Source organism: Shewanella sp. SR44-3 (assembly GCF_014163735.1).
Classification (GTDB): Bacteria; Pseudomonadota; Gammaproteobacteria; order Enterobacterales; family Shewanellaceae; genus Shewanella.
Map to the genome: position 1 here is coordinate 57,472 of NZ_JACJDV010000004.1, position 115,343 is coordinate 172,814.

General features: G+C 44.2%; 109 protein-coding genes and 1 pseudogene (2 of these 110 only partly in view). 43 read left to right on the top strand and 67 right to left on the bottom strand.

Annotated elements, in window-relative coordinates; all coding sequences use genetic code 11:
- Positions 1-1,130 carry the 3' portion of a lipid IV(A) 3-deoxy-D-manno-octulosonic acid transferase gene (waaA, locus tag H5073_RS03505; RefSeq protein ID WP_182677032.1) on the top strand. The gene continues 139 nt to the left of window position 1, outside the view, so the window shows 1,130 of its 1,269 coding nt (coding positions 140-1,269); its start codon lies beyond the left edge, outside the window; the stop codon is at positions 1,128-1,130.
- A gap of 6 nt (positions 1,131-1,136) precedes the next feature.
- On the opposite strand, the gene H5073_RS03510 is transcribed toward waaA, so the two are convergent.
- A complete protein-coding gene (locus tag H5073_RS03510; RefSeq protein WP_182677034.1) occupies positions 1,137-1,874 on the bottom strand; it encodes a 3-deoxy-D-manno-octulosonic acid kinase in 738 nt (245 codons plus the stop codon).
- Between the two features lie 108 nt (positions 1,875-1,982).
- Here H5073_RS03510 and H5073_RS03515 point away from each other — a divergent pair, with 108 nt between their 5' ends.
- Together H5073_RS03515 and H5073_RS03520 are read left to right on the top strand one after the other, a co-directional pair.
- Positions 1,983-3,035, top strand: coding sequence for a glycosyltransferase family 9 protein (locus H5073_RS03515; RefSeq protein ID WP_182677035.1), 1,053 nt, complete (start codon positions 1,983-1,985; stop codon positions 3,033-3,035).
- A gap of 75 nt (positions 3,036-3,110) precedes the next feature.
- Positions 3,111-3,866, top strand: coding sequence for a glycosyltransferase (locus H5073_RS03520; RefSeq protein WP_182677037.1), 756 nt, complete (start codon positions 3,111-3,113; stop codon positions 3,864-3,866).
- A gap of 71 nt (positions 3,867-3,937) precedes the next feature.
- Here the strand turns inward: H5073_RS03520 and H5073_RS03525 are convergent, their stop codons facing one another.
- Positions 3,938-4,777, bottom strand: a complete 840-nt coding sequence (locus tag H5073_RS03525) for a glycosyltransferase family 2 protein (RefSeq protein WP_182677039.1) — start codon at positions 4,775-4,777, stop codon at positions 3,938-3,940.
- Positions 4,778-5,054: 277 nt separating this feature from the next.
- Positions 5,055-5,840: a glycosyltransferase family 2 protein gene (locus tag H5073_RS03530; RefSeq protein ID WP_259394807.1), complete on the bottom strand. Its 786-nt coding sequence runs from the start codon at positions 5,838-5,840 to the stop codon at positions 5,055-5,057.
- Positions 5,841-6,000: 160 nt separating this feature from the next.
- Between H5073_RS03530 and H5073_RS03535 the strand changes: the two genes are divergently transcribed.
- From H5073_RS03535 to H5073_RS03545, 3 genes are read left to right on the top strand one after another with little or no spacing between them, the layout of a single operon-like run.
- Positions 6,001-6,756, top strand: coding sequence for a glycosyltransferase family 25 protein (locus H5073_RS03535; RefSeq protein ID WP_182677041.1), 756 nt, complete (start codon positions 6,001-6,003; stop codon positions 6,754-6,756).
- Positions 6,757-6,771: 15 nt separating this feature from the next.
- Positions 6,772-7,272: a pantetheine-phosphate adenylyltransferase gene (gene coaD / locus H5073_RS03540; RefSeq protein ID WP_182677043.1), complete on the top strand. Its 501-nt coding sequence runs from the start codon at positions 6,772-6,774 to the stop codon at positions 7,270-7,272.
- 1 nt (position 7,273) lies between these two features.
- Complete coding sequence (locus tag H5073_RS03545; RefSeq protein WP_182677045.1) at positions 7,274-8,767, top strand: capsule assembly Wzi family protein; 1,494 nt, start codon at positions 7,274-7,276, stop codon at positions 8,765-8,767.
- Positions 8,768-8,847: 80 nt separating this feature from the next.
- Here the strand turns inward: H5073_RS03545 and mutM are convergent, their stop codons facing one another.
- From mutM to H5073_RS03580, 7 genes and pseudogenes are all read right to left on the bottom strand, one after another.
- A complete protein-coding gene (mutM, locus tag H5073_RS03550) occupies positions 8,848-9,663 on the bottom strand; it encodes a bifunctional DNA-formamidopyrimidine glycosylase/DNA-(apurinic or apyrimidinic site) lyase (protein ID WP_182677047.1) in 816 nt (271 codons plus the stop codon).
- A gap of 2 nt (positions 9,664-9,665) precedes the next feature.
- On the bottom strand, positions 9,666-10,118 hold the full coding sequence (locus tag H5073_RS03555; RefSeq protein ID WP_182677049.1) for a hypothetical protein: 453 nt from the start codon (positions 10,116-10,118) through the stop codon (positions 9,666-9,668).
- A gap of 146 nt (positions 10,119-10,264) precedes the next feature.
- Positions 10,265-10,798 (bottom strand): annotated as a pseudogene (gene mobB / locus H5073_RS03560) (molybdopterin-guanine dinucleotide biosynthesis protein MobB); the annotation flags it as partial.
- On the bottom strand, positions 10,795-11,388 hold the full coding sequence (gene mobA / locus H5073_RS03565; RefSeq protein ID WP_182677053.1) for a molybdenum cofactor guanylyltransferase MobA: 594 nt from the start codon (positions 11,386-11,388) through the stop codon (positions 10,795-10,797). The pseudogene mobB and the gene mobA, both read right to left, overlap by 4 nt.
- Positions 11,389-11,641: 253 nt before the next feature.
- Positions 11,642-12,151 carry a GNAT family N-acetyltransferase gene (locus H5073_RS03570; RefSeq protein ID WP_182677055.1) on the bottom strand — a complete coding sequence of 170 codons (510 nt, stop codon included), beginning with the start codon at positions 12,149-12,151 and terminating at the stop codon, positions 11,642-11,644.
- Between the two features lie 96 nt (positions 12,152-12,247).
- Positions 12,248-12,907: a 7-cyano-7-deazaguanine/7-aminomethyl-7-deazaguanine transporter gene (locus tag H5073_RS03575; RefSeq protein ID WP_182677263.1), complete on the bottom strand. Its 660-nt coding sequence runs from the start codon at positions 12,905-12,907 to the stop codon at positions 12,248-12,250.
- A 204-nt stretch (positions 12,908-13,111) separates the two neighbouring features.
- Positions 13,112-14,464, bottom strand: a complete 1,353-nt coding sequence (locus H5073_RS03580) for an isochorismate synthase MenF (RefSeq protein WP_182677057.1) — start codon at positions 14,462-14,464, stop codon at positions 13,112-13,114.
- 152 nt (positions 14,465-14,616) lie between these two features.
- Here H5073_RS03580 and H5073_RS03585 point away from each other — a divergent pair, with 152 nt between their 5' ends.
- Both H5073_RS03585 and H5073_RS03590 read left to right on the top strand, forming a co-directional pair.
- Positions 14,617-15,816: an HD-GYP domain-containing protein gene (locus H5073_RS03585; protein WP_182677059.1), complete on the top strand. Its 1,200-nt coding sequence runs from the start codon at positions 14,617-14,619 to the stop codon at positions 15,814-15,816.
- Between the two features lie 134 nt (positions 15,817-15,950).
- A complete protein-coding gene (locus tag H5073_RS03590) occupies positions 15,951-16,100 on the top strand; it encodes a hypothetical protein (RefSeq protein WP_182677061.1) in 150 nt (49 codons plus the stop codon).
- A 34-nt stretch (positions 16,101-16,134) separates the two neighbouring features.
- Here H5073_RS03590 and H5073_RS03595 read toward each other — a convergent pair whose 3' ends face one another.
- Positions 16,135-17,082 carry a YeiH family protein gene (locus H5073_RS03595; protein WP_182677265.1) on the bottom strand — a complete coding sequence of 316 codons (948 nt, stop codon included), beginning with the start codon at positions 17,080-17,082 and terminating at the stop codon, positions 16,135-16,137.
- Positions 17,083-17,271: 189 nt separating this feature from the next.
- Positions 17,272-17,781 (bottom strand): malate synthase, encoded by a 510-nt coding sequence (locus H5073_RS03600; protein ID WP_182677063.1) that lies wholly within the window; start codon positions 17,779-17,781, stop codon positions 17,272-17,274.
- A 167-nt stretch (positions 17,782-17,948) separates the two neighbouring features.
- Here H5073_RS03600 and H5073_RS03605 point away from each other — a divergent pair, with 167 nt between their 5' ends.
- The gene (locus tag H5073_RS03605) at positions 17,949-19,475 is read left to right on the top strand and encodes a DUF3612 domain-containing protein (protein WP_182677065.1); all 1,527 of its coding nucleotides are present in this window, start codon (positions 17,949-17,951) and stop codon (positions 19,473-19,475) included.
- A gap of 303 nt (positions 19,476-19,778) precedes the next feature.
- Here H5073_RS03605 and H5073_RS03610 read toward each other — a convergent pair whose 3' ends face one another.
- Complete coding sequence (locus tag H5073_RS03610) at positions 19,779-19,940, bottom strand: hypothetical protein (RefSeq protein WP_182677067.1); 162 nt, start codon at positions 19,938-19,940, stop codon at positions 19,779-19,781.
- A gap of 372 nt (positions 19,941-20,312) precedes the next feature.
- On the opposite strand from H5073_RS03610, the gene H5073_RS03615 reads away from it, so the two are divergent.
- The 4 genes from H5073_RS03615 to H5073_RS03630 all read left to right on the top strand — a co-directional run bounded on the left by H5073_RS03615 (position 20,313) and on the right by H5073_RS03630 (position 24,753).
- On the top strand, positions 20,313-20,618 hold the full coding sequence (locus H5073_RS03615) for a helix-turn-helix transcriptional regulator (RefSeq protein WP_182677069.1): 306 nt from the start codon (positions 20,313-20,315) through the stop codon (positions 20,616-20,618).
- A 190-nt stretch (positions 20,619-20,808) separates the two neighbouring features.
- Entirely contained in the window at positions 20,809-22,146 is a 1,338-nt protein-coding gene (locus tag H5073_RS03620) for an aldehyde dehydrogenase (protein WP_182677071.1), read from the top strand.
- 9 nt (positions 22,147-22,155) lie between these two features.
- Positions 22,156-22,983: a 2OG-Fe(II) oxygenase gene (locus tag H5073_RS03625; protein WP_182677073.1), complete on the top strand. Its 828-nt coding sequence runs from the start codon at positions 22,156-22,158 to the stop codon at positions 22,981-22,983.
- Between the two features lie 108 nt (positions 22,984-23,091).
- Positions 23,092-24,753 carry a SulP family inorganic anion transporter gene (locus tag H5073_RS03630; RefSeq protein WP_182677076.1) on the top strand — a complete coding sequence of 554 codons (1,662 nt, stop codon included), beginning with the start codon at positions 23,092-23,094 and terminating at the stop codon, positions 24,751-24,753.
- A gap of 235 nt (positions 24,754-24,988) precedes the next feature.
- On the opposite strand, the gene H5073_RS03635 is transcribed toward H5073_RS03630, so the two are convergent.
- The gene (locus H5073_RS03635) at positions 24,989-26,263 is read right to left on the bottom strand and encodes a mechanosensitive ion channel family protein (protein WP_182677078.1); all 1,275 of its coding nucleotides are present in this window, start codon (positions 26,261-26,263) and stop codon (positions 24,989-24,991) included.
- Positions 26,264-26,467: 204 nt separating this feature from the next.
- On the opposite strand from H5073_RS03635, the gene H5073_RS03640 reads away from it, so the two are divergent.
- A complete protein-coding gene (locus H5073_RS03640; RefSeq protein WP_182677080.1) occupies positions 26,468-26,992 on the top strand; it encodes a DUF3157 family protein in 525 nt (174 codons plus the stop codon).
- Between the two features lie 69 nt (positions 26,993-27,061).
- On the opposite strand, the gene hutH is transcribed toward H5073_RS03640, so the two are convergent.
- From hutH to hutC, 3 genes are all read right to left on the bottom strand, one after another.
- Positions 27,062-28,594: a histidine ammonia-lyase gene (hutH, locus tag H5073_RS03645; protein ID WP_182677082.1), complete on the bottom strand. Its 1,533-nt coding sequence runs from the start codon at positions 28,592-28,594 to the stop codon at positions 27,062-27,064.
- Positions 28,595-28,596: 2 nt separating this feature from the next.
- Entirely contained in the window at positions 28,597-30,285 is a 1,689-nt protein-coding gene (gene hutU / locus H5073_RS03650; protein ID WP_182677084.1) for a urocanate hydratase, read from the bottom strand.
- A gap of 113 nt (positions 30,286-30,398) precedes the next feature.
- Positions 30,399-31,103: a histidine utilization repressor gene (gene hutC, locus H5073_RS03655; RefSeq protein WP_182677086.1), complete on the bottom strand. Its 705-nt coding sequence runs from the start codon at positions 31,101-31,103 to the stop codon at positions 30,399-30,401.
- Between the two features lie 170 nt (positions 31,104-31,273).
- Between hutC and hutI the strand changes: the two genes are divergently transcribed.
- The gene (gene hutI, locus H5073_RS03660) at positions 31,274-32,518 is read left to right on the top strand and encodes an imidazolonepropionase (protein WP_182677088.1); all 1,245 of its coding nucleotides are present in this window, start codon (positions 31,274-31,276) and stop codon (positions 32,516-32,518) included.
- Positions 32,519-32,553: 35 nt separating this feature from the next.
- Here the strand turns inward: hutI and H5073_RS03665 are convergent, their stop codons facing one another.
- Both H5073_RS03665 and H5073_RS03670 read right to left on the bottom strand, forming a co-directional pair.
- A complete protein-coding gene (locus tag H5073_RS03665) occupies positions 32,554-33,720 on the bottom strand; it encodes an alpha/beta hydrolase-fold protein (RefSeq protein WP_259394809.1) in 1,167 nt (388 codons plus the stop codon).
- A 30-nt stretch (positions 33,721-33,750) separates the two neighbouring features.
- The gene (locus tag H5073_RS03670; RefSeq protein ID WP_182677090.1) at positions 33,751-34,194 is read right to left on the bottom strand and encodes a dCMP deaminase family protein; all 444 of its coding nucleotides are present in this window, start codon (positions 34,192-34,194) and stop codon (positions 33,751-33,753) included.
- Between the two features lie 283 nt (positions 34,195-34,477).
- Here H5073_RS03670 and mtnC point away from each other — a divergent pair, with 283 nt between their 5' ends.
- Together mtnC and H5073_RS03680 are read left to right on the top strand one after the other, a co-directional pair.
- Positions 34,478-35,158 carry an acireductone synthase gene (gene mtnC / locus H5073_RS03675; RefSeq protein ID WP_182677092.1) on the top strand — a complete coding sequence of 227 codons (681 nt, stop codon included), beginning with the start codon at positions 34,478-34,480 and terminating at the stop codon, positions 35,156-35,158.
- A 310-nt stretch (positions 35,159-35,468) separates the two neighbouring features.
- On the top strand, positions 35,469-38,210 hold the full coding sequence (locus H5073_RS03680; RefSeq protein ID WP_182677094.1) for an EAL domain-containing protein: 2,742 nt from the start codon (positions 35,469-35,471) through the stop codon (positions 38,208-38,210).
- A gap of 35 nt (positions 38,211-38,245) precedes the next feature.
- Here H5073_RS03680 and H5073_RS03685 read toward each other — a convergent pair whose 3' ends face one another.
- Entirely contained in the window at positions 38,246-39,352 is a 1,107-nt protein-coding gene (locus H5073_RS03685) for a hypothetical protein (RefSeq protein ID WP_182677096.1), read from the bottom strand.
- Between the two features lie 231 nt (positions 39,353-39,583).
- On the opposite strand from H5073_RS03685, the gene H5073_RS03690 reads away from it, so the two are divergent.
- The gene (locus H5073_RS03690) at positions 39,584-40,015 is read left to right on the top strand and encodes a thioesterase family protein (RefSeq protein WP_182677098.1); all 432 of its coding nucleotides are present in this window, start codon (positions 39,584-39,586) and stop codon (positions 40,013-40,015) included.
- Between the two features lie 42 nt (positions 40,016-40,057).
- Positions 40,058-40,318, top strand: a complete 261-nt coding sequence (locus H5073_RS03695; RefSeq protein ID WP_182677100.1) for a GNAT family N-acetyltransferase — start codon at positions 40,058-40,060, stop codon at positions 40,316-40,318.
- A gap of 12 nt (positions 40,319-40,330) precedes the next feature.
- Here the strand turns inward: H5073_RS03695 and H5073_RS03700 are convergent, their stop codons facing one another.
- The 5 genes from H5073_RS03700 to H5073_RS03720 form a co-directional block, all read right to left on the bottom strand.
- Positions 40,331-40,738, bottom strand: a complete 408-nt coding sequence (locus tag H5073_RS03700) for a thioesterase family protein (protein WP_182677102.1) — start codon at positions 40,736-40,738, stop codon at positions 40,331-40,333.
- Positions 40,739-40,855: 117 nt separating this feature from the next.
- On the bottom strand, positions 40,856-42,649 hold the full coding sequence (locus H5073_RS03705) for a long-chain fatty acid--CoA ligase (protein ID WP_182677104.1): 1,794 nt from the start codon (positions 42,647-42,649) through the stop codon (positions 40,856-40,858).
- Positions 42,650-42,751: 102 nt separating this feature from the next.
- Positions 42,752-44,077, bottom strand: a complete 1,326-nt coding sequence (locus tag H5073_RS03710) for a hypothetical protein (RefSeq protein WP_182677106.1) — start codon at positions 44,075-44,077, stop codon at positions 42,752-42,754.
- Positions 44,074-44,916: an ABC transporter ATP-binding protein gene (locus H5073_RS03715; protein ID WP_182677107.1), complete on the bottom strand. Its 843-nt coding sequence runs from the start codon at positions 44,914-44,916 to the stop codon at positions 44,074-44,076. The genes H5073_RS03710 and H5073_RS03715 overlap by 4 nt, the downstream gene beginning before the upstream one ends.
- 24 nt (positions 44,917-44,940) lie before the next feature.
- Positions 44,941-45,321, bottom strand: coding sequence for a GntR family transcriptional regulator (locus tag H5073_RS03720; protein ID WP_182677109.1), 381 nt, complete (start codon positions 45,319-45,321; stop codon positions 44,941-44,943).
- 87 nt (positions 45,322-45,408) lie between these two features.
- On the opposite strand from H5073_RS03720, the gene H5073_RS03725 reads away from it, so the two are divergent.
- From H5073_RS03725 to H5073_RS03740, 4 genes are read left to right on the top strand one after another with little or no spacing between them, the layout of a single operon-like run.
- The gene (locus tag H5073_RS03725) at positions 45,409-46,962 is read left to right on the top strand and encodes an alpha/beta hydrolase (RefSeq protein ID WP_182677110.1); all 1,554 of its coding nucleotides are present in this window, start codon (positions 45,409-45,411) and stop codon (positions 46,960-46,962) included.
- Positions 46,963-46,964: 2 nt separating this feature from the next.
- Positions 46,965-47,699 carry an ATP-binding cassette domain-containing protein gene (locus tag H5073_RS03730; protein WP_182677112.1) on the top strand — a complete coding sequence of 245 codons (735 nt, stop codon included), beginning with the start codon at positions 46,965-46,967 and terminating at the stop codon, positions 47,697-47,699.
- Positions 47,699-48,835, top strand: a complete 1,137-nt coding sequence (locus H5073_RS03735) for an ABC transporter permease (protein WP_182677114.1) — start codon at positions 47,699-47,701, stop codon at positions 48,833-48,835. The genes H5073_RS03730 and H5073_RS03735 overlap by 1 nt, the downstream gene beginning before the upstream one ends.
- Positions 48,836-48,862: 27 nt before the next feature.
- Positions 48,863-49,120 (top strand): hypothetical protein, encoded by a 258-nt coding sequence (locus H5073_RS03740; protein WP_182677116.1) that lies wholly within the window; start codon positions 48,863-48,865, stop codon positions 49,118-49,120.
- A 111-nt stretch (positions 49,121-49,231) separates the two neighbouring features.
- Here H5073_RS03740 and mog read toward each other — a convergent pair whose 3' ends face one another.
- The 9 genes from mog to H5073_RS03785 form a co-directional block, all read right to left on the bottom strand.
- Positions 49,232-49,765, bottom strand: a complete 534-nt coding sequence (gene mog, locus H5073_RS03745) for a molybdopterin adenylyltransferase (protein WP_182677118.1) — start codon at positions 49,763-49,765, stop codon at positions 49,232-49,234.
- A 110-nt stretch (positions 49,766-49,875) separates the two neighbouring features.
- On the bottom strand, positions 49,876-50,358 hold the full coding sequence (locus H5073_RS03750; RefSeq protein ID WP_182677269.1) for an NlpC/P60 family protein: 483 nt from the start codon (positions 50,356-50,358) through the stop codon (positions 49,876-49,878).
- A 350-nt stretch (positions 50,359-50,708) separates the two neighbouring features.
- Positions 50,709-51,740: a TniQ family protein gene (locus H5073_RS03755; protein ID WP_182677120.1), complete on the bottom strand. Its 1,032-nt coding sequence runs from the start codon at positions 51,738-51,740 to the stop codon at positions 50,709-50,711.
- Positions 51,741-51,763: 23 nt separating this feature from the next.
- Positions 51,764-52,549 (bottom strand): M48 family metallopeptidase, encoded by a 786-nt coding sequence (locus H5073_RS03760; RefSeq protein ID WP_182677122.1) that lies wholly within the window; start codon positions 52,547-52,549, stop codon positions 51,764-51,766.
- The gene (locus tag H5073_RS03765; protein WP_182677124.1) at positions 52,549-55,824 is read right to left on the bottom strand and encodes a type I restriction endonuclease subunit R; all 3,276 of its coding nucleotides are present in this window, start codon (positions 55,822-55,824) and stop codon (positions 52,549-52,551) included. The genes H5073_RS03760 and H5073_RS03765 overlap by 1 nt, the downstream gene beginning before the upstream one ends.
- An 11-nt stretch (positions 55,825-55,835) precedes the next feature.
- Complete coding sequence (locus H5073_RS03770; protein WP_182677126.1) at positions 55,836-57,179, bottom strand: P-loop NTPase fold protein; 1,344 nt, start codon at positions 57,177-57,179, stop codon at positions 55,836-55,838.
- 4 nt (positions 57,180-57,183) lie between these two features.
- A complete protein-coding gene (locus H5073_RS03775; RefSeq protein WP_182677128.1) occupies positions 57,184-58,344 on the bottom strand; it encodes a restriction endonuclease subunit S in 1,161 nt (386 codons plus the stop codon).
- The gene (locus H5073_RS03780; RefSeq protein ID WP_182677130.1) at positions 58,334-59,851 is read right to left on the bottom strand and encodes a type I restriction-modification system subunit M; all 1,518 of its coding nucleotides are present in this window, start codon (positions 59,849-59,851) and stop codon (positions 58,334-58,336) included. The genes H5073_RS03775 and H5073_RS03780 overlap by 11 nt, the downstream gene beginning before the upstream one ends.
- 10 nt (positions 59,852-59,861) lie before the next feature.
- The gene (locus H5073_RS03785) at positions 59,862-60,446 is read right to left on the bottom strand and encodes a restriction endonuclease subunit S (protein ID WP_182677132.1); all 585 of its coding nucleotides are present in this window, start codon (positions 60,444-60,446) and stop codon (positions 59,862-59,864) included.
- Between the two features lie 126 nt (positions 60,447-60,572).
- Here H5073_RS03785 and H5073_RS03790 point away from each other — a divergent pair, with 126 nt between their 5' ends.
- Positions 60,573-61,562: a nucleotidyltransferase gene (locus H5073_RS03790; RefSeq protein ID WP_182677134.1), complete on the top strand. Its 990-nt coding sequence runs from the start codon at positions 60,573-60,575 to the stop codon at positions 61,560-61,562.
- Positions 61,555-62,484: an S-4TM family putative pore-forming effector gene (locus tag H5073_RS03795; protein ID WP_182677136.1), complete on the top strand. Its 930-nt coding sequence runs from the start codon at positions 61,555-61,557 to the stop codon at positions 62,482-62,484. Before H5073_RS03790 ends, H5073_RS03795 begins: the two co-directional genes overlap by 8 nt.
- Here H5073_RS03795 and H5073_RS03800 read toward each other — a convergent pair.
- The 8 genes from H5073_RS03800 to H5073_RS03835 form a co-directional block, all read right to left on the bottom strand.
- Positions 62,481-63,908, bottom strand: coding sequence for a TnsD family Tn7-like transposition protein (locus tag H5073_RS03800; RefSeq protein WP_182677138.1), 1,428 nt, complete (start codon positions 63,906-63,908; stop codon positions 62,481-62,483). The genes H5073_RS03795 and H5073_RS03800 overlap by 4 nt on opposite strands.
- A 10-nt stretch (positions 63,909-63,918) precedes the next feature.
- Positions 63,919-65,355, bottom strand: a complete 1,437-nt coding sequence (locus H5073_RS03805) for an ATP-binding protein (protein WP_182677140.1) — start codon at positions 65,353-65,355, stop codon at positions 63,919-63,921.
- Positions 65,355-67,499, bottom strand: coding sequence for a DDE-type integrase/transposase/recombinase (locus tag H5073_RS03810; protein WP_182677142.1), 2,145 nt, complete (start codon positions 67,497-67,499; stop codon positions 65,355-65,357). Before H5073_RS03810 ends, H5073_RS03805 begins: the two co-directional genes overlap by 1 nt.
- Complete coding sequence (locus H5073_RS03815) at positions 67,489-68,229, bottom strand: TnsA endonuclease N-terminal domain-containing protein (protein WP_259394812.1); 741 nt, start codon at positions 68,227-68,229, stop codon at positions 67,489-67,491. Before H5073_RS03815 ends, H5073_RS03810 begins: the two co-directional genes overlap by 11 nt.
- A gap of 211 nt (positions 68,230-68,440) precedes the next feature.
- Positions 68,441-69,625, bottom strand: coding sequence for an NAD(P)/FAD-dependent oxidoreductase (locus H5073_RS03820; protein ID WP_182677146.1), 1,185 nt, complete (start codon positions 69,623-69,625; stop codon positions 68,441-68,443).
- A gap of 344 nt (positions 69,626-69,969) precedes the next feature.
- Positions 69,970-70,992 (bottom strand): NAD(P)H-dependent glycerol-3-phosphate dehydrogenase, encoded by a 1,023-nt coding sequence (gene gpsA / locus H5073_RS03825; RefSeq protein ID WP_182677148.1) that lies wholly within the window; start codon positions 70,990-70,992, stop codon positions 69,970-69,972.
- Positions 70,993-70,996: 4 nt separating this feature from the next.
- On the bottom strand, positions 70,997-71,482 hold the full coding sequence (secB, locus tag H5073_RS03830) for a protein-export chaperone SecB (protein ID WP_182677150.1): 486 nt from the start codon (positions 71,480-71,482) through the stop codon (positions 70,997-70,999).
- 137 nt (positions 71,483-71,619) lie between these two features.
- The gene (locus tag H5073_RS03835; protein WP_182677152.1) at positions 71,620-72,054 is read right to left on the bottom strand and encodes a rhodanese-like domain-containing protein; all 435 of its coding nucleotides are present in this window, start codon (positions 72,052-72,054) and stop codon (positions 71,620-71,622) included.
- A gap of 307 nt (positions 72,055-72,361) precedes the next feature.
- On the opposite strand from H5073_RS03835, the gene gpmM reads away from it, so the two are divergent.
- Genes gpmM through H5073_RS03855 form a run of 4 tightly spaced genes read left to right on the top strand, consistent with a single transcriptional unit; the run spans position 72,362 to position 77,078 of the window.
- On the top strand, positions 72,362-73,906 hold the full coding sequence (gene gpmM, locus H5073_RS03840; protein WP_182677154.1) for a 2,3-bisphosphoglycerate-independent phosphoglycerate mutase: 1,545 nt from the start codon (positions 72,362-72,364) through the stop codon (positions 73,904-73,906).
- Positions 73,907-73,916: 10 nt separating this feature from the next.
- Positions 73,917-75,056, top strand: a complete 1,140-nt coding sequence (locus H5073_RS03845) for a peptidoglycan DD-metalloendopeptidase family protein (protein ID WP_182677156.1) — start codon at positions 73,917-73,919, stop codon at positions 75,054-75,056.
- Positions 75,057-75,096: 40 nt separating this feature from the next.
- The gene (locus H5073_RS03850) at positions 75,097-76,299 is read left to right on the top strand and encodes a S41 family peptidase (protein WP_182677158.1); all 1,203 of its coding nucleotides are present in this window, start codon (positions 75,097-75,099) and stop codon (positions 76,297-76,299) included.
- A gap of 11 nt (positions 76,300-76,310) precedes the next feature.
- Positions 76,311-77,078 (top strand): divergent polysaccharide deacetylase family protein, encoded by a 768-nt coding sequence (locus tag H5073_RS03855; RefSeq protein WP_182677160.1) that lies wholly within the window; start codon positions 76,311-76,313, stop codon positions 77,076-77,078.
- Here the strand turns inward: H5073_RS03855 and H5073_RS03860 are convergent.
- Both H5073_RS03860 and H5073_RS03865 read right to left on the bottom strand, forming a co-directional pair.
- Positions 77,053-77,508 carry an Rrf2 family transcriptional regulator gene (locus tag H5073_RS03860; protein ID WP_182677162.1) on the bottom strand — a complete coding sequence of 152 codons (456 nt, stop codon included), beginning with the start codon at positions 77,506-77,508 and terminating at the stop codon, positions 77,053-77,055. The genes H5073_RS03855 and H5073_RS03860 overlap by 26 nt on opposite strands.
- Before the next feature lie 30 nt (positions 77,509-77,538).
- Positions 77,539-77,790: a YkgJ family cysteine cluster protein gene (locus tag H5073_RS03865; RefSeq protein ID WP_182677164.1), complete on the bottom strand. Its 252-nt coding sequence runs from the start codon at positions 77,788-77,790 to the stop codon at positions 77,539-77,541.
- A 221-nt stretch (positions 77,791-78,011) separates the two neighbouring features.
- Between H5073_RS03865 and H5073_RS03870 the strand changes: the two genes are divergently transcribed.
- Positions 78,012-78,419 (top strand): hypothetical protein, encoded by a 408-nt coding sequence (locus H5073_RS03870; RefSeq protein WP_182677166.1) that lies wholly within the window; start codon positions 78,012-78,014, stop codon positions 78,417-78,419.
- On the opposite strand, the gene H5073_RS03875 is transcribed toward H5073_RS03870, so the two are convergent.
- From H5073_RS03875 to H5073_RS03895, 5 genes are read right to left on the bottom strand one after another with little or no spacing between them, the layout of a single operon-like run.
- Entirely contained in the window at positions 78,408-79,055 is a 648-nt protein-coding gene (locus H5073_RS03875; protein ID WP_182677168.1) for an SCO family protein, read from the bottom strand. The two genes, H5073_RS03870 and H5073_RS03875, sit on opposite strands and share 12 nt — an antisense overlap.
- Before the next feature lie 4 nt (positions 79,056-79,059).
- A complete protein-coding gene (gene cyoE / locus H5073_RS03880; RefSeq protein ID WP_182677170.1) occupies positions 79,060-79,965 on the bottom strand; it encodes a heme o synthase in 906 nt (301 codons plus the stop codon).
- 13 nt (positions 79,966-79,978) lie between these two features.
- Positions 79,979-80,959, bottom strand: a complete 981-nt coding sequence (locus H5073_RS03885; RefSeq protein ID WP_182677172.1) for a heme A synthase — start codon at positions 80,957-80,959, stop codon at positions 79,979-79,981.
- Positions 80,959-81,549, bottom strand: coding sequence for a hypothetical protein (locus H5073_RS03890; RefSeq protein WP_182677174.1), 591 nt, complete (start codon positions 81,547-81,549; stop codon positions 80,959-80,961). The genes H5073_RS03885 and H5073_RS03890 overlap by 1 nt, the downstream gene beginning before the upstream one ends.
- Before the next feature lie 24 nt (positions 81,550-81,573).
- The gene (locus H5073_RS03895; RefSeq protein WP_220487891.1) at positions 81,574-82,365 is read right to left on the bottom strand and encodes an SURF1 family protein; all 792 of its coding nucleotides are present in this window, start codon (positions 82,363-82,365) and stop codon (positions 81,574-81,576) included.
- On the opposite strand from H5073_RS03895, the gene H5073_RS03900 reads away from it, so the two are divergent.
- The gene (locus tag H5073_RS03900) at positions 82,349-82,567 is read left to right on the top strand and encodes a DUF2909 domain-containing protein (RefSeq protein ID WP_182677178.1); all 219 of its coding nucleotides are present in this window, start codon (positions 82,349-82,351) and stop codon (positions 82,565-82,567) included. The two genes, H5073_RS03895 and H5073_RS03900, sit on opposite strands and share 17 nt — an antisense overlap.
- Positions 82,568-82,606: 39 nt before the next feature.
- Here the strand turns inward: H5073_RS03900 and H5073_RS03905 are convergent, their stop codons facing one another.
- From H5073_RS03905 to lexA, 6 genes are all read right to left on the bottom strand, one after another.
- Entirely contained in the window at positions 82,607-83,482 is an 876-nt protein-coding gene (locus H5073_RS03905; protein ID WP_182677180.1) for a cytochrome c oxidase subunit 3, read from the bottom strand.
- Positions 83,479-84,042, bottom strand: a complete 564-nt coding sequence (locus H5073_RS03910) for a cytochrome c oxidase assembly protein (RefSeq protein ID WP_182677182.1) — start codon at positions 84,040-84,042, stop codon at positions 83,479-83,481. Before H5073_RS03910 ends, H5073_RS03905 begins: the two co-directional genes overlap by 4 nt.
- Position 84,043: 1 nt before the next feature.
- A complete protein-coding gene (gene ctaD, locus H5073_RS03915) occupies positions 84,044-85,651 on the bottom strand; it encodes a cytochrome c oxidase subunit I (protein ID WP_182677184.1) in 1,608 nt (535 codons plus the stop codon).
- 9 nt (positions 85,652-85,660) lie between these two features.
- Positions 85,661-87,196, bottom strand: coding sequence for a cytochrome c oxidase subunit II (gene coxB, locus H5073_RS03920; RefSeq protein ID WP_182677186.1), 1,536 nt, complete (start codon positions 87,194-87,196; stop codon positions 85,661-85,663).
- Positions 87,197-87,590: 394 nt separating this feature from the next.
- A complete protein-coding gene (locus tag H5073_RS03925) occupies positions 87,591-88,094 on the bottom strand; it encodes a cell division inhibitor SulA (RefSeq protein ID WP_182677188.1) in 504 nt (167 codons plus the stop codon).
- Entirely contained in the window at positions 88,091-88,708 is a 618-nt protein-coding gene (lexA, locus tag H5073_RS03930; RefSeq protein WP_182677190.1) for a transcriptional repressor LexA, read from the bottom strand. The genes H5073_RS03925 and lexA overlap by 4 nt, the downstream gene beginning before the upstream one ends.
- A gap of 303 nt (positions 88,709-89,011) precedes the next feature.
- Here lexA and plsB point away from each other — a divergent pair, with 303 nt between their 5' ends.
- The 3 genes from plsB to H5073_RS03945 all read left to right on the top strand — a co-directional run bounded on the left by plsB (position 89,012) and on the right by H5073_RS03945 (position 93,582).
- The gene (gene plsB, locus H5073_RS03935; protein WP_182677192.1) at positions 89,012-91,435 is read left to right on the top strand and encodes a glycerol-3-phosphate 1-O-acyltransferase PlsB; all 2,424 of its coding nucleotides are present in this window, start codon (positions 89,012-89,014) and stop codon (positions 91,433-91,435) included.
- Positions 91,435-92,691: a tryptophan permease gene (mtr, locus tag H5073_RS03940; RefSeq protein ID WP_182677194.1), complete on the top strand. Its 1,257-nt coding sequence runs from the start codon at positions 91,435-91,437 to the stop codon at positions 92,689-92,691. Before plsB ends, mtr begins: the two co-directional genes overlap by 1 nt.
- 105 nt (positions 92,692-92,796) lie before the next feature.
- Positions 92,797-93,582 (top strand): VOC family protein, encoded by a 786-nt coding sequence (locus H5073_RS03945; RefSeq protein ID WP_182677196.1) that lies wholly within the window; start codon positions 92,797-92,799, stop codon positions 93,580-93,582.
- A gap of 42 nt (positions 93,583-93,624) precedes the next feature.
- Here the strand turns inward: H5073_RS03945 and H5073_RS03950 are convergent, their stop codons facing one another.
- The gene (locus tag H5073_RS03950; protein WP_182677198.1) at positions 93,625-93,873 is read right to left on the bottom strand and encodes a hypothetical protein; all 249 of its coding nucleotides are present in this window, start codon (positions 93,871-93,873) and stop codon (positions 93,625-93,627) included.
- Positions 93,874-94,066: 193 nt separating this feature from the next.
- On the opposite strand from H5073_RS03950, the gene H5073_RS03955 reads away from it, so the two are divergent.
- Positions 94,067-94,591, top strand: a complete 525-nt coding sequence (locus H5073_RS03955; RefSeq protein WP_182677200.1) for a GNAT family N-acetyltransferase — start codon at positions 94,067-94,069, stop codon at positions 94,589-94,591.
- 63 nt (positions 94,592-94,654) lie between these two features.
- On the top strand, positions 94,655-95,254 hold the full coding sequence (locus H5073_RS03960) for a glutathione S-transferase family protein (RefSeq protein ID WP_182677202.1): 600 nt from the start codon (positions 94,655-94,657) through the stop codon (positions 95,252-95,254).
- Here the strand turns inward: H5073_RS03960 and H5073_RS03965 are convergent.
- The 4 genes from H5073_RS03965 to H5073_RS03980 form a co-directional block, all read right to left on the bottom strand.
- Complete coding sequence (locus H5073_RS03965; protein WP_182677204.1) at positions 95,251-95,652, bottom strand: hypothetical protein; 402 nt, start codon at positions 95,650-95,652, stop codon at positions 95,251-95,253. The two genes, H5073_RS03960 and H5073_RS03965, sit on opposite strands and share 4 nt — an antisense overlap.
- Positions 95,653-95,835: 183 nt before the next feature.
- Positions 95,836-98,967: an efflux RND transporter permease subunit gene (locus H5073_RS03970; RefSeq protein ID WP_182677206.1), complete on the bottom strand. Its 3,132-nt coding sequence runs from the start codon at positions 98,965-98,967 to the stop codon at positions 95,836-95,838.
- Positions 98,968-98,978: 11 nt separating this feature from the next.
- Positions 98,979-100,349: an efflux RND transporter periplasmic adaptor subunit gene (locus H5073_RS03975; protein ID WP_182677208.1), complete on the bottom strand. Its 1,371-nt coding sequence runs from the start codon at positions 100,347-100,349 to the stop codon at positions 98,979-98,981.
- Between the two features lie 123 nt (positions 100,350-100,472).
- Entirely contained in the window at positions 100,473-100,877 is a 405-nt protein-coding gene (locus tag H5073_RS03980) for a hypothetical protein (RefSeq protein WP_182677209.1), read from the bottom strand.
- A 418-nt stretch (positions 100,878-101,295) separates the two neighbouring features.
- Here H5073_RS03980 and H5073_RS03985 point away from each other — a divergent pair, with 418 nt between their 5' ends.
- The gene (locus tag H5073_RS03985) at positions 101,296-101,859 is read left to right on the top strand and encodes a NapC/NirT family cytochrome c (RefSeq protein ID WP_182677211.1); all 564 of its coding nucleotides are present in this window, start codon (positions 101,296-101,298) and stop codon (positions 101,857-101,859) included.
- Positions 101,860-101,983: 124 nt separating this feature from the next.
- Here H5073_RS03985 and rsmD read toward each other — a convergent pair whose 3' ends face one another.
- Positions 101,984-102,565 (bottom strand): 16S rRNA (guanine(966)-N(2))-methyltransferase RsmD, encoded by a 582-nt coding sequence (gene rsmD / locus H5073_RS03990; protein WP_182677213.1) that lies wholly within the window; start codon positions 102,563-102,565, stop codon positions 101,984-101,986.
- A 233-nt stretch (positions 102,566-102,798) separates the two neighbouring features.
- Between rsmD and ftsY the strand changes: the two genes are divergently transcribed.
- From ftsY to rpoH, 4 genes are all read left to right on the top strand, one after another.
- Positions 102,799-104,124 carry a signal recognition particle-docking protein FtsY gene (gene ftsY, locus H5073_RS03995; protein ID WP_182677215.1) on the top strand — a complete coding sequence of 442 codons (1,326 nt, stop codon included), beginning with the start codon at positions 102,799-102,801 and terminating at the stop codon, positions 104,122-104,124.
- 3 nt (positions 104,125-104,127) lie between these two features.
- Entirely contained in the window at positions 104,128-104,814 is a 687-nt protein-coding gene (gene ftsE / locus H5073_RS04000; protein WP_182677217.1) for a cell division ATP-binding protein FtsE, read from the top strand.
- Positions 104,811-105,776, top strand: a complete 966-nt coding sequence (gene ftsX, locus H5073_RS04005; RefSeq protein WP_182677219.1) for a permease-like cell division protein FtsX — start codon at positions 104,811-104,813, stop codon at positions 105,774-105,776. The genes ftsE and ftsX overlap by 4 nt, the downstream gene beginning before the upstream one ends.
- A gap of 279 nt (positions 105,777-106,055) precedes the next feature.
- Positions 106,056-106,910, top strand: a complete 855-nt coding sequence (gene rpoH / locus H5073_RS04010; RefSeq protein ID WP_182677221.1) for an RNA polymerase sigma factor RpoH — start codon at positions 106,056-106,058, stop codon at positions 106,908-106,910.
- 49 nt (positions 106,911-106,959) lie between these two features.
- Here the strand turns inward: rpoH and menE are convergent, their stop codons facing one another.
- From menE to menD, 4 genes are read right to left on the bottom strand one after another with little or no spacing between them, the layout of a single operon-like run.
- A complete protein-coding gene (menE, locus tag H5073_RS04015) occupies positions 106,960-108,459 on the bottom strand; it encodes an o-succinylbenzoate--CoA ligase (protein WP_182677223.1) in 1,500 nt (499 codons plus the stop codon).
- Positions 108,456-109,622, bottom strand: coding sequence for an o-succinylbenzoate synthase (gene menC / locus H5073_RS04020; RefSeq protein ID WP_182677225.1), 1,167 nt, complete (start codon positions 109,620-109,622; stop codon positions 108,456-108,458). Before menC ends, menE begins: the two co-directional genes overlap by 4 nt.
- Positions 109,623-109,632: 10 nt before the next feature.
- On the bottom strand, positions 109,633-110,448 hold the full coding sequence (gene menH / locus H5073_RS04025) for a 2-succinyl-6-hydroxy-2,4-cyclohexadiene-1-carboxylate synthase (protein WP_182677227.1): 816 nt from the start codon (positions 110,446-110,448) through the stop codon (positions 109,633-109,635).
- Positions 110,448-112,199: a 2-succinyl-5-enolpyruvyl-6-hydroxy-3-cyclohexene-1-carboxylic-acid synthase gene (gene menD, locus H5073_RS04030; protein WP_182677229.1), complete on the bottom strand. Its 1,752-nt coding sequence runs from the start codon at positions 112,197-112,199 to the stop codon at positions 110,448-110,450. Before menD ends, menH begins: the two co-directional genes overlap by 1 nt.
- Before the next feature lie 255 nt (positions 112,200-112,454).
- On the opposite strand from menD, the gene H5073_RS04035 reads away from it, so the two are divergent.
- The gene (locus tag H5073_RS04035; protein WP_182677271.1) at positions 112,455-113,279 is read left to right on the top strand and encodes an HDOD domain-containing protein; all 825 of its coding nucleotides are present in this window, start codon (positions 112,455-112,457) and stop codon (positions 113,277-113,279) included.
- Positions 113,280-113,370: 91 nt separating this feature from the next.
- On the opposite strand, the gene H5073_RS04040 is transcribed toward H5073_RS04035, so the two are convergent.
- Positions 113,371-113,799 (bottom strand): Lrp/AsnC family transcriptional regulator, encoded by a 429-nt coding sequence (locus H5073_RS04040; RefSeq protein ID WP_182677231.1) that lies wholly within the window; start codon positions 113,797-113,799, stop codon positions 113,371-113,373.
- 141 nt (positions 113,800-113,940) lie between these two features.
- Between H5073_RS04040 and yjeH the strand changes: the two genes are divergently transcribed.
- Complete coding sequence (gene yjeH / locus H5073_RS04045; protein ID WP_182677233.1) at positions 113,941-115,200, top strand: L-methionine/branched-chain amino acid transporter; 1,260 nt, start codon at positions 113,941-113,943, stop codon at positions 115,198-115,200.
- Between the two features lie 28 nt (positions 115,201-115,228).
- On the opposite strand, the gene H5073_RS04050 is transcribed toward yjeH, so the two are convergent.
- Positions 115,229-115,343 carry the 3' end of a TerB family tellurite resistance protein gene (locus H5073_RS04050; RefSeq protein ID WP_182677235.1) on the bottom strand. The gene runs 341 nt beyond the window's last position, so 115 of the gene's 456 nt are visible here — the last part of the coding sequence; its start codon lies off the right edge, out of view; the stop codon is at positions 115,229-115,231.

A 115,343-nucleotide genomic window follows, 5' to 3' on the forward strand; every position in this document is an offset into this window, starting at 1 on the left:
CCCAAGTGTTGATCCATAGCGTTTCCATGGGGGAAACCTTGGCGGCAATACCTTTGGTTAAAGCTTTGATGAAGGCCCATCCTGAGTGGCGTTTTACCATTACCACCACCAGTCCAACAGGCTCGGCGCAGGTAATAAAAGCATTTGGCGATACAGTGCAGCATTGCTACTTACCGTTCGACCTTCCCTTTAGTGTTAGACGTTTTTTACGTCAATTAAGCCCTGAGTTGTGCATCATTATGGAGACTGAGTTATGGCCTAATTTGCTTCATCAGGCACATAATCTAGGCTGTAAGCTAGTGTTAGCTAACGCTCGTTTATCGCAAAAGTCTGCGAATAACCATGCTCGTTTTCCTGAATTAAATCGGCCAATGCTGCAATCATTGACAGCCATTGCGGTGCAGACTCAGGTAGAGGCAGAGCGTTTTATCGCTCTGGGCGTTGATGCGAGCCGAGTGCAAGTTTGCGGCAGTTTAAAATTTGATATACAGATTGATGAACTTAAACGCCAGCAAGCGACAGCGCTGCGCCAACAGTGGCGGCGAACCTATGTACCTGTGTGGGTTGCAGGCAGCGTCCATCCGGGAGAATTTGCAGCGGTATTGGCCGCCCATCAACAGCTTTTGGCGCGCTTTCCGCGGGCGTTACTTATTATGGCACCGCGCCATCCTGAGCAATTTGAGCTGGCAGCCAGCAGTATCAGTCAAGCTGGATTGCAATTAGTCAGGCGTAGCGCTGAAGTTGGCATAAGTGGTGATACTCAAGTGCTGCTTGGGGATACCATGGGCGAGTTATTGATGCTTTATGGTTGTGCTGATCATGCTTTTGTGGGCGGCACCTTGATTGAAAATGGTGGCCATAATCCGTTAGAGCCAGCGGCGATGGGGCTTTCTGTTTGTGTTGGCCCTCATCATTGGGATTTTGTGCAAATAACAGCGCTATTGGCTGATGCAGGTGGCTTAACTGTGGTGACTTCGGCTGACAAGTTGGCTGAGCGATTATTAAGTTTATTTGAGCAACCCGAGATGGCTCAGAAAGCCTCTGCTGCAGCACTTAGTGTTGTTACCAATAATCGCGGTGCCTTGGCCAAACAGTTGGCAGTCATTGAGGCTATTTACTTGATAAAATAATGCACATTACTTCATGCTTGCTTGGTAGCCGGTCATTAACGACTGCCAATTATCCAGGCTGAAATTTAGGCTTGTAAGCTTTGCGTGCTCTTTGTTAAATGAGCGCAGCAATCTTGCCAAATTAGCCTGTTGCCAGCTGCTTTGCTGCGGCCTTAACTCGCCGCGGTCGAAGTCGATAAGATAAAACTTATTAGCGTCAAACAAAATATTCTTGGCATTTAAGTCGGCGTGATACACGCCGCGTTGGTGGAACTGCGCCAAGGTTTCACCTAAAGCGTGCCATTGACTAGGAGTCAAACCGTCACTGCTTAAGTGGGCCACTAAATCTTTTGCTAAAGGCACGCGCTCTATGATGATATCGGCACGGTACCAGATCCCAAAGCGCTCAACATTGGCGGCAATCGGGCGCGGCACCGCAAACCCTTCTTGGTAGAGCTTCTCAAGTAACGCAAGCTCTGCAACGGCGCGAGTGCGCTCAAGCCCAGTATAGATGTAAGCATCCTTACTGAATTTTTCGATTAATCCACCGCGCCAGTAATGCCTGAGCACCCAGTGTTGTTCGCTGCCGCAGCGAGGGAAGTGCGCATTAGCCTGCACAAACCAAGTGGTATAGCGACCTTTAGATTGACCGACAATGGCATCTTTATCTTGCCAATAAGCCATCGAAAACCCAGCAACAGGCAGAGCCTGAGCTTCATCTTGGCACCAAGCGATATGGCCTTTTTGCGTTGTTTTTATTTGCATGCTTTAATCACAAAAGCTGAGGGAACTAAGTGGATCGAAACCGTATTCTACATTAAGATCGCCATCTTGCGTTAACCTTCTCACGGACCATCAAACAAACGGCTGCCCATGAAACCTGATTTTAGTTCAATGACTTCCCTGTGTTTATTACGCCTATCCGCGATTGGTGATGTGTGTCATGCCGTGGCTATGGTGCAGGCCATTCAGCGCCAGTACCCAAAGCTTGCCATCACTTGGGTGATAGGTAAGGTCGAGTATCAGTTAATTAAGCATTTGCCTGGCGTTGAATTTGTTATTTTTGATAAATCCCAAGGTTGGCGCAGTTATGGCAATTTACGCAAGGCGCTCGCGGGGCAAAAGTTTGATGTCTTATTGCACATGCAAGTGGCGTTGCGGGCAAGCATTGCGTCCTTAATGATTAACGCAAAAATTCGTATTGGTTTTGATAAAGCCAGAGCCAAAGAAGGCCAGTGGCTGGTGACTAACCATACTATTGAACCGCAAACCACTCCCCATGTATTAGAAGGCTTTATGGGCTTTGCAAAGGCCTTAGGTGTTAGCGATTTACGCCCAAGTTGGCATATCCCCATCCCAGAGGCTGATGAACAATTTGCCCTGCAGTTGGTGGAAGGCATTGAGCCTGTGATGATCATTTGCGCCGCAGCCAGTAAGCCTGAGCGTAATTGGCTAGCTAAACGTTATGCCGCCGCAGCAGATCATATGGTGAACCGGGGTTATCGAGTGGTACTGTGCGGCGGGCCGACCCAGCAAGAGCGGCAATTAGCCCGTGATATCGAGTTGGCAAGCGATCAATTATTAGAAAACCTCGTGGGTAAAACTTCGCTGACCCAGCTGTTAGCCGTATTGAAGCATGCCGATGTGGTGCTGTCTCCTGACACTGGGCCTGCGCACATGGCAGTAACCCAAGGCACGGCTGTGATTGGGCTTTATGCACATTCAAATCCTGGGCGCACAGGCCCCTATTTATCCCTTGATAGGGTGGTGAGTGTGTATGAGCAGGCCATAACCGGCCAATTTGACGGTGAAGTCCCTTGGGGTACACGGGCCAAAGGCGCGGAATTAATGCAATTAATCAGCGTTGAGCAAGTGATAAATAGCCTAGATGAATTCATTGTTAGCGGCGCAAATAAGCTTAGTTAAACTTGCCCTAATAGTTCGGCTCACATAGACTCGTGCTCAGCATGGGTTGTAAGTATACAAAAGTAAGGTGAAAGCGTGGAAACTAAAAGTGTCTCATTTGTTTTAACTAGCTGTAATCGTTTTGATTTACTAGAAGAAACCTTAATCAGTTTCTTTAAGTTTAATACTTACCCCATTGCCCAATACATTATTATTGAGGACAGCCATAATCTCGATAAGCTCAACAAGGTGCTGGCTAAGTTTCCAGAAATAGATTTTGTGGTACTTAATAATGAGCCACAACTGGGGCAAATGCGCAGTATCGACAGAGCGTACAGTAAAGTGACCTCAGATTATATTTTCCACTGTGAAGACGATTGGGAGTTTTACCGCAAAAGCTTTATTGAAGATTCATTTAAGGTATTAGACACCGACGAGAAAGTGGTCACAGTGTGGCTGCGTGAGCAAAACGACACCAATGAGCATCCGGTAGAACCTGAGCTATTTGAATGCACTGATCCACAAGGTCGCAGCTATCAAATTATGCAGCGCAATCATCAACGCCGCGCGGGCTCAGCTCTGTGGCATGGCTTTACCTTAAACCCAGGTTTGCGCCGCACTAAAGACTACCAACTTATTGCCCCCATTGGCGACATGGCTGGTGAACATGCCATGAATGAAATATACCATCAGCACGGCTTTAAAGGCGCGATTTTTCCAACGGGTTATGTGCACCACATTGGCTACCACAGGGGCATACGGTATAAGGTTGGCCAAAGTAAACTCGCCAAAGACTTCTCAGTAGGTTGGAAGCGCATTAAAGCTAAAGCCTGCCAGATTTTGGGGATCTAAATATTCTTGCCGTCATAAGGCCCTGATACTTGCATATGGGCCTTCTTTTTCGGTTGGCTGAGCCTCTTGGACTAGTGCTGGCTTTCTAACTGCGTGGGCTTGTGATGGTTAAGAACCATGAATTCATTAAGACCTTTTTCACACCAAGCCAACGAATGTTTGCTGGTTGCATCGAAGAGATCTTGGTTATATGCCGCCATGCTTTTTGAACTTTCCTTGTGGTAAATGTGATAAGCGACAGCAGTAAATTTCACTTCATTATTGAGTAGCCCTGAATTAACCAGTCGAATACAAAACTCTTTGTCTTCCGCTCCCCAGCCTACAAAAGCAGCATTAAACCCGTTTACTCTTATCGCATCTTCACGCCAAAAAGAAAGGTTGCATGAATGCACGCCAGCCACACTTTTTGTTTTCTTGCTGAATAGTTTAGATAATGATGTAGACCTGAAAGCGGCCTCCCTTCCTCTAGCAATTCCCTTAGACAGTCGAGAAGGCATAGTGTCAGTGTTCAAAATGGATCTTGAGTAGGCTTCAGATAGCCGAGCTCTTTTTCCTGAAATAAAACATCCAGGAACAGCGCGTGCCATGTGATCGGCGATAAAACGTTCATCCATTATAATATCGCCATCGATACAGATTATGTATTTAGATGTCGCCTTAGATATGGCTAGATTTCTACTTCTCGACACTCGAAACCCTTCATCGGCTTGCCAGCTGTGAAGCAGTTTAATGCCGAGTTTTTCTACTGAAGATTGGTATTTTTCTATTAATAACTTAGTTTCAGATGTTGAACCATCATCGGCGATAATAACCTCATTCGGTAAGCGTGATTGAGATAGTAGGCTCTGTAGAGTCTTATCTAGTGCCGCTGGCCAATTGTAAGTCGTTATTATTAGCGTTACTGTGCTCATCTTATAAATTCCATTTATAAACGTTTTTTTGAGCAGGGATTCTAACAAAAGATTATTATAATAGTTAGCTGTGAGCGAGAATTTATGGTGTAAATTACTGATTTTTCGATGGTTGCTGCTAATTTGTTACGTGATTACGTGTGGGCAGATAATGTTACTGGATATTTATTGTCACCATATCTGTTGGAAAGTCAGCTAGACACAAATGAAGATGCAAAATATTACCTATTACACTAAAAATTGCATCTACTAGCAAAATGTATAAATGCTGCAGTTATTATCGTTTATTTTTTTGATGATTTTCAAACAGCTTGGCTTCCTTAAGGAAGGCGTAATAGGCTTCCATGACCGCCAAGATAAAACCGCGGCGCCCTGAGAAGATTTTACGCTGTAAAAGGTATTCTTTGATAAACACTAAGGGCACGATAAGGAATAACTTAAGGTTTGAAAAGGATTTACCTTTAGCAAACTTCTCATCGGCTTTGAGGGTCGAATAAGTATTGTTCTTGCTGGTGATGGCGGCAATTGAGTCATAACCGTAATGGTTAAATACCTGATTGATGAAGATTTCCTTGCCATCGACTGTGGCGCTCTCGTGGGCTAAGCGGGAGTCGTCGAAGAAGGATTTAGACTTTTTATAGAGTCTGTGATTGTTGGGTTTTTTACTTAAGCGAGATAATGGCTTGCCAATAAAAATATCATTACGCCAAAAACGCACGCTATCAGCCTTATCTTGTTCGATAATCTCTTTAAACGCGGCAATTAGCTGTGGATTTATTTCTTCATCGCCATCTAAATTTAATACCCATTCATTACGGCACAAACTCATGGCATATTGCTTTTGCTTGGCATAGCCTTGCCATTCATGGCTGAAAATAGTCGCGCCAAACTGCTCGGCTATGGCAAGGGTGTTATCTGTGCTGCCAGAATCCACCAATATCACTTCATCCATGTCTTTGACGCTAGCTAGGGTTTTCGCTATGTGTTTCTCTTCGTTTTTAGTGATGATGAATACACTGATAGGTAAGGTCATGGGGTCGGCTTCTTTGATCGTTAATGGCAATAAAGACGGCAATTATACCCAATCACGCTTAATTTAGAAGCTAAGAGTTACCCCGTTTATACCGTCCAGCGGTTATTTATTTGCTTGCGAGTAAGAGTTCAGGGTTAGTAAAAAACTGTGTTAAAATGCGCCTTTGCAAAATTAACTGTGGTTGGTTTCCATGAGCTTTAAGATTTTTGTCATTAATTTAGACTCCAGTGTCGATAGAATTGAAAACATGCAGGCTCAATGCGCTAAATTGGGCATAGAGTTTGAGCGTGTGTCTGCCGTTAGGGGCAAAAATTTATCTAAAGATGAAAAAGCTGCCGTGTATAACCGCGATGTTAATTTGGCTAAATATGATAAAGAGCTTAATGATGGTGAGATTGGCTGTTACATGAGTCATGCTCGTTGCTGGGAGCAAATTGTCGCTCAAGATCTTGATTATGCATTAATTCTAGAAGATGATGCCATTCTGACTCCTGAGATCACAAGCTTTATTGCTAAGCTTGCCGAGTCAACTCAAGAGTGGGATTACATTAAGCTGTCCCATGGCCGCAAACCTAAAAATATTCTCAATGCCATCGATTTAGGCGATGGCTTATCTTTAGGTCAATGCATTAAATTACCTTCTACCACCACAGGCCAGTTTGTATCTTTGACTGGGGCTAAGAAATTACTGCAGCATGCTTATCCAATCGCTCGCCCTATCGATATCGATATCCAATTTTGGTACGAAAAATCCCTGCGTAGCTTTGTGGTGCGGCCTTTTCCGATTTTAAATGGCGATTTTGGCAGTGAGATTAATCAGGTGACAGATAGGCGTCAGGTGGATAAGCGCCAGTTTGCTCGCATCTGGCAGAAAATTAAATTTGAATTGAATTTACTGATTAACCGTGGCCGTTTAGGTGCGCTACCTAAAAGTTTGCTGAAATAGTAAGGGGTGCAGTCTATGCATAGAAGAGCAATTTATCCGGGTACTTTTGATCCTGTAACCAATGGCCACAGCGATTTAATTGAGCGGGCAGCAAAGCTGTTTAAGCATGTGATCATAGGCATAGCAGCTAATCCGTCTAAGCAGCCTAGATTCACCTTAGAAGAGCGAGTAGAGCAAGTGAAGTTAGTTACAGCTCATCTTGATAATGTTGAGGTGGTAGGGTTTAGTGGCTTGTTGGTGGACTTTGCTAAAGACCAAAAGGCGAGTGTATTAGTGCGTGGCTTGCGCGCAGTATCGGATTTTGAATATGAATTTCAACTGGCGAATATGAATCGCCGCTTGAGTCCTGATCTTGAAAGTGTGTTTCTAACACCGGCAGAAGAAAACTCATTTATTTCTTCAACCTTAGTAAAAGAAGTGGCCCTGCACGGCGGCGATGTGCGCCAGTTTGTGCACCCGCAGGTGGCTGCGGCACTAAATACAAAAATTGCAGCAATAAAAAAAGGCAGTCAATAACATGAAAAAAGGATTTTTAGTCAGCAGCTTATTGTTGGCATTGGGGATGTCAGTTTGTGGCTCAGTCGCTCAAGCTGCACCTTGGGTGGATGCTAGTGATATTTATCTGCGCGCAGATATTCAAGCGCTAGCAGATGCAGGTTTTATCACAGTGCCTGTGAATACTTACCCGTTAATGTGGTCAGGTATAGGTGAAAACTTAGCCAAAGCAGAGCCTTCGCTCATGACGCCAGCGCAGATGGATGCCTTTGCCAGAGTGAATTTTTATTACCAAAATGCTATCAATAACCGTGGCAATAAAAGCATGAAACTTGCAGGCGCCACAGATGCGGCGCGTTTTCAGCATTTTGGTTCCGATTACCGTGAAAAAGGCCAGCTTTCTGGCTCAACTGAATATTTAGGTGAGCGCTTTGCTTTTAAGGCTGCCGCCACTGCTAACTATCACCCCACAGATGAGGAAAACCTACGTTTAGATGGCTCTTATGTGGCGATGATCTTGGGCAATTGGGTGTTTACCGCTGGCGCTATTGAGCAGTGGTGGGGACCTGGCTTTGATACAGCTATGCACAAATCAACCAATGCCCGCCCTATGCCATCAATGATGGTGAGTCGCAATAATGCCAATGCCTTTGAGAGCCCTTGGCTGTCTTGGATTGGCAGCTGGAATTTAACTGCAGGCGTTAGTGTGGCTGAAAAAGAGCGCTTTGCACCGCGTATGTTGTTATGGAATATGCGCGCCTCGGTAAAGCCAGTACAACAACTCGAAATTGGCCTGTCGTGGACTACCCAGTTTTGTGGCGAAGGCCAAGAGTGTGACTTTGATGTGGCATTAAAGTCCATCACAGGTCAGCGAGATTGCCGAGCTGATAATTCAGATATAATTGGGTGTTCAAACTACGGCAACCAGATGGCAGGTTTTGATGTGCGTTACGGTGACATTTGGTTTGATGTCCCTGTGGGTATATACCTTGAACGTACCTGTGAAGACTCCTTGGGCGATCCATGGCAAATTACCGACTGCGCTAAAATGGTTGGGATAGACACCCGCTTCAACTTCCCTAAGCAGCAATATAAGTTATTTGCAGAGTACACAGATACCTTGGTTTATTGTGGCAGCGACTCGAACAGCTTCAACTGTTTCTATGAGCACAGCACTTATTTGAGTGGTAATCGTCACTATGGCCGCGCCTTAGGCAGCACTTATGACAGCGATGCTAAATCTTATGTTCTGGGTTTGGTGGGGCAATTTGCCAATAGCCAAGGCTTTACCGCCTTGCTGCGTTACGTAAATCTTAATGATGATGGCAGCACGCCAGGTAATACTTGGGCGCCACAACCGTTGAAAGAAGAGTTAACTATGGCCGAAGTTTCTTATCGTTTACCTATGCTTAAGGGCATGGTTACGGTTGGCGGCACAGTGTCACAATCTAAATTTGTCACAGAAAAAGATGATACCAACGCTTCTATCTTTGGGACTTACGAGTACAAGTTTTAACCGCGATATTTAGAGTGGTTAAGGAATAACAAAGGTTTCACTGGTGACAGTGAAGCCTTTTTTGTTGAAGTTGATTTACATTATTTTGTTTGGCATAAACCGCAAAATACTGTGGTGCGCTGACCGAGGCGGATTTCACTGAGTAAATTACCGCAGTGAGTACAGCTCTCGCTCCCTCGGCCGTATACATGCAATTTTTGGGCAAAGTAGCCGGGTTTACCGTCGGCATTGGTGAAGTCTTTTAAGGTGGTGCCGCCCTGCTTAATGGCTTGGGCTAGAATTTGTTTCACTTCAACGACCAATAAGGTCAATCTAGCGCTATCTATGCTGCCAGCGGCCGTTTGTGGGTGTATTCCTGCGGCAAATAACGCTTCATTGGCATAAATATTACCCACACCTACCACAATATGGTTATCCATAAGGCACAGCTTGATGGCTTTTTTCTTGCCCTTTAAGGCTGCTTGCAATTGCTGTGGATTAAAGCTTTCGCTCAAGGGTTCAGGGCCTAATTTAGCAAGCAGCGGATGAACCTCTTCTGGGAGTTCATACCAGAGCCAGGCGCCAAAGCGCCTAGGATCGTTAAAGCGCAATATACGGCCATTAGCTAACACTAAATCAATATGGTCATGTTTCTCAACAGGAGTATTTCTTGGCAAAATGCGTAAGCTGCCTGACATGCCTAGATGCACTATGGTGATCCCTGCATCTGTATCAATCAGTAAGTATTTAGCTCGGCGCCGAACACTGAGTATGGTTTGACCGACAATATTCTGCGCAATCTCAGGCACTGGCCAGCGCAAACAAGCATTGCGAACGATTAGCTCAACCACGGTTTGCTCGATAAGATAGGGCGCAATACCTTGGCGGGTGACTTCAACTTCGGGTAATTCGGGCATTATTATTTGGGTTCCAGTGACAAAATAGGGTCTAAATTTTTTCTAAGACTAGGGGGGACTTGATACCAATTGTTGGCGGGAGATTTGAGCAGGCCCTCATGACTATAGAGCAGCCATACCTGAGGTTCAGTGCTATGTTCTATGGCAAGGAGTAACTCTTGAGGTTTATAGTTTAATGCTGGAGGCGGTGCTATTGGAGATACTTGCACATTTGCCCAAGCTTGCGTCCACTGATGGCAATTTAATACTGATTCATCACAACGCCACTCGCCCTGACTATGGCTCATCCAAATACCGCTAAGTTGCAGCTGGGCTAACTTATTATGTTCATCGAACAGTGCGCTAGTGTCACTGGGAATATCTTCAGTCTGCTTATCCATAAAAGATAATACAGCAATCATAAACACACTGGCAGCGATCAGTATGTTATTCCACTGTTTACGTGCAAGAGCCATAGGTCTCCAATAATAAGCATCAATTAATGCCCTTATCTTACCTATAGATGGTTAGGCTTGGAAGCCTCAGTTTTAATGCCGCTCAACAAATGATTTGATGATTCACTTACTTATTCATCCAGTTATTTACTTAAGTGCTCTTTTAGATATTGGCTTTGATATTGAATAACGAAGTCGGCAATCTGAGATATGTTATTGATGTCTAAACGAGCGATCTCAGCTGGTGTTATTGTGTCATCACAACAGGCAATGGCGAGGATATTATCATCTTGAGTGTGAATAAAAGGCTTATTGTGGGCGGCTCTATGTAACTCTATTTTAGGTAGTGCTAGCTTTTTAAAGCCTTCGATTAACACTAAGTCGGCTTTACTGGCGTCCAGTTGGCGTAATAGGTGAGCCAGATCAGGGTCGCCTTCAGTAGGCGCTTCTGTCATCAAGGCCCAGCGCACATGAGAGGCGACTAATACTTGCTGCGCACCCGCTTTACGCATTTCATAGCTGTCCTTTCCAGGCGTATCAATATCAAAATCATGGTGAGCATGTTTCAGCACCGCAAGCCTTAGACCGCGGCGATTTAACTCAGGAATAAGCTGAGTCAATAAGGTGGTTTTGCCAGTACCGCTATAAGCGCAAAAGCCTAGTACGGGAATGGTCAAGGGGTTAATAAAAGGCTGATTCATAATGGGCGCTCCTCTGTACTAAGCCGAGCAATTTGCTCATGGGTATTGATATTCATGAAAGCGTCAGGATTATCGCTAAAAGTACACACGCTAAAGTGCTGGCTTCGATACCAAGTCTTAAGCTTTCGCTCGCCAGCATCAAGATAGTCCCGAATTGATTGGGCGACGTTGACTTTGAGTAATAGCACCACAGGTTGCTCTTGCTCACCATCACTAGCGACTACTATGTCGGTTTGCTTAGCTTGCATGCAAGCTTGCATGCGTGAAACTAAATCTGTGGGTAGCCAAGGACAATCGCAAGGCACAACCAGTAAAATATTGTCATCTAAATGATGTAAGGCGGTTAATATTCCCGCAAGTGGCCCCATAAAATCTTGGTTCTCATCAGCAATAACCTCGTACCCTAAGGCTTGGTAAGCCGCTAAGTTGCGATTGGCATTGATCACTAGGTGCTCAACTTGAGGGGCAATACGATTTAAGGCATGAGTTATCAGGTTTAGGTTTTGAAATTGAACTAAGCCTTTATCTTGCCCGGCCATTCTGCTTGCTTTGCCGCCAGCTAAAATCACTGCATTTACCACAATTACCACCTTATTCTATGGGGATTATTGCAGTCTGTCTTATGCTTGGACTTAGGTCAAAGGTAAGGGGTAAATTTGTGATGACTAATATAGATATATGAGTGTTAGGCTAAATTACAGACAAAAAAAAGCCGGGTGATGTAACCCCGGCCACAAAGAGTGTGTGAGCAATGTCGTGCTTGCGAACTCAGTGTCAGTTTAAAGATGATGAGGCCTTTAAATGATTACCAAGTTTTGGAACGCGAGTTAACAATAATCATTCTCATTTGTGTTTGCAAGTTATATTTTGAGATTTATCGCTTTCTTTACAAACTAGCTGTTTATGTAGTTCAATTTTATTCAGGCTAATGTCTTGATTACTGGGCTCTAGCGCCGCAATTTGATAACCATTTTTAACCAGCATTAACAGCATAGGCTGAAACTCATTGAAGGTCTTAACGCTGATGCAGGTAAACTGCTGTTCCCTTGCCCATGCCTCTTGTTCTGCTAGCATGGTTTTAGCAAGGCCAAGGTGGCGCTGAGTAGGAATAACCGCGCCCAACCAGCTGTAAAAGTGCCGCTCTGTGAGTGAGTAGCCAATCTTAAATCCAGCCAGTTGATTATCAACTAAGGCTAATAAGATTAAACATTTTTTTTGGTGAGCCAAACGTTCAAGCAGTTGTTCTGGAGATAAAGGCCGATTTAATTCAGGGATGTCATTAATAAAAACACTTAATTGCTGTGCGGTATCGGCCGTTAGAGTGGTTAACTCTTTAATAGTGATATTCTTCACAAGAAGCATTTCCTTAAGCGCCCCCAGCGGGGCGCTTTATATTAATCCATCTAGCCTAATCCTAAGTTAGATTTCTCGAATTAGCTAAAGTATCACTTAGGCCTGAGTGGCATTGCGCTCTTCGGTGAGGATCTTATCGGCTAGGATTTTTAGTAGTAAGCCATAGGCGGGTAAGAATAGCCCAAGGCTGACAATCAATTTAAAGCCGTAGTCGACAGTGGCAATTTCTGGCCAATTAGCGGCCATAAAGCTGTCAGTTGAAGCATAGAAAGCAACGCTGAAAAAAACTAAGGTATCAATAAAATTACCAAACAATGTTGAAGCCGCAGGGGCAACCCACCAGGCTTTTACTCTGCGTAACTGAGCAAATACACTGATATCTAGCAGTTGGCCGATCAAATAAGCCACAAAGCTTGCGAAGGCGATACGAAACACAAAAGTATTCCATTGGGCTAAGGTTTCAGTTCCTTGGAATTGGCCTTGGTGAAACAATACGCCCATGAGGTATGAGATCACTAATGCTGGCAACATGGCTTTAAAAATAATGCCTCGCGCAGCTTGTTTACCGAAAATTCGCACCGTGAGATCGGTTGCCAAATACACAAAAGGAAAGCTAAACGCACCCCAAGTGGTGTGGTAACCAAAAATTTGAAAAGGTAATTGCACCAAATAGTTACTGGCACAAATAATTAAGATATGAAAGCTGACCAATAGGATCAGCGCACGCTTAAACTGCGTGGGAGTTAGTAACAACATATTGTGGCCTTTTTCTTTGGGGTTAGACGGGGTGAGGGAACCCGCAATAATAATGATCAACATCAGTCGCTAATTGCTTTGATATTGTATGGTGCTGGCTATCGCTGTAGGTGTTATTCCAGGCTATTAGTCAGGGCGTGGGATTATAATGAGCCCAGCTTTAGATGCAAGCGTTAATCACCGCCAATGTGACTGCTATCTGTACTATAAATTATTCTGAGATTGAAGAATCGATAACACAGTGGCGAGTTTACTCTCAAGCTCGCTCCATTCAGCCTCTGGAGTCGAGCCTGGTACTATCCCCGCTCCAGCAAATAGACTTATTTTGTCTTGCTGCACCAACGCACTGCGTATCGCTACTGCAAATTCACTTTTTTGATGACCGATAAAACCACAAGCCCCGGCGTACCAGCCTCTGTCATAGCCTTCATTGTTACGGATAAACTTAAGCGCATGCTCACAGGGCAAACCAGCAACGGCAGGAGTGGGATGCAATACTTGCAATATGTGCTTATCTTGTACTTCAGGCTTAAGCTTGGCTGAAATCATCCCTCTAAGATGCTGAATATGGTTTTGTTTAAAAATATGCGGCTGTTTATCTGCGTTTAACTCAGCACTCAATGGTGTTAACGCTTGAATGATGTGACTGTGTACTAGGCGATGCTCATGATTGTTTTTAGCATCTTTAAGAAGGTCGGTATCATGCTGAGTGTTGACGTCATCAATGCATAAACTGGTTCCTGCTAACGCTTCAGTGAACAGTTGTCTGCCTTGCCTTAAGTAGAGCCGTTCAGGTGAACAAGAAATAAAATGTTGTCCATTCTCAAACAAAAAACCAAATTGGAAGCTATTTGGATTGCACTGTTGCCATTGCTGCAATAGCGACCATGGGTTGATAGGGGTGGATAAATTAAATTGGCTACGCCGAGACAGCACTATTTTACTATTTTCAGTTTGCAGCTCTTGCTCAACCACGTGGCTAACCAAGTTTTGCCAGCCAAGTTTGCTGGGTTGATCATGCCTATCGATGATTTTTACTGTGCTTAAGTGCTGTGCTTTGTGCTGATTTTGAGCTTCAAGTTGAGTTGGATCCATTGGCTCAACTGAGTCAGTAAGCGTTTGAAGTAGAAGGCTGGCGGCGTCACATTCTGCGTGTTTGTTTTGCTCTGAAAAACAAAAGTTTACTAAAAGTTTGATTTTGGTGTGGCTATGCCTAAGCTCTAATCTAGGAAGAATAAAGCGGCATTGTCCAAAGCTTGGCCAAGGAGCTGCATTTATATCAAACCCTAGGCCACCATAACAGCTCATGGTTTCGGGTAATGAAGGCAAGGTGCTTATATCAGTGAAGACTTGGCATTGGCCTATGCAGGCGATATCTTGATCATTGTCTCGGCCATGCCAATATATTTGCGGTAATGCTTGCTGCTGTGCTAGCCAAGGTAATAACGGAAAACTGACAATATCAATGCTAAGTTGATGATAACCAAGCGGGGTTTTTCCATGCTTAAGCTCTCTAATAAGATCGTTGATTTGAGATAACAGACAGTGGCCGAGCAAGGTGCACTCCTAAGCATTTGATAAGCGTTCGTTACTATAACTGGATTAATAATAACTTTGGTAAATTTAGCTTTCCCTCTTAGAATAAGCGTAGCTAAGCGTGATCAGGATCACGTTTCTTGGGTGTTGGGATTTGAAGGGGTGTGGGGTCGATGAGTAATACGCTTGAATCCAATGATGTGATTAAAATACCTATGAGCCGCCTAGCTTTAGGTATGTTCGTTACTGCTATCGATAATGCTAATGGCACTTTATCTATCACTAATCCTGGCCAAATTAAAACCCAAGAATCTATTAACAAACTATTAAAAAATGGCATAAAAAGCGTATGGGTCGATGTGGAGCGCTCTGCTGACTCTTGTGGGCTCAAAAAAACATCAGCTGAGGTAGAGCTGCAAAAAGGCAATCCATTAGCTCGTAAAGCTAAACCTAGCCGAGATAGCAAGCAAGCCCAAGTTAAAGTTATACTCAATGAAGCCAAGAGTTTAGTTCGTAAAGTGCTTTCGGAAACCTATGGTGGTAAAGCCATTGAAGTGGCTCCCTTCGAAGAAATTGCAGATAAAATGATTGAGTCTGTAATGGACGATGCTGATGCGATGAAGTGTATTTCGGCGCTGCGTACTAAAGATGCATATTTGTTAGAGCACTCAGTTAATGTGGCCTTTTTATTGGTCACGTTTGGCAAGCATTTGGGTTTAGATAAGGATTTGCTTAAGCAGATGGCTGTTGGCGGGATTTTACATGATATTGGTAAAATTAAAGTCGACAATGAAATTCTGCATAAGCCAGGTAAGTTAACTCCACAAGAGTTTGAGCATATGAAATTGCATCAAGTGTATGCCGTAGACATCATGGCGCAAACCCAAGGTTTGTCTCAGGTGAGCAAGGATGTGTGCTTGATGCATCATGAGAAGCTTGATGGCCGAGGTTATCCCAAGGGCCTTAAAGGTGATGAAATCCCTTTACATGGCCGCATGAGCTGTATTGTGGATATTTTCGATGCGTTAACTGCAACTCGTTGTTATAAAGAAGCCATGAGTCCCGCTGCAGCCTTTAAAATTCTTATTAGCCTCACGCCGTTTCATTTAGACCAAGCCTTGGTTTATGAGTTTATTCGCTGCGTAGGTATTTACCCCGTAGGCTCAGTCGTTCAGCTGTCCGATGAACGAATAGGTATAGTCTGGGAGGCTAAAAATCGCGATGCACTGCATCCTGTCGTGAAGTGTTTTTATTCGCTGAAGCATAAGCGCTACACTGAAGTTACCATGGTTGATTTACGTAAATCTGAAGTAAATATAGAGCGTGGGGTATCGCCGGGAACCCTAGATGTCGATCCTACACCTTTCTATTAAAAAGGCTGTGACTTTGTATCGTGCAAAGTCATTGCCTTAGTTAATCTAGCTATGTGTTATGTGTAATAGATCTTGGATGAGAATGGTCATCTTATTGATAATACAATTTTTACATTATCAATTAAGGGGGAAAGATGACCGCATCAATACGTGCCAGTTTAATACTGCTGCTAGCCATATCGGCACTGCTTGCCTCTTTCTACACCTCGGGTCTGACTCAGGCCGTCATTGAACTCAGTGCCTTCTTCATTCTTTTAGGCTTGGTTATCCGCAGTCAAAAATAGCCAGTTGAATTCACCATTTTAGTGTTCAGTTCGGTTAGTTTCTCATTAAAATTATGTAGCCTAAAGATAAGCTTCCTATCGCAAGCCAAAGTAATACCCCTAAAAGTAATGGTTTTGGGCCAGCGGCTTGCATTTTTTTCAAGGTGATTGAGGCACCAATAAAGAATAAACATAAGATCAGCAGTTGTTTAGAGGCGCTAAATAGCACTTGATAGTGTTCGGAAGGGAAAAAGTGCGCCACGGCGATAGCCAGGCAATAAAATACAATAAAGTAGGGCAGGTTGAGTTTGTTTTTGGTTCCACCAAACAGCATGGCGCTGAGTAACGCTATAGGAATAATCCACAAGGCCCGGGCAAGTTTTATAGTGGTGGCGGTTTTTAAGGCTTCATCACCGAATGTTGCCGCCGCGCCAACCACAGATGAAGTGTCGTGAATCGCGATGGCGCTCCAGACGCCAAATTCATATTGACTCAAACTCAAGGCATGACCAATGGCAGGGAATACAAACAAGGCCACTGAATTGAGCATAAATACACAGGCTAAAGCCACAGCGATTTGCTCACCTTTAGCATTAATCGCTGGCGCAACAGCCGCAATGGCGCTGCCTCCGCAAATAGCCGTCCCAGCACCAATTAAATGACCAATTTTACTGTTTACGCTAAGTGCTTTCGTCAGGTAAAAACTTAACCCAAGGGTGAAAAAAATCGAGCCGATGATTAAGCCCAAATTGCCTAAACTGGCTTCAATAGCTTCTGTGACATTAATACCAAAACCTAAACCGACAATGGAAAACGCCAGTAGTTTTTTAGTCATGAGGGTTAAATTAACTTCCCTAGGTACCAAGTTTACACTGGCGAGGGAGAAACCAAGCACTAGTGCGACAGGGGAAGAAATTAACGGCGTTAGGCATAGACCTGCCAGTAATAAGAACATGGCCCAAGGAAGGGTAAAGTTTTGTTTAATGCGGTTAAATAGATTCATCAGTAAAAACTTAGTCGCCATAAAAGCGCGGATCAAAGCGTGAATGCTGGCTTGGATGATCCCTTGAATGAGAACTTGAGTATAACCTTGCTGATGATGATAAGACAGTGAAGTAATGGTAAAACTTGAGCCAAGTCCTCGAAAAATAGCGTTAAGGATTTAGCTCAGGCCTTAGGTAAAAGATGTAGATTATAGGCAGTAATCGCTGCCATCTTTAGCTGTCACGTTTAGTGGCCTTGTTAGCATGTCTTGATTAAGCAGACTGGTCCATTCTTGAGTAAGCTGCTTATGAGGCATGGCCTGTAGCAATACATCGTTCACTCCAGCTTGGTCTTGGCAACCTAACAGGCCTTGGCGATCAATATTGATGGCAAGGTGGGTTTTTCCATCTTTTAATACCAAACAGCTAGGGTCGCTTTTGTGGCCACTTAATGCCACAAATTGGCGCGGGCGCTTAAGGCCGCTTTGGCTGCCATCAGCCATAAACGCAATTAAATGGGTGTAATAGACTAAATAGCTGATCACTTCCTGATGTGAACCTTGAGAAAGTGGAAAGTGACGGTCGAGAAATTGTTTTGCTTTTGCACTCGGGGTTGATTCTTCCACCACACCTTGAGTTAAGGCTGCGACCTTGTTTGCCTCTGAGTTAGAGCCAAGATTTTGATTAGTATCAATGTTATTCATTAATGACATATTCATCGCTGTATCCTTTTTAGTGTTGTTGGTGCAATTATTCAAGTGGTATTTTCAGTTTGGTTAGCAGTACAGGCTCAAAAATATCGCTTGCTCCGATTGCTTAGTTTGTAGTCTAAAACAATTTTGGCTACAATTTCACAATAAAAATTTTACAATGTGAATTTTACAAAATGCGTAACGATCAAAGCTTAATGCGAAAGTCTCATTTTTTAGGAACCAAGATACGCAATCTACGTAAGCGCAACCATTTGACCATGGAAGACTTGTCGGCTCGTTGCGTGCGCATGGATGCCGGTTCAGCCCCCTCAGTGTCTTATTTGTCTATGATAGAGCGGGGCAAGCGAGTACCGAGCGCCGCCATGCTCAGTGTGATTGCTGCTGTATTTCAAAAGGAGCTTGAATGGTTCCTCGATGATGTGCCTGAAGAAGCCTCCATTACCCCAGACAAGGGCCGTCACGGTGGCATAAGCGGTATGGCATTGGAGCCAAGCTTCTTATTTTCCAACGATATTTTACAAATCGCCATCCCTGAGATGTTGTCACAAACAGGCACCACTGGTCGTCAGTTTGCCCATCTACTGATCCGTGCTCACCAAGAGCATCACCAAAATCATTTTCCCGATCTTGAGCGCGCCGCAGAAGATATAGGCCAGAAACGCATGCCACTGAGCGCTGATGACATGCTGGATATTGCCAAAGGCATGGGGTTGCGTATCAAATGGATCGATGCAACTCCCCAGGAGGTCATTGACGAAATGGGGCTAAGTTCTCGCCAACTGGTAACCTCATTTTTTGAACCTCCCAGTACTATTTTCGTTAACAAAGCCCTAAAAAATAGACCTTACAGGCTGAAATACGACCTGGCTGTGCATATCGGTCACTGCGTTTTACACAATAAAGATGGCCTTAAAAGTGTGATGACATCGGGCCGTAGAGAAGACAGTGCCGATGATGGTACTCAATCTAATTCACTTAATGCACAGGATATTCTTCATGCTTGGCGTGACTTTGAATCTAGCTTTTTTGCCGGCGCCTTACTCTGCCCTAAAGTCCCCTTTAGGCAGCTTTTAGACCGCAGCGGCTATGAGATTGATGTACACAAACAATTGCAGGTGTCGGCATCGGTAGCGATGCGGCGCATGACAGTGGTGTCGCCTTATCCTCACTGGCATTATTTTGATGCCTACGCTCAAGGAAAACTGCAGGCCGTTTATCGAGGCAATGGCATTCCACTGCCTTGGGGCAATATGCGCTTAGTGCAAGATCCTTGTCAGCACTGGGCGGTATTTAGAATGATAAATGAGCCTACAGTTGGCACTTCTGCACAAATTTCAATTCTGGACGTGGGTAACGAGCCAAGAATTTACTGTTGTGAGTCGATAAAAGTTGACGATTCCGCCGGTAACGCCCACGTACTTTGCGCTGGTATCGATCTAAATCCCGCCATTGAAGCCCAAGGCAAAAATGCGCTCTCCATCGCTCAGGATTTAAAGCAGGCTTGTGTGGATTCGGGAGGTTCAGTCGTTATTCCGAAAAAGATAAAGCAAGATTTAACCAGCGTCGCCAAAATTCTTAATATCAACTGGATAGAACGTGGAATTAAAAATGAAGCACGGCTTATTTGCTCCCGAGGCGGCGTCTGCCCCAGGCAACCTAGCTGCTACGCCGCAGGTAAAGCAGTGTGTGGTGATGAATAAGTTTAGCTGTGTGTGACCCTTAAATAGACAGCAAAGCGCACTCATTTAAGGGCGAGTGCCTAAGCGTTTGATAGCAAATTGCACTGAGTCGTTAGCCTCTTGGCGCAGCAAGATGTAACAGGTCTCTTAAGTCAGTTTTTTCGTGCGGCTTCCGACTCCACACACGGATGAGTTTTAGCTAAAGCTAAAGTAAAAATCTAGGAAGTGATCGATGGGAGTGTTGGTGTTGAGTTGGGAGGGTTAGCCAAGGGGGGTTAACCCCTTAAGACCAAGCACGTACTGAATAACAATCAAGAGTGGTGATTAACGCTTGTTATTAGATTTAGTGCTAATGAAAAATGAAAATACATAAGTGCTTAATACCGCAATTAAACAGCTTTTCTGCAATAGATCAATGGCTAAATGACGACTCTGCTTACGGGCTTTATTAAGTGGCGTTAAGATAGATTTTTTTAGCTTTGTCATGGGTATTCCTTGGGTTTGTATCTGAATTTAGAGAGCCGCAATATCAATAATGATGAATTTATAATAGTGTAAAAAGATAATTAATCTGATTATGAGTGTAATTATTAGTGCCCTAATTAATATTTGAACATATTCTGCGTCTTATAGCAATTTTAAAGCCGATTTTATGTGCAACATCAGCAAGGTAGTGACGGCAAAAATGATGCTTAAACTCAGTTAGACTGGGGCTCTTGGGATTGTGATAATAATTGTGCTTAGTTTGATCGCTGCTAGCCGTGGGGGTGAAGAAAGCCCTTTTAAAAAGAAAACTGCTTTACAAGAAAAACGCAACATCGCAATATCTCGATATCTAAAAATGATTAAGGATAGGAAATGGATCTTAATCTTGTTATCAAGGCGCTGGGTAATCCAATGCGGATGCAAATTTTGAATTGGCTTAAAGCGCCAAAGCAGAATTTTCCAGTAGAGTCTCAGCTGGTGGATGCCGATGTAGACGGCGTGTGCGTCAGCATCATTCAAGAGAAGTCTGGCCTGTCTCAATCGACGATTTCTGTGTATTTGGCCACGTTGCAGCGTGCGGGTTTAGTGAATGCCAAGCGCATTGGCCCATGGACCTATTATCAAAGGGATGAGCAAAATATTAAGCTGTTTTTGTCTCAGCTTGAGCTGCAGCTCTAGCCAGAACCACTAAAGCTGCTAAATACCAGCTTTAGTGGCAAGCTAATCATAATTGCACTGACTTATATAAATTTACTGAATTTAGTTACAACCTAGTTATAACTACTGGTATCGAAAAATAACGATATCTAAATATTTAATTATCGCTTGTTTCGTTGTTCTCAACGAGGCATAGCAAAGGAAAACCAGCATGAATACTTTGGCATCTTTTAACCCCAGTAATGGCAAGCTCATCGGCGAAGTGGCCGTTGCTAATCGCGCGGATGTGGCTAGCACAATCGCTACTGCACAGGTATCAGCCCTAAAGTGGCGTAAGTTAGCTGCCAAAGAGCGCTTAAGTCAATTAACGCTAGCCTACGAAAATATGGCTGAATTAACCGATGAATTGGCTTTGCTACTCAGTCAGGAAATGGGCAAAGACATTCGCCGCGCCAGAGGTGAAGTGCAAGGCGCCATGATGAGTGGGCCTTATGTCGCGCAAACAGCATTAAGTGCATTTCAGCCACGCCAACTTAATAGTCGCACCGAATTACATTACCAAGCGTTAGGTGTTGTGGCGGTGATTTCGCCTTGGAACTACCCCGTGATGATGGCGAACAATCTTATTGTGCCGGCATTGATGGCAGGCAATAGCGTCATTTTAAAGCCCTCGGAGCAGACGCCATTGATTGCCCAAGCATTCTTTGAGCAGTTGCAGCGAGGCCTGCCAGAGGGAGTGCTTAGCATTATCCATGGTGATGGCGAAGTTGGAAAAATGTTGGTGGAGGCCGAGGTTAACTTAGTGGCGTTCACCGGCTCCATGGCGGTGGGAAAAGACATCATGGCGCGAGCAGCGTCAGGGTTAAAACGCTTAGTAATGGAGCTTGGTGGTAACGATCCTATGATAGTGATGGCGAATGCCGATCTTGAACGCGCGGCTCGTTTTGCTGTCGCCAGTAGCTTTGAAAACGCCGGCCAAATGTGTACTTCTACCGAGCGCATCTATGTAGATGAGCGCATTGGTGATGCATTTGAGAAAAGAGTCGTCGAAATAGCCTCTCAATATCAGCATGGTCCATGGGATCAAGCTGGAGTCGATATCGGCCCAATCATTAACCAGAAGCAGCATCAAAAAATTCTAGCGCATATTGAAGATGCTAAGACTAAGGGCGCTCGATTATTGCTGGGCAGCAGCGTTCAGACGGCGCCTTATATTCAAGCCACAGTGATCGCCGATATGACCCCTGAGATGTTGATGGAGAAAGAAGAAACCTTCGGCCCCATAGTTGCCATTAGCCGCTTTTCATCCATTGAAGAGGCTATTACCAGAGCCAATGATTCTGACTATGGTTTAGGGGCGGTGGTATTTGGGCATCAAGGTGCTAGCGAGGTCGCGGCCCAGCTTGAGGCTGGCATGGTAGCGATTAACCAAGGCCCAGGCGGCTCAGGTGATGCACCTTGGGTTGGTGCAAAGCAAAGTGGTTTTGGCTTCCATGGTTCGACAGAAGGTCATAGGCAATTCGCCCAAGTTCAAGTTGTCAGTAAATAGGTGGCTAATATGATTAATCATGATGTTGAAAAAATAGACGTTAAACAATCAGCAGTAAAAAAATTGGATATCAGCGAGAAAGGTTTTTTCGTGGTAGCGAGGGAGCCAGGGGCTGAGCACCCTGATTTACCCACTTGGGCTGTGGCGAGCGCCAATCCTATTGAGCTTGCAGCAACTGCGCCCAATGCTGTCACTCGGGTTGAAGTCCCCTCAGTGCCGGGCGCGTTCCAGTTACACAATGTATTATCTAAAGAAGAATGCCAGCGCTTTATTGATGCGACTGAAGCTTTAGGTTATTTGGATGATGCGGCGGTGTCATTGCCTAGAAAAGTGCGCCATAACAGCAATGTTACTTGGGTTGTGGACGAGCAGACCGACGGACTGATTTGGTCTCGTTGCCAGCATTTATTTGCTGGTAGCAAGATACATTTCGATGGTGATGATGCCATGGGGCTCAACGGTCGATTTAGATTTTACCGCTATGGCGCGGGTGATTTCTTTAGCACTCACACCGATGGCTCTTGGCCGGGAAGCCGAGTTATTGATAATGAGCTGGTGGCTAACGCTTACCCCGATAGATGGAGCCAGCTGACATTTTTAATTTTCTTAAGTGATGATTTTGAAGGCGGCAGCACGCAGTTTTTAGTTAATAAAGACGATCCATCACTGCCAGCAAGGCGAGCCCAAGAAACCGAAACTGTGAATGTGCGCACTCCAGCTGGCAGCGTATTGTGCTTCCCCCACGGTCGTCATCCGTTGCATTGTTTGCATGGTTCGGCAGTGATTACTGCGGGCACTAAATATATTATCCGAACCGATGTATTATATCCTTTGTAGCTTTGTTTGAGTCAATGCAAGTAATGTTTATAAATTAAGCTTATGCTATTGCCTGTTATGATAATCGTATTATAATAAAATTATAACGATTGTCGTTCGAGGTGATCAATGTTTGCTATGTTGGATGCACAAAAGGCTGGGTTGTTTAAGGCTAAATTTTGGCTTAACAATATTATTGCCGGTGTGATAGTGGGGGTTGTAGCTTTGCCGCTTGCTATGGCTTTTGCTATTGCATCAGGGGCAAAGCCCGAACAAGGTATTTATACCGCTATAGTTGCTGGTTTTTTCGTATCTGTTTTTGGTGGCTCTAGGGTGCAGATTGCTGGCCCAACAGGTGCATTCATTGTTGTTTTATCGGCTATCACAGCAAAATATGGTATTGGAGGATTACAAGTTGCAACCTTAATGGCTGGGGTTATTTTACTGCTATTGGGTTTAGCCAAAATGGGTACCATGATTAAGTTTATTCCTGATCCTGTCATCTTAGGTTTCACTTCAGGTATAGGTGTTATTATTTGGGTCGGCCAGTGGCAAGATTTCTTTGGTTTACCACCTATCAGTGGCGAGTATTTTCACCTTAAATTATTACACTTATTCGAGTCTTTTCCTCAGCTAGATTTAACCACGACCTTATTAGCCTCTTTGTCATTAATGTTAGTGCTATTGGGGCCCAAATTACCCTATTGCAAGCAGCTTCCTGGCCCTTTAATTGCGCTTGTCGTTGTTACGGGGATTCAATATTTTTTCCAATTCGATGGCATTAAAACTATTGGCAGTGCTTTTGGTGGTTTACCACAGGGCTTGCCTGAATTTCAGTTTCCAGTTATCAACATTGCATTGATTATTGAGCTCATTGGGCCTGCATTTACCATTGCTATGTTAGGGGCCATTGAGTCATTACTTTCCGCCGTCGTTGCTGATGGCATGGCCGGTACTCGCCATGATTCTAATCAAGAGTTAGTGGGCCAAGGTTTAGCGAATATTGTGGCACCTTTGTTTGGTGGTTTTGCTGCTACTGGAGCGATAGCTAGAACGGCGACTAATATTCGAAATGGTGCAAATAGTCCGTTAGCAGGCATAATTCATTCACTGACGCTTATCTTAATTTTGATACTGCTTTCCCCTTTAGCTAGCCATATTCCCTTGGCTGCACTGGCCGCCATTTTATTTGTTGTTGCTTGGAATATGAGTGAAGCCAAACATTTTATAAAAATGCTCAAAAGGGCACCTAAAGCTGATGTTGTCATTTTACTTATTACCTTTACATTAACCGTTTTTGCAGACTTAGTGATAGCGGTTAATATCGGTGTCATTCTAGCAATACTGCACTTTTTGAGCCGCATGGCCAACAGTGTGGAAGTGACTAAATCCACAGAGGCGGATCTAAACAGAGAGTTTCCTTTGCTTAATAATGCTACCGTACCAAAAGATATCCTTGTCTATGCGGTGGAGGGGCCATTCTTTTTTGGGGCCGCTGAAAATTTTGATAGAGCGATGGCTGCGACAGATTCTGATCCTCGTTTTTTAATCATTCGCCTAAAATGGGTACCCTTTATCGATATTACAGGCCTACAAACTTTAGAAGAAGTCATTGCTAATTTTAAGCTGCGTGGTGTTCAGGTTGTACTTTCTGGTGCCAATGAGCGAGTCCACAATAAGTTGCTAAAAGCCGGCATTATTGATTTAGTCGGTAAGGAGCATTATTTTACACTGTTTGAAAATGCCTTAGTTGCCATGCAAAATCGGTTATTTACCGAAAAAAAACCTTAGTTGTACCATGGTAAAATAGCGCTGCCTAACTCAGCTGAGCTCGATTTAAGCTGTAACAGAAATAGCACCGAAATCAATATCTCTGATATTAAGTTGTGGCTTACTTTTTGAGCTGCTCATAGATTGCGTATAATAAATCTCCATGAAAGCATTGTGCTTTACCTACAGTGATAAATTTTTTTAATACTCTTGTGAACATTGTTTATCAGTGCAGGTAAGAATGGCCTAGTGTTTATTAATACGATGACTCTACCTTGATGCTTTTTAGGCTGCGCAAGTCATTACCGGTTGGATTTTGGAATGCCCGCAAACCAAACTCTGGTAAGATGGCAAACACATGGTCGAAGATATCCGCTTGAATGGTTTCATAATAAGTCCAACGCACATCGTTGGTGAAAATGTACAATTCTATGGGTAACCCTTCGGTGGTCGGTGCAAGCTGACGCACCATTAAGGTCATGCCTTTATGCACCTTTTCATGGTGATTCAAATACTGTTGTAAATAGGCCCTAAAGGTACCTACGTTAGTTAGCCGTCTGCCATTCACTGGCATATCAATATCACTCACGCTAGCGTTGGCTTCGTTTATTTCTGAAAATATCTTAGGCAGATACTCTTTCAGGTGATTCACTTTGCCTAGGCGAATTCTCTCATCATCGGTTAAAAACTTAATGCTGTTCACATCAATATTGACCGAACGCTTGATGCGGCGGCCTCCGGATTCTGACATTCCGCGCCAGTTTTTAAAGGCATCAGACACCAAAGCGTAGGCTGGGATCATTGTGATGGTATTGTCCCAATTGCGCACTTTTACTGTGTTCAATGACACTTCTTCTACCGCACCATCGGCGCCGTATTTGTCCATCTGGATCCAGTCTCCCTTGCTGACCATACGATTGGCCGCCAATTGGATCCCAGCAACAAAACCCAAAATAGTGTCACGAAACACTAGCATCACAAAACCAGTCGCTACACCTAAACCACTTAAGAAATACACTGGGCTTTGGTTAGCAAGGATGGATACGCAGATAATTAAACCAATGAAAAACAAGAATAATTTAGTTAACTGGACAAAGCTTTTAACCGGTAAACGCCGATTCACTAAGTTAATATCTGCAATTTCATTGATGGCATCCAGCGCGGCATAAATCGCCCTAATCACTAAAATGGCCAATACCATGTTCAGTAACCGATCAATAAACTGCGCCATGACGCCTTGCTCTTTCAGCGCCACAGGGATAAATAAATTCAGCACTATGGCTGGCACCAAGATAGCCAGCTTCTCTAGTACTCGAAAACGCATAAAGATATCATCCCAAGTTGCCTTGGACCTGTGGATCATGATATTAACCGCTTGTATCACGACCCGCTTAACAAGAAAATAAGCCACCATAGCCACAAATAAACATAAGGTGATTAAGACACCTGTGGCGAAGATATCTGTCGGTTGGCTATTTATGCCAAGCTCTTGCAACCACACTGCAATTTGCATTCTTAATTCTTGATCCACTACTCCACCCTCTGGCTATTCTCGAATTAACTTCATCCTGATGCATCCTACACTAATACTATTTCACAACGAACACTAAGCTGAATCCAAAAGGATATATTGGCTATATTTCCCACTCTTAGATGACCTCTGCACAGGACAACAGAAGTTAACCTGTGCTATAACAAGTTTTTTATTGAGCACTAATCGCCAAAGGGAATAACAATGACCTCAATTTTACGTCTAGGAGCAGCATCACTTATCATGCTTGCCATGACAGCACACGCCGCCGACATTGGTAAATTCACCCTAGAAAATGGTGCAGAAGTCTTACTGAAAGATGACTTCACATGGGAGTATATAGTGGTTGAACAAGACACTCAGACACTGGCCTCCATAGTACTAGCTCAACCTGAGTTACTGACATCCACAGCCAAAGATGGCATTAAAGTTAGCCTAGCCAACAGCGTATGGGATGGTGAACGTCTTGGATTGACCTTTGATTTAACGAGTAGCAGTAGCGATCACATAGTTTTAGTAGAAGTGGCCACTAAATTCTACTCAGATTCAGGTCTTGCACTTAAAACTGAGACCTTAGATGTCTGGAAAGCGACTTTCCGCCTACCTGAAACCTATCTTCGTAAAGGTGAGCAACGCCAAAGCCGCACGCTTTGGGTAGAGGGAATAGATAAATCCCAGTGGCAGAAACAACTATTACAACTAAGTATTAGCGAGCTAAAATCTCGCTAATCTCAATGCCAACACAAAAAAGGACCTCAAGGTCCTTTTTTGTGTTAACTAGCAAGTGGGCAATGCGTCTTAGAAGCTTGGCATTAATCCAGCAGGCAAGTAAGCGTTGAAGCTGGCGCTATACAAAAGCTCGGCAGCGCTTTCGATGTCAGGCGCAAAAAATCTGTCCTTATCGTAAAAGCTTACTAATTCGCGCAGCTCAGCTTTAGCACTGGCCACCGCCTCACTTGGCGCTAAAGGCGCTCTAAAATCTAACCCTTGGGCCGCTGCCAATAATTCAACAGCCAATACACCGCGAGTATTTTCACTCATATCACGCAATCTACGGGCAGCAAAAGTCGCCATAGATACATGATCTTCCTGATTTGCCGATGTTGGTAAGCTGTCTACCGAGGCAGGATGCGCATAGGTTTTGTTTTCAGAAGCCAGCGCAGCCGCCGTAACTTGAGCTATCATAAAGCCCGAGTTAACCCCGCCGTTATTGACTAGAAATGGTGGTAAGTGTGACAAGCTTGAGTCAATCAGCAAGGCGATGCGGCGCTCGGCAATGGAGCCAAGTTCGGCAATGGCGATGGCTAAGTTATCCGCCGCCATGGCCACAGGCTCGGCATGGAAGTTACCGCCAGAGATAATATCGCCCGTGTCTTGGAACACTAGTGGGTTATCTGTCACGCCATTGGCTTCGACACCTAAGACATCTGCCGCATGACGAATTTGAGTCAAACATGCGCCCAGTACCTGTGGTTGACAACGCAGTGAATACGGATCTTGCACTTTAGTGCAATTGGCATGGCTTAAACTGATTGCTGAGGTTTCACCCAATAAGTGACGGAACACGGCGGCCGAATCGATTTGACCTTTCTGGCCACGCGCCGCATGAATACGCGCATCGAACGGGCTACGACTGCCCATGGCAGCTTCCACGCTCATGGCGCCAATCACTGAACTTGCCGCAAACAAGTCTTCGGCATTAAATAAGCCTTCGAGCGCCAGTGCTGTAGAAGCTTGGGTGCCATTTAGCAGGGCTAAGCCTTCTTTGGCGGCAAGCTCTAATGGCTCAAGCCCTGCGATTTCAAGGCCTTCTTTAGCGGAAATAATCTGCCCTTCATAGCTCATCTCGCCTTCGCCTAATAGCGGCAAACACATATGAGCCAGAGGCGCTAAATCTCCCGATGCGCCCACTGAGCCTTTTTCAGGCACACAAGGGTAAACGCCAGCGTTGACTAATTTAATCAAGAAGTTAATCACTTCAAGGCGAATACCAGAGAAGCCGCGGCTTAAGGAGTTAATCTTAAGCACCATCATCAAGCGCACTGAGGCATCTTGCATGTATTGACCAAAACCTGCAGCGTGGGACAAGACAATCGAGCGCTGCAGTAACTGTAAGTCTTCAGGGGCAATTTTAGTGTTCGCCAATAGGCCAAAACCTGTGTTGATGCCATACACGGTACGGCCTTCACTCAACACTTGTTGCACTATGGCGGCGCTTTGGTTGATTTCGGCGATAGCCGAGTCGGCTAAATGCAAGTTCACTTTACTGCGGCTGATCTGGCGCAACTGGGCTAGGCTCAAGGTGCCTGGTACTAATTCAAATGACATCATGATTACAATCCCTTCTTTGAAACATCTAGCATAGGTAAGTCTAAGCCCTGCTCTTTGGCGCAGTCTTTGGCAATCTCATAGCCTGCATCGGCGTGGCGCATCACCCCAGTTGCTGGGTCATTCCATAAAACGCGCTCAACACGCTTAGCCGCGGCGTCACTGCCATCACAGACAATAACCACCCCAGAATGCTGACTAAAGCCCATGCCTACGCCGCCGCCATGGTGTAATGACACCCAAGTGGCGCCGCTAGCGGTATTCAATAAGGCATTAAGTAAAGGCCAATCAGAGACCGCATCCGAGCCATCCATCATGGACTCAGTTTCACGGTTTGGGCTGGCAACCGAGCCACTGTCTAAATGATCGCGGCCAATCACTACAGGTGCGGATAGCTCGCCATTTTTAACCATTTCGTTAAAGGCTGCGGCAAGGCGTGCCCTGTCTTTTAGGCCAACCCAGCAAATACGCGCAGGCAACCCTTGGAAGGCGATGCGCTCACGGGCCATGTCTAACCAATTGTGCAGGTGTTTATCGTCTGGGATAAGCTCTTTAACTTTGGCATCTGTCTTGTAGATATCTTCTGGATCGCCAGAAAGCGCCACCCAGCGGAACGGGCCTATGCCTTCGCAGAATAAGGGGCGAATATATGCTGGCACAAAACCTGGGAAGTCAAAGGCGTTTACTAAGCCGACATCTTGGGCCATTTGGCGAATGTTGTTGCCGTAATCGAAGGTGGCAGCGCCTGCGGCTTGCAAGTCCAACATGGCCTTCACTTGTACTGCCATGGAAGCTTTAGCGGCTTTCACCACGGCTGCTTCATCGGATTTACGCATCGCGGCGGCTTGCTCTAAGCTCCAGCCCTGTGGCAAGTAACCGTTTAAAGGGTCGTGCGCTGAGGTTTGATCTGTCACTACATCAGGCGTTATGCCGCGCTCAACTAATTCGGCAAACACATCGGCAGCATTGGCAAGTAGTCCAACTGACACGGGCTTACCCGCTTTATTGGCTTCATCTATCATGGCCAAGGCTTCATCTAATGTACTGGCTTTCTTGTCTACATAGCGGGTACGCAAGCGAAAATCGATACGGGTTTCATCTACTTCACAGGCTAATACAGAAAAACCTGCCATGGTGCCCGCTAAAGGCTGCGCGCCGCCCATGCCGCCAAGGCCGCCAGTGAGTACCCACTTACCCTTGGCGATACCGTCAAAGTGCTGTTTCGCTACCGAGACAAAAGTCTCATAGGTACCTTGCACTATGCCTTGGGTGCCAATGTAAATCCAAGAACCTGCGGTCATCTGGCCATACATGGCCAACCCTAATTTATCTAATTCGTTGAAATGTTCCCAATTAGCCCAGTGTGGTACTAAGTTAGAGTTAGCAATCAATACTCGTGGTGCATCTGCATGGGTGCGAAACACGCCGACAGGCTTACCGGACTGGATCATTAAGGTTTCATCATCTTCTAGGCGCTGCAGCACTTCGATTATCTTGTCGTAGCTTTGCCAATCTCGGGCCGCGCGACCAATACCGCCGTATACCACGAGATCTTCTGGGCGCTCGGCCACATCTGGGTGCAGGTTATTCATTAGCATGCGCATCGGCGCTTCGGTTAACCAGCTTTTACAGCTAAGTTTGCTGCCGTGAGGGGCAATGATGCGGCGGCTAGGGTCATGTCTGTTGTTATCCATTTTTTCCTCGCTGAATTAAGCTGTTGTTGTTTTATTTGTCAGTTATAAGGCTAGAGCTATAGATTTCGTGTTACTTGGCGTTTATGGCACGGCCATTTCATTGTCGCTGTGCATTATTTAAATTTAAGATGACCACCTAATCGAAAACGGCTGCCTGGGTGGATAAGTCGAGAGAAACTCACCACGCCTTGGCGCGACCAAGTACGGCGCAGCACCTGTAAACAGGGCTCGCTGGCTTCAATATTAAGTTGCTGTTGAAACTGGCTATTGGCCGATATTGCCTCAACCGTGTGCTTGGCTTCTGTGAGTGGCGCCACCTTAGATAAATACTCATGGGGGGTTTGCAGGTTAAAGTCTTGGGCTAAATAGTCTGGCACCAATCTAGGGTTCACAAATCTCTGCTCCAGTTGCAGCGGCAGGCCTTGCTCGCAATGCACCAACACAGAATAAAACACTGGGCTGCCTACCTCTAAATCTAACGCATTAGCAACGGAGGCCGCGGCGGCGATTTGAGTCAAAGCCAGTTGCTGCACGCTGTAACCGTGGCCACGCTCTTTAATTTCATCGGCAATATTGCGAATAGTCAGTAATGACGACTGCGACTTAAGTCCAGAAACAAAAGTACCTAGGCCTTGGCTGCGCTCTAAAATACCTTGCTCCACCAGCTCAGTCACCGCGCGCCTAGCCGTCATACGGCTACAAGAAAATTGCCCTGCAAGCTGGTTTTCTGACGGGACTTTATCGTCCTCTTGCCATACACCCGTTTCAATATTGGCTATGATATGTTGCTTAATCTGAGCAAAAATCGGCGCTGTCATAATTAGTCCTGCAAAGTTGACTCGTTTGGAATAGTCATAGTGAATAGGTGAAAACTGAAGCAATTATAGGCTATAATCCTACCTTGTATATACAAGTCAAAACAAGTGGATTACAATTTTTACTTTTCATCAACGCCTAATCGCTGATATCACTACAAAAAGGTAAGTCTATGTCTTGGGATCAAGTTTGGATTGACGTCAATATCGCCACAATGGATGCCAAGATTGGCGAGCCCTATGGTGCTATCACAGCTGCTGCTATTGCAGTCAAAGATGGAAAAATTGCTTGGCTTGGCCCAAGAAGTGAACTGCCTGAATTTGACGTGCTGGCAACCCCGGTTTACAGGGGCAAAGGCAAATGGATAATGCCTGGACTTATTGATGCCCACACTCATCTAGTCTTTGCAGGCAGCCGCGCCAATGAATTTGAACTGCGCCTTAAGGGCGCCAGCTATGAAGACATTGCCCGCGCTGGTGGCGGTATCATATCCACAGTAAAGGCTTGCCGTGAAGCCGATGAAGCAGAGCTGTTTGAGCTTGGCCGCCAGCGCTTAAATGCCCTAGCTAAAGAAGGCGTCACTACGGTTGAGATAAAATCAGGGTATGGTCTCGATGTTGAAACCGAGCTCAAGCTGCTGCGGGTTGCCCGTGAGCTTGGCAAGCATCACCATGTGGATGTTAAGACGACTTTTCTAGGTGCCCATGCCATACCGCCAGAGTACAAGGATGCCCCCAACAGCACTGCCCGCAGCGATGCCTATGTAGATCTTGTGGTCAATGAAATGTTGCCTGCGGTAGTGGCGGAACACTTAGCCGATGCGGTGGATGTTTTCTGTGAGGGCATAGCTTTTAATCTTGAGCAAACCGAACGCGTGCTTAATGCGGCTAAAGCTCACGGACTTGGCATCAAATTACACGCCGAGCAGCTATCGAACATTGGTGGCAGTGAAATGGCGGCCAGATTAGGCGCCCTGTCGGTGGATCATATCGAGTATTTAGACGAAGTTGGCGTTAAAGCCTTAAGCGAAAGCGGCACTTGCGCCGTACTGCTGCCGGGCGCGTTTTACTTTCTACGGGAAACTAAGTTGCCGCCGATAGATTTATTGCGCCAATACCAGGTCCCTATGGTGGTCGCCAGTGATTACAATCCCGGTTCATCACCCATTTGCTCGAGCCTCTTGATGCTCAATATGGCGTGTACCTTGTTTAGGCTCACCCCAGAAGAAGCCCTTGCAGGCATGACAGTCAATGCCGCCAAGGCGTTAGGTATAGGTGATAATGTCGGCCATCTTGCCGTTGGCATGCAGGCTGATTTCTGTTTGTGGAACATCAGCTCAGCGGCTGAGCTTGCCTACAGCTATGGCGTTGACCGACTCATCGATGTGGTCAAAGCGGGTAAATTAGTGCATCAATAACGGATACCAAGCATAAGGCTATGTAGCACAGTGGCTTACTCTGTTTGGTACTCGGTTAGCAACTTACCCCAGCGATTCAAATAAAACGGATGCTTGGTCAGACTCATTGCCAGTGTTAATTCAGCAATCGCATCTGAGGATTGCCCTAATGCAGCCAAAGTCACAGCCAAGCCATGGTGAGCGTGAGCATCTTGCGGATGCTTAGCCACACAAAAAGTCCCCACGGCTAAAGCTTGCTTAAGATCTGTTTTTGACTTGGCTAAATTTAATAACGAATCGACCGCCGATACCTCAAAACCATAACGCTGGCTTAGCCATTGATAATGCTCATAAATAGCCTGTGGCCCTTGCTTACCTAAAGCTGACTCTGGCTCAACCGATTTATGGATATCATCGAAGAACATTTCAATGGCATAAATGGTTGCTAATGCCGGTTGCGACATGTAATAAGAGCCTTCGAATAATTGACTGCGCCAAATTAAATTCTTAGGCGCCTTGAGCTTAAGTAATTCAGTGAATTTATCAAAATCGGCAATTTGCTGTTGCTCATAACCACTGTCGGCGCGGGATAAAAATAACATCCTCGGCTGGGTGGTTAATTTGCGAGCAAGATCTGGCAAGGCGTTAATCGCGTCAGTCATCAGGGATAGATGGTTATCACTTAAAATCGGGCTGGCGGCAATGTAAGCATTGAATAACTCAGGGCGGTGCAACAAGGTGAACAAACTGATACTGGCATTGCCAGTAAAACCACTGAGTATTCTAAAACCATTAGTACGATATTTAGCATCCACTGCAGCCAACAAGTCTTGTCCGATAAAATCAAGCAACGCTTGCCCTTGCTGAGCATTATCGAAGCTTTTTAACTTGCCTAACCCTTCATGACCATCTGGCGCTGTGATTATGATGGTTTCCAACCAAGGCCAAGCACCGTTGTGGCTCATCCAATCATGAAGCCCTGCTAAATAGGCGTGGCTACGGGGATGAAAATCCACCAAGACTAGGTATTTTTGATCTTTATTTTCATGGTATTTACTGGGTAAGGTCACTATAAAATCTGCGCTACCTACAAAGCTTTTTGAGTGAACCTTCAACACCTCAGTGTCCCCGTTAACTTGGGCAAGAGCAGGGTTCACTCCCAATACAATTAAGGTTAACAGTATTGGCAGCGAGTTGAGCAAGCGCTTAAGCATAATTGGCATATTCAATCCTTGAACTAAATTTAAGTGAGTTTAAGTCAGCTCATCCAGTGGCAACCAAGTCACTTTAACGTCAGCTTGTAAGAACATCTCTTGGCTGATATTAATTTTGTCGCCCCAGCGGGAGAGGAAATCGGCATTTTGCTCTGGGCAAAATACTCCTGTTATCCCAGTTTGAATGATCTTGGCGGCGCAATTGGGGCATGGAAAGTGGGTTACCCAAATATCACAGCCATCGAGATCGCGCTTAGCAAACAGGATCGCATTTTCTTCTGCATGCAAGGTTTTAAGTAGTTTCATATCGCGATCATCGGTTTCTGCACTGTCAGAAATCCCATGGGGGTAACCATTAAAGCCGACAGAAACAATGCGATTATGTTTAGTGATCACAGCGCCCACTTGCGTCGATGGATCTTTACTCCAAGAGCCGACAAGTTCAGCCATCTGGAAAAATCGTTTTGCCCATTTAGATATCATAGAAATACACCTTAAAAATTAACCTTGGAAGACTGGCTGATCTCACTCATTTTATATCCCACAAGGGCTTGCGCCATCAAGCCAAAAATTGATATTCAAGCTTGATAGCTACTTAATTAATTGTGGTTAAAAAATAAATGCTTATGAAAGCCTACCTAGTGTTGCTTAGCTTCACAATAAAAATGTGATTTTACCTAAGTAGCGTAACAATTCGACTAGCCAATCAAGTCAATAAAGCATAGGATCGAGGGGAGATAAATTTAACATGGAGTAACAAGGCATTATGAGTATTAGAGCCATTGTCGTCGACACTGCCGGCACCACCACCGACCTCAACTTTATTCAAGATGTGTTATTTCCTTACTCTCACAGGGTAATGGCAAGCTTTCTCGTCGAACATCAACAGCAAGTATTAGTTGATTGTTGCATTAACGATGTTCGAGATATTGCCCTGGAGCCCGAAGCTTCGGTTGAGCGAGTGGCTGAAATTCTCCAGCAATGGATAAATGAAGACAGAAAACTTACGCCACTGAAAACCTTGCAAGGATTAATTTGGAAGCAAGGCTATGACAGCTTGGCATTTCAAGGGCAAATCTACCCAGACTTCGTTGAAGCAATAAGCCGTTATCACAGCCAAGGGCTTGCCATATACAGCTTTTCTTCGGGTTCAGTCGATGCGCAAAAATTACTTTTCAACCATAGTGAGGCTGGCGATTTAACCCCATTATTTAGTGGCCACTTCGATATGCGCATTGGTAACAAACTGGATAAACAAGCTTATCAAAATATCTATAACACTATCGGGCTACAGCCAAAGCAAATTATGTTTGTATCTGACTCAGTACAAGAGCTTACAGCAGCTGAAGCGGCGGGCATGATGACGTGCTTAATACAGCGCGCTGAACGGGTAGATAGCGGCATACACAAGCAAATCACTAGCTTCCATGAGCTTAAATTTAACTAATCTCAACTCAGTTAAATCCTAACTTCATCACTAAAACGACCTCTAAGGTCGTTTTTTATTTCTAGCGGTTCCTAAACCTAGACTACAAAGTCCAAGCTATTATTCGTTAACCCTATCTATGCTTTAAGCCAAAACATCTTAAAGAGTAACAACTAAGTAATTGATCTGAATCAATATTGATATCATTCTAATTGATTAGGCTAACCAACTTTAGCATCCAAAATTTTAGGCTATACTGATCGATAGCAGAGTATTATTCAGCTATTTTTATGGATATTTTTTAACCTTTGAGCATGGATTTAGCCATTAGATGAAATTAAATTCTGTATTAAGCATAGCCATTTCGCTGACCCTATTAGTGGTTTTAGCGACTTTTAGCATTCACACTCAAGCAGTGCCAAATAATGAAATGCTTACCGACATGCCTGTCGTCAATATGCATACCCTCACTAAAAATGAACGGATCTGGTTAGAGGCGAATCAACCCATCAGGGTGGGAGTTGATGGCTACTTCCCTCCCTATAGTTATCTAAATGACGAGAAAAAAATCATAGGTATAGCTATGGATACCTTGCACTTAATTGGTGAAAAATTGGATATCGACTTCGTCGTAGATAAACAGGTAAGTTGGCAACAGGTTATCAGTAATTTTAATGCCAAGAAGACAGATATGGTTCTCACCATGGTCAAAACGCCTGAGCGAGAAGCTAATTATATTTTCACCACTCCCATAGTGTTTAAGTCTTTGGTTATCATTAATCACAAAGGCAATAGAAGCATAGATAACCGTGAGGATATTGCTGGGAAAACAATAGCTTTAGTTAAGAATTATCACTATGTCAGCAAGATTTTGACCGAATTCCCCAGTGTCATTCCATTTTATGTCGATACCATGCGAGAGGCGCTCGAAGCGGTGGAGTCTAAACAAGCCGATGCTGCAATTACCTTTTTTGCCGCCGCCAATTTTTTACAGCAAAAATATCTGTTTACTGAGTTAGAGTTTGCGGTGTTTTATGAACGAAATAGCGCCAATGATGCCATAGCAATCAGGCATGACATGCCTATGCTAGCGTCAATAATGCAAAAAGGCTTAAATGCCATTAGCTCCGAAGAAAAGCTCGCTATTAATAATAAATGGCACGCGAGTATCGAGATCCCCACCAATTACCAACAGCTGATAGAGTTGTCATTGATTTCAGGTTTTTTAATTCTTTTATTACTTGTGTGGCTATTACAGGAAAAGCGTCATAACAAAGCATTAATCATAGCCCACAATGACACCGAAGCCGCTAATCAAGAACTCAATAAGCTTAAAGATAACTTAGAATCATTAATTTTCGACCGTACTACCCAGCTGCAAAACAGTGAAAATAAATATCGTGGTCTTGTGGAATCTCTAGAAGATGAGTACGTTTTTTATCAGCATGATTCACAGGGGAATATTCAATATGTCAGCCCATCTGTCAGCCATATTTTAGGTTATGAAGTTGCAGACTTTATTGGTGATTACCGTAAATATCTCACAGAAAATCACTGCAACCTGTTGATACCTGAATTTGTCACCCGCAGTCTTAAAGGCGAACATATTCCCCCTTTCGAAATAGAGATTTTTGATACTCAAGGTAAGGTTCATAGCTTCGAAGTGCTTGAGCGCCCTATGTACAATGAGCAAGATGTTTGTATTGGTTGTGAAGGTATTGCCCACGATGTATCTGCGTTAAAACAGCATCAAGCAAAATTACATCAATTGTCTCATTTTGATGACCTCACAGGTTTAGCAAATCGTTACTTATTCAAGCTGTCATTGGATCAAACCATACTCACAGCCCACGCACTGGGGCAGCCGTTTTCATTACTTTTTCTCGATCTCACTCGCTTTAAAATTATCAATGACAATCTTGGCCACAGTGCGGGAGATAAATTATTACAACAAGCTGCTGTCCGCTTGAGTGGATTATTAAACAATAACGACATAGTGGCGCGATTTGGTGGTGATAAATTTTGTATTTTGCTGCCAAACAGCAATGCTTTAGAGGCAGAAGCCAAGGCAGTGGAATTAATCCAGGTCATGGCGCAGCCTTTTGAAGTCTATGAGCAAACCTTCATTTTAGGTTGCCGCATAGGGATTAGCTTATTTCCTATTAATGGTGACGATGGCGAAACCTTGTTGAAACAAGCCGATGCAGCTCTATATGTTGCTAAAAAACTCCCGGCGGGTTTTGCTTTTTGCAGTGAAGAGCAGGCGAAATACAATCAACGCCGCCTGACACTCGAGCAAGGATTAAGACTGGCTTTAAGTCACTCCAGCTTAGCTGAAGGCTTTGAGCTATTTCCCGTTTATCAATCCATCAATCAGCTGCCTGAGACTGAGCTTGCTGGATTTGAAGCCTTAATGCGCTGGCATCATCCAGATCTTGGCCCAATTTCACCCATTGAATTTATTCCCATTGCCGAAGAAACAGGACTTATTTTTGAATTAAGTCGTTGGATGCTGGCTAAAGTTTGCCATCAGTTAAAAGATTGGCACAAACAAGAATTTGATTTTAAGCGTGTATCAGTGAACCTATCAGCTCTGGAACTTATCAATGTAAATTTAGCAGAAGAAATAATCAGCCTAATTTATGAAGCTGGCGCCGAGCCTCAATGGCTTAAAATGGAAATAACTGAGACCGCACTGATGGCGGCTCCTGAGCAATCAATAAAAACCCTCAAGAAACTCGTAAAAGCAGGCATTCAGGTGGCAATAGATGATTTTGGCACTGGTTACTCATCTCTTGCTTATTTAAAGTCATTGCCAGCCACGTCATTAAAAATTGATCAATCTTTCATCCGTAACCTTATCAACTCTCCAGAAGATCAGGCCGTAGTGAAAGCCGTAATTAGTATGTCCCATTCTTTAGGAAAAAAAGTTATTGCAGAAGGCGTGGAAACCCAGCATCAATTAGACTTTCTCACCAGTCACCACTGTAACTTGGCACAAGGCTACCTTTTCTCTAGGCCACTAACGGCGGAGGATTGTGTTAAAAAATATGCCGTCTCGCAGCCTATTTAAACCTTGATATTTGTAGTGCTATAACCCTCAGTAAATCAGTTTTTGGGAAAAGCTGGCGAGATGCACTTTTTCACTTCAAATAGATAACCGTAGGGAGCACTTTCATCTCGGCTCACCTCTAAGATTTCATAGTCATTAAGCTCTATAACATTGGAGTTGCTCGCTTTTTCACAACGTGAGCGACTATCCGCCTCTAGCCTAAATGCAAATAAGGCGATCATTTCTCGAACAGCTTGCTGATATTGCGTTCGAATTTTTGTGTATTGCTGTTGCTCCAGATCTTCATCTTCAGCATCCTTTGCTGACAGCTCATGCGGATTAATTTCTAAATCTTCGGCTGACTCATCAATAACAGCATCATCTTGCCCCCCTATTTGCAGCTCAATCGTTGGCACAACTCGGTTCACTGTTTGTTCAGCTGAGTTAGAGCTATTATCCACTACCAGCGTACTGTCTTCTATGTTTACTAATAAGCCTAAGTGATACAACACAATTGATGCCAAAATGAGTCTTAACAGCGCGGTAGTTTTCCTAAATTTAGAGTGGTCCGTAAAGCGCATTGCCACAACACCAAATGGCTTTAGCAACACAGAAATAAAAAAGTACAGTGGAATAATAAATTGCATCGCCAGTAAGACAATGCCACTCATCACCACAAACCAGGCAGGAAGATACAATAGGATTGCAAAGTTATGGGTGTAGTCAAGATGACTTGCCGAGACACCCACGACCTCATTGACTACGGCGCCAGAGGTGGCCAAGGCGAAATTGGCAATAATGGCATAGAAGAGTAACAACACGGCTTTTCCCGCTAAGCTATGCCAGACACGCTCAAATAAAGGCCAAAATTCTAAGCTCATGGCTATCACGCTAATAAATGCGACCAAGAATAACTTTTCATTAGTCGCACACAGGACAATAAACGCCACTAAATAGAGCTTTTGAGCCAAAGATAGTGCAAAAAAAGCCATCTTAACGGCCACTAATTTAGCGACTAAATCGACAAAAAATGCTTTAAAGCCAATAAATCCTTCAAACACGTTAGTAAACTTTGTTGTTATCACTTTGGATTTAAGCTTAAGTTGCTCAGTCTGGCCTTTGAAATATTGCATTAAACGGGAATAGCTAACAGATGAAATCACAACATTTTTCCTTTTTTATATCGCAATGCTAGCCTGCTCGACCGTAACACTTAACATCACCAATGTCCTTAACGATCAATAAAGCCTCATTCAATATTATTCATAGTGATAAACTTTATGAACCGCATCAATAATTCATCATACTATTCAAATCATTAATCTGACTACTGCTTGTTATTCCCTATGACCCCTGCTAGGCTGAGTTTTTCAATAAAACGAGCGTTTAAACATATGGATAAGTTTTTACAGCAACACCCAATAGTGACAGAAATCCCCGTTGCTTGGGGAGAAATGGATGCATTGCAACACGTTAATAACGTGGTGTACTTTCGTTATTTCGAAACCGCTCGCATCGATTTTTTTAGACAAATCAATTTACTCGATGACCTACAAACAACCGGTATTGGCCCTGTGATTAGCGAAAATAATGCTCGCTATAAACGTCCTGTGACTTTCCCTGATACTTTACTTGTGGGTGTGACCATAAGTGACATTAAAGCCGATCGCTTTATGATGCACTACCAAGCTTTTAGTAAAAGTCAGCAAGCCGTCACTACCTTAGGCTCATCTCAAGTGGTGATGTTTAACTTTAAAACTGGCCAAAAAGCACAATTAAGCGAAGCATTACAGCAAGCGTTAGCGGCTCACGAATCGCAAAGTTAGTTATTGGTAAGTTAGCCGTTAGAAATTGATAGGACAGAAAGGATGCCAATGGAACCACAAGCAGAGGTCAAACACTTAGCCGCTGAGCACAAGTTTGTCATCCTAATCAATGACGAACAAGCTCATCTTGAATACCAAATATCAGCAGATACGATTAACTTCAGTAGCACCTTAGTGCCACCAGCGCTGCGAGGTAAAGGTCTGGCAGAACGTTTAGTACGTCACGGCCTTGCTTGGGCGAAAACCCAAAATCTGCAGATCCATGCAAGTTGCAGCTATGTGCAAAAGTTTTTAAAGACTTAACTTCCTAGGTCGTTAAACTAGGCCGTTTAATAATCCCAGCAATTGTTTGATGTCTGTAGGGATAGGCTGACTTTTGTCGATAGCGTAATCAAAATGCACTAAAGTGGTTTTGCCTTCGGCAGTCATTTTATTCTCTTGCCAGCTTTGTTGCGTCACTTCAAAACTACTATTGCCGATACGGCTTATCCAGGTCTTAACGGTGACTGGTTTACCGTAATGGGTTGGGGTTGCGAAGGAGACACTAAAGCCTGCCACAATTAAATTCCAAGCATTCAAGTCTAGCTCAGGATTAAAAATAGCAAATACTGGCTCACGGGCAGCCTCAAACCACACTGGGATTACGGTATTATTGATGTGACCTAGGCCATCGGTTTCGTTAAATCTAGGGCTAATATCTAATGTTAGTAGCGTCTTACTCATTTTAATTTCCTTTAGTTCAGGCTCTAATCTTCATAAAGTTATGACAGTTAATAAAAAAGATGACCAAGGTCATCTTTTTTATTTGAAGCCATTTTCTATTAACGCTTAACCCGTAAGTTAGTGGGTATACATGGCATCTATGGCAGCGCCATACTTTTGATTAATGGCTTTACGGCGCAGCTTTAACGTCGGGGTAATTAAACCCGCTTCTATGGTGAAGGCATCAGTGAGTAAAGTAAATTTCTTAATCTGCTCAAACGCAGCTAGGTCATGTTGGAGATTCAACAAACGCTCTTCAAAATGGGCTAATACTTCACTGCGAGCAAGCAGCGATGCCATAGAGTCAAATGCTATATTTTGCTCTTTGGCCCAATGCTCTAACGCTTCAAAGGCTGGCACAATTAACGCTGATACAAAGTTACGTCCATCGGCAATAATTGCAACTTGCTCAATAAAGGGACAAGAACCCACTTTGCCTTCAACTCTTTGGGGCGCAATATATTTTCCGTTAGAGGTTTTCATTAACTCTTTGATACGGTCCGTAATAAACAAGTTCCCTTGTTCATCTAAACGGCCTGCATCACCGGTTTTTAACCAGCCATCCTCAAATGTGGCTGCGGTGTCTTCCGCGCGCTTATAGTAACCACGCATAACAGCATCGCCACGCACCATAATTTCATCGTTCTCACCTAGCTTCACTTGTGTTTCTGGAAGTGGCTTACCGTTAGAGCCTGGAACCCGGTTATCAAGCGTGTTCATGGTGACTGTGGCGTTGGTTTCTGTCATGCCATAACCACATAACACGGGCACGCAGATGGCGTGAAAAAAATTAACAACAGTGACATCCAATGACGCACCGCCACAAGGCATAAATTTAAGTCTACCGCCCAATACAGCTTGCAGCTTGCTGTAAACCAGCTTGTTGGCTAGTTTCCACTGGATACTCAAGCGCTTACTCGGCTTAGCCCTGCCTTGGTTGACCTCAAACTGGCGGGTTCCTACTGCCATAGCCCAATGAAATAATCTCTGTCTCGCCTTAGGGGCTTTAGACACTTTATCTTGGACCGCACTATACACTTTTTCTAAAAATCTAGGCACCACACACAAGGTATGTGGACGCACGGCAACAATCGCTTCTTTAATTTTCATTGTGTCTTTTAAATACACATTATGACCACCACGGCATAGAGCGAAGAAGCTCCAGCTACGCTCGAATACATGACTCAATGGCAAAAATGCGAGCGAAGTATCACCGGGGGTGAAGTTCAAACACGTATCATGTTGACGTATAGTCGAGGCCATATTGCGATAATCTAGCATCACTCCTTTTGGCTCGCCAGTGGTGCCTGAGGTGTAAATTAAGGTTAATAGATCATCTAAGTTTGCAGCCTGTAAACGCTCAGCTAAGGCTTCATCTTGAGTGCTTAAATCTGCTGCGATTAGGCTATCAAAATGCACATGATTTGGTGTATCCAGTAGCGCAACACTAGCATCAAATACCACTAGATATTCAACACTTGGACATACAGCCTGTAATTTACACGCCATATGATATTGCTCGGCGTCATCAATAAATAACACTTTAGCGCCAGCATCATTAATGATGAAGCTAGCTTGCTCTTGAGTACTGCTAGGATACACAGGCACCACGACGGCGCGTGCTTTAAGTAAGCCAACATCAACGCAAGTCCACTGCGGGCAATTCTGGGACAAAATAACCGCGGTATCCTGAGCTTGAAGGCCGAACTTAATCATCGCCTTAGCCACTTGATGGCTAATACTATCAAATGCTTTCCAGCTGACTTGCTGCCAAGGCGCTGCCAATTCAAATCCTTCCAGTGCTATGCAGTCCGCGCGCTGTTGGCTCTGCTGCTGTAAGAGTTGAACTAGATGATATTGCTCTAATGACATTGATTGCTACCTTTAGCTTACACTTGTACCTGATAACAGAATTCTACCTGAAAAAACCTTGATGACTCACTACTTTAGTGCAAATACACTACCTTGGTTGTGTCAGTTTAATTTTACTCTGGCAAATTTAGCACTCCCCCAGTGCAGCAGCCACAATCCTGTTAGGCTAAAAATTACGCAAGCGATTAAGGCGTAACAGGATTCCAATGAAATTGCTCCGGCCGTAGTATTCAAGGTCTCACTAAAAACATCAGCAAAGTGCTTAAGCAATACCGCAACCAGCGTTATTCCTAAAGCTATACCTAAAAATATAATGCCAATTTGCTTAACACTATTGCTAGCACAGCCCAAACCTAATGCAAGCGCACACAAGCCAAGATTAATCAAGTTGAGCTCCAGCCAAGCTGGTAAACTTCCTGTGGAAAAATCATCAATTGCAGTAACCAAAGCAAAAGTCAGGCAGATAAATATCACTAGTTTTAATTGGCTGCGAAACATCAAGTTGGCAAAGCCTTGCCAGCCATCAAAAATCGGCAATAAATACAAGGTCTGCATCCCGCGCCAACGCATAATACGACTCCAGTGCAGCAGTAAACACAAGATGCTATTGAGGTAAATAAACATAAAATGTTCTGCATATAGATTCTCTTGGTCACCCAACAGGCTAAAGCTAAGAAAAACTAATGGGATAATGATTAAAGGCATTAAAAACAGCGGCCCGATAAAAAAATTCATCGGCATAAAAAACTTTTGTATTGTTTGAGTTACTTTACCTTGGGCAAAGTTAGGCAGCCACAGCCAGCCAGTTTCGGCACTATTGAGATACACAGATTTAGCTTGGTGATGCCAATGAATACGCTTAAAGGCTAATAATAAATAGCCTGCTGCCAGTAAATTGATTATCACCAATACTAAAGTTGGCAGATATGCCGCAGCATCAACTGATATTGTGCTGCCAATAAAGATAATAATCGATAAATTAAAGACGTTAGGCCGTTGCAGGCATAAAGCAATAAAAGCTGTGCTCACAGCGACAACCAAGCTTAGGGAAGTCAGCAACTGCCACGTATTCAGCATGTATAGACAAGCTAGGCTCAAGACTACAAAACTAAATCCAATCAAAGCCATTTGCTTAAAAATATGCCCGCGATAGTGAGGCACAAGTGCAGTCCATTCTGTAGCTTGTAGTCGTACGCCTTGCCAAGCAATAGCGCAGCTGATGGAGATAATGCCCATATTGAGCATCAAGGCGACGACTTGCTGGGCCTTTTCACCCTCTAAACTTAGCCCAATCACCAATGCAACAGGCAAACTAAATAATCCAGTGCCTAAAAAACTCACGCAACCCAAATCTTTAAACCAGAATTGCCATAAGCCTTGTAGCAGATTTGGTTTTGGGCTCGGCATCTTTTCTGAAAGCGAGATCATGAGTGCAGCGCCACAAAGAGTTGTTCTAAATTCAGGCTGCTGACGGCTTTTACCCCCTCAATAATCTGTCCTTGGTAGTTATCCACCAACACAGTATTGCCTTGGCGCTGCAACACCCTAAGGTCCGTAGGTAATTGCACATCACCCAGTAGAGTCAAAGACTTAACTTCCTCCCTTAGGCTATCTATTTCTTTAAATAGCAGTAATTCACCTTGCTTTATTAGGGCGACGTGGCTGGCGACACGCTCAAGATCTGAGGTGATATGAGAAGAAAACAGCACTGCTGAACCAGAGCCTAAGGCTAAATCGAATAAATCAGTCATAAACTTACGTCTGGCTATCGGGTCAAGGCTTGCCACTGGCTCATCAAGCAACAATAGCTTGGGCCGATATGCCATCGCCATAATCAAGGCTAAAGATTGTCTTTGCCCCACTGACAAGCGCTGCACTTGCATCTTTGGGATTAAGTCAAATCGCTTGAGCCAACTTTGCTCTAAATCCAGATCCCAGCCAGGATAAAAACTGCGGTGCAATGCCAAGGCGGCACTGACTGTAAAGCCTTCATAACCGAAAGGCTGCTGAGGCACAAAGCCTATTTGAGCCTTAGTTTTCACACTCAAATTATCAGCAGTTTCACCTAAAACTCGAGTCTCGCCAGCATCCATCGCTAAGATCCCCAAAGCACAATGCATCAAGGTCGATTTTCCTGCACCATTTAAGCCCAGTAACCCTACCACCATGCCTGGATATAAGTTCATGGTGAGGCCATTAAGCACAGGTTTATTTTCATAGGACTTAACCATATCTCTAATGGATAAAATGGCGCTTTGCTGAGTCATTGTCTCTCCCTGATCTATCTTGATTTAGCCTTGTTTATACCAATGGCTTGCCACTAATGCCTGTAATTCTTCTAAATTCAATCCCAGTTGCCTGGCCTGTTCGATTAAGTTTTGACACTGAGGAGCCAGTAAATCATCAGTTGCCTGACTGTCATCTTGACTGCGAATGGCAACCCGAGTCGCTTGACCGCGACGACGCTCAAGCCAGCCTTGCTCCACCAAGCCTTGAATGGCGCGGGAAACCGTCATCGGGTTCACCGCTAGTACTTCGGCAATTTGCCTCACTGAGGGCAGTACCTCTTCAGCCTGCAGCTGCCCACCCACAATTAAGCGCACGATTTGCTCGTGGAGTTGGCGATAAATGGGTTCGCCACTATTGGGGTTGACATTAATCAGTTCTAACATTAGCCTCTATACACTGTATTAATTCATTGATACACCGATACGGTCAACATTAACACAGCGAACCTAAAAAGCAAAAAGGAAAATACCATGGCAACAAGGAACCCGGCGCTAACTCTGGGGCTAACCAAAACACTCCCCCATGCAATGACAGCATTGGCGGTGTTAACGACGCTAACCCTAGTTGCATTTACTGCGCCTAAAGCAAAGGCACAGGACTCATTAGCTGTTGAAACTCATGCTTGTTATCTGGATGGCCTGGATGAAAGCTTACAGTGCGGTGCTATCCAAGTGGCAGAAAACCCGAATAAACCAGACGGTCGCACCATAGCCATTCATTACGCCATTCTGCCTGCAATTAAAAATGGTCATCAAAAACAAGCACTGCTCGCTATTGCTGGCGGACCAGGACAATCAGCAATTGAAAATGCTGCCAGCTTTAATCAGATGCTCACCAAAGTAAGGCAAAATAGAGATATTTTACTAATAGATCAGCGTGGGACCGGTCAGTCAAATCCACTGCAATGTGAAGATACTATTGATATATTTTCCTATGATGATCAACAAGTTGATTTCAGCGCTGAAACACAAAAATGCTTAGATAAAATAACTGTCGATGGCACAGATGTGACTCAATACGGTAGCGTTAACGCCCTTAATGATTTTGAAGCCGTACGCAAACACCTAGGCTACGATAAATTACACCTTTACGGTATTTCCTACGGCACTCGCATGGCGCAGCTGTATATGCGCCATTTCCCCGAATCACTACTTACTGTCACATTAGATGGTGTAGTGCCTATGCAGCAAAGTGTACTGGCCATAGGTGATTCAATTGAAAGGGCCCAGAGTTTGTTACTCACAGAGTGTAATAGCACCCCAAGCTGCCAGCAGGCGTTCCCCAACTTAACTGATGACTTTACCGACGTTGATGCAACATTAGCTAAAGCGGCCATTATTGAGCAGAGCCGCGACCCACTCACTAATGAAATCATTAACTTCACACTCACTCGTGGCAAATATTTAAACAGCCTACGCATGGCCATGTACACCCCAAGTCTTCGTGCACTATTGCCACACACAATACATCAAGCTGCAAAGGGTAATTACCAACCTCTACTCGGGCTTTATGGATTAACCGCTAACAGTACTGGTATATCGTTAGGCATGCATTCATCGGTAGTTTGTGGTGAGGATGTCCATAGGATCACCGATGCCATGCGCCAAAGTGCCAAAAGCTCTTTTGCAAGTCGCACTATGCTTGAAGGTATAGAGCTTGGCTGCGCGGTATGGAAGATGCCAACTATGGGGCAAGATTTCAGTGACGCCATCAGCAGCGATATTCCAACTCTATTATTATCCGGTGAGTTAGATCCAGCGACCCCACCGAGCTGGGGGGTATTAGCCCAAGAGAAACTCAATAACAGCCAACACTTTATCGCCCCCTACGCCACCCATGGCGTTGCCTACCAATCTTGCGCCAATGATTTAGTTGCGCAGCTGGTAAGCACGGGTTCAGTGAAAGAACTTAATGGCGAATGTTTACAAAAAGATGTGCGCCGCAGCTTTTATCTCAATGCCAACTCTGTTGAGCCTGTAACAGAAGTGATGAGCACCACAGACACCAACAAGGATGGGAATTAATCATGATTAGTGTCAACAATTTATCTAAGAAAATCGGCACAGTTCAAGCATTAGACAAGCTTAGCTTTCAGGCTGAAAACGGCCAAATCACAGGGCTACTTGGCCCCAATGGCGCAGGTAAAACCACCTGTTTGCGCACCCTATTTGGCCTGCTTAAACCTGATGCTGGCTTTTGTGAAATCGAGGGGATAGATGTCGCCCAAGATCCCATCGCCGCTAAGCAGCAATTAGGCTTATTTCCCGACCCTTTTGGCCTGTACGATCGCTTAACGCCAAGAGAGTACATAAGTTATTTTGCCGAGCTAAGCGGCATGAGTCGCGTGCAAGCTAAAGCGGCCACCAGCAAGGTGATAGCCCAACTTAAACTTGAAGATATCGCCGATAGACGCTGCCAAGGCTTCTCTCAAGGGCAAAGAATGAAAACCGCACTGGCCCAAGCCATAGTGCACCAACCAAGCAACATTATTTTAGATGAGCCCACCCGCGGTTTGGATGTGATGAGCACGCGCTTATTACGAGACATACTCATCGAGCTTAAAAACCAAGGCCATTGCGTACTGTTTTCTAGCCACGTAATGCAAGAAGTCGCCGCACTGTGCGACAAAGTCATTGTCATGGCTCAAGGAAAAGTGGTCGCCGTAGGCAGCCCACAGGAGCTGTGCCAGCAAACAGGTAAAGACTCCCTAGAAGAAGCCTTTATTACACTTATCGGTACCGATGAAGGGATTGCAGCATAATGAAAAATTTAATATTTTCTATGGTTAGAAAGGAACTTATTGATGCCGCTCGAGACAAGCGATCCGTAATGGCAGGTCTCTATTATGCTATCGGCACGCCACTTATCATGTGCGGTCTGTTTATGGTGCTTATAGGCCAGCTTTCTAGCCCTGATACCTTAGCGATTAAGATAGAGCAGCCACAAAACGCCCCAGATTTAGTGCGCTACCTAGAGCAAGCTGGCATTAGTCATAGCGACGGCGAAGATGTCAAAGCCATTAGCCTTATTATCAGTGATGACTACGCCGAGCAAATGGCCAAAGCACAACCTGCTGTAGTGACCCTTGTTGCCGATAAATCCAATGAAAAACTGCAAAACTCCATTCGCCGCGTTGAAACTAAGCTGCAAGCTTATAGTGGTGAGATGGGCAGCTTACGCCTTATTGCCCGCGGCATTAGCCCGCAAGTGATGCGACCGATTAATATCAAGGTGGAAGATCAAGCCACTGCAGATTCAAAAGGCGGCATGATCTTAGGCTTAACCATCTTTACCATGATTTATTCAGTCTTTATTTCCGGAATGAATCTAGCTATCGACACCAGTGCCGGAGAGCGTGAACGTAACTCACTAGCCTTGCTGTTAAGTCACCCTATCACCAGCAGACAACTGGTATTAGGCAAGGTGATTGCCGTTTCTTGTTTTGCGTTACTCGGGCTGGTGCTTATCTCACTGGTGTCTAAAATTGCCTATCCTTTTGTGCCTTGGCAAGAGCTGGGTTTTAGCGTGAATTTAAGCAATATCTTTATCGCACTCATGCTGTTGATTGGCATTCCATTAGCCATTATGGCGGCAAGCTTGCAGTTATTTGTGTCATTTATGGCCAAAAGCTTTAAAGAAGCCCAATCCTATTTAACCATAGTGCTGTTTGTGCCTTTGGCATTATCTATGGCGGCCAGTTACAACATAGCCCCAGACGTACTGGAGTGGCTGCCCGTATCTGGCCAGCAATTAGCCTTAATGGATTTTATTAAGGGCCGTGACATGTCCATACTGCAGTTGGCGGTGTCATCCTTAACAACCTTAGTGATTTCAATGGGTTTAATTTTGGGGTTAGAAAAATCCCTAAAGAGCGAAAAAGTGGTGTTTGGTCTTTAATCTGAAGAGTTAAACAAGGAGTTAAAAATGGAAACTGATCTCTTTAAATTTACTTTAGTGTTGGTCATAGGTGTAAGCGTAATGGTATCGGAAATGTACAAGCAATATTTGCGTTCCAAGACGCGGCAACCCGCTTGCGATGCCAAAAGCCAATTGAATGCTGATAGCCAGTTAAAAACTGAGCTAATGGCACAAAATCAAGCCTTAAAAGCTCGTGTCGAAGTGCTTGAAAGGCTAGTGACAGAAGACAGCTTCGAGCTAAAACAGCAGTTTAAGCACTTATAATTCTTAGTTGCTCACGCACCCGCTTAACCAGTAAAAAAGAACAAAAAAGCCACCTAAACTTAATGCTCAGGTGGCTTTTTTTATACCTCACAACCGTTAGCGTAGTATGAGTTACTTAGCTTTCGGCCTAAACGGCTTAATCACACTCTCATTGCAGACCAAATACGGCCCTTCCATTAGATCTATGCAATAGGGAATAGCCGGGAACACCGCATCCAAACATTCACGGATAGACTTAGGTTTACCAGGAAGATTAACAATCAAGGAGTTACCGCGAAGACCTGCGGTTTGACGGGATAAAATCGCTGTCGGCACAAATTTAAGTGATTCGGCACGCATCAACTCGCCAAAACCAGGCATCATGCGATCGCATACAGCTTCAGTGGCTTCAGGGGTCACATCGCGTTTTGCTGGACCGGTACCGCCAGTGGTCACTATCAAGCAGCAATCTTGTTCATCGGCCATGTTAATTAAGGTAGCTTCTATGATGTCACGTTCATCAGGGATCACCTGATACACAGGCTCCCACTCGCAGCTTAAATAATCATTTAGCGTGTCTATAATCGCCTGACCCGATAAATCTTCATAAATACCGGCGCTGGCTCTATCACTGACTGTGACGATACCAATTTTTGCTTTGCTCATAATATAGTTTCCTGCATTTCACTTGCTGCGGCTGGCTAAAATAGCATAAAAAACTCAGCCGACATGGGCTAAAGCCCTAAAAGCTGATCTCACTAACAATGTTAAGGATATTAACTCGCCTCTCTTGGGGACAAATCAACATCTTCAAGGCGTTTAGCAGTCCAAAATCTGGGAGCCCAATACACATTATTAAGGCTCGATATTTTCACGCCTTTTTTAGTGGATGCATGCAGGAAATTATTATCACCCACATAAATCCCCACATGTTGAACACGGGGGTTAACTTTAAAAAACACTAGATCGCCAATTTCTAGTTCATGGCGTTTAATTTCTTGACCTAATATCTTTTGCCCCATCACAGTGCGAGGTAAATATTGGCCAACGATGTCTTTATAAGCCAGATACACCATGCCAGAGCAATCAACCCCTTTTTTACTCAGCCCACCCAGACGATAAGGCGTACCGCGCCATTCATCGTGAAACTCAAGCAAGGTAGACTCACGCCAACTGGGCTTTTGCACTATTACAGGCGCAACCACCACCGGCTTTTTTACAACAACAACCTCAGGCACTTTCGTTGCACAAGCACTCATCAACAACGCCGAGCACGCAATCAATAACAGCTTTTTCAAGGGGAACACTCCAGCACTCAAACCGCTTATTTCAGGCCATTGAGCACAAAAAATAATAAAAAAGGCAATAATCCGCCATTAATACAGGATTTTATATATAAAGAGAATAGCTTAATACCATAAGTAGGCTAAATAACCTGCAACTTTCGCGATAAACCACTTGAGGGTGAAATTCGACAGAGGAACAGCAAAAATTAATATTAGCTGTCACAGCAAGCTCCTATTATTAGATATGATCATAACGCAAAACTATGTATTGGCACAATAAAGTTTGTACACTAATGCCACTTTAGAACAATAAAGTTTGTACACTAAATGATAATTCTAATCCAATTTTCATTCATATCGTCAGGTTTTGTATCTTGAATATAATCTTCATCTACCAAAGTTACCTGTTTATTCTCCTTAAAATGTTCATCGTGTTTTTTGATGTTCAGGTATCCAACGCTACCGCAACTATTAATATGAAAATAGAAATCTGAAGCCGATTTGAAAGTAGAAATGGCTAATGAGTAGAAAATTTTGGAATCTAATGGTAGTGTAAAACTATTAACAATAGCTTTTATTTGCTTATGTAAATACTCATTATTCAAAGACTTATGTTGTTTCGCACACTTTTTTGTTAAAAAATCTAGTTGCTTTTTTTTTGATAAATGATTAACCCCACTCTTTTCAATAAAATCTAATATTAAACTTAAATTAACAGCCCTTGATAGATGAATAGGAGGATACATGAGTATTTCTGACATCCATTTAGCTGTACGCCGCTCAGAGAACGACGCTTTACAATATGCTTCAGTCCAAGTATTACAATGACATTCTGGACAACTCCCCGTAAATAATCCGACAAGAAAGTTTTTCGTTGCAAACCGGCTATTGATGCAATCACAGGAGTATTTACACAATTTTATATTATGTATGTGGCATGCTGTCACAAGTGGAGCTTGCCACAGCCTTAGTAACCAGCAAAATCCGTATTGTCTTAATTGATCAATAAAGCACTTGGGACAATAGAGTAGCTCAGCATATTGAAACAATTGTTTCTCAAGAGCGCAGCGTTGTTCTGAGTAACCATGAATAAGAACATCTATTAACTCAGTTTTTAAGCGGTAGTCGGATGTATATTTTAAAAGGGGATAAACAGTGTGCATCGATAGCACTTCCCCCATAGTTTTATTTTGTAAACCAGTAAACTCTACTTTTTTTGGAAAGTTGAGAGCCTTTCTATCGCCACCTATGGTTTTGAGTAGACTATTGGTCACTTCAGAAGTAAATATAAACTCCTGACGAAGAGTAAAACCCGTTAAACTTTCCTCCTCATTAATTGTAAGAAAATTAAACATTTTTATGTTCTTAATACCTATCTTTACTCATTCAAATACAACTCCGCCATGCCATCTAAACGGCTTTTAACTTCTTGCCAATTAGGCATTACACTTGAAAGTAAGCGCCAAAATTTTTCGCTATGGTTATGCTCAGCAATGTGGCAAAGCTCGTGCAAAATCACGTAGTCAATACACTCTTTGGGTGCTTTAATCAGATGAGGGTTAAGCATTAAATTACCTTTGGCAGAGCAACTCCCCCATTGCTTGGCCATAGACAGCACTCGAAAGCTAGGAATGCCTGTAACCCACGTAGCTTGTGGAAGTAGTTCAGATAAGCGTTGATGAAAAGCCCGTTCGGCACGAACCTTATACCATTTTGATACTAACGTTTTGGTCAGGGCTTGCTTGTCTTCATTAAAGCGGTTCAACGTAACTAGCAATTTGCCTCGGGTCATTTTAACGTTTGAAACACCATCAGGGTCTTCAACCACTTTGAGTACATAACGCCGACCAAGATAAAACTGCATTTCACCACTCACATAATGTTTTGTCTGAACATGCTCAAGATGAGTTCGAAATTCGCATAATGCCGCATATATCCACTTAGCTCGTTTCATTACGGCTTCATGAATATCCTTTCTTTGCGCATCGTTTGGGGCGTTAACAACTACGTTGCAATCAGGATGGACTTTAATGGTAATTTTACGCTTCTTTTTTTCAATTCCTTGCCCATCTAGTTTACGAATAACCTCATAGGTAACCGCTTCATCACCATAAACAAAGCTATATTGCTCTTTAGTTTCTTCGCTAGCATTTACTGAAGCCATTAATGGTGACCTGCCACGCCCAAACGGGTAATTTGAATCACATCGGCAATCACTACTTTGGCGTTATCCATGCCTATGGTTTTAAATAGTACAGGAAGAAGTTTACGTTTAATTTGGTTTTCAATTTCTTGTGGGTTAATTGAAAACTCAGCAACGGCACCAGTAACAATTTCATCAATCAACATCGCACTGTTAAAGTATTCATCCTCGGTCAACGTATTAGCACTGGCTACATGCTTTAAAAACAGACCATAGTAGGCCTGCACATGACGCTTAATCTTAGGGTCAAGTTCACTAAATCGGTCAGCAGGAATGCCTTCGACTTTGCGCTCTTTCACTTGCTGTTCAAAATTAGCAAACAATAAGTATTGCTTTACTGGGGCATCAAACATCTCTTTAGTTTTATCAATCGCTTGTTTAAGCAAGTTGGAAAAGTATTCTTGAGCATAAGGATCGTCAGCGAGATCTTGTTCAATCATCTTGGTCACACGCCCAGTAATAGCATCCTTTTTGTTACGCGCTTCATCATCACTCATATCTTCGGGCTTATTATCCTTGCCCATATTGCCAACCAAGTAAGCGCCTTTCGACTCTTCAATTTGAACGCCACCAATATGCTTATCTAACATGGTACGTATGCTTGCGGCATAATCATCATACTTAACCGTTTCTTCAGCATCTTCACGCACTTGTACGCGTAATTCAGACATAAACTTCAATGTCTTTTTGTATAAATCGCGTTTGTCGTCAAAGCTTTTATCTTCAAAATAGCTCGCAGACTGCAATGCCACTTTTAAACAATTAGCAAAAGTAGTAAGTGAAGCGTAAAAATCTTCACGTTTCTTCTGATTTGTATCAGTCAGTTGACCATCAATGGTGTCGATTTTAGGTGCTAATACTTGGCGTAACGCTTGGCCATCTTGCTTGTTCTGCACGCTATCAAAGGTTGCCCATAAATCGCTATATAAGCCAGGAAGCTTTTTATATTCGGTCTCCATGCGACTATATAGACCTTTAAGATCTTCAATATCAAAGCCACCTTGAGTACGCTCTGCTAAATCTTGATAATCGGCAATAGTGGCATCTAGTTCTTTTAAAATACCACGATAATCAATTAGGTAACCAAACTGCTTATTCTGGTGTAAGCGGTTCACACGTGCAATCGCTTGAATTAAGTTGTGTTGCTTTAGAGGCTTGTCGATGTAAAGCACGGTATTTTTGGGTTCATCAAAACCAGTTAATAGTTTATCAACCACAATCATCAGATCTGGGCCTTCATCTTTACTAAACTCACTGATGATATGTTTAGTGTAAGCTTTTTCATCATTGCCAAAGCTTGAATGAGTAATATTTTCCTTCCACCAGTTCTGAACGATATCTTTACTCTCACCATCAACCGTATCATGCCCCTCACGCGTATCAGGTGCCGACATAGCAACAACGGAGGTAACTTTACCAATCTTGTCTAACAGCTTCTTATATTGAATTGCAGAAGCTTTAGAGTCACAAGCAAGCTGGCCTTTTAGCCCTTGGCGCTTAAAGTTTTGGAAGTGGTCAGAAATATCATGGGCAATTAATTCAATGCGACCTTCGGTTTGATAAATTTGGCCTTTTTGAGAAAACTTTCTTTTAAGGTCTGTTCGTTGTTTATCAGATAACTTGTCGGTAATACGGTCAAACCACGCATCAATCGCTTTATCGTTAGTACTTAAATCGGGTATCCGCTCTTCATAGAGTAATGGCGTAACCGTTTTATCTTCCACCGCTTGTTGCATGGTGTATGAATGAATAATTTTACCGAACTTATTTTGGGTTTTATCATCTTGCAGCAGTGGCGTACCCGTAAAGCCAATATAGGCCGCTTTAGGTAAGGCTTGCTGCATACGAATATTGTTTTCACCGTTTTGACTGCGGTGGCCTTCATCCACTAACACAATGATATCTGGGCTGTCGTTATAACACTCCGGTAGCTCAATCGCCGTGCCAAACTTATTGATGATAGAGAAGATAATACGCTCGTTACCTTTACCAATCTGCTCTGCTAAACGGCGGCCCGTAGTTGCCATTGCGGACTTTTTATCTTTATCAGATAACGCGCCACCTGATGCAAAAGTACGTGCAAGTTGATCTTCTAAATCCACACGGTCAGTGACCACAATCACGCGACATTTTGCTAGTGCGTCAAGCCATATCAAGGCTTTTGAGAGGAATACCATGGTAAATGATTTGCCAGATCCCGTAGTGTGCCAAATCACCCCACCATTACGTGCACCCTGTTTATCAAAGGAGGTCACACGTTCAATCAAGGCTTTAATGCCAAACACTTGCTGATAACGAGCGACAATCTTGCCAGCTTTTTTATCGAACAGCGTATAAAGGCGTGTCATCTCTAAGAGGCGATCAGGGCGGAGCATCGAAACTAATAAACGGTCTTGATCCGTTACCACTAAATCACCGCCAGCAATCAGCGAAAGGTACTCATCACGCACTTTAGCTGGGCGATGGTTAAATATTAAATCCAGTTTAGTTTGCGTTAGTGGGGCATTCTTCAAACGAGCAAATGTGCGTTCGCTAATCTCTTCCTCTTTCCACTTCGCCCAGAATTTAGCGCTGGTGCCACAAGTAGCATATAAGCCTTCATTGCCATTCACCGACATCACCAGTTGGCTATAAGCAAACAGGTGGGGAATTTCATCATTGGCCTGATTACGAATAGTTTGCGAAACACCTTCATGGATGGTTGGTTTACCCTCTGATGATGAATCAGGACGCTTTGCTTCAATCACCACCCAAGGCAAGCCATTTACAAAACAAACAATATCCGGAATACGCTTTCCTGTGCCGTGTGCATTTTCAACTTCCATCTCTTCGGTAAAATGAAATTGGTTATTATCTGGTGTTTGCCAATCAATTACTTGAATGGTCGGGTTAGCTTTTTTTCCGTCAATAAACTCCGTCACACCAATGCCATAAGTGAGTGCGTTATAGAGTTTTTCATTAGCCGCTTTTAACCCTTCATTCATCGCTGGGTTAGCCAGTTCATGCACTATTTTGTCGATAGCGGAATCAGAAAGCTTGTGGGTTTTTCCCATAAATGAATAGGTTTTGTGTTTCAGTACATCACGAAGGACATCAGGCAAGATAACTACGGTTCGGTTGCATCGCTTCATCAAGCACTTGCTTGGTGGTATGAATTCATAGCCAAGGTTAGTCAGCACAGTTAATGCTGGAATTTTAGAGCTAAATTCTTCTTTAAAATTAACTGGTGACATCATTAGGTCGATCCTCACTCAAAAGACATCAGATTTGCCGTTTCGATAATCTGATTTATGGCCTCATTCTGGTCAGGAGTATCACCCATAAAACTATTGTTGATATATTTTTGCCAATAGGCCTCTTGCTCTTTGCTTGGGTTGTATTTCTCTGTGTTTTTATTGCAATCTTTCACCAGGATAACCATTATCACCTCCCAAACTTTTGGTATCCCCCTCCCATCAAGTACTGGAATATCTTTTACTCCTAAAAATTCACTCAATAAATTAGCGTCAACAACGCCTTTTTTAAGCTCTGATAATAGTTCTGGTCGGAAGCATACAAGCATGACACCAATTAATCGTAACAGCATATACCCAAGATACTGACGATCTATAAATCTATCTGAATTTGATAAGCTTTGTGCAATCTGAATATGTAAAATTAGAGTTTCCACTTCCCTGAGAGAAAGAGAGTGGTATTGAATCAAATACTCAATTGCTTGTCCAAATGCAGGATTTTGTATGCAATCATCAGGCAAACACTTTTTTTCTCGTGCGAGTGTAAAAAAATGCTTTCTAGCGGCTATTACTGGTGAATGTATGTTTCTATCGGAAAGAGAAGATAACTCAAACCTGAATTTGATAAACTTGTCTAAGTAGCGCTGTGCATCAACAGCATGACCATAACAATGATTAACCGAGGCTTTTAATTGCTGGGTGTTGGTAATTAGCACAAAGCTAACCCCTTTAACATCAAAGGTATGCTTTATAACCTCAAGCATTTCAATTGCAAAGTTTGGTCTGCATCGATCAAGTTCATCAACGAACAATATAATCGGTTTTGTAGAAGCAATGTCTGAAAGTGCAGTTTGTAATGCTTTTAAATTTTGTTCAGCTTTAACATGATCTTTTAATATAGATTCAACAGTCGCATCAATCGCCTTATCCGCAGCACCTTGAATTTCTTTATCAAAACCATCAGCTACATCCGCAAAATCTTGTTTTAATGTATGTGATACAACTGCTTTTGCTACTGCTTTAAAACCATAACGTACCGCAGGCAAGGCTTTTTTCATGAAACTTTTTTGGCTGTCCTCATCGGGCAAAACTTTAATGACTTCAGCAAGTACTGTCATTAAAGGCTCATCAGCATGGTCGGCTTTAAAGGCATCAATATAAATTAAGTGATGTGTATCATCCCCGCGCATCAGATTTATGAGCTTATGACAAAACTCTGTTTTACCCGTCCCCCAACTACCATCAATAACCATTGGAGAAACATTGATGTCGGCTTGTAATAACGTAATCACTTTTTTAGCAATGCTCTCACGCTTAAACTCATCACGTTCTTTAAATGTTAATGCTTTAATGTCCATATTGTTACACCGTTTCCATTAAATCGACTTTGACGCGGCGTTTACCTGTGAGTAGCTGCTGCATCAATGCCTTTTTCTCTTGTTTGAGGTGGGCGAGTTTGCTTTCTAATAGCTCGATCTCTTTGTCGGCAGCAGTGAGGACTGAGGCGATTTTTTGTTGTTCTTCCATAGAAGGTAATAACACGCTTATTTTAGAAAATTGTTCGTACCATAAATAAACTCTTACACTACCTTCCCCATATCGACAGTAATCAAATTTGGTTTTTTCAGTGGATAGCCATTGAAAGAAAAACTCAGAATGTACTTTAGGCTTAAGCTTAAAGCAGACGTATAGTGAACTTATGATGCCTATATCACCATTGAATCTAGCTATAGATCCCACATTAATCCTCGCTGGATTATATGCAAAATCTCCATTTTCAACGATCTTGTATGTTGACCTATTCTCACTCGCAACTTCTTTTGAAAAGTGCTCGTCTTGTTTAACAAAACCGGAGTTATTTGTAACAGAGTACACTCGAATATTTTCAGATGACTTATTTTTATTGGAAAATTTAATTGTTATCTCGCCAACTCTTAGATCTTCCCACTTCCCTTCAAACGCCTTACCTGTTTCAGGGTTGAGCAAACGCTTCTTACCCGTCAAAAGCTGCTGCATCAGGGATTTTTTCTGCTGTTTGCTGGTTGCAATCAGCTTTTCAGTTGTACTGATCGCCTTATCCCACGTTGAAAGGATTTTGGCGATTTTTTGTTGTTCTGGGAGTGGGGGCAATGGCAGTTTTACTGCATAGATAGGCTTTTGTGAGACAAGTGGCTGTCCCCCCTTATTTCTAAGCCTAGATAAGTCAAACTTTTTAAGCTTGCTAACCAAATACTCTTTGTCAATTTCAGAAGAGACCGTCTTGGTATACAAGGCGTTATCAGTAATCCAACATGCTTTATTGATATATCGTGTTACACCACAATATTCGCCTACTCGCCCAATTAAAATTACAGAATCAGAAGAGTTTTTTTGACTAGAGTACCCCATGATGTTGTTTCCACCATAGACAGGGTATGGTGAATCATCGGAAAACTCTTTTTGCAAATCAGTAGGTTTCGTATCACCGCTACCAAGCGTTAAAACATCACCTAATTTAACTAAACTCCAACCATTAGGCACCATAACCCAGCTCCTCTAAATAACCCGCCATTTCAGCCTCTAGTTCACCTAACTCAGTTTGTAGTGTTAAACGCTCACTACGAACAGCAACTAAGTCAATTTCCGCTTCCTCTTCAAAGGTGTCTATATAACGGGGGATATTAAGGTTGTAGTCATTCTCGGCAATCTCTTGTGTTGTCGCTAAATATGAGTATTTATCCGTCGTTTCACGTGCTTTGTAGGTATCAACAATCTTCTGAATATTTTCAGTGGTGAGTTGGTTTTGGTTTTTACCCGATTTAAACTCACGCGAAGCATCAATAAACAACACTTTGTTGTCTGATTTTTGTTTTTTGAACAGTAAAATAGCTGCAGGAATACCCGTACCAAAGAACAGTTTTTCAGGTAAACCAATCACGGTATCAAGTAGGTTTTCATCAATCAGTTGCTTACGAATTGCGCCTTCGGTTGAAGCGCGGAATAACACGCCATGGGGGACAACCACGCCCATACGGCCTGTTTGCGGTTTAAGGGTTTCAATCATGTGTGAGATAAAGGCGTAATCACCTTTGGTTTTAGGTGGTACACCACGGCGGAAACGACCAAAGTGGTCATCGGCGGCGTTTTCATGCCCCCATTTATCCAACGAGAAAGGCGGATTAGCGGTTACTACGTCAAAGTGTAATAAACCGCCTTCTTTGTCCTGTAGCTTAGGGTTACGAATGGTATCGCCCCATTCAATGCGGTGGTTATCTTCACCGTGTAGGAACATATTCATTTTAGCCAGTGACCACGTAGAGCCAATCGCTTCTTGGCCAAATAGCGCATATTGCTTAGAGCCATTGAAGTTTTTTTGTATTTGTTTGCCACACTTCATTAATAGCGAACCCGATCCACAGGCTGGGTCACAAATGGTATCGCCCTCTTGTGGTTCAAGGATGATAGAAAGTAAATCTGACACTTCAGGTGGGGTATAAAACTCGCCTGCCGATTTACCACTGCCCGCCGCAAAATGTTTAATCAGGTATTCATAGGCATTACCAATCACATCTAACGAACCCACACGGCTAGGGCGCAGGTTAAGGGTTGGTTTACCAAAGTCTTCCATTAGGTGACGTAGAATATCGTTTTTCTGTTTTTCATCACCGAGTTTATCGGTATTAAAACTGATGTCTTGAAACACGTTTTTCAGCTTGGTGCCGTTGGCTTCTTCAATTGCATGCAATGCTTGGTCGATACGTGAGCCATTACCTGCGGTATTACGCAGTTCGTATAAGTCCCAGAAGGTTGCTCCTGCTGGAATTTTGAAAGACTGGCTTTCCATCATCGCCGCAATTAGTTCAGGCTCATCACCGTGTTCTATTTTCAGTTGTTCTGCTTTATCTTGGTGTACATCAGAAATGTATTTTAAGAACAGCATGGTTAAAACAAAATCTTTATAAATTGATGGGTCTACTGTGCCACGGAAAGTGTCACAGGCTCCCCATACCGCGTTATTTATGTCATTTTGGTTTATTAATGTATTTGGCATGATCTTTCTCTTATATTATTGATTCTTTTAAAATCTGTTGGCCGATAGCATCTAGCTCTAAACGTCTCAATTCAATTAATCTTTGGTAAATTTGTTTCTCTTGCTTTGCGTGCTGCGCCATTTTTACCATGCGCAGCTGTGTTGCTAGCGGCGGAATAATTATTGGGGTGTTATCTAGTACTGAACGGCGAATGCTCACTTGTGACGTTCCTTCTGCCGATTGTAAAAAGTATCTTTGAGCAACACTTTGATTTAACTGCCAAGCAAGAAATTCAGGTCGTATCAAAGCCCTCTCTATTACCCGAATTTGAAAATAGTGCGGTGAACAGACTATCGATTTTTTGGTATCGAGTACAACAGATGCTAGGTTTCTTGCGCCTCGAGCAGCAAAAACAATGTCGTTTGGTTTGAGCCACTCAGGCTCTTTACGTCCAGCAACATCAGTTAGAACCAACTGCTCCCAATTGATATCCCCTTCATCATTTTGATCTCGAGTCTGGATTACATAACCATTTCCCTCAAGGGATTCATTAATCGCCCCCCTAAATGGATGTCCGGCCCTAATTACTGCTATTTGTTCTAAGGTTACTTGCATACTCAACCGCATCATTAGTTATGATGCATTAAATAATGCTTGACTCTCTAACAAAAGTCAACGTAATCTAGAAAAATAAAGCATCATCGTGATTGATGCACTAAAATTATTTTGGGGAGAATTATCATGTCAAAAACTGTAAATGCCGCGTTTACTACATTTATGATCAATGCCGTTAATTTAGATGGTACTAGAACCAATACAGCACGTGCTAGCCGTAATTTTTTGAAGGGCAATGTCATAGGTCTAACAGATTTTTTTCCTCTTTATAGTGACAAAAATATCGACTTTGGATCTTTTGCTCGTAGAACGAAAATCAAGCCACTAGATGATATTGACATGATTATCACCCTCTCCGCAAACGGCTGTACTTGGGAGGAATCGTTCGATGGAACGGTTTATCTTAATACACCATCTGACTCCCCTGAGTATAAAGACTACCGACATGATGGAACATATCGACTGAACTCTCGAAAAGTCATCAATCGCTTTGTGAGTAAATTGTCTTCTCTGAATCACTATGAAAGAGCAGATCTGCATCGCAACCAAAATGCAGCAACCCTGAAATTGACAAGCTATGACTGGAACTTTGACATAGTTCCTGCTTTCTTCACCACTGAAGATAGCGCGGGAAAAACTTATTACATCATTCCAGACGGCAAGGGTAACTGGATGAAAACAGATCCAAGACTTGACCGTCAGCGCGTCACAGATATCAATCAGCTATGTAATGGGCATGTACTTAATGCTATCCGAGCCATCAAGTATTGGCAGCGTCGTTCAACCATGCCTTCTATGTCGTCTTATTTGCTCGAGAGCATGGTGCTCAACCACTTCGAAGCCAAAGGTGAAGCAACTGAGTTTATTGATATCAATGTCATTAATATTCTTGGGTATATTAAAAATAATATATGGAGTTCTGTCGATGACCCTAAAGGGATTCAGGGAAATTTAAATACTTTAACTTATGACGATAAGCTAAAAATTTCCCAGAAAGCAGAAACTGATTTCAATACTGCTCTTGCGGCACGAGAGTTTGAGAAAGCAGGTGATCATGAGACAGCCATAAGTGAATGGCGAAAAGTATTCGGCACAGAGTTCCCTCAATATGGATAACGATATGACTTGTATAGTAACCAATCAAAAACAAGCTGCTGCTGTCGAAGCGGGGACCGCATTCCGATACGCCTATGATCGAGCGAAGTTTTGGAAAGCCTGGATTTGGGGCACAGCATTTGTGCTCGCTTTTGTGCAGATGGCTGTATCTGTATATATTTTTTGTGGTAACAAAGCTCCATTTGATCCAGCTTATTTGACAATTGGTCCTTTACTAACTTTTCTCTTCATTGGCACTTTCGGCAAGTATCTTGTCAACAAATGGCAATCTCGAGGCTGCATGTTACAAAGGCTGCACGATTACCAAACCATGGACATTGGCGATAAGCCTTCACAACTAGAGCTTCCCAAAAGCCTTGTTATGGAACTCAGCACAAAACGGCTTAAGGAAGCCCCAGGCGATCGTGAACAGCTTGAAACATGGTGGTCTTCAGCACTTAAAGATGTGCCGTACCCCGTCGGAAAAGTCATTGCAACATACTCAACGTTCGCCTGGGAAAGTGAACTGAGAAAACGCTATCAAGGTTTATTAGTATTTTTATTGGTTACTTGTATCGCAATTCCAATCTTGGTGTCGCTCACATTGAACTACACAATATTACAATCGTTGGCTTTTGTTATCGGTCCATTTACGCCCATAATTGCAGTAGTACTCGATGAATGGATATTGAATAGACAGAGCCTAAAAATAGCAGAGCAGCTGACACTGGGATGTTATAACTCTTGGGACAATATTCTCACGGGAAAGCTAAATATCGATGAGATGCACTCAGCAACTGAGCAACATATGCGTTACTGGCAAAACTTCCGACAATCAGCAACACCGATTTTTGAATGGCTATACAAATTATCGAGAACGCAAATGGAACGTAATATGCTCGTGGATACAGATGAACTGATATCAGACTTCAACAAGAATTAGTCAGAGTTTAAAACATACTCGCCATGTCCTATAGGCTTGGCGGGAGATGGAAGAGTAGCCTCAAGCCAATCTCGATCATAAAGATATAGCCAGAAAAATGCGGCATTACAGTCAGATTTTATATCACGCCTAATAGCATCATGATTTTTCAACCGATAACTTTGGATCTCTAATCGATAACGACGACGCATTGATTCAAAGTGACATTTTTTTCGCCAATCGACTAAATCCGGTACACTGGAAATAACCTGCTCAACCGACCCTACCCCTATATCGCATCGTTCTGAAATCGACTTTCTATGCATACCTGAACGAGCGAGATGAACAATCTTACTTTTTAATTCTGATGTTAGCAGTCTAGGCTTTAGATTCAGTTTAATACCATGCTGCAGAGCTATTCGTTTTAAATAACAGCGGCTTTTTCCTGTTAACCTAGACACTTCGGCCATAGAACGGTTCTCTTCAAGCAGTTTTAAGCATTTATTTTCAAGCTGTTGAGCTTTAATAAGGCTCGGCTTGACCAAAGCTACATTAGGCTCCGAATGTTTTTGTTTAAATATTTCATTTGGGTGACTAAACAGCCAGCTGGCAAAGAGCAGGTGTCTGAATGGGTGGTGGCTCGTCTTTGGATTCAATAACTCAGATAAATATCGATAATCTTTAATATCATTGGGAAGTGGAGTATCTGATCCAGAATGATAACTGCCTGCCCAAGTTATAAATTGTCGCATCAAAAGCTGGCGACGAACACGCCCACCGGATGTGATAAAACCCAAATCAGCTAGCCGCCATCGGTAAACTGAAGATAACTCTATAACGGGGAGGGCTTTCATGAGCACTAAAGTGAGCTGTTGACTGAACTTAGCAACACAAGACTCAATATCCAACGCAGCTTGAGTCCCCCCATGACAAGATGGAAGTAGCCCCGTATCTAAGCGATGTTTTCGTTCTTCTAGCTCTATACTCTTCAGTAAGATTGAATGCTTATAACAGGCTATAACACCTGGGATCTGGTGTGCCCTATGCCAATAAGTCACCCCATAGCTTTGAATGTCTTGCTTAGCGCAGAGTTGGCACCACTTGAGACACACAGAACCTCCATGACCATATGAAGGTAACTGGCTTTCTCGAAGAGCTTTTGCGCCCTCATTAGCAAGCAAATACTTTTTAAGTTTACTTGCATGTTCTGGTAAATAAAAAAGAAAAAGTGGTGCTAAGGTTTGCTGGTGTAACAATTCTTCAGGAGACTCTCCTACAGCATGAGATAAATGCTCAATTCCAGCTGTAAGTAAGGGGTGTAGTGAAATTCGATTAGAGCCAAATGCTTTCTCGCAAAATGCTCCTACCTCATCACCAGATATAGCCAGATAACGAATTAACCGTCCTAGCAACAATTCATCTGGTAGCTGTGGAGGCAAAAGCATGGCTCAAACGCTAACCGAAAGTCTTGAGCGGGTCTTCACAGAAAAGTCCTGCCGATTTAAGCATATCCAAAGGATTTTCCTCTTCTGATGCTCTCTGTATTAATGCAGGATCTTCAATCAAGGCATGTAAATCATCCTCATACTGTAACTCAGTGATACGCTCAGCAAATTCAGGATGGTTAGGGCGACTTAGGTCACCAGGTATCGTAACGAATTTACCTTTGGATTCAGTAATAGCTTTAGCTTCTTCTGAAGCCTCATTGTTTGACATCTTTTTTGTAGATTCTTTTTTACGCTTTAATAGAGAAAGCCTTAATTCATCAGTTGCAGGCTTCGATGCTCTAATAGCAATACTTGCTCCTTTATTCAATACATCGGTAGTAATCCGTTCATCTAATGAGCCTATTACTGCTCGTTGTGAAGCGTAAAATATTCGCACAGCAAGGTCCATATTACCGACTGATAAATTAAAAAGTCTGTCACTCAAGTCCTGAGTCAATGGAGTTTGAACGTTAGTCCACTGTAACTTCCATAATTCATCAACAAAAAGTCCCCACTCATCTTCTGAATTTTTAAGTAAACCAATGTCAAAATAGCCTCCACTTTCGGCTCGTCGTGCAGCTTTAAGTGTTTTGCTTAATAACTTATCAAATGGTGGATTTGCACAAAATAAAATTGGTATGCCAAGGTTATTCATCAAATTATGTAAGAAACCTAATAATCGCTCAGCGCCACCGGCTTTAGCTGTATTTAGGTTTTGCATCTCATCTATAACTAAGATCCCTAAAAAATTAGACTTCATTTTTGCTTCAATCTGTTTTATTAACAGTGCAATAGTATTCTGTGGTTTAGTATTCTTAATTTCGAGCTTTCTATCAATTTCATCTAAAATCCGATGGCAAAGCCCTTTAACACTTGAATCATCAGGACAATCGACCTTAAGCCACACAACTTGTGTTAATGGTAATGACATACCTTTATAAGATTGATGTTTAATTACATCAGGGTAGATACTTAATACCTGCTCTAGCATCGATGTTTTACCAACGCCGCTTTCGCCAATGATTGTTATCCCACACCCTTTAGGTTTAAAGAATCCAGTATTAGGCTCTATGCTAGGCCTTTCATCCAGTGAATAATGAAGGTAATTCATTGTGGTTGGCGACAGAGGTTCTTTAGATGAATATCCATCTTTTATCGCGATTTCAACAGCCCTAAAGACATCAAAGTAAACTAGCTGAGGCTGGCGAAGTCTTTTTATACGAGTTAAGTACTCCACGCGAATTTCAGGATCGTTTTGAGTATCCTCGGTTAAGCACTTTGGATAATTTGCCAATTTATCCACTAACTCTTCATCCGTTAATTTCTTAGGGAGTGATTCAATAAGTGCATTCCCGACGTGTTCAGGTAAAATAGCTTTCTGATAATAGGCATTCTCAACATACATTAGTCATGATCCTTTTTACGCTTCAGCAATGACACCACTTTTTGATTCCGCTCTTCTGACCATTGCTCAACATAATTAGTCTCTTCTTTTTTGCGTTCTACCTTTACTGAACTGCTGGACAATCGAGCATCCTCAATCGCCTCTCTTCTTCGCTCTTTCATGCCTCGTGTACGCTCCACTTTAGAGGATAAAGAAGGCGCATTCTTGGCCTCACCTCGAGCATGCTTCACAATAGCTTTTCGACGCTGATGCTGTTCTACAGATTTTGCATCAGGTTTAGCTCGTTTTTTATCGAGTTTTTTCCAATCTTCAAAAAACAAAACATCAGCTCGATGTAGACCTTCAAGACTAGAAGACTGCAACATTAATGAACATCGAGTGAATCCTTCCATTTTTTGCAGCCTCACATAAATGAATGAGGAATTATCTTGATCGATTCGTGCCTCCATTGACCAACGAGATCCAGAGCGAGCAATCGTTTTCCAATCTTCGAACTCTGGCCGATCACATTCATAGTACATATCGTCGTTGAGTCTTATTCCTTTAGATGTCATAGAAACCGTTTCTACAGGTAATAATCGACTTCTAACTTCAGCCTCATTTACCTTATTTAGGGCATGTAAATGTTTATCTAGGTGAAAATTCCAATAATTTAGAGGGCAAGGTTTATTTCCGGACTCGATAAACAAGCGGCTCTGCCCAGCTAAGCTGTCTAAGTATTGCCGATTAAGTGACAAAACCTCATCAACAAGTAATGTCGTGACTTCTTTTAGAGTAAATATTGCATCAGCTCTTGGATCACGATCCCCACGAGTATTTGGTCGCCCAAGAGTGGTTCCCTGAAGTTCGTGATTTAATCGCTTATTCAACATATTGAAACGCTGCTCTATCGTACCTTTTCGGTCGGCTCTATAAGGAGGGGCAATGCTAAGGTGACCTATCAAAGGGACTGCTAAATCTTCAGCATTTTTACAGATGAACTCCCCTCTGTCACATAAAAGACGTTGGGGAATATGATTACATGGCCAATCTTTATCTTCGATCTCGATACCAAATTGAGCACAGTACTCTTTTTTAGAAGAGGCACAATTAACCAAAGCCTGACGCCCCGCGCGCCAAGAAGCAAACTCCATTGATACATGCATACCAACAATCATCCGACTTTCTTTATCTATAATAAGATAAAGTGTTGGTCGGCCTAAAACATGGTTACGCCTAATTTCAGATACTACATGTACATCTAGAACGGTAGCATCCAACTCAAAACAACTACCAGGTACTTCAGTATGATCCGTTGATGACCCTGATAAACCTCTGAGGTTGCGGTCAAAATAACCTAAAGATGTCTGTTTTCTAATTATCTCTTGCCTAGGGATCAATCTGTTAACCCAATAAATAAAGGCCCTATAGCTCGGAACACATACCTCACGTTGCTCAATATCTGCAGAAATTAATTCATCTGCATAAAACTCTTTTAACATCTGATCGTATACCCGACTATGAGTGGCAGCCTTTCCCCTCAAGCCATAACACTTCATCGCTTTAAGGAACTTAACTTTATCCTCTTCACTAGTATTTACCCCTTTTGGAACAATAAGCCCTGGAGTGGATACCTGAATAGGAGACCCTCTTTTTACGTCTCCAGCAATCCGTGGCTGCCCCGCGCCTCCAGAATTTTTGTATGCTGGGAGCAATGCGTTAAGCTCTTGTCCATACTTCCAAAACAGATTGAGGGACCGATATAAACCTTGAACGTATGTGTTTTGCTTCTTAGCGTGCCTTGCAACGATTTTACACCTTGGATTAAGTGAAACCTCCAGAAGAAAATTTGGATCACTGATTAACTCTTTAATTTGATGGAAACGAAAATTTCTCTTATTTTTATGTGCTTCAGAGAGCGTTTCCTCAGCAACAAGCTGGTAGAAGGGAGCTAAATAATCAGACGGGGATGCTTGGCCATTTTCTATTGCTTCAATAAATATAGCGACAGAGACAGCTATGGGTCTTTGGAGATTAGAATCATCCGTAAGCCTGAAAATCACAATTATTGAATCATCAGGGTAATGACTTAAAACTCGGTAAGTTCCATCTTGAATCTCACCAACGTCCTCAAAAACCCAAACACTATTTAATTCAACTTGCATTTTGCTGCTCTCCAACTTGCCTCGCCACCTTTACAACCTGCAAAATTCCACTTTCAGCTATAGGCTTATTAAGGTCTACACAAACTTGCTTTGTCGCTAGCAAAACCTTCAATAAAACTAAGGCGTCATCATGTTCAACATTCAGTTCACGAATAAAGTCATTACATAAATCTTCAATTAAATTAGTTCCTAATTTAACAATAGACTTAGCTTTTTCAATTGTGTCATTTTGAAAATTACTCCCTTGTCGATACGGTGAAGTGAACCATTGAATATTTCGAGATTGGATTTGAGTCTGCTCTGTCATTGAAAATATATGAAATGCAATACCTTGTAGCTGCCACCAAACCCTCTCAATATCGAGCTTTTCAGCTGTACGTTTATCTTTTAGATCATCAGCAGGCTTAACACTTATCGCCTCATACCAAGTTTTAGTGCCGTCAGTCAGAGTTAAAAGAAAATCAGTCGTCATCACATTGAAACATTTTTCTTTTGTCATTGGGATTATCGGATGATCGACATCTAGTGTTTTTGCTAGTCTGACCGAAAGGTCGAGTGGGAGAAGGGGAAATTGCTCACGAATATCAATAACAGGATCACAAAACTCTGCTAGGTAGAAAAAGCATGATTCTTGCTCTGATAATGTGTGGTGAACTCGGTTAGATTTGATTCCATCGATTTTACCGCTATTTCCGGCAGAATTAACATCTTGTACACGCAACCAAGGCATGTACGCATCACCTTCACCTAAGCCATAATTATTCTTCAATGCTCGCTGATAATCTTTAAGATTCTCTAGCTTCCTAAACCGTCCCAAGTTAATTCACTCCATAGCATTTGATAAAGTGAATTATAGCTTAGTGTACAGACTTTATTATTCCAAAATGAACTTATGTACAAACTTTATTGCTTGTGTACAAACTTTATTGTGCCAAAACAAACTACACCGTTTGGCCGGCGGCGACCCCTGAGGCCCAGGCCCATTGGAAGTTGAACCCTCCAAGCCAGCCACTGACGTCCATGACTTCGCCGACAAAGAATAACCCGGGTACCTTGCTGGCCTCCATGGTTTTCGACGATAGCTCGTTAGTATCCACGCCCCCAAGGGTGACTTCGGCGGTGCGATAGCCTTCGGTGCCATTCATTAATACTGTCCACTGGTGTAAATTGGCCACAACGGCGGCGCGCTCGGCGTGGAGCAGTTGATTTAATGCCTTGTTTAACAAGGCTTCATCAAATAACACTTCCACCAGCCGCTTAGGCAACCAAAGACTTAAAGTGTTTTTAAGGCTTTGCTTGGGGTGGGCAACTTGTTGTAACTCCAGCGCGTTTGCCGCATCCATATTGGGCAGTAAGTCGATTTCTATGGTTTCGCCGGCTTTCCAGTAATTAGAAATTTGCAAGATAGCCGGGCCAGATAAGCCACGATGGGTGAATAGCAGCGCTTCACTAAATTGAGTGCCATCTTTTGCAGTGATTCTACTGGGCACTGCTATGCCTGAAAGTGGCTCGAAGCGGGTTTTATCTTCCAAGTGCCAAGTGAAAGGCACTAGGCCTGCATGTGTTGGCAGTACCTTTAAGCCAAACTGCTCAGCGATATGATAACCAAAAGGCGTGGCGCCAAGTTTGGGCATTGAAAGCCCACCGGTGGCGATGACTAACGAGTCACAGCTCAAATCACCTGCCGATGTGGTTAGCATAAATTGGCCAGTTTCAGTCTTAGCGATAGTCAGTATTTCAGTGCGCAGCTTGATATTCACCCCCGCCCAATCACATTCTGTGGTGAGCATGGCGACTATTTCTTTGGCTGAGTCATTGCAAAACAGCTGGCCATGATCCCGCTCGTGGTATTCAATACCGTGGCGATCAACCATTTCGATAAACTGCTGTGATGGGTAGCGTGCTAGTGCTGATTTTACAAAATGACTGTTACCGCAGATAAAATTAGCGGGCTCAACCTTTTGATTAGTGAAATTACAGCGGCCGCCACCGCTGATCAAGATTTTACGCCCAAGTTGCTTGGCATTATCCAGTAGCAGCACATCACGGCCTCGGTAACCAGCAGTCAGAGCACACATTAACCCTGCGGCGCCTGCACCGATAATAATTACGTCATGATGTTTCACTGTCTCTCTCCAACTGCAACTGAGTTTGTGTAAATCGTTAGCACTTAATTAATGCTAAGCAAAAAGTGTCGCTATTGTAGCATTCAGCTGATGATTGGCTAGCTGTGATACTGGTTTACCGCTCAAGCTTTAGAGGCTCCAATCTATGCTGCTCTTCAATTCAGTTTTTCTACAAGCTTTGGACGCCTGCCTTTCACTTACACATTTGGTGGCTTATCTTGTATAGACAAGGAAAATAGTTATTAAAAAATAAGTCTTTTTCTTTAAACACAAAAAAGGATGCCATTAGCATCCTCTTGTTTACGACCATAATTTCTGATGGAAATAATCCATGACGACTATTTCTATGGACTTTGCCTTACTGTTTCAGACTTTTTATCGCGACTAAGAAGTTGTTTCGCGGCCTCCACAGGGGCTTTACCTTGGTACAAGACTTGGTAAATTTGCTCTGTGATGGGCATTTCTACTCCTAGGCGCTTAGCCAAGGTATAGACTTCTTTGGTGTTGCGATAACCTTCAACCACTTGACCAATTTCGTTTTGAGCCGTGATAACATCACAACCTTTACCTATGGCCATGCCAAAACGACGGTTACGTGACTGGTTATCAGTACACGTTAGCACTAAATCCCCCAGACCTGCCATGCCGATAAAGCTTTCTGCCGATGCGCCAAGAGCAACACCTAAACGAGTAAGTTCAACTAAGCCTCGGGTGATTAACGCTGTACGGGCGTTAGCGCCAAAACCTATGCCATCAGACATACCTGCGCCGATGGCGATAACATTTTTGACCGCACCGCCAAGTTGTAAGCCAGTAAAATCATCATTGGCATAAACCCGCAGGCGTTTAGGACTATGAAGCAGCTCAACCAATTCATTGGTAAAGCTTGGGCATGTGCCCGCCACGGCGATTGCCGTTGGCATCCCTGCAGCTAACTCTTTAGCAAACGTAGGCCCAGACAATACCGCTAACGGATAGCTGTCACCCAATTGTTCGCGAGCCACATCTTGCAATAAGCGTCCCGTTTCGGGCTCAAGCCCTTTGGTCGCCCACACAATACGACTGTCTTTACGCAGTAAAGGTTTGGCTTGTTTAAGTACATCACCGAACACATGACTTGGCACAACCACTAGGATATTTTTGCTGGCAGCCAAGGCTTTAGCCAAATCAGTCTCGATTGCTAAACAATCGGGGAAGCGGATCCCAGGCAAAAAGCGCTCATTGCTACGACTGTCAGCTAACACTTGCATACCTTTAGGATCATGACCCCAAAGCAAGGTTTTGTGACCGTTGCTGGCTAAAGAAATGGCAAGGGCGGTGCCATAAGACCCCGCCCCCAATACCGTAATCTCGGCAGTATTATTCATAAATTTATGCGTTTGCTTCTTCAACTGCTGGCGCTTCTGCCGCTGCTGCTTGGCGTTGCTGAACATATTGTGCAAATAATGCATCAAAGTTTACTGGCGCTAGGTTTAACTGTGGGAAAGTACCACGACCAACTAGGCTACCAACAAGTTCACGAGCGTACGGGAATAGCACGTTAGGACAATATGCACCTAAAGAGTGAGCCAGTTGCTGCTCTGTCAAACCTTGGATAGAGAAAATACCCGCTTGCTGAACTTCACATAAAAATGCCGTTTCATCACCGTTTGTAGCAGTAACCGTCAGTGATAACACCACTTCATAAACGTCATCTGATAATTTGTTGCTACGAGTGTCTAAATCCAGTTTAACTTCTGGGTTCCACTCTTTTTGAAATACAGCTGGGCTGTTTGGTGTTTCGAAAGACAAATCCTTTGTATAAATACGCTGAATGTTGAATTGTGGTGCTTGTTGTTCGTTGTTTGCTTCAGCCATAATTTCCTACCTTTCAATGTTAATTAGCCTTCTACGAGGCTTATTCTATGCTTGGGTGGTGATAATTGACCTTGCCCAAGCTTTAAATAATCAATTGTCGTAAAGCCCCAATAGCCCACAACAACCAATACTGAGTTTTACTTTTTACTTTTTACTAATGGCAAATTAGCTGCTTGCCATTCATCCATGCCACCCTTAAGGTTATGGATGTTTTCGAAACCTTGTTTAACAAGTAATTGTGCCGCTTGCGATGATGTCATACCAGTCTTACATACTAATATAATGGGGTTGGCTTTATATTTTTCAAGGGCGCTGAGCTGATTATTTTTGATTTCAGCCAGTGAGATGTTTAACCCATCGATAATGTGGCCCTTACGAAAATCCTCTTTAGCACGCACATCGACAACTTTTGCATTCTGCTTGTTGACGAGCTGAGTCAATTCTTGATGACTAATATTTTTCACTTTAGAGGTACCAGCTTTAATCACGCTGATAACCAGAGCACTAAATAAACCTACCCAAGCCAAACTTAGAATTGGATTCGCTTGAAAAAACTCAATATATGCTTGCATTTGTACTGCCTATGGTCAATTTGGCTAAAATTAATAGGCCAAGAGTATACCCATTGCCACACTAGATTGCAGCACTATATCAATGTAGCGGGCGATGGATTTATTTTTAGATCACACTATCAAGAGATTTATCATTTAAGTGGCGATGGTATAAACCCTTACCCAGCTGATTTGGGTTGCTTTTTAATGATGAATTTATGGGGTAGTTCAAAGCTTGATTGTAAATGCCTTTTTCAGCCCAGTGATAAGTAGTAATATTCATACAATTGTTGCTTTATATTTCTCTTAAAACTTAGAAGGTACTCCCATGACGACAGCTAAACGTCCGCTGGCACTCCTTATCCTTGATGGTTGGGGCTACCGTGAGAACCCGCATAATAATGCGGTTTTCCACGCTCGCACCCCCGTTTTAGATAAGTTAAACGCCCAATACCCTAACAGCTTGATTTCAGGTTCAGGTCTAGATGTTGGTTTACCCGATGGCCAAATGGGCAACTCTGAGGTTGGTCATATTAATATCGGTTCTGGCCGGGTGGTATATCAGGAGTTAACCCGAGTAAGCAAAGCCATTGAAGATGGTGAATTTGATGAAAATTCAGTACTTTGCAAAGCCGTTGATGATGCGATAAATACTAATGGTGCTGTTCATATTATGGGGCTGTTGTCACCTGGTGGTGTACATAGTCATGAGGAGCATATCGAAGCCATGTGCCGGATGGCCGTTAAGCGTGGCGCTAAAAAAGTTTATTTACACGCTTTCTTAGACGGTCGCGATACTCCGCCACGTAGCGCTAAAGCCAGCCTAACTCATTTTGATGATCTGTTTACTACATTAGGCCAAGGCCGCGTGGCTTCAATTATTGGCCGTTACTACGCCATGGACAGAGACAATCGCTGGGATCGTGTCTCTCAAGCCTATGATTTAATCACTCAAGGTCAAGGAAAGTTTAGTTATTCTAATGCCGTTGATGCATTAGAAGCTGCCTATAGCCGTGATGAAAACGATGAATTCGTTGCCGCCTCTAGCATTACTGATGCCCAAGGCCAGTCAGCCAGTTTAAATGATGGCGACACCATGATATTCATGAATTTTCGCGCCGACCGTGCACGCCAAATTACTCGCAGCTTTATCGATGCCGATTTCGATGGGTTTAAACGTGCCGTAACGCCTAAGGCTAACTTTGTTACCTTGACCGAATATGCCGCTGATATCAGTGCGCCAAAGGCATTTCCATCGTCTGATTTAGTGAATACTTTCGGTGAGACGCTGCAGAATCTAAATAAAACCCAGTTGCGGATTTCAGAAACTGAAAAATATGCCCACGTAACGTTTTTCTTTAATGGCGGTAAAGAAGATCCATTTAACGGTGAAGATCGTATCTTGATCCCATCACCTAAAGTGGCGACTTATGATTTACAACCTGAAATGAATTCAACTGAGCTTACTGACAAGTTAGTCGCAGCGATTGAATCTGCTAAGTATGATGTAATCATTTGTAACTATCCTAATGGTGATATGGTTGGGCATACTGGTAACTTTGATGCCGCGGTGAAAGCCTGTGAAGCTGTAGATGCCTGTATAGGCCGCGTTGTTGAAGCCTTAGCGAAAGTGGATGGCGAGTGTTTAATTACAGCCGATCACGGCAATGCAGAGCAGATGACAGATGAGTCTACAGGCCAAGCACATACAGCTCACACCAGTGAATTGGTGCCTTTTATTTATGTTGGCCGCAAAGCCAGCATAAAAGATGGCGGTCGTTTGAGTGATATCGCGCCAACTATGTTATCTTTGATGGGCCAGCCAGTGCCTGCGGAAATGACCGGGCGTTGTATTATTGACCTGAAAGAGTAATCCCTAACTCGTGAACATTCGACTATTAAAAGCCAGCATTCTTGCTGGCTTTATATTGCTTCCTTTGCCTGCACTCAGCGCCGACATAGATAAACGTCAAGCTGAGCTTAAGGCGATACAAGCCCAAATTAATAAACAGAAGAACACCCTGCAAGACACCAGTCGCCAGCGGGAAAAACTGCAAGCCTTATTGAAGCAGGACGAGAAAGCTATTGCCCATTCTGCGCAAAAAGTTAATCAATCTAAGCAATCTCTTAATGCCATAAATAAAAAGCTTACCGAGCTTACTCAAGAACAAACCAGGTTAGAACGTGACAAAATAGGGCAACAAGCCACCTTATCACGGCAGCTATCAAGTGCTTATCTTGCAGGTAATCACGATTACACTAAGATGATGCTCAATCAACAAAACCCTGCCACGATTGAGCGTATGCTGGCGTATTATCAGTATTTAAACAAAGCTAGAATGAACGCCATAACAGAGTTAAAGATCACCCTAACTCAATTAAACCAAGTGAAAACCTCGCAAATCAATACCCAGCAAAAGCTCAATGCACTAGTGATTACCCAACAGAAGCAAGCAAAAAACCTGACCAAAGAACAAAATCAGCGTCAACACACCTTAACTCAGCTGCAACGTACTTTAAATACTAAAGGTGCAGAGTTAGAGCAATTGCAAATCGAAGAAGCCAGTATTAAGCGCGTGGTGCAGCAAGCTCTAATCGCAAGCAAAGCCAGTAAAGCAACCCCTGCCATGGATGGCCTTAACGTCAGCAAAACTAAGCTACCCTGGCCCACTAAAGGTCGTCTAAACACTAAGTTTGGTAGCAGCCGCTCTGGGCAAATTAACTGGAAAGGCGTTATTTTATCAGCTGCAGAAGGCCAAGCTGTTAATGCCGTTGCTGCTGGTAGAGTCATTTATGCCGATTGGCTCAGAGGCTTTGGCATGGTGATGGTGGTCGATCACGGCAAAGGATTTATGAGCCTTTATGGCCATGCGCAAGCATTGCTTAAAAAACCTGGAGACAAAATTAACCGCGGTGAAACGATTGCCTTGGTGGGTCGCTCAGGTGGGCGCACTGAACCTGGCCTATACTTTGAAATAAGAAACAAAGGTCAAGCGGTCAATCCAGCAAATTACTGTCGCTGATAATCGCTAATCATTACCTTTTTAGGTATTTGGAGGCGTTATGGGGCAATATTTTCGTTATCTTTTATGTTTTATCTTAGGGGCAATATTTGCCCTTTCGATAAGCTTATCCAGTTCCGAGCATGCCCATAATCATATCAAGGACTATGACTACCCCTTGTTAATGGATGTCATTGAAACCATTGAAACCTATTACGTTAAGCCTCTTCCTAGACAAGAATTAATCGAAGCCGCTATCGCGGGGATTTTCACCCATCTAGACCCTTACTCAGACTTTCTTAACCATAGCGATTACCAAAGTTTAAGCGATGTAAACAAAGGCAGTTATTTCGGTTTTGGCTTTGAGGTGGCAACCGATGACAATAAAATCGTTATCATCAGCCCATTCTCAGGCTCTCCAGCCGCTAAAGTTGGTATACAAGCTGGTGATATTATAGTCAAACTCAACGGCTATGACATAGATGCAAACAACCTCAATCAAGTGCTTAAAGACATCAAACGACACAGCCAAGCAAAAGAAGCTATCGGCCTCACTTTACAACGAATTGACCATGCAGCACTGATAGATGTCAGCCTACAGCCAAGCTTAGTGCAAATAGAAGCCATTAATGCTCGCCTAATCGATAACGAGATAGGTTATATACACCTTGCAAGCTTTCAAGAAGACACCACCACAGCGATTAGACAGCAAGCTATCGCATGGCAAAATCATAAACTCACAGGGGTTATTCTAGATCTGAGAAATAACCCCGGAGGTCTATTAGATCAAGCCATTGGCATTGCTGATTTATTTTTAGATAAAGGTTTGATTGTCTCGACTAAGGGGCGCTTCTTTGATGCCAATGAAGCCTATTACGCCTCTTCAGAAGCCATTTTTTCTAATGTACCTATGGTGGTATTGATCAATAAAGGCTCAGCATCTGCCTCTGAAGTATTGGCAGCAGCGTTACAAGAGAATAACCGTGCCACTTTAATGGGTGAGAAAAGTTTTGGCAAAGGCACAATACAAAGTCTTATTCCTATGCTGAATCAAGGTAATGCCATGAAGCTCACCATAGCCAAATACAGCACCCCAAAAGGCAACGATATTCACAGCAAGGGAATAGAGCCAGATATAAAAATTGAAATTGCTGCTGTAACTGCGGCCAATAATATGCCTATAATCGATAAAATCGCGAAGCAATCTCAACAATCGGATAATGAACTTGATACTGCTATTGCGTGGATAACAACAAATAACTAAAAGCAGACTCAGTGCAATATCTTTATATATTTTTAGGGTTACTCTTTATTCAGCCCGTTTTTGCGGCAAAACTAGCGATCATCATTGACGATATTGGCTATCGTCAAACCGATGAGGCGGTGCTATCGCTGCCAAATACCATCACACTCTCCGTTCTGCCACACACTCCATTAGGACAAAAACTGGCTCAAGATGGCCACAATAATGGTCATGAAATCATGCTGCATTTACCTATGCAAGCACTCAATGGTAAAGAGTTGGGCCCTGGCGGGCTCACTAATGACATGACTGAGCAGCAAATAAAACAACAACTTTACTACGCTGTCAGTAGCATACCATTTGCTAAAGGCGCAAATAATCATATGGGTAGCCTGCTGACTCAAATGCGAGATCCCATGCGCTGGGTAATGCAAAGCCTTAAGCAAAACAATTTATATTTTGTCGATAGCATGACGACTCGGTTTACTAAAGCTGCAGATAGCGCACAATCATTAGGGGTGCCAACACTAAAACGTCAGGTATTTCTTGATAATGATGTCAGTGAAGTGGCGCTTCAACGCCAATTTAATCTGATCATGGCTATGGCTAAAAAAGATAAGCAAGTCATTGCGATAGCTCATCCATACCCAGAAACAGTGCACTTTCTTAAGGCCAATTTACACAGGCTTGAACAGGCAGGAATTGAGCTAGTACACACTTCACACTTGTTACCACCAACTGGCAATAATGAAATGATGGCTAGTCAAACCAGTGCTAACTCAAATTTAATACTGAAATAGTAGGGTCTGCCAAGCTTCCCAATAATTTATCTTTATTATTAATAATATCAGACAGATAATAGCTATCCAATACAGCTAGGTAAGCTTCAAGCGCTTTAGCTAATATAGACTTTAAGTTACAAACAGGGGTAAAGCGGCAATAAGGTTCACCACAATTGACCTGAACAAGAGAATGCTCCAATTCACGAACTATGCTGCCTAAATTAATTTCTGTAGCAAACCTAGCTAACCTAAAACCACCATTCTTACCTCTGATCGTCTTCAAATAGCCTAACTTACCCAAATGGTGAACTATTTTAGCCACATGATTGGCCGATAATTCGAACACTTGAGTTATCTCTGCAATTCGAAACAACTCAACCCGTTCAGGTTGAATAGCTAGGTACATCAAGATCCTAATACCATAATCGGTATAACGTGTTAACTGCATAGTAATTCCAAATCGTAAATAAACACTAGTCTAGCAGGTAGAAGATTCAAGGTCTGTGATCAACCAAATAGCTTGCTCATTTGTGGAACCGCAAACATCAATACTTGCAGCAAAACCACCACAAACAGCAGGGCGTTCAGGCTGACCAAAAATCATGCACAAGTTATCAGTGTTTAACTGGATGCAACGCTCACCGGCAGGTTTACCCTGTGGCATACCAGGTATTGGACTAGTAATAGATGGCGCAATACAACAGGCACCACAGCCCAAGCGACACTCCATAGCAATTCCCAATAGTTAAATGACTAAAAAACAGAAATGTATTATAAAGCAAATGCCCAGAGTAGGATTAAATAAACCTTGATAAAATTAAGATTTATGGTGAAAAAACGAACGTGTTTTAACCACTTAAAACTTTGTTTGATGAGATGGGCCGGCTATGATCTTATTGCCTTTTTAATAAGGGGGCGCATTATGTATTTTTATGTCTCAATTCAATTTTAATGTTAGCTGGGATTATATCTAGGGCTACGAATAACCCGTATACATCTAACATTTATCGATTCAGCGTACTTGAATATTGGCAAGAAACTTTCTCTTATCACTTTGGTTCATCTGGAAAATCACACTCGGGAATATTTTTTCTAGGCGAAGGCCGCAGAAGTCCGGATCAAGAACAGACACCTTTAGAGAAAATCGGTAAGGCTTTAATTGAAGAGTACAGCAAACATAAAAATGACACAGATGCTCAAAAGTTGGGAGTACCTGCGCTTCTGTGGGTTAAATTTTTATATATCAAGAATAAATTCGAGTCTATCGATATGGATGAACATAAGGATTTTGTCGAATCAGCGTCCCCATTAGACTGGATGGGCAAAGATGAATTATCAGATTTACTTTTAGCTAGCTGAATAGCGGTTAAAAATTTGCTCCAAATCGGCCAGTAGTTCCTTGTTATTGATTTGGCCCATCTGCCCCAGCACAGGTTTAGGTTTGAATACCGCAAACTTCTCCCCTTTAGGTGACACTAGTACATAGGATGCACTGTGATCCACTTGGTAATCATCGCCATCGCCGACCATAGCATAGGCAAATCCTAAATCCCGACTAAAGGGAAACAGTTTAGCGTGTGGGGCTGTTACGGCTTTAAATTCAGAGTTGAAAAAATTAATGTAATCTAAGCGTTTCTGCTGGGTATCTCGGGCGGGATCGGCCGAAACAAATACCACTTGAACTGGCACCTTGCTGACGGCTTGAAGCTTAGGGTAAAGGGCGGCAAGTTTGGACAAGGTGGTGGGGCAGACGTCAGGGCAGGAGGTGTAGCCCACGAACACTAGGCTCCATTTACCCTCGAACTCTGCCTGAGTAAATTCAGCCCCTGACTGATCTTCGAGGCTAAAGGGCGCTAAGCCCCTAGGCTGCTCGAAAAGATAGCCGCTGCTTAAGGTCAATGGGCTTGTGTTCACCGCCTTGGATGGTGATAGCGCCACTAAGGCGGCGCCGCCAATGCCAAAGAGTAAAATAAATGAAATAATCAGCTTTTTCAATTGATTAGCTCCATAAGTAATGATCGACCAATAAGACCACAAACAACAGCATTAAATGATAGATGGAGAAGGTAAACACCCGCATCGCAAGTCCTGGCTCATCATGGTATTTAAGCTGCCACGCCTTATAGATAAAGCCGCAACTTAAGATGCTCGAGCCCACTAAATATACCGGTCCTGACATGCCCACAAGCACAGGCAATAAACAGGCGAGTGCTAATAAGAAGGTATACAGCAAGATGCAGGTCTTAGTGAATTCCACCCCATGAGTCACAGGTAGCATGGGAATGTCCACTTTGGCGTATTCGGCTTTTCTGTGGATGGCCAGCGCCCAGAAATGGGGCGGCGTCCAAGTGAAAATAATGATCACTAACAACAGCGCATTACCGTGTAATTCATTGGTGACCGCAGTCCAGCCAAGTAGTGGCGGCATGGCACCCGCAAGACCGCCGATGACGATATTTTGCGGGGTTGCGCGTTTTAAATAGGCGGTATAGACCACGGCATAGCCGATTAAACTGGCGAAGGTGAGCCAAGCTGTTAGCGGATTCACCCACCAATACAGCAGCACAAAGCCCAGTCCCCCGAGTGAGAAGGCAAAACTAAAGGCCTTGTTGACCGATAACTTTCCCTTGGGCAGCGGGCGATTATAGGTGCGTGCCATCAAGCCATCGATGCGTCTGTCGATAAGATGGTTAAAGGCCGCGGCCGAACCTGCCATCATGGCAATGCCCAGCATGCCAAAGACTAAAGGTTGCAAAGGCACGGCGCCCGGCAGGGCCAAACACATGCCCACTAACACTGTCAGTAGCATCAAGGCGACCACCTTGGGCTTGGTCATTTCGAAGTAATCACGCCAAGATAGCGAGAAACTCATGCTTTGCGCTGGAATGATAAGAGGTTTAGCCATGGTTGCGTCCTCGCTATGCTTTACGCCATAGGGCGTAATTAATAAAAACTAAGTTCAGTAACAGCAGTGCGGCACCGCCATTGTGAGACACGGCAATGCCTAAGGGTAAATGCATCACCACATTCGATATGCCAAGCCCGATTTGAACTAACACTAAAACAACCAGCAAGTAGGCGCTGCTGCGCATCACCTGTGACTGAGCGCTGAATAACTTGAACGCTAACCAGAGTAAGGTCAGCGCTGTCACTAGCCCCCATATTCGATGGCTGACATGTATGGTCATTCGCGTCGCATAGTCGAGCACCCCATATTCAAAACTTGGATGTTGCCCCTGAAACGGTGAGAAGGCATCGGCAAAGCGCAGATTATCAAACCAGTTGCCTTCACATAGGGGCAGTTGGGTGCAGGCGAGGGCGGCATAGTTAGATGACGTCCAGCCGCCGAGCATAATTTGTATTACCAGTACCCCTAGTGCGACTAGGGCCAACGGCAATAGGGCTCTTGCCTTGCTGTCACCGCCCGGGATCCTAAAGGCCCCTGTGCGTAGATACAGCAGTAGCAATAAGGCAAACAGGGTAAAGCCGCCAATTAAGTGCGACATCACCACTATGGGCATGAGCTTCATGGTGACAGTCCACATTCCAAGCGCCGCTTGAAACAGGATTAATAGCGCAATAAAAATAGGTAGCCGCTTAGGGGTATCTTGGCTGCGTAAGCACAAGATTAAAATGCCTAGCACTAATAAGCCTAAAGTGCCGGCTATGTATCTGTGGATCATCTCAAGCCAGGCTTTTTCCGGCTCCACTGTGTGCTCGGGGAAGTTTATTTCCACCTTGCTCAGTTCATGGGCTTCATCGGGCACAGTTAAGTGACCATAACACCCTGGCCAATCTGGGCAGCCAAGGCCAGCGTCAGAAAGCCGAGTGTATGCGCCCATTAAAATGACCATTAAAGTAAAGACTAAGGTGATTTTAAGTAATGATTGCAACGTCATTAGCCAACCCTCGACAGCTTTAGCATTTTACGCAGATCTGAAAGCATGGCCTTGCCCTGAGTGATATTGGCGTCGCGACCACTGATGCCGTCATAGCGCATCACGAGATTACCTAAGGGGTCGACTATGATCATTTGTTGATCAACCAGCAGGCTTGCTAACTGAGTATTGGCAGTCATAGTGCTGTAGTTAAGCTCAAGCTTATCTAAGGCTGCCACATCACTGTTTGATTGCACTATGATGATGGGCGCGACACGATTCTTCACTTGCCCCAGGGCAATATGACTCTGCTGCAGAATATAGAGTCTGTCTTGGCATTGACTGCCACAGTGACTGGGGAGTAAATAGAGAATTTGCCAAGAGTGCGGCTTAGGGTTGGCTTGAGTCAGGGATTGGTAGCTGATATCACCAGTTAACAGCTCACCCTGGTTGGTGGCGCCGCCTTGGTACAAATTTAGGCTTAAGACTAATTTTGCCAAGGCCACTGGCAGTACAAATACCAAGATAAGCACAAATAACGCTTTAGGACGTTTTTTAGTGACCGTTTTTGTTACCGTTGTCGCAGTTGTGATTGGGGCGTGGGAGTTCATTCTATCTCCTCTGTTCTCATTGAGTTATTGTTGTTTTTTCAATCTTTTATAACTTAACCATAACAGCATTAATGCAAACACCACAGCCATAGTGAACCATTGCAAAGCGTAGCCAAAATGCTTCTTGGCAGGCATAGGTACAGGCTGCCATGGTTGAGGTAAAATACTGATATCTTTGGCTTGTAACACCACAGGCACTAGCTTACGTGTCAGTAAGTGTTCCAAGGCCGGTAAATTTAAATTCTGAAACCGCAGTGGGTTCCCCGTTTCAGCATAAAGCTCATCACTCATGGGGTTAATTTGTTTTTGGTAGACTCGCCCCGTCAGTTGATAGGCTTCGGAGCGCTGAGGTAACGGCGTTATCTTTGGCAGTATGCGCCTGTCCTTGTTGGCGCCAATAAAGCCGAGTTCAACTAAAATCCAAGCAGGATTATCAGCCGCTTGATGGCCTTCAAGGCCGCTTAATGATCCTTGGCTTATCTCAAACACTTGCATGGCTAAGTAGCCCACTTGACCTTGATAAACTTGGTTATCTAGCAATAAAATCGGCGCAGGGGCTGGCTGGGCTTGGATGCTCAAGTTAAATCCTGTGAGTTCATCTTGGGGTGTTTGTGCCAATAACTGCGCCAAATTTAACGGCGGTGCATTTTGTCTCTGAACTAGGCTTGCTTGCCATAGCGCCTTTTGCTCGCCCTTTTGGTATTGCCACAGACCAAGCTTGACCAAAAGCAGAAACACACCCACAGTGACACACAGCAAGAATAGATTAGCCCAGCTCACCATTCGAAAAGGAACGCCTGTGAATAGCCTAGTCATATTTAAAGTCACCCTAGTGTTACTACTTGTTTTCATTATTTTTAATCTAGCTAGAGCCTTAATTATTATGGTTAAAGGTGAGCAAACTCAACCCATGAGCCATTACCTTGGCCGGCGGGTGTTGTACTCAGTGCTGGTGGTACTGTTATTGCTGGTGGCGCTGGGGCTAGGCATTGTTGAACCTAATCCCCGTCCTTATTAACTCATTGTTTATTTATGGGTAAATTCAAAGGCATTGGCCTTAAAGCACGTAAACAAATAAGAATAAGCACAACCACACCACATCAACGAAATGCCAATACCAACTGCCCGCCTGGAAAGCGAAATGCTTATCCGGGCTGAAATGCCCTTTCAATACCCGCACAAATAGCACAATTAAAAACACTGTGCCTAAGGTGACGTGCATACCGTGAAAACCTGTTAGCAGGAAGAAGGTATTGCCGTAAATGCCAGAGGTTAACGTCAGCCCCATTTCTTGATAGGCATGGGCGTATTCTTCTACCTGTAACACCAAGAAGGCGATACCCAGAATAATGGTTAACCCTAACCACAGGCCGATAGCGCTGCGCTTAGATTTCTCTAAACCCACGTGAGCAAAATGCAGGGTAACAGAGGAGGTCAGCAGTAAGATGGTGTTGATAAGCGGCAGACCGTTCCAACCCATGGCTTCAGTCTTAGTGCCATCTGGCGTGGTGACCAGTGGCCAGATGGCTTCGAAGGTTGGCCATAATACTTGGTGAGTCATGGCATTGTTGGATGCGCCGCCAAGCCAAGGTACTGAGATCATTCTGGCGTAGAACAGCGCACCAAAAAATGCGCCGAAGAACATGATCTCTGAGAAAATAAACCAGCTCATGCCTTGTCTAAATGATCTGTCCATCTGCGGTGAATACAGCCCCGACATGGACTCTTCAATGACGGTTCTAAACCAGCCAAAAATCATAAAGATAATAATGGCAAGGCCTGCAAGTAGCAGATAGCCACCAGAACCACTCGCTTCACTGGATAGTTGTTGTACATAGTTACCAGCCCCGAAGGCGATTAAAAATAGCCCTATGGCGCCTACAATCGGCCAAGCACTTTGGGCTGGCACGTAATAGGATTGATGTTTGGTCATTTTGCTGCTCCTTGCTCTACGGCGCTCACTTGTTTGGCTGTGATGTCATAGAGGGTGTACGAGAGAGTCAGAGTATTAATGGACTCAGGTAAATCAGGGTCCACGTAAAAAATCAGCGGTAATTCGGCATTGGCTAATGCCCCTAAAGGCTGCTGGTTAAAACAAAAACATTCTGTTTTATTGAAATATGCCGCCCCTTGTCCAGGTGACACAGAAGGGATAGCTTGCCCTACAGTATCGACAGTGGAGAGGTTTTTGGCTACAAAGTGCGTACGGACTAACTCACCAGGATGCACCTTAAGACGATTCACATTTGGGGTGAACTCCCAAGCCATACCCGGTTGAATTTGCGCAATAAATTCAATATTTACAGTGCGATCTTTGTCGATAACCACGGCCTCATAACGGCTGGCAGTGCCTTGGGGCTTTCCATTGATCCCCAAGGCATCACACAAGACGTCATATAAGGGCACCAAGGCGAAGCCAAATCCAAACATCGCCACTGAGCTCAAGATCAATATGCTTAATAGTTTGCGATTAGACTTGCTTGGCGCGGCCATATCATTTCACCTCTGGAGGTGTGGTGAACGAGTGATAAGGTGCAGGACTTGGAATGGTCCACTCTAAGCCTTCTGCGCCTTCCCAGGGTTTGTCTGCTGCTTTTTCACCGCCTTTGATGCATTTGAGCACCACGGCCAAGAAAATAAACTGTGACAAACCAAAGGCGAAACCACCAATAGAGACAATTTGATTAATGTCGGCAAATTGCACCGCGTAATCAGGGATACGTCTTGGCATGCCTGCTAAGCCTAAGAAATGCATGGGGAAGAACAAGACGTTGACCGAAATCACCGAACACCAGAAATGCCAGCGGCCTAAGTTTTCGTCATACATGTGGCCAGTCCATTTAGGCAGCCAGTAATACGCCGCAGCCATGATGGAGAAAATGGCCCCAGTCACCAGTACATAATGGAAATGCGCCACCACAAAGTAAGTATCGTGATACTGGAAATCCGCCGGTGTGATGGCCAGCATCAAACCAGAGAAGCCGCCAATGGTGAATAGGATAATAAAGGCCACCGCAAACAGCATGGGAGTCTCAAAGGTGATTGAGCCACGCCACATGGTGGCCACCCAGTTAAATACCTTAACTCCAGTGGGGACGGCGATTAACATGGTGCAGTACATGAAAAACAGCTCAGCAAATACCGGCATACCTGTGGTAAACATGTGGTGCGCCCACACCAAAAACGACAAGATGGCGATACTGGCCGTGGCATACACCATGGACGAGTAGCCAAAGAGTTTCTTACGACTAAAGGCGGGTACTATCGCCGAGACGATACCAAAGGAAGGTAAGATCATAATGTAGACTTCAGGGTGACCGAAGAACCAGAAAATATGCTGGAACATTACAGGGTCGCCGCCGCCAGCTGCATCGAAGAAGCTAGTACCGAAGTATTTATCTGTTAATACCATGGTGACCGCGCCCGCAAGCACAGGCATCACAGCTATCAGTAAGAAAGCGGTGATTAACCAAGTCCACACGAACAGTGGCAGCTTCATCCAGCTCATGCCAGGTGCACGTAAGTTGACGATAGTCACAATCACGTTAATCGCACCCATGATTGAGCTTATGCCCATCATGTGCACAGAGAACACAAACAGGGCTGTGGTATCTGGGCTATAGGTGGTGGAAAGTGGCGCGTAGAAGGTCCAACCGAAGTTAGGCCCGCCGCCTTCCATGAATAATGACCCCAACAGCATGGAAAACGCGAAGGGTAAAATCCAAAAACTCCAGTTATTCATCCTAGGCAGCGCCATATCTGGCGCGCCTATCATCATGGGGATCAGCCAGTTAGCAAGACCTGTAAAGGCGGGCATAACGGCGCCAAACACCATGATGAGTCCGTGCACTGTGGTCATCTGGTTAAAGAAGTTAGGCTCAACTAATTGTAATCCAGGCTGAAATAATTCGGCGCGGATCACCATGGCCATGGCGCCACCGGTTAAAAACATAATGAAACTGAACCAGAGATACAAGGTGCCTATGTCTTTATGGTTGGTGGTTAACACCCAGCGCATTAAACCACTGGGGCGTTCATCGTGATGATGATCATCAGTGGCGGCAGTATCTTGTGTCGCAGTATCTTGCGTCATAGTGCTCATAGTTATCTCCTACTGTCCTTGACTGACAACATCAGTTGCCTGTACCACGTCACCACTGTTATTACCCCAAGCGTTACGCTCATAGGTGACAATCGCGGCCAGTTGTTGTGGGCTCAATAGCTTGCCGAAGCCTTGCATTGCCGTACCAGGCTTACCATTTTTCACTATGTCTATGTGGGCAGATACATCACCTTTGATAATGGGACTGCCGATAAGTGAGGGGAATGCACCCGGTATGCCAGCACCCGTAGGTTGATGGCAGGCGGCGCAATAGCTCATATAGACTTGCTCACCTTGTGCCATATGCTCTTCCAAGCTTTTTGGGCTTAAATCAACTGTGGCTGCAACTTCTGGTTCTGCCGCTGCTACCACTTCTGCAGGCTCTTTAACGGGCGTGTCAGTGGCTTCAATTGGGGTACTGACTGCTGAATTTAAGGCATTTACATCAGCAGCTTGCACCGCATCACCAGAGTCATTACCCCAAGCATTACGCTCATAGGTCACCACGGCAGCAACGTCTTTGGCGGTTAACTGCTTACCAAAGGCCTGCATCGCGGTGCCCGCTTTACCATTGACGACAATATTGATGTGATCCATCACAGGTCCATTGATAAGCGGGCTGTTGATGAGTGCAGGAAAGGCCCCTGGCAGACCCGCGCCATTGGGTTGGTGACAAGCAGCGCAGTTTGCCATATAGACCTGCTCGCCACGGGCCATCAATTCCTCAAGAGGCAAGGTTTCGTTAAGTGCGGCTTTGGCAATGGCGGCGGCTTCATCGGCTAGGCGCTTCTGGTCCCCAAGCCAAGTTTCAAAGTCGGCCTCGGATACGGCTTCAACTACGATAGGCATAAAGCCATGGTCCTTTCCGCACAATTCAGCACATTGGCCGCGATAGCTGCCGATTTTATCAATTTTGGTCCAAGCCTCATTGATAAAGCCTGGATTGGCATCTTTCTTCACCGCAAATGCTGGTACCCACCAAGAGTGGATAACATCATCTGAGGTCATTAAGAAACGCACTTTTTGATTAATAGGCAGGACTAAGGGTTTATCCACTTCTAACAGATAGTGTTCGCCTTTAGCTTGTGTGCCAGTGATTTGCTCTTTTGGGGTAGAAAGGACGCTATAAAATTCGATGTCTTTATCGAAGTAGCTGTAATGCCATTTCCATTGGGAGCCGGTTATCTTGATGGTGAGCTCAGCATCACTGGGATCTTCCATAGCAATCAAGGTCTTGGTTGCCGGGATTGCCATGGCGATGAGGATTAGGAATGGCACCACAGTCCAAGCAATTTCAACTTTAGTGCTTTCATGGAAATTGGCCGCGACGGCGCCTTTGGATTTCCTGTGGTAGATCATTGAATAAATCATGATACCAAAGACAACTAGGCCAATGACACAGCAGATATACAAGATGATCATGTGCAGATCGTAGACTTTGCCACTGATCTCGGTCACACCTTGAGTCATATTTAGCGGCATTTCTGATGCCACTAGGGGAGGTGCTAACAGCACCGCGATTAAACTATACAACCATTGCTTCACAAGACTTCTCCTCTGCTAATTGCAATAGCAACTACAAAGAAGAGTCACACAGTAAGTCTCTGCTCTATGCAAACTCTTCGGTTCCCAAAAAAGCTTGATGACTTCAAAGCACCTTGGTGGTTGTTAAGCCTAAAAATGGCTTAGATTAATCTCGTGCGTTTCACCTAGTGCCTACTACAGAAAATATCAATTCTTATTTGACGCTTCATGATCGGCTTATGATTGCCAAATTAAAGCGTTATATTTTTTGTAAATGCTTTGTTAAGAAGCATCCATTGCTTACATTACTTGCAGATTAAATATTGATCAAGATCACTTTTAGATCTAATTCACTGAAAAAAGGTATAAAAAAGCCCCACGTAATACGCAGGGCTTGTGATCTGCTGGTAAAAAATTAGTGGAAAGCACTCAACTGAGTTGTGGTTTTTAATGGCATTTGAGCATTAAGCGCCATGCTTAGGTGTAAGTGAGTGTTCACATCTTCAATGATGACCCCCATGGCCCTAGCACTCTTAGCAACGATTTGCAGACGGCGATTATCACGCTCATCTAATTGCGTTGTCCAAGTAATAACCGCACTGGATGTACCACTTGTGAGAGCTTTTTCCATCGCCCACAGGGTTTCAACTTCATCTTTGGCATGAACTAACAGGATACGATCCATTCTTACGCCCGCTTGGGCTAACTGTTGTTTGTAGTCTGTATGGGGCGGATTTATCAATACAATCCAGCGACCTTGCTGACTCAATACGGCTAATTGGGCACATAACTGGCCTAATTCAGTCGCGCCTTGGGTGCTGCTGCTCAGGGTGGCAATAGCTTGCGAGCTGCTGGCTTGGCTGGGTGTATCTAACCAAAGCCCTGGATGGCGAGGGGCTGTGCCCATTGTTTTTATCATAACCAAGCTCCATTACGTATGACGCCAACAGCAAGCCCTTCAATAGTGAGACTTTGGCAGGTTAAATCGACTTTTATTGGTGCGTATTCTTCATTTTCAGCGTGAAGATAAATCAGGTTACCTTTTTTCTCAAAACGCTTTACCGTGACATCATCTTCCACACGAGCCACCACCACTTGACCATTTTTTGCCTGTTGCATTTTATGTACAGCCAGTAAGTCACCTTCTAAAATGCCAATATTCTTCATGCTGTCACCACGGACACGCAATAAGAAATCTGCAGCTGGCTTAAACATCTGTGGATCAACTTGGAAGTACTGTTCAACATGCTCTTGGGCTAAAATGGGTTCACCAGCGGCAACTTGGCCTATTAAGGGTAAACCGGTCTCGGCCTCTGAATCATCCTGAGTTAAGCGGATCCCCCTAGACGTGCCGGGCATGATCTCGATGCAACCTTTTTTGGCTAATGCTTTTAAATGCTCTTCGGCAGCATTGGCACTTTTAAAACCAAGACGAGTCGCAATCTCGGCACGAGTCGGTGGCATACCTGTATCGGCGATATTGCGTTTAATTAGCTCTAAAATCTCAGTTTGGCGCGGCGTTAAAGGTCTCATGATGAATCCTGTCTTTTTATACAGTGACTGTCATTATATACAGTATGTTTAACCGCGCAAGGTTTAAGCAAATGTTTTTATAACTTTGTCATTAAATTGTTTTTTATTATTGATTTTTAAGGGTTAAGTTTAATTTTTATTATGAGTTGATTTTTGTTTGGTTGGTCTGAGTTGTGGTTTTAATTAGCTTTATGCAGTGTTTTTTAGGTGATTTAATCCTGCAAAAACACACAGAGTAGTGAAAGCGCGATAGATTCTGTTATTCTATGCGGCCACAATCAGCGAGTATGTGTTGCTAAAAACATGTCTAATTACGACTCAATATTTTTAAAATCATTACGTTGGATCCAAAAATGGTTGGTTCAGACCATAGTGGTTCCCCATGATCCTTTGACGGATTTGAATCTAGATCTAAGCAAACCTGTCGTCTATGTGATGAAAACAGAGTCCATTAGTGATCTGGCTGCTTTAAACGGTATTACTGATAGCTTTGGCTTACCTAGCCCTTATGAAGCGCTGACCTTAAATAAGGTGTCTATTGCGCGGGTGGTGTGTTTAGAAGGGCGTAAGCCCATGATTGGCCAACGTGAAGGTGGAGAGAAATTCTTAGACAGTTTCACCCAGCTCTTGGCCCTGCATAAGCAAGATAAGCAACTGGACATTCAACTTGTGCCAGTGAGCCTGTATTGGGGGCGCACCCCAGGCAAAGAAGATGACACCATGAAGGCGGCGGTTTTTGAGCGCGAAAATCCAACATGGCTGCGTAAATTTTTTATGATTTTGTTCTTAGGCCGTCATAATTTTGTGCAGTTTTCTAATGCTGTGTCGTTACGCCACATGGCTGATGAGCATGGCACAGATAAAAGTATTGCCCATAAGCTAGTGCGAGTGGCACGAGTGCATTTTCGTCGTCAGCGTAAGGTAATGACTGGTCCGCTGCTGCCTAACCGCCAAGCATTGTTTACTGCACTATTAAAGTCAGAGTCGGTCAAAAAAGCCATCGAAGAAGAAGCTGCCAGCAAAAAAGTTTCTGTTGATAAAGCTCGGGAAACCGCCATTGTTTATCTTGATGAAATTGCCGCTAATTACTCAGACAGCCTAGTGAGGATTACTGAACGTTTCCTAACGTGGTTATGGAATAAGCTCTACAGTGGCATCAATATCGAGCGCGCTGAGCAGGTCAGACAATTACACCACGATGGCCACGAGATTATCTACGTGCCTTGTCATCGCAGTCACATGGATTACTTGCTGATTTCTTATATTCTCTATTACCAAGGCATGGTGCCACCGCACATAGCTGCAGGAATTAACCTTAACTTCTTCCCCGCAGGCCCTATGTTCCGCCGCGGCGGTGCTTTCTTTATTCGCCGTAGCTTTAACGGTAATAAGCTCTATACCGCAGTATTTCGTGAATATTTAGACCAATTATTTGCTAAAGGTTACTCGGTGGAATATTTCACTGAGGGTGGTCGCTCGCGCACGGGACGTTTATTAGCGCCTAAGACAGGTATGATAGCCATGACCATGAACAGTGTGCTGCGCGGCATTGAGCGCCCAGTGACCTTAGTTCCTGTGTACTTGGGCTACGATCATGTGATGGAAGTGGCGACTTATCATAAAGAGTTAAGTGGTAAGAAAAAAGAGAAAGAATCGCTTTGGCAAGTGTTTGGCGCCATACGTAAACTGGGCAATTTCGGCCAAGGTTATGTTAATTTTGGTGAGCCAATCAACATGCAGAATTTCTTAACCGAGCAAGCGCCGCAGTGGCGCGCTGAACTGGCAAAAGATCCTGAGCAAAAACCAAGCTGGTTTACCCCTGCGGTGAATGTACTGGCAAATCGTGTGATGACCAATATTAATGGCGCCGCCGCGGCCAGTGCCGTGACCTTAACCAGCTTAATTTTATTGGCTTCGGAGCAAAATGCTCTAGAGCGCAGTCAACTTGAGCGTCAGCTGGATCTTTACTTAAATCTACTTAAAAAAGTGCCGTATACCCCGTTTACGTCGGTTGCACAAGGAAGCAGTAAAGAGGTCGTCGATCATTGTTTAGGCTTAAATAAGTTTATTTCGACGAGGGATGCCTTAGGTGAAATTATTTCTATTGACCCTAAGATTGCGGTGACCATGAGCTATTACCGTAACAATATTATCCATCTTATGGTGGTGCCATCGCTTATTGCTAACTGTTTAGTGCAGTACGAGGTTCACAGCAGAAGTGAAATTAAGGCGATAGTTAATGATTTCTATCCGCTACTTCAAGCAGAACTGTTTATGGGTGTCGCTGATTTAGATGCCTACATTGACGACATTATCGACCTATTGATTGTAGAGCAGTTAGTGGAAGAGACGGATAGCCTTCAAATCGTTGAAGCCCATATTTCTCAGCTGTGGTTAATGGCGCAAACCGTCAGTGAAACCTTGCAGCGTTATGCCATTATCTTCAATTTATTGGCCCATAAGCCGAATGTTGAACGTGCTGAACTTGAGAATGATAGCCATCTTTTAGCTCAGCGTTTAGGGGCATTGCATGGCATCACAGCGCCAGAGTTTTATGATAAAAAACTTTATAACACCTTGAGTGTAAAGCTTAAAGAGCTTGGCTACTTAGCCAATGATGACAAGCAAGAAGCAGTATCTCGCATCAGAGATCATGCCAATGGCTTGTTGTGGTCATCGGTTAGGCAAACGATTATCGACAGCGTTGCAGCGGAGCACGGACAATAATGGCTAATCACATGAATGCGGCTAAGCATGGCCAGGGTGGAAAGTCTCTGTTTGGCGGCGCCATGATTATCGCCGGTACCACAGTGGGGGCTGGGATGTTCTCTCTACCTGTTGTGGGTGCGGGCATGTGGTTTGGCTACTCAATGTTGATGCTAGTGGCAGTATGGTTCTGCATGTTGATGTCGGGCTTGTTGCTGTTAGAGGCGAACCTGCATTTTGAGCCAGGGGCGAGCTTCGATACCCTGACACGCCACACTCTAGGGCGTTTTTGGCGCATAGTGAACGGCCTGTCTATCGCGTTTGTGCTGTATATTTTAACCTATGCCTATATCAGCGGTGGTGGCTCTATCGTTAACCACAGCTTAGGGACCTTGGGCTTAAGTTTGCCCCAAAGCGTCGCAGGTTTAGTATTTGCCTTAGTGTTGGCGTTGGTGGTGCTAATAAGCACTAAAGCTGTGGATAGGATAACTAGCATAATGCTGGGTGGCATGGTGTTAACTTTTTTCCTTGCCATAGGTAATTTACTGCTTGAAATTGACATGCAAAAGCTTATCGAACCTGATGGTGATGCCAGCTATATTCCTTATCTGTTTGCGGCAATTCCCTTTGGACTCGCCAGTTTTGGCTACCATGGCAACGTGCCAAGTTTAGTTAAATATTACGGCAAAGATCCCAGCACCATAGTTAAAGCTATCTGCTTAGGTACCTGTATTGCCTTGGTGATTTATAGCTGTTGGTTGGTGGCAACCATGGGTAATATTCCTCGCAGTGTCTTTGCCGATATTATTGCCAAAGGCGGCAATATGGGGGTGCTTGTGGCCTCACTATCAGAGGTTATTTCAAGCGCTTGGCTTAGCAATATGTTGACCTTATTTGCCAACCTTGCGGTGGCCTCATCCTTTCTCGGGGTGACCTTAGGTTTGTTTGACTACCTTGCCGATTTATTTGATTTTGACGATAGTCGTTTAGGGCGTTTAAAGACAGCAGCAGTGACCTTTATTCCACCGACAGTGTTGGGGTTGTTATTCCCTAACGGCTTCTTGATGGCCATAGGCTTTGCCGCGTTGGCAGCGACCATTTGGGCCGTTATCGTACCTGCGTTACTCGCTTACAAGGTGAGACAAATTTCTCCTGATTATGGCGGTTTTAAAGTACCCGGCGGTACGCCACTGATTATCTTAGTGGTGTCTTTTGGGGCGATCACCGCCACTTGTCATCTCCTTGCAATGGCCGATATTTTGCCTGTTTACCGTTAAGTAGTTAGGTTTTATCGATAAAAAAGTCTTCTTTTGAAGACTTTTTTGCTTTTCTGGGCTTTTTTGTCTTAACTGTTTGAAGTTGCAATTAATTAAGGGCAGATTATGAAAGTCACACACTATCGTCAGGGTGAGCCTTGTTGGGCAGAGCTTGCTAGCCATGATTGGCAAGGGGCTAAAGCCTTTTATCAAAAATTATTTGGCTGGAATGGTTTCGATATGCCAATGCCAGAAGGCAACTATACTATGCTGCAAATCGACAATGACGATGTGGCTGCTTTATATCAAATGCCCGTAGACATGGTAGAAAATTCGCCGACCCACTGGACTGTGTATTTTGCGGTAGACGACTTGCCAGCGACGGTTGCAAAGGTGCAACAAGCCGGTGGGCAACTGCTTATTGGTCCCCATGCAGTGGGAGAGGCGGGTAAGATGGCAGTATTTGCTGATCCTGAAGGTAGCCGCTTTGCTGTTTGGGAAGCGATTAATCATATTGGCATTAAGCGAAGCCAAGAAAACAATGCTCTATGCTGGGTAGAATTGGCGTGTCGCGATACTGCTAAAGCGAAAGATTTCTACAGCCAAGCTTTTGGCTGGCAATGCAAATTGGCCAATATGCCCGCCTTTGAATATAACGAATGGTACGTCGATGAGCGCGCCATAGGTGGCATGATGGCAATGACAGAAGAGTGGGGGGACATGCCTACCCACTGGATGCTCTATTTTGCGGTAGAAGATTGCGATGCTATCGCCGCTAAAGCTGCAGCTAATGGTGGCAAAATATGTGTACCGCCAACGGATATCGACAATGTCGGCCGTTTTTCAGTGCTCGCCGATCCCCAAGGCGGGGTGTTTTCTGTGATAACTCTCAAAGATGACGTTTATAAATAAGGTGTTTATTCGCCATTATTAAGGGGATTATGGAAACCGAGCTTAATTACTATTTTTGGATTGAGCTCGTGAAATTGACCCCTTAATGGCTTGTACTTGTGCATCACAAGCGTCTTTACTCTCACCTTTCATGTCTTCACATCTTTGCGGTGCCTTTTCTTTTTCAGTCAGCCATGTAACACCATGAATGACTCCACTGAGTACACATTCTGTGGCATCATCACAATGGCTGGGCTGGCTACTGCATCCTGAGGCTAAAGCAAATAAACAGGCTAGGGATATCCATTTCATAAATTTCTGTTCCAATATCAAAAAAGACAACTTCACGTACCGGTAGGTACTTAATTTTGTTGAGTATATGCAGCTTTCTCATTTCTGTCAGGTTAGCATTTAACAGTTTCTTATTCGATGTTTTTATATTTTACCTATCATGTTTATGATACAAACATAATCGCAAAAATCATCATAGAAGTACTGGGGCGTTATGATAATTAGATTAGTGACAGCCGATGATGCCGCGGCCCTGCGGGATTTTCATTTAAGCAACAGTGCCCACCTGATGCCGTGGGAACCACTGCGCCCACCCGAGTTTCATTCTCTTCAGGCGTGGAGTGAGAGATTATTAGCCCGAGAAACCGAGCAAGAGGCGGGATTAGCTTTTTATTTCATCGGCTTAAATTCAGACGATGGTCAGATTATCGCATGCTGTTCTTTAACCAATATCATCAGAGGCGCCTTTCAAGCCTGTTACATGGGTTATTGTATTGCTGAGTCGTACCAAGGCAAAGGCTTGATGAAAATCCTCTGCGCACATGCCATAGAATATGCCTTTAATCAGCTTGGTTTGAATAGAGTGATGGCCAATTATATGCCGAGCAATGTTAGATCTGCGTTATTGCTCAGACAGCTAGGTTTTAACGAAGAAGGACGCGCCGTAAAATACCTCAAAATTAATGGCCGCTTTGAAGATCATATTTTAACTGCCAAGGTTAATCCTTTAACCTGCTAGGTTAATGAGATTTATTTTATCTTGGTCAATTTACAGCTGGCTACTTATTTGAAAGGATACAAAATGAAGCTTTATGGGGATTCTCGTTCTGGTAATTGTTATAAAATTCAGTTGCTTTTGTCATTATTGTCTCGCGATTACACTTGGTGTGAACTTGATATTCTCAAAGGTGATACTCAAACGCTTGAGTTTGTTAACATGAATCCCAATGGCAAAATCCCTCTGCTGGAATTAGACGACGGACGGTTTTTATCTGAGTCGAATGCCATTTTAGGCTACCTCGCCGAAGGTTCGGTATTAGTACCACAAGATCTGTATCTTAAGGCCAAAGTCTATGAGTGGATGTTCTTCGAGCAATATAGCCACGAGCCTTGCATTGCTGTGGCGAGATTCATTCAGCAATATTTGAATCTGCCTAACGAGCGCACTGAAGAATATCAAGCCTTGCAGCTCAAAGGCCATAAGGCGCTGGCCATTATGCAGCAGCAGTTAATCCAGTCTGAGTATTTAGTGGGGAATGTGTTTAGCTTGGCCGATATTGCCCTTTACGCTTATACCCATGTGGCAGATGAGGGCGGCTTTGACTTAGCACAATACCCGAAAATCCAAGCTTGGTGTCTACGTATTGAGAGTCAAAGCGGATATCGTAAAATGGGTGTTTAATTCAGCTGGCTTTCTTCCTGAGTATGATGATAAAAATAGTATAAATCCCCGATAGTAATGCTAATCACCACCACAGAAAATAATGCAAGGTCTCCCCAGATATAAAAGGAAGTCGACATAAAGAAAGGCAAAAAACAGAACACAGAAGTTATGCTATTTGTTACAGGCGAGAAAAACCTATCTAGGCACGAATCAAGTTTCATTCCCAAAATTTTATGCATCATATAAATATCGATAAAGACATATATACAGATGAAAAATGCTCCAGCATAAAAATTATCTGCATTTGGCATTTCATACCCTTTATAGATATCAAAGAGCAAACCAATCATTAACGATACTGTGATAAAAAATGCTGCTCTCTTGTTTAAGATTTTTTCCTGAAATAAATTCGACATGGTGAGTCCCTGTTCCCAGATGCATACCAAGATAGACTCGATATTGAGTCATTAGTTTTGCTATTCGCTTGTTAAGCTAACTTGATGTTTTAGCTATAATATTACGTATCGTACTCATAAGTAAAACGCAGTGCATGAAAAAGCCAGTTGGCAGTACCAACTGGCTTAATAAAAATCACTAACTTATTTACCCAATTTTCTGCCATAGATAAGCAGGTAGATGGCCGGGATAACAAACAGAGATAGTAACGGTGCAGTCACCATACCGCCCACCATAGGGGCGGCGATTTTTTGCATCACTTCATTGCCCGTACCACTGCCCCACATGATAGGCAATAAACCAAAGAAGATGGTGGCGACCGTCATGGCTTTAGGGCGAATGCGCATCACGGCGCCTTCAATTAACGCTTGGCGTAAATCCTCTTGATTGCGCATTAAGCCCTTGTCTTTATGGGCCTTGATGCTGTTGTTTAAGTAGACCTGCATCACTACCCCAAATTCGGCGGCAACCCCAGCTAGGGCTATCATGCCCACAGACACTGCCACAGACAGGTTGTAGTCGAGTAGAAACAACAGCCAAGCGCTGCCCACTAAGGCAAACGGCAGGCTGAGCATAATCACCGACGCCTGCACTAGGGAGTTAAAAGTGAGCATAAGCAAGATGAAAATCACTGCGACCATCACAGGGATCACCAGCTGCATCTTAGCTTCCACTCTTTGCATGTACTCGTATTGTCCGGCAAAGCTGTAGCTATAACGTGGCGGTAACTTCACTTGGTCATTCAGGGCACTCTTGGCCTGCTTGATGTAATCGCCGACTGAAATATCTTTTAAATCGACAAATACCCAAGAGATTAATCTGCCATTTTCGCTGGCAAGCATTGGCGGGCCATCGGTGATTTTTAAGCTAGCAAGATTACTTAACGGAATGTATTTACCGGTTTTTGTCAGTACAGGTAAATCTTTAAGCTTTTCTATGTTGTCTCTTAGCTCCCTTGGGTAGCGAATATTAATCGGGTAACGCTCTTGTCCTTGAATGGATTCGCCGACTTTCGTGCCGCCAATGGCAATTTGCACCACATCTTGAATGTCTTTCAGAGTCATGCCATAGCGGGCAGCCATCTTAAGATCCGGGGTGATATCAATATAGCGGCCGCCGCTGGTGCGCTGGGCAAATGCTGACTGTGTACCGGGAAGCTTGCTGACTATGGCTTCAATTTGAGTGCCTATGGCTTCAAGTTCAGCCACGTTCGCCCCCGAAATTTTAATCCCCACAGGGGTGCGAACGCCGGTGGATAACATGTCGATGCGCGTCTTAATGGGCTGCACCCAAGCATTGGTCATTCCAGGAATTTTAACTGTCTGCTGCAATTCACTGATGATGCCCTCAAGGGTCATGCCGTCACGCCATTCTTCCTTGGGGCGCAGCATAATAGTGGTTTCCAGCATGGTTAAGGGGGCTGGATCTGTCGCTGTAACCGCGCGGCCCACTTTGCCAAAGACTCGTTTCACCTCGGGCACTGTTTTTATCAAACGGTCAGTTTGCTGCAAAATTTCAGCAGCCTTGCCCGGGCTCACGCTGGGCAGGGTGGTGGGCATGTAGAGTAAGTCGCCTTCTTCTAATGCAGGCATAAATTCAGAACCTAGCTGGCTCATGGGGAAGTAGGCACTGCCCAAAGCCAGTAGCGCGGCTACCAAGGTTATCTTAGGATGGCGCAGCACTAAGTTCAGGCTAGGCTGGTAGAGGGCGATAAGCAGTCGGCTTAACGGATTTTTGCGTTCATCGGGAATATTGCCGCGAACGAAATAACCCATCAACACAGGGATAAGGGTAATCGCAAGTAAAGCCGAGGCTGCCATAGCAAATGACTTAGCAAATGCTAAAGGATGGAACAAGCGGCCTTCTTGCGCCTCTAGTGCAAACACAGGAATAAAGCTTAATGTAATGATAAGTAAGCTAAAAAATAGTGCTGGTCCCACCTCGACCGCAGACTCTTTAATCAACTGCCAATGGGCTTCACCTTCGGGTGGTTTGCCGTGTTGCTCGCGGTAGTGCTCCAAGTGTTTATGGGCATTTTCCACCATCACAATGGCGGCATCTACCACAGCGCCGATGGCAATAGCGATACCGCCTAGGCTCATGATATTGGCGTTAACCCCCATCATTTTCATGCCAATAAAGCTTATCAAGATTGATAGTGGCAAAGAAATAAACGCCACTAACGTAGAGCGAGCATGAAGCAAGAAGATGAGGCAGACAAAACCCACCACTAGCATCTCTTCAATCACCTTATTTTTCAGGTTATCGACTGAGTTAAGGATAAGTTGCGAGCGATCGTAAGTGACCACTAACTCTATGCCTTCAGGTAAGCCGCTCGCGACTTGGGCAAGTTTGGCTTTTACATTGTCTATGGTGGCAAGAGCATTGCCGCCGTAGCGCATCACCACTATGCCGCCAACCACTTCCCCTTGACCATCAAGCTCTGCGATGCCGCGCCTTGCCGCAGGTCCCGTGCGTAGCTGGGCCACATCTTTCATCAACACAGGCGTGCCGGCTTCGGATAAAATCCCTAAAGGAATTTCGGCAAAATCTTCAATGGTTTGCCTGTAGCCTGAAGAAGTTATCATGTATTCGGCTTCGGCCATTTCGATGACTGAGCCGCCGACCGAGCTATTTGAATCCCTTAAGGCGTTTTGTATGCTGGATAAGTCAATTTGGTACAGTGCCAGCTTATGGGGGTCGATAACCACTTGGTAAGCTTGCTCCATGCCGCCTATGGTCGCCACTTCAGACACGCCTTCAACGCTTTGTAATTCAAGCTTTAAAAACCAGTCTTGCAGTGATCTCAGCTGGGCTAAATCATGGGTGCCTTTGCGATCAACCAAAGCATATTGAAACACCCAGCCGACCCCAGAGGCATCTGGGCCAAGAGAAGGCACAACCCCAGGTGGTAGCTGACCTTGAGTTTGAGATAAATATTCTAATACCCGTGAGCGCGCCCAATAAATGTCTGTGCCATCTTCAAAAATGATATAAACGAAGGAATCGCCGAACATGGAAAAGCCTCGCACCGTCTTAGCTCCTGGTACCGCTAACATGGCGGTCGACAGAGGATAAGTGATTTGATCTTCCACTAATTGCGGCGCTTGCCCTGGATAGGAGGTTTTGACTATCACTTGCACATCAGATAAATCTGGCAAAGCATCCAAAGGTAAGGTGCGCATGGCTTGATAGCCGAGCAAGGCTACGATTAAAGTCAGTAACAACACCATGGCGCGGTGATTAATGGCAGCGCTGATAATTTTAGCTAACATAATAGCGCTCCTTAGCGGCCGTGACCGGCATGGGGGTCTGGCTGAACATCTGGTTGTGCCCCTGCTGGTGTATTGCCGCTTAAGCGCTGCAAGCTGCCCTGAATACTGGCTTCAGAATCCAATAGGAATTGCCCTGACACCACCACATGATCCCCTTCCTTAAGGCCTTCGATAATCTCAGCTTGCCCTTGAGATAAGATCCCCACTTTTACCGTGATAGAGCTAAAACCAGTGGCTTCACGTTGTACAACAACACGATTTTCACGGCCAGTTAAGATCAAGGCTTCGGTGGGGATAGTGATGACATTGTGCTTTGGACCGCCAAACAGAGAGACATCCACTAAAGTGCCGGGTCGTAGCAATTCATTGGGGTTATTAAGCTTTAATCTGACGCGCATGGCACGAGTGACAGTATCAAGTTCGGGGTAGATGTAATCTATGCTTGTTGGCAAATCGAACAGGCCTTGAGCCGCCGCAGTGACCTCGGCGCCACGACCGACATCGAGCCAGCTTTGTTCATTTTCAAACACATCGGCAATCACCCATACCGTGGCGATATCGACCAATTCAACCAAGGTGCTACCGGGTTGTATATACATGCCTTCACGTAAAGCCAGCTGGCTTACAATGCCATCCTGTGGCGCATAAAAGGGCATCTTATAGATGGTATTACCACTGGTTTCCAGTTGAGTAATCAAATGATCGGCAACCCCGAGTAAGGCTAAGCGCTGGCGGGCTTTTTGCTTTAATATAGCGCCGCGTTTTTTATCTTGCTTAAAATAGTCCAGCGCTTGCATATAATCATCTTGTGCATTGATAAGCTCTGGTGAATACAGCTCATACATCAGCTGGCCTTTGGCAACTTTTTGGCCCATGTTGTGCACTTTTACTGTTTCAACCCAGCCGGTGATGCGGGTGTGCATATGGCTGATGGCATCTTGATTGTATTCCACCGTGCCTATGGTTTTAACAAAGCGATATAAACTGCCTTTTTTTACCATTTGTGAGCGCATTCCAAGGGCTTGCTGCATGCCGCCCGAAACGCCAACCACGATTTCCTCTGCTGCAGCGCCCAAGGTGACTTGCTCTAAGTTCATACCACAAATAGGGCAAGTTGCGGGAGTTTCTGAAATAACATGGGGGTGCATGGGGCAGACATATTTGACCTTGCCCATATTCTGAGACGATTTATCCGCAGTAGCAGTCAATGGCGCTGGACGGGCATTAAATAACTTGTCGCCATTCTCTATTTGTCCATGCTCATGCTGTAGGTGTTCGCCTTGAGGCTCGGCGGCGGCACTGGTCTGAAGGACAAAGGTTTGCAGCAAAAGTGGCAATAATAGCAAGGTGCTACTTAGGCTTAAGGAGTGGGTGTTTTTCATAGAAACCTCGACATTGATGTCGTTATAACAAAATACTGTAGCGGTTTTCTAACTGCGCAATCAGGCAGTAGAAGAGGCTACTAACTAGCGTGCCAATGTTTAATTGGCGTCAGTCATGGTTTGTTAAATTATCGGCGGTCTAAAGGCTGGAGCAGGTGCTTGAGAGGTAAAGTCGTGACGCACGAAGCCTAAGCTGGTTTGCGGCGCAATTTTAGGCACCTTGATATTTGTCGTAAACAGGGTCGCTGCCATGGCAAGACTGAGGCAATGATTGCAATCTAGGTTACATTTATGGGGGCCATCGCAGCAACTAGGGGGCGAGGGCTCACTCATGTTCAGCGCTGAATCGTGGCATTTCATCTCAGCCTGCATCAGCATAGGAGCAGAGCTCTGTGAACTATCCATAGCGACTGACATATTTTCAGCTTGGGTCGGCATTATACTGTAGCCATTAGCCATCACACCTTGCCCAAGGAGGGACAATAAGGTGAATAAGATGAATACATGGCGGAGCAGATTAAGCTTCATAAGCTTCCATAGCAAAGGATTCTAAGTTGGATATCATAGCGCAATGTTTGTGGTCTTGAGTCTATCACAAGTCTAGCCCGTTAATAGACCGAGTATGGAGGAAATTAATTTCTGCTACTTCAGTTTATCTTTGCCCCGTGAGTTTATTGCCCCGCGGGGTTAGATTCAGTGTAACTGTGGCTATTCGAATATCGACCCAATAAGTCGATCTAGGTCGCATTCTGAATAAAAAAATCGATTTATTCCCTTAACAATCAGTATTTATTATCAATATTCTCCCTAAAACCTCATACACTGATTGTATAAAAATAAAGCATAATAATGAGTGTGGTTTGGCCGCAGCGATCATGGATAGATTTATGGTGAGTGTCCATTGTCTTAGTTGGCTAACGGGTGACGAGCAGCAGGGAGGTGTGTAATGAGTTGGAGAAAAATAACTAAACCTAGTAGTCAATATTCGGTATTACTCTTGTTAGTGGTGGGCATCATCGTTGGTGTTGTCGGTTATTTTACCGTGCAACAGACGCTGCACATTACCAGTAGTGATGCGTTTTGCATGACCTGTCACAGCAATCACTCCTTAAAAGAGGAAGTGCTGGCTTCGAGCCATGGTGGCAGTAAAAGTGGGGTGGTGGTGGAGTGTCAGCAGTGCCATTTACCTCAAGAGCCATTGAACTACTTAATTAAGAAAATAATTGTCTCTAAAGACGTGATTGGCTTTTTGACCATAGAGAATTTTAATACTCAAGCATGGCTCGAAGAGAACCGCAAAGCTCAAGCGGATATTGCGCGGGATTACCTTCGCTCAATCGATTCATCCACTTGCCAAAACTGCCATAAACGCATTTATGAAGATCAGCCTGAAGCCATGAATAATATGGCGGTGCGCATGCATCATAAAAACAGTAAGAAGGTGCCACCAGAAAGACAAACCTGTATCGATTGTCATAAGGGCATAGTTCACCCATATCCAGAGACTTAAGCTCGCGGCGGGTATAAATATCGGGGTTGCTTTTGCTGTAGCTTTTAAGCGGGTATAAGTCAGAGGCTGGAGAGGCATCAATATCAACACTTACCTTAGCGCTAAGGTAAGTGTTTTTTTATGGTTATTGCCTGGGACTGTATTGAAAAAGTCGATAGCTCACTTGACCGGCAGTCTTATGTTTAAGCTCTAACCAATCAGCTGGAATAACCAGTTGGCTGAGTTCAGACTCAGTTTCAAGGTAGATAAGCGCCTCAGGTTTAAGCCAATCATGTTCGCTTAATAATGCCATGGTGGCATTGGCTAACCCTTTACGAAATGGTGGGTCGATAAATACGATATCAAAGCCTTCAGTGCTGCCTTGCTTGAGCAAGCTTAAAGTATCCCCATTGATGACCTCAGCATCCAAGCAATTTAAGCTAGCAAAATTTTGCTTTAATTGCTGCGCAGCACTTTTTTGCAGTTCAAACACTTTGGCAAAACTGGCATAGCGAGACAAAGCCTCAAGACACAATGCGCCGCTACCAGCAAAGCAGTCCAGCACTCGTGCGCCCTTGATCTCTGGGGCGAGCCAATTAAATAAGGTTTCACGCACCCTGTCCGTTGTTGGCCTAAGGCCCTCAAGATCATGGATAGGTAGGCGGCGGGAGCGCCACTGGCCGGAAATAATTCTCACCTGACCGCTGGCTGGCTTATTTTTGGTCATTTATGCCTCGTGATTTTGCCTGAACTCAGAAAGTGGTAGACTAGGCCACCCTGTCAATGGGGGCGTTATTCTACCTCAAAATAACCATAAGGGCGTAAGTTTACTGCACCTTGATTGGATATAGTGTAAATTCGACTTAAGCGAATGACATAAAACGAATTTAGATTAAAGTCGCCTCGACATTGAGCATTTATTCACCCATTTATTTTATATATAGAGCATTGGTAGCAGACATGGCAAAGAAAGGCTTTTTTTCCTGGTTTCGTAAAGATAAAACCGTAGATGAAACCGATGCAGTACAAACTGAATCCGTTAATGAATCAGCTGTAGCAGAGCAGCAGAACGCAGCAGAGCAAGCCGCTCAAGCAGAAGCTGCCCGTTTACAAGCTGAACAAGTTCAAGCGGAGCAAGACAGGCTGGCTCAAGAGCAAATTGCTAAAGAATTGGCCGCCGCTCAAGCAGCTCAAGCAGAAACAGCCCGTTTACAAGCTGAACAAGCTCAAGTAGAGCAAGACAAACAGACCCAAGAGCAAGTTCAAATCCCAGCCGTCGATGAAGCAGAAAACATTCAAGATGAGCCGCAGCAAAAGCCAGTTAAAGAAGGCTTATTTGCCCGTTTAAAGCGTGGCTTGATGCGCACCAGTGAGAATATCGGCAGTGGTTTTATTGGCTTATTTAAAGACAAAAAAATCGATGATGATCTATTCGAAGAATTGGAAGAGCAACTGTTGATTGCCGATGTGGGGGTTGAAACCACCACTAAGCTTATTGCTAAATTGACCGAGCATGCGTCACGTAAGCAGCTTAAAAATGCCGAAGCCTTATATGATCTGATGCGTGATGAAATGCAAAAAACACTAGAGCCTGTGGCGATCCCTTTAGTGCCTGATAATAGCGACGGGCCATTTGTTATTCTAATGGTGGGCGTGAATGGTGTTGGTAAGACGACCACTATAGGCAAGCTTGCTAAGCAGTACCAAAGCCAAGGTAAAACCGTGATGTTAGCGGCAGGCGATACTTTCCGCGCTGCAGCTGTTGAGCAATTACAAGTCTGGGGTCAGCGTAATAATATTCCAGTGGTAGCACAGCACACTGGCGCCGACAGTGCCTCGGTATTGTTTGATGCATTCCAAGCGGCTAAGTCTCGTAAAGTGGATGTGTTAATTGCCGATACTGCAGGGCGCTTACAGAATAAAGCCCATTTGATGGAAGAGCTTAAGAAAGTTGTCCGAGTAATGAAAAAGCTCGACCCCGCGGCGCCTCATGAAGTTATGCTGACGTTAGACGCCAGCACTGGCCAGAATGCCATTAGCCAAGCACAGCTGTTTCAAGAAGCGGTTGGCGTGACGGGCATCACCTTAACCAAATTAGACGGTACGGCGAAAGGCGGAGTAATTTTTGCCATCGCGGATAAATTCTCTATTCCCATCCGTCATATTGGTGTGGGTGAGCAAATTGATGATTTACGCACCTTTAACGCCGCTGATTTTATTGAAGCGCTGTTTACTCATGATGGAGCTACTCATGACGGCGTGAGTCAAGCCAAGGTAGGACAGTAATCCATGATCCAATTCGAGAAGGTCAGTAAAGTTTATTCTGGAGGCCAAACCGCTTTATCTGAGGTGAACTTTCATCTTAGACAGGGGGAAATGGCTTTTTTAACTGGCCACTCGGGCGCGGGTAAAAGTACCTTGCTTAAACTTATTACTGTGATTGAGCGTGCAAGTGCAGGTCGAGTGGCGATTAATGGCTATGATATTGCCAGGATCGGCCCTAAACATGTGCCATTTTTGCGTCGTCATATCGGGATGATTTTTCAAAACCATCATCTATTAATGGAGAAAAGTGTGTTCGATAATGTGGCCTTGCCATTGATCATCGAAGGCTTTAGTCACGGTGAAATCCGCAAGCGAGTTGCCGGCGCACTGGATATGGTTGGACTTTACGGAAAAGAGCGTCATCTGCCGATTATGCTATCCGGTGGTGAGCAGCAAAGGGTGGGTATCGCTCGTGCCATTGTGAATAAACCACCACTACTATTAGCCGATGAGCCAACAGGTAACTTAGATCCTAAGTTGTCGATGGACATTTTACGTCTGTTTGAAACCTTCAATGATGCTGGCACTAGCGTACTTATCGCCACCCATGATTTAGGCTTAATTGCGCGGATGAAATACCGCACTTTTACTCTGCGCCAAGGGCGAATGCTGGATAATCATGAGATTGGTCAACAAGGGGGCAGCGCATGAGTAAGAAAATGAAGCTGACCCAAAGTAAATTGCCTTTAAGTGGCCGTATTGTAATGTTTTTTGTGCGCCACGTGCAGCAAGGCATGGCGAGTATGGGCGAATTATGGCGCGATCCTGTTGCCTCGGTAATGACCATGGCGGTGTTGGGCGTTAGTTTGAGCTTGCCAGCAGCCTTACAGGTCTTAGTCAAAAATGCCGAGACAGTCACCGAGTCTTGGACCGATGCCGCTGAAATTTCATTATTTATTAAAGAAAAGCGCAGTGAGCAGTCCATCCAAAGCCTTATTGCTCGAGTAAAATCATTTCCAGAAGTGGATGGCATCAGCTATATCAATCGTGACCAAGCGTTAGAAGAGTTCCAGCGATTATCAGGCTTTGGTGAAGCGCTGGCTTACTTGGATGAAAACCCGTTACCCGCTGTAGTCACAGTCACGCCCTCGGCAAAACATTCAAGTCCAGTGGCGGCCCGTGAGCTACTGAGAAAGCTTGAACGTGAACCAGAGGTGAGTTTCGGCCGCTTAGATATCGAGTGGCTTGAGAAACTACAAGCCATACTGGCATTGCTGGAACGTACCGTATTGGCCATCGCTTTATTGTTGGTATTGGCGGTGATCTTGGTTATCGGTAATACCATACGTTTAGCCATTATGAATCGGCGCACCGAAATTGAAATCATGAAACTCGTCGGTGCCACTGAGGCCTTTATTCAACGACCGTTTCTTTATACTGGGATTTGGTATGGAGTAATAGGTGGCATATTGGCGTGGTTTATTATTAATATTTTAGTCTGGTATCTTGATGGCGCTTTAGCGCAGTTGTTGGGTTTATATGGCAGCGAACTTGAGATCCAAGGTTTGAGTTTTAGCGAATTAATCTACCTTATCCTTATGGCTTCATTCTTAGGTTGGTTTGGCTCTTATTTATCGGTACGTAAGCATCTTAGGGCCATAGAGCCCTCGTAGTTTATTGCAGATATGCTTAGGTTGCTGAAAGTTATTCTTATTCACTCAGGTTAATAAAAGTTAATTGATAACTTAAGGTGCAAAAGTTGACATATGATGTCAGATAAGGAATAGTTCATCAGCAAAATATGATGAATCAAGTAAATAGATCTAAACTAAAAGAGCAAGTTAACAAGCAATATCTTGTTTAATTTGAGCTTTATTGAAAGTTTTTCATTAGTACTTGGGTCAGTAGTAATACTTTTAGTTGTTTTAACCGCAAGGTTTGTAGGAGCGCGAATGACTTTTCAAACGCAATCAATGTCACTGACAGTCCCAAGGGGCAGTAGTAGTCTTGAGGCTTATATCCAATCAGTAACTAGCATTAACATGTTAGCAGCAGAGGATGAGCAAGAGCTGGCTAGGCGTTTACAGGAAACTGGTGACCTACAAGCGGCAAGGCAATTGATTATGTCGCATTTACGCTTTGTAGTACACGTAGCTAAAGGTTATGCCGGTTATGGCTTGCCTCAGGCTGACCTTATTCAAGAAGGTAATATTGGCCTGATGAAAGCGGTAAAGCGTTTCGACCCAGATGTGGGCGTGCGTCTAGTCTCTTTTGCTGTGCATTGGATTAAAGCTGAAATTCATGAATATGTGCTTAAAAACTGGCGCATAGTTAAGGTTGCTACCACTAAAGCGCAACGCAAACTCTTCTTTAATATCCGTAAATCGAAAAAGCGTTTAGGTTGGTTCAGCGATGCTGAAGTGACTATGGTGGCAGAAAATTTAGGGGTATCCAAAGCCGATGTGACCGAAATGGAGTCACGGATGGCGGCGCAAGATCCTGCATTCGATATTGCCAGCGACAACGATGATGAAACCGATTTTTCTCCAGTGCATTATCTTGAAGATCATTCATCCGATGTGGCCCAGCAAGTGGAAAATGCCAATTGGGAATCTAATTCTCAATCAAGGTTGTTTTCCGCCATTAAAACCTTAGACGAGCGTAGCCAGCATATTCTGCAAGCCCGTTGGTTAGATGATGATAAAACTACCTTGCAAGACTTAGCAGAAACTTATCAAGTTTCAGCGGAGCGCATTAGACAGCTTGAAAAAAATGCCATGAATAAGCTTAAGGCTTGCATGGAATAATCAATCCTAGGATTGATAGCGACATTAAAACCTGCCTCGGCAGGTTTTTTTATGGCTGTTTTTTATGCTCATCAGATTGGATCGCAGCCTTAACTAGTTGGCGTCTTGGCAGCTTAAGGCCATTTGTCGCTACATTAGGCCAAGGGTAATATTGCCGTGGACATTTAAAACTGGCGATATGCTGTTCTAGAAAACGCTTGATACTTAATGAAGCTTGAGCTGAAAGCGCATCTTCCACCCAAGCCGTGGCGAGTTGGCCGTGGCAGCGAATGATAGCGACCGGAAGCTGACCAAACTTAGTATCTGCTTGGGCAAACACTAGCGCCTCATCAATCTCTGGGTGACGCTTAAGCGCTGCCTCAACTTCTTCTGGGTGCAGATTCTCACCGCCACAAATAAACATATTACCAGCACGGCCAAGAAGCGTGAGTTGCCCTTGTTCATCAAATGTTGCCTTATCGTCAGTGCAAAACCAGCCTTGGTTATCCACAGGCAGTGACAGCGCAAGCGTTGTAGGCTGTAAATAGCCAAGGCATAAACTGCTGCCCCGCACCCAGAGTGTGCCAGCCACCAATTTGAGCTCATTTCCTACAAGAGGCACCCCGAGCGGTGCAGTATCGACTTGAGTTAAGCAAGCTGTGGTTATCTGTGAGCTCATCTCCGTCATGCCATAACTGATAAAGCTGTTAATCTTTAGCTGTTTAAGTGTGTTAATTAAACGCTTATCAATTTGACCGCCCCCTAAAAGCAGCGCTTTGATTGAGCTTAATTCTGCCTCAGTTTGAACGAGTAAATCATGTAATTGAGCCGACACTAAGGACAGATGACTAATGCTATCTTGCTGAATTTGCTGTGCCATCGATAACTCAGGTTTGACTAGCACCACAGATGCGCCAGCTAAGGCGCAGCGGTGAAGTATCGCCAGTCCACCAATATGAAATAACGGCAAGCTCAGCAGCCAGCTGTCGGTTGGTGCAAGGGGGATGAGTTTGGCTGAGCCCTTAGCACTCAAAATATGATTGCTGAAGCTGTGCATCACAGCTTTGGCTTTACCGCTGGAGCCTGAAGTTAAGATAAGGCTGACCGGCTGCATGGGCTCGATTAATGTGGTATTGAGTAATGTCTGAGTAGTAAGGGCTTCAGTCGATCTTACTGGCAGATTATCTGAGTTTAGTGTGAGCAGGTTTAAGCTAGGTAAATCAATCGGCTGGCTACGGGGACTGTTAAACTCAGGCCGTTCAGTCCAATAAAAATCAACTGCAAAATCATTAAGCAGCTCATTGATTTGGCCGTTAGGGAAGCGAGGCGAGATAGGGAAAAATATCACCTTAGCCTCAACACAGGCCCAATAGAGGCAAATAAGCGTCGCGCTGTTGTGAGCAATACACCCTAAGCGCCCCCCAGGTTTTAGCCCTTGCTCTTTCAGAGATTGAGCGATTAAACGGGCCTGCTGGTAAAGCGCGGCGTAACTTATCTTTCCCATGGGTGAGGTAATTGCAGTACTGTGAGGGTTAGCTAAAGCCATTTGCTGCAACGGAGAATGCATCATCTTAATGGCTCTTGGTGTCTGAGCTGCAGCAGTAATTGGCTCACTTGTGGATTAAGTTGTGTCATGGCCGCCTCTGCAGTCAACATCGCTTCTTTTGCCAAGCCATTGCCTTCTTTCAAATTAGTGCTTTGAGCAAAGCTGGCGTGTTGATTTTCCTCTAAGTAATACAAAGGTTCGCTAAAGCTTGCCAAAGTATCAAGCCCTGGGGTGTCATCAGGGGTGAGCCAGTTGGCGAGCAGGCGTAAATCGCTTATCGCGAGTGGGCTCTCAAGGCTTGAGCTTATGATACAGCGCACCCCGGACTCTTGGGCCAATTGGATTAAGCTTTGTAGCGCGCTTAAATTGCCTAATAGGGTAGGCTTTATCACTAAAGTGTTAAGCCCTAACTGAGGAGTAAAGCGATAGCTTGGATCGTTCAGGCTTTCATCTAAGGCGTAACCTATGCCTAATGCCTTAAATAGCAAGATGTTGTCTTCAGGGTTTTGACAAGGCTCTTCAATATAATCAATGGCGTTTTTAGGCAGGCAAGCTAAAAAATCAATGGCTTGAGACAAGCTAAAACCACGATTAGCATCGAGACGGAGTTTAATATCAGGTTTGATTTTTAGCACTTGATAAATAAAGTTAATCTCATCTTCTGTTGCAATTTGAGCGACTTTTATTTTGATGAAATGGTCTTGCTTTGTCAGTGATGTCAGTTGCTGCTTTAAGCTGGCCTGTTGCTCTAGCGAATCCGGATTAGTCACAGGGCATAATAGCTTTTGAGTGGCCAACGGCTTTGCAAAACATCCAGGCGGCCAAGGGTGACGGAGTTTATGGCACAGCAAGCTTAGACCGAAAGCCAGCGAGGGAATATGGCTATATTGCTTGGCGATGTTTTCCAGCGCACAGCTGTCTTGACCTATAAGTTGCGGTAATAGCACGCTTAATTGCTGCTCAACTTGCGCTAATGATTCTTGGCTAAAACCTGTTATGGGCCTATTGTCGATATCCAGACCTGACAGCGGCGCTATCTCTACTCTCTCTACTTTGGCAGTTTTTTTATGTTCTAATCTTATGGTCAATATTAACCCTGAGCGACAATCGATACGCTGGCGCGCCACCATTAAATGAGGCTTAAGGGCTATTTGATAGCGATGTAAGTCTATGGCCTTAATGATCATCCATGCCTCTTTATCGTGATTGCAGCGAAGCACATGCGTTGTTGCGATGAAGCAAATGCACAAGCGTGTCCATAAAGACTAATGGTTCAGTGATGTGCAAGGTGTGCCCAGCATTGTCAAATATCTGCAGATTAATGGGAACCAGTTGCTGCCAAGCTTTTGCTAGGGTTGTAAATTTATCATCTAAAGCACCGACAAACACATGGCAAGGGCAAGACAAGTGGGCAGGAACTTGGCGGCAATCTGGCTGCTCAGCAAGGGACATAAGATTGAGCCCAACGCTTAACCCTTGGGAGGCTTGCGCGGTACGCTTGGCTATCATTTCAGCTCTAATTTGTGGGCTGAGATCACTAAACACAGCTTGCTGATACCAAAGCTCAACAAAAGCGGCAAATTTTAGGCTGCTGAGTTTACTTAGCCATTGGTTATCATGCATTCGCCGAGCATTGCGGGCTTTAAGGGTGTCTAACCCCGGATGACATGAGATCAAAGTTAAGCTTAATAGCGCTTGAGCCGCCGTCTTTTCTAATAAGTCAGCCACCAGTAGCGCAAGTCGCCCACCTAATGAATAGCCCAATAAATGAAAGCTTTGCTGCCCGATGGCCACTTGTATTTGGCTTATGATGGCTTGAACTAATCTGGAAAGCGTTTGCCCCTTGGTGGTTATAAGGCCGCTGCCGTGGCCGGGTAAATCGATACAAATACAGTGAAACTGCTGGCTCAGATACGGCATAAAGGGCTGCCAATCTTGTTTACTGCCCAGAAACCCATGCAGCAACACCAGATTGGGAAGCCTTTGGCTGCCAAAGCGCGCGATAGCTGTCATTAGTCTTGCTTTATCCACAGGGTTAATTGGTTGATTTGATCGCTCGCTTGGGTGCTGCTGATGCAGATTTCAATGACAGAGGTCCCTTGATAATTGCAGGCATCTTGATAAAGCTGAATAAACTCATCAAGGCTATCGGCTTGATTATAAGCTAGGCCGAACATGGCGGCGCCATAGCCAAATTCGAGCCCGTGGGGTAAGCGATAAAAGTCGTCAATGAGTGTGCTCTGTCCTTGCTCTTTTGGTACATGCAGCAGATTAAAGATGCTGCCACCATCATTATTGAGCACGACTATGACTAGATTTTGTTCAAGCCTTCGAGCTATAGCAAGAGAGTTAAGATCATGCAAAGCCGACAGATCCCCAAGCACTAAGGTGGTGTTTTTAGTTCCCGCTTTGGCAATGCCACAGGCGGTGGCGATGAGGCCGTCAATACCCGAAGCGCCTCGGTTGCTGTAAAGCGGCACTGGCATTGCACTAATAGGTGCGTACATATCATAAAGGCGTATGGGCAGACTATTAGCTATGATGAGCTGAGATTGCGGCGTCTGTGCTTTTGCCAATGCACGTATAATTTGCGCCTCGCCCAGTTGAGCGTTATCTATGTGCTGGCCGAGTAAATTGTCGATATTTTGATTGAGCGGTGTTAGTGCCAACGCCCAATTGGCAGACGATGATCTAGGCCAAGGCAGCTCGCAGCAAGCTTTAATGCTTCCTTGCCAGATATGCTTAGTATTATGTTGGGGATCAAGCCTTTGAAGGCTAGGTAAAAATTGCCAATGGCTATGCCAAGCATGCTCGTTTATCAAGGCCATGATGCGCTTCGACACAAAACGGCCACCTATGACTAACAGCCTGTCGGCGTGCTCTAGCACATGCTTAGATCTGGGTTGCAGTAATAACTGATCGCCATGACCTAGCACGCTTGGATGTTGGCGCAATTGAGATTGAGCATCACAGAGGATAGGCCAGCCAATTTTCTGGGCTAAATTAATAATAAGCTCAGGGTTTTCATGGGGCGATAGCGCGCCGACAAGGATTAGCCCTTTACCATGGACGAAACGCATTAAGGTATCAGGGCTTGGTAGTGCATTGGCTTGGGGGCGATGAAAATCCAATAGCGGTCGCTGACTATGATACCAAGGGCGAATAGGATTGAGATAGTGAGTTAGCCTAGGATTATCTTCAGCGAAAAAAGTCCCTAAACTGGTGAGAATCTCGGGGTACAAGGGCTCTCTAAAAGGACAGTTAATTTGCACCACGGTATTGGTGTCGGTCAATGCTTTATCTATGGCACTTAATAAGGCCGCTGGCGGCATTTGTAAATCGGCGCAAGGTAAGGCAATTTGCTCCGCAAAATGCGCGAAAATCCCAGGCTGCATAATGGCTTGGTTCGCGCCGCAATCTATGAGTTCAAATGGCCTGTCAGCGCTTAATATAACCAGCGGAACCTGAGTTAACTGGGCTTCAATAACGGCAGGATAAAGATTGGCAACCGCAGTGCCAGAGGTGGTGATGATAACCACTGGCGCATTACTGGCTTTAGCAAGACCTAGTGCCATAAAGCCCAGGCCGCGTTCATCAAAATGCAGATGACATTGCGCTTGGGTTTGCGCAGCCGCGGCAAGGGTCAAGGGCGTAGAGCGTGAGCCGGGCGCGATGCAAATGTGGCGAACGCCCAAGCGGGTGATCTCTTCGATGATTAAACTTGCCCAGAGTAAATTGAATTCGGCACTGGCGGTTAGCTGCATATATCTTGATCCCAAAAAGTCATTCCCCAGTGTATCCTGAACTTTTATCTGTGACTAATGATAGGACTGGTTAAGATCTAATTTTTATCATCTTTTTGTGATTACTTTTCTAATAAAAGTAAAAAAAAATCAAAAAATTCTCATTCAGCCTTTGGGTTTTTTTTCCTGTGCTAAAGTCAATGAGGTGAGCTTTTTTGTGTCTTTGGAGCTAGGCAAGTGTTGAGCTTCGATGAAGGTGATTCTGGGGAGAAAATAATGGATTCTGCTGCACTGCTAAAAAAAATAGATCAGTTACCTCGTTTGCCCAAAGCGGTGAGCGAGCTGCTCGAAGCGGTAAATAATGATAAAAGTACCATTAAAGAGATATCGACTAAGGTTTCGCAAGATCCCTTGATGAGCGCCAGAGTGTTGAGGTTGGCCAACTCTTCTCACTATAGCCGTAACCGTGAGGTGGGTACTATAGATGAAGCCGTGGTACGTTTAGGCATGCAAACCTTAAGAACCTTAGTGATTGCTTCAGCTGTTATTGGTGCAGTACCTAAAGCGGAAAGTATTAATTTAGCTGATTTTTGGGGAGCAACTTTCGAAGTGGCGCTCTACAGCCAAGAGTTGGCTAAAAATACTATGATCCCTACTGATGAGGCCTTCACTTGTGGAATTTTACACAGTATTGGTGACTTGCTCATAGCAAGTGCTGAGCCGCATGTGGCTAAACTCATTGCTGAAGCTGTGGCTGCTGGCGCTGACAAGCAAGACACTGAAGTTAAACTGCTTGATTTTGATGCGGCATCTATAGGCGCATTATTGGCTCAATCTTGGCGTTTTACTGACAAACTTGCCGCAGGCATAGCGAATCAATACCAACCCAAAGGAGCCAAGCCATATTCTGAGCTGGCTGGGCTTATGTACATGGCTAAGACATTATTTCATAGTTGGGATGATATAGAGGATGATGGCATTACGAGTTGGCTTTCACAGCAAGCTGTGAATGCTGGGCTCAAGATGGATATGTCAGGTTTGGCGGCTAAGCTTATGAAAGTAAAAGGCTGTGGTTTAGAAATGGGTCAACAGCTGGCGTAAGCGTCACAAGAAGAGTCATCAGTACTCAAATACAGCAGTGAAATAAATAAGGTTAACTCATGGTTAGCCTTATTTATCGGATTGGTATAATTCAGGCTTGGTTATTTATCCATTCACTTAATACCACATGAGTTTTGATTTTCACTATGTCGCTCTGCTCATCAATAAATTCACGAATTTCATGTAAACGCCGCATAGATGATGCTTGGACATAGACAAGCAAATCCATGTCGCCAGTGATCCCCTGGCAGGTGACGATTTCTGGAATAGTTTGAAAGACTTGAATAATATCTACGCAGTGAAGGCATTTATGCTGAATTTCGAAATACGCAGAGACGCCTTCTTTTTGTGACTCACTCAGTAGCACCTGATAGCCCCGAATAACGCCACTTTGTTCGAGTCGTTTAATTCTTTGAGTCACAGCACTACGGGACAAATTTACCGCGTCTGCGATATTCGACAGGCTTTGGCGGGCATCTTTCCTTAGAGTATTGATGATAAGTTGATCAAATTTATCCACATTGACTCCGTCGTTTTGGTGGTTTTAGCCGAATATTCGGTCATTTTGTCGTTAAAATCGCTGCTTTTGATTGAAAACAACAGCAGTTTGTTAGGCCAAGTCATTCTATAATGCTGCCATTAATCACCATAGGCAGTAACGATGAATCAAATTACAGCAACAATTGGCCGCTGGCAAGGCGCCGGATTGATGGCTACCACTTTGCTTGGCACTGGGGTTTTTATCCTCCCACAAATGACGATAGCCCTTGCTGGTGATGGTGCTTTGGTCGCTTGGCTTATTCTAACCTTAGCCATTATTCCTGTTGCTTTAGTGTTTGGCTTGCTTTCAAGCCGCTTCCCCCATGCTGGTGGTCCAGCTTATTTTATTGAGCGAGCATTCGGGCCAACTTTGGGTCGCACCATAGGGCTTATTTTTCTGTTGGTAATTCCCATCGGAGCACCTGCGGCTATCTTGATGACATTTCAATTCTTTAATGCCTTAGTGCCATTGTCTGGTTGGGGTCAAGTGGGGGTGGAACTTGGCATTGTTGGGCTATTATTTTTGCTTAATGTGCGCGGGATACAGGTGAGTGCCAAACTGCAATTTGCTTTGACCTTGGCGATTGTGGCCGTGGTAGTGACGCTATTTGGCGCTAGTGGCGCTAATGCGAATCAATTTGAAGCATTATCCTTGAGCAATATTGAGTTTGATGGAGTCATGTTAGCCATGGGAGTCGGTTTTTGGAGCTTTCTTGGGGTAGAGGCTATGACACATCTAGCCAATGATTTTCGCCGTCCAGAGAAAGATATGCTGCCAGCTATGATGATAGGCACAGTATTGGTAGGGATTATTTATCTTGCTTGTACTTTATTGCTATTGATGTTGCCGACACCAACCGAGGGGGTGGCTATGATTGCTGCTTTTGACCATCTGCTGGGTGGTTATGGTGCGCAGGTGATAGGTATTCTAGGGATTGCCAGTGGTATCGCAACGGTAAATGTATACTGCGCCAGTGGTGCAAGATTATTGTGGAGTTTTAGCCGAGAAGGGATATTGCCTAAGTATTTTGACCAGTTGAATTCAGCTGGCGTACCATTAAGAGGCTTAGTGAGCTTGCTATTAGCCATGGCGGTAGTGATTGTATTGAGCTTTGTTACTGGCCAGGAGCTTGAGCATTTGATCGCTTGGAGCAACGGTATTTTTGTCATTATTTACTTGCTTGCCATGTTGTCCGCAGTGCGGTTACTGAGTAAACGCTTTTTGCCGTTGATCATCACAGGGTGCTTTTTCTGTCTTGGCCTAGGCTTCGCGCTAGGTTCACACATGTGGTATGCCATTCTTATGGTGCTAGTGATAGCGCCCTTTATGTGGTGGCAGCATGGTCATTTGAGCCGCAAGCTGCTCAAGTTAAACATTTGATAGACTATGGATGATTGATAACCGCTTGCTAACCTGGGATATCAGGGTTAGCTTGGTTTCTCAATTGAATAAGCTCGCTATGTTTAAGGTGCAGCAAATCGGCGACACGTCTAATGATTTGATCTTCATATTGGCACAGAGTG

Excerpts from the sequence above, each read along its gene's own strand:
- H5073_RS03510 (WP_182677034.1), bottom strand. The coding sequence starts at position 1,874 with ATGCAAATAAAAACAACGCAAAAAGGCCATATCGCTTGGTGCCAAGAT.
- H5073_RS03515 (WP_182677035.1), top strand. The coding sequence starts at position 1,983 with ATGAAACCTGATTTTAGTTCAATGACTTCCCTGTGTTTATTACGCCTA.
- H5073_RS03525 (WP_182677039.1), bottom strand. The coding sequence starts at position 4,777 with ATGAGCACAGTAACGCTAATAATAACGACTTACAATTGGCCAGCGGCA.
- H5073_RS03535 (WP_182677041.1), top strand. The coding sequence starts at position 6,001 with ATGAGCTTTAAGATTTTTGTCATTAATTTAGACTCCAGTGTCGATAGA.
- coaD (WP_182677043.1), top strand. The coding sequence starts at position 6,772 with ATGCATAGAAGAGCAATTTATCCGGGTACTTTTGATCCTGTAACCAAT.
- H5073_RS03545 (WP_182677045.1), top strand. The coding sequence starts at position 7,274 with ATGAAAAAAGGATTTTTAGTCAGCAGCTTATTGTTGGCATTGGGGATG.
- mutM (WP_182677047.1), bottom strand. The coding sequence starts at position 9,663 with ATGCCCGAATTACCCGAAGTTGAAGTCACCCGCCAAGGTATTGCGCCC.
- H5073_RS03555 (WP_182677049.1), bottom strand. The coding sequence starts at position 10,118 with ATGGCTCTTGCACGTAAACAGTGGAATAACATACTGATCGCTGCCAGT.
- H5073_RS03575 (WP_182677263.1), bottom strand. The coding sequence starts at position 12,907 with ATGTTGTTACTAACTCCCACGCAGTTTAAGCGTGCGCTGATCCTATTG.
- H5073_RS03585 (WP_182677059.1), top strand. The coding sequence starts at position 14,617 with ATGAGTAATACGCTTGAATCCAATGATGTGATTAAAATACCTATGAGC.
- H5073_RS03590 (WP_182677061.1), top strand. The coding sequence starts at position 15,951 with ATGACCGCATCAATACGTGCCAGTTTAATACTGCTGCTAGCCATATCG.
- H5073_RS03595 (WP_182677265.1), bottom strand. The coding sequence starts at position 17,082 with ATGAATCTATTTAACCGCATTAAACAAAACTTTACCCTTCCTTGGGCC.
- H5073_RS03600 (WP_182677063.1), bottom strand. The coding sequence starts at position 17,781 with ATGAATATGTCATTAATGAATAACATTGATACTAATCAAAATCTTGGC.
- H5073_RS03605 (WP_182677065.1), top strand. The coding sequence starts at position 17,949 with ATGCGTAACGATCAAAGCTTAATGCGAAAGTCTCATTTTTTAGGAACC.
- H5073_RS03610 (WP_182677067.1), bottom strand. The coding sequence starts at position 19,940 with ATGACAAAGCTAAAAAAATCTATCTTAACGCCACTTAATAAAGCCCGT.
- H5073_RS03615 (WP_182677069.1), top strand. The coding sequence starts at position 20,313 with ATGGATCTTAATCTTGTTATCAAGGCGCTGGGTAATCCAATGCGGATG.
- H5073_RS03620 (WP_182677071.1), top strand. The coding sequence starts at position 20,809 with ATGAATACTTTGGCATCTTTTAACCCCAGTAATGGCAAGCTCATCGGC.
- H5073_RS03625 (WP_182677073.1), top strand. The coding sequence starts at position 22,156 with ATGATTAATCATGATGTTGAAAAAATAGACGTTAAACAATCAGCAGTA.
- H5073_RS03630 (WP_182677076.1), top strand. The coding sequence starts at position 23,092 with ATGTTTGCTATGTTGGATGCACAAAAGGCTGGGTTGTTTAAGGCTAAA.
- H5073_RS03640 (WP_182677080.1), top strand. The coding sequence starts at position 26,468 with ATGACCTCAATTTTACGTCTAGGAGCAGCATCACTTATCATGCTTGCC.
- hutH (WP_182677082.1), bottom strand. The coding sequence starts at position 28,594 with ATGATGTCATTTGAATTAGTACCAGGCACCTTGAGCCTAGCCCAGTTG.
- hutU (WP_182677084.1), bottom strand. The coding sequence starts at position 30,285 with ATGGATAACAACAGACATGACCCTAGCCGCCGCATCATTGCCCCTCAC.
- hutC (WP_182677086.1), bottom strand. The coding sequence starts at position 31,103 with ATGACAGCGCCGATTTTTGCTCAGATTAAGCAACATATCATAGCCAAT.
- hutI (WP_182677088.1), top strand. The coding sequence starts at position 31,274 with ATGTCTTGGGATCAAGTTTGGATTGACGTCAATATCGCCACAATGGAT.
- H5073_RS03665 (WP_259394809.1), bottom strand. The coding sequence starts at position 33,720 with ATGCCAATTATGCTTAAGCGCTTGCTCAACTCGCTGCCAATACTGTTA.
- H5073_RS03670 (WP_182677090.1), bottom strand. The coding sequence starts at position 34,194 with ATGATATCTAAATGGGCAAAACGATTTTTCCAGATGGCTGAACTTGTC.
- mtnC (WP_182677092.1), top strand. The coding sequence starts at position 34,478 with ATGAGTATTAGAGCCATTGTCGTCGACACTGCCGGCACCACCACCGAC.
- H5073_RS03680 (WP_182677094.1), top strand. The coding sequence starts at position 35,469 with ATGAAATTAAATTCTGTATTAAGCATAGCCATTTCGCTGACCCTATTA.
- H5073_RS03690 (WP_182677098.1), top strand. The coding sequence starts at position 39,584 with ATGGATAAGTTTTTACAGCAACACCCAATAGTGACAGAAATCCCCGTT.
- H5073_RS03695 (WP_182677100.1), top strand. The coding sequence starts at position 40,058 with ATGCCAATGGAACCACAAGCAGAGGTCAAACACTTAGCCGCTGAGCAC.
- H5073_RS03700 (WP_182677102.1), bottom strand. The coding sequence starts at position 40,738 with ATGAGTAAGACGCTACTAACATTAGATATTAGCCCTAGATTTAACGAA.
- H5073_RS03705 (WP_182677104.1), bottom strand. The coding sequence starts at position 42,649 with ATGTCATTAGAGCAATATCATCTAGTTCAACTCTTACAGCAGCAGAGC.
- H5073_RS03710 (WP_182677106.1), bottom strand. The coding sequence starts at position 44,077 with ATGATCTCGCTTTCAGAAAAGATGCCGAGCCCAAAACCAAATCTGCTA.
- H5073_RS03715 (WP_182677107.1), bottom strand. The coding sequence starts at position 44,916 with ATGACTCAGCAAAGCGCCATTTTATCCATTAGAGATATGGTTAAGTCC.
- H5073_RS03720 (WP_182677109.1), bottom strand. The coding sequence starts at position 45,321 with ATGTTAGAACTGATTAATGTCAACCCCAATAGTGGCGAACCCATTTAT.
- H5073_RS03725 (WP_182677110.1), top strand. The coding sequence starts at position 45,409 with ATGGCAACAAGGAACCCGGCGCTAACTCTGGGGCTAACCAAAACACTC.
- H5073_RS03730 (WP_182677112.1), top strand. The coding sequence starts at position 46,965 with ATGATTAGTGTCAACAATTTATCTAAGAAAATCGGCACAGTTCAAGCA.
- H5073_RS03735 (WP_182677114.1), top strand. The coding sequence starts at position 47,699 with ATGAAAAATTTAATATTTTCTATGGTTAGAAAGGAACTTATTGATGCC.
- H5073_RS03740 (WP_182677116.1), top strand. The coding sequence starts at position 48,863 with ATGGAAACTGATCTCTTTAAATTTACTTTAGTGTTGGTCATAGGTGTA.
- mog (WP_182677118.1), bottom strand. The coding sequence starts at position 49,765 with ATGAGCAAAGCAAAAATTGGTATCGTCACAGTCAGTGATAGAGCCAGC.
- H5073_RS03750 (WP_182677269.1), bottom strand. The coding sequence starts at position 50,358 with ATGAGTGCTTGTGCAACGAAAGTGCCTGAGGTTGTTGTTGTAAAAAAG.
- H5073_RS03755 (WP_182677120.1), bottom strand. The coding sequence starts at position 51,740 with ATGTTTAATTTTCTTACAATTAATGAGGAGGAAAGTTTAACGGGTTTT.
- H5073_RS03760 (WP_182677122.1), bottom strand. The coding sequence starts at position 52,549 with ATGGCTTCAGTAAATGCTAGCGAAGAAACTAAAGAGCAATATAGCTTT.
- H5073_RS03765 (WP_182677124.1), bottom strand. The coding sequence starts at position 55,824 with ATGATGTCACCAGTTAATTTTAAAGAAGAATTTAGCTCTAAAATTCCA.
- H5073_RS03770 (WP_182677126.1), bottom strand. The coding sequence starts at position 57,179 with ATGGACATTAAAGCATTAACATTTAAAGAACGTGATGAGTTTAAGCGT.
- H5073_RS03775 (WP_182677128.1), bottom strand. The coding sequence starts at position 58,344 with ATGGTGCCTAATGGTTGGAGTTTAGTTAAATTAGGTGATGTTTTAACG.
- H5073_RS03780 (WP_182677130.1), bottom strand. The coding sequence starts at position 59,851 with ATGCCAAATACATTAATAAACCAAAATGACATAAATAACGCGGTATGG.
- H5073_RS03785 (WP_182677132.1), bottom strand. The coding sequence starts at position 60,446 with ATGCAAGTAACCTTAGAACAAATAGCAGTAATTAGGGCCGGACATCCA.
- H5073_RS03790 (WP_182677134.1), top strand. The coding sequence starts at position 60,573 with ATGTCAAAAACTGTAAATGCCGCGTTTACTACATTTATGATCAATGCC.
- H5073_RS03795 (WP_182677136.1), top strand. The coding sequence starts at position 61,555 with ATGGATAACGATATGACTTGTATAGTAACCAATCAAAAACAAGCTGCT.
- H5073_RS03800 (WP_182677138.1), bottom strand. The coding sequence starts at position 63,908 with ATGCTTTTGCCTCCACAGCTACCAGATGAATTGTTGCTAGGACGGTTA.
- H5073_RS03805 (WP_182677140.1), bottom strand. The coding sequence starts at position 65,355 with ATGTATGTTGAGAATGCCTATTATCAGAAAGCTATTTTACCTGAACAC.
- H5073_RS03810 (WP_182677142.1), bottom strand. The coding sequence starts at position 67,499 with ATGCAAGTTGAATTAAATAGTGTTTGGGTTTTTGAGGACGTTGGTGAG.
- H5073_RS03815 (WP_259394812.1), bottom strand. The coding sequence starts at position 68,229 with ATGCCTTGGTTGCGTGTACAAGATGTTAATTCTGCCGGAAATAGCGGT.
- gpsA (WP_182677148.1), bottom strand. The coding sequence starts at position 70,992 with ATGAATAATACTGCCGAGATTACGGTATTGGGGGCGGGGTCTTATGGC.
- secB (WP_182677150.1), bottom strand. The coding sequence starts at position 71,482 with ATGGCTGAAGCAAACAACGAACAACAAGCACCACAATTCAACATTCAG.
- H5073_RS03835 (WP_182677152.1), bottom strand. The coding sequence starts at position 72,054 with ATGCAAGCATATATTGAGTTTTTTCAAGCGAATCCAATTCTAAGTTTG.
- gpmM (WP_182677154.1), top strand. The coding sequence starts at position 72,362 with ATGACGACAGCTAAACGTCCGCTGGCACTCCTTATCCTTGATGGTTGG.
- H5073_RS03850 (WP_182677158.1), top strand. The coding sequence starts at position 75,097 with ATGGGGCAATATTTTCGTTATCTTTTATGTTTTATCTTAGGGGCAATA.
- H5073_RS03860 (WP_182677162.1), bottom strand. The coding sequence starts at position 77,508 with ATGCAGTTAACACGTTATACCGATTATGGTATTAGGATCTTGATGTAC.
- H5073_RS03865 (WP_182677164.1), bottom strand. The coding sequence starts at position 77,790 with ATGGAGTGTCGCTTGGGCTGTGGTGCCTGTTGTATTGCGCCATCTATT.
- H5073_RS03870 (WP_182677166.1), top strand. The coding sequence starts at position 78,012 with ATGTTAGCTGGGATTATATCTAGGGCTACGAATAACCCGTATACATCT.
- cyoE (WP_182677170.1), bottom strand. The coding sequence starts at position 79,965 with ATGGCTAAACCTCTTATCATTCCAGCGCAAAGCATGAGTTTCTCGCTA.
- H5073_RS03885 (WP_182677172.1), bottom strand. The coding sequence starts at position 80,959 with ATGACGTTGCAATCATTACTTAAAATCACCTTAGTCTTTACTTTAATG.
- H5073_RS03890 (WP_182677174.1), bottom strand. The coding sequence starts at position 81,549 with ATGAACTCCCACGCCCCAATCACAACTGCGACAACGGTAACAAAAACG.
- H5073_RS03895 (WP_220487891.1), bottom strand. The coding sequence starts at position 82,365 with ATGACTAGGCTATTCACAGGCGTTCCTTTTCGAATGGTGAGCTGGGCT.
- H5073_RS03905 (WP_182677180.1), bottom strand. The coding sequence starts at position 83,482 with ATGACCAAACATCAATCCTATTACGTGCCAGCCCAAAGTGCTTGGCCG.
- H5073_RS03910 (WP_182677182.1), bottom strand. The coding sequence starts at position 84,042 with ATGGCCGCGCCAAGCAAGTCTAATCGCAAACTATTAAGCATATTGATC.
- ctaD (WP_182677184.1), bottom strand. The coding sequence starts at position 85,651 with ATGAGCACTATGACGCAAGATACTGCGACACAAGATACTGCCGCCACT.
- H5073_RS03925 (WP_182677188.1), bottom strand. The coding sequence starts at position 88,094 with ATGATAAAAACAATGGGCACAGCCCCTCGCCATCCAGGGCTTTGGTTA.
- lexA (WP_182677190.1), bottom strand. The coding sequence starts at position 88,708 with ATGAGACCTTTAACGCCGCGCCAAACTGAGATTTTAGAGCTAATTAAA.
- plsB (WP_182677192.1), top strand. The coding sequence starts at position 89,012 with ATGTCTAATTACGACTCAATATTTTTAAAATCATTACGTTGGATCCAA.
- mtr (WP_182677194.1), top strand. The coding sequence starts at position 91,435 with ATGGCTAATCACATGAATGCGGCTAAGCATGGCCAGGGTGGAAAGTCT.
- H5073_RS03945 (WP_182677196.1), top strand. The coding sequence starts at position 92,797 with ATGAAAGTCACACACTATCGTCAGGGTGAGCCTTGTTGGGCAGAGCTT.
- H5073_RS03950 (WP_182677198.1), bottom strand. The coding sequence starts at position 93,873 with ATGAAATGGATATCCCTAGCCTGTTTATTTGCTTTAGCCTCAGGATGC.
- H5073_RS03955 (WP_182677200.1), top strand. The coding sequence starts at position 94,067 with ATGATAATTAGATTAGTGACAGCCGATGATGCCGCGGCCCTGCGGGAT.
- H5073_RS03960 (WP_182677202.1), top strand. The coding sequence starts at position 94,655 with ATGAAGCTTTATGGGGATTCTCGTTCTGGTAATTGTTATAAAATTCAG.
- H5073_RS03965 (WP_182677204.1), bottom strand. The coding sequence starts at position 95,652 with ATGTCGAATTTATTTCAGGAAAAAATCTTAAACAAGAGAGCAGCATTT.
- H5073_RS03970 (WP_182677206.1), bottom strand. The coding sequence starts at position 98,967 with ATGTTAGCTAAAATTATCAGCGCTGCCATTAATCACCGCGCCATGGTG.
- H5073_RS03975 (WP_182677208.1), bottom strand. The coding sequence starts at position 100,349 with ATGAAAAACACCCACTCCTTAAGCCTAAGTAGCACCTTGCTATTATTG.
- H5073_RS03980 (WP_182677209.1), bottom strand. The coding sequence starts at position 100,877 with ATGAAGCTTAATCTGCTCCGCCATGTATTCATCTTATTCACCTTATTG.
- H5073_RS03985 (WP_182677211.1), top strand. The coding sequence starts at position 101,296 with ATGAGTTGGAGAAAAATAACTAAACCTAGTAGTCAATATTCGGTATTA.
- rsmD (WP_182677213.1), bottom strand. The coding sequence starts at position 102,565 with ATGACCAAAAATAAGCCAGCCAGCGGTCAGGTGAGAATTATTTCCGGC.
- ftsY (WP_182677215.1), top strand. The coding sequence starts at position 102,799 with ATGGCAAAGAAAGGCTTTTTTTCCTGGTTTCGTAAAGATAAAACCGTA.
- ftsE (WP_182677217.1), top strand. The coding sequence starts at position 104,128 with ATGATCCAATTCGAGAAGGTCAGTAAAGTTTATTCTGGAGGCCAAACC.
- ftsX (WP_182677219.1), top strand. The coding sequence starts at position 104,811 with ATGAGTAAGAAAATGAAGCTGACCCAAAGTAAATTGCCTTTAAGTGGC.
- rpoH (WP_182677221.1), top strand. The coding sequence starts at position 106,056 with ATGACTTTTCAAACGCAATCAATGTCACTGACAGTCCCAAGGGGCAGT.
- menE (WP_182677223.1), bottom strand. The coding sequence starts at position 108,459 with ATGATGCATTCTCCGTTGCAGCAAATGGCTTTAGCTAACCCTCACAGT.
- menC (WP_182677225.1), bottom strand. The coding sequence starts at position 109,622 with ATGATCATTAAGGCCATAGACTTACATCGCTATCAAATAGCCCTTAAG.
- menH (WP_182677227.1), bottom strand. The coding sequence starts at position 110,448 with ATGACAGCTATCGCGCGCTTTGGCAGCCAAAGGCTTCCCAATCTGGTG.
- menD (WP_182677229.1), bottom strand. The coding sequence starts at position 112,199 with ATGCAGCTAACCGCCAGTGCCGAATTCAATTTACTCTGGGCAAGTTTA.
- H5073_RS04035 (WP_182677271.1), top strand. The coding sequence starts at position 112,455 with ATGGATTCTGCTGCACTGCTAAAAAAAATAGATCAGTTACCTCGTTTG.
- yjeH (WP_182677233.1), top strand. The coding sequence starts at position 113,941 with ATGAATCAAATTACAGCAACAATTGGCCGCTGGCAAGGCGCCGGATTG.